We start from the raw sequence: 115,343 nt of genomic DNA, 5'->3' as shown, positions 1-115,343 counted from the left end.
TCGGACGCCTTGTCGATGATAGCATCGTTGTAATCGAAAACATTTTCCGTCGTTTACAAAAAGATTCTTTCTCAAAAGACGTTATTATTGATGCTACGAAAGAAGTTGCAATCGCAATTACGTCTTCCACTTTAACGACCGTCGCTGTTTTTTTACCAATTGGCTTTGTATCAGGCGGAATCGGTGAATTTATGTTGCCTATGGTGTTGGCAGTTGTATATTCAATTCTTTCCTCTCTAGTAGTGGCCTTAACAGTTGTTCCGCTCATGGCCTTTCTACTGTTAAAGAAAACAAGACACGAAGAGCGAAAAGAAACGAAACGTTATACAGCCATTTTAAAATGGTCGTTATCACATAAATTTATCATTTTACTTACTTCTTTCTTATTGTTTGTCGGTTCAATTGTAGCTTACATTGTACTTCCAAAAGCAAATATTAAATCTGACGATAATACAATGCTTTCTATCAATATGACATTCCCTGCTAATTACGATTTAGAAAAAGGGAAACAACAAGCTTTCGAATTAGAAAAGAAATTACTTGCAGATACACAGGTACAAGACGTTACATTACGAATGGGATCTGCCTCAGAAGATGCGCAGTGGGGACAAACGACGAAAAACAATCTTGCAAGTATATATGTAGGATTTAAAAAAGGAATTGACCTCGACGCATACATTAACAAACTAAAAAAAGAGCAGAAGCAATTTCAACCCGCAACATTTGATTATATAAAAGTGAGTTTTTCAAATTTCGGTGGCGGGAATACTTTACAATTTAACGTTACGGCCAACAATAGTGAAGATTTAAAGAAAACTGCCGATCTTGTTACCACAAAATTAAAAGGCTTAGATAGTCTTTCAAAAGTAAAAACAAATGTGGAAGAAGAGAAAAAAGAATGGGTCATCAACGTCGATCAAACAAAAGCAGAGAAAGCGGGATTAACTCCTGAAGTCATCGCACAACAAGTCGCATTTTTAATGAAAAAATCACCAATTGGCCAAATTTCACTCGATAATGAAAAAACAACTATTGTACTAGAACATCAAAAAACAGACATCCATAATAAAGATGCGATTTTAGACTCAAATATTCTGTCTCCAGTTACTGGTTTGATTGCATTAAAAGATGTTGCAACCATTTCTGAAAAACAAATACAAACAGAAATATTCCATAAGGAAGGAAAAGAAACAATTCAAGTTACAGCAGAAGCAAAAGATGACGATTTAAGTAAAGTAAGTAAAGATGTAAATACAGCTATTACAAATTTAAAATTACCTGATGGAGCGAAAGTTAACATTGCCGGAGCAACAGAATCGATGCAAGAAAGTTTCACTGATTTATTTAAAATTATGGGAATTGCAATTGGTGTCGTTTACTTAATTATGGTTATTACTTTCGGGCAAGCACGTGCACCTTTTGCAATTTTATTCTCTCTTCCATTAGCTGCTGTTGGCGGTATTTTAGGTTTAATTATTTCACGAACACCTGTCGATTTAAACTCTCTTATCGGTGCCTTAATGCTAATCGGAATCGTTGTGACAAATGCAATTGTATTAATAGAACGTGTACAACAAAATCGCGAAAAAGGAATGCCAACAAGAGAAGCACTATTAGAAGCTGGCTCAATAAGATTACGCCCAATTATCATGACAGCTATTACAACAATCTTCGCAATGCTTCCTCTACTATTCGGTGATACACAAGCTGGAAGCATGGTATCCAAAAGCTTAGCTGTTGTAGTAATTGGCGGTTTATTAGTTTCTACATTACTAACGCTAGTTGTTGTACCTGTTATGTACGAATTACTAGATCGAATTGGTAGCAGGAAGCATCGCAAAAAACAACATGATTCTTATACGGATATTCCAAACTCATAAAGTGAAACTTCCAGCAGTAGGGGTTTTCTTCATCCCCCACTGATAATTAATTGAACCAATTGGTCTTTTACGGGCAGTTATCCCCCACCTATCTTCTTCACTTCTCTCAATCTTGAGGTGGGGGTCTTACTACCCGTTAATACGGGATAAAATACAACAGCCACATTCAGACTTCTGGATACAACTTTATTACAAGTGCTTAAACTGTTTTAAGAAAAGAGAGAGATACTGTCAACAAACTAGAGCAGATGCTCAAAGTGTTGACGGTACCTCTTATTGAAAGAATTATTCTCCTTTTGCTGCAAATTGTTGAATGCGCTCTCCAATTTCATTACGCACTCGTTGAAACTCAGACCATTCTTTTCCTGCTGGATCGTCAAATCCCCAATGAACTCGTTTTACATATGAAGGTGTAGTTGGACACACATCATTCGCATGACCACAAAGAGTTACTACAAAGTCAGCTTTATCTAAAATTTCTGGATCAATGACATCAGATGTTTGGTCAGTAATATCGATTCCTACTTCTTTCATCGCTTTAACTGCATTAGGATTTACTCCATGTGCCTCAATACCAGCAGAGAGTACAGTCCATTTGTCACCTAAATATTTTTTACCCCAAGCTTCAGCCATCTGACTACGGCAAGAGTTTCCTGTACATAAGAAGTAAATTGTTTTTTTGCTTTCCATATGAATTCCACCTTTTTTATGAATAGTTATTTGGGTTGTGTTTGAAAGTATTTACGTTGAAACCACAGTGCTACATTTACAAGAGCAATCATAACGGGAACTTCGACTAAAGGCCCGATAACTGCTGCAAATGCTGCGCCGGACTGAATTCCAAATACACCTACAGCTACAGCAATTGCTAATTCAAAGTTGTTACTTCCAGCTGTAAATGCTAATGTAGTTGTTACTCCGTAACTTGCCCCAATTTTTTTGCCCATAAAGAAAGAAACAAAAAACATTAATACAAAATAAATAAGTAACGGAATCGCAATACGTACAACATCAAGCGGTACACTCACAATGACTTCTCCTTTTAATGAGAACATCACAATGATTGTAAATAATAATGCGATTAATGTAATCGGGCTAATCTTTGGAATGAATACTTTTTCATACCAAATACGTCCTTTTGTTTTTACAAAGATTAAGCGTGTTAATATCCCACTGATGAATGGAATTCCTAAGTAAATAAATACCGATTTTGCAACCTCCCCCATTGTAATATCTACAATAGCACCTTCAATTCCCAACCATTCTGGAATTACTGTTACAAATACATACGCATACACTGAGAAAAATAACATTTGAAAAACAGAGTTAAAAGCAACTAATCCTGCCGCATACTCTATATCACCTTTTGCTAGGTCATTCCAAACAATGACCATAGCGATACAACGGGCTAAACCAATCATAATTAAGCCCACCATATATTCTGGCTTATCTGGTAAAAATATTACCGCTAAAGCAAACATCAGAACAGGACCAACGATCCAGTTTTGAACAAGTGATAAAACTAATACTTTTCCATCTTTAAAAACTCTCCCCATCTCTTCATAACGAACCTTCGCTAAAGGAGGATACATCATCAAAATTAAACCTATTGCAAGTGGAATAGATGTTGTACCCACTTGTAATTTATTTAAGTTACTTGTGATTTGTGGAAATAGTATTCCTATACCGATTCCTATAGCCATAGCAAGAAAAATCCAAATGGTTAAGTATCGATCTAAAAATGATAGTCGCTTCATAAAGTTCTCCTTTCAGATTAACAGCAAGATGTAGATTCTATCTTATGAACGTCGCTGTCCGCCCTTGTATAGAAGAATTCCCATTCGTTACCGTCTGGGTCAGTTATCCAAAATTTATCTTGTACGGCATAGCAACATGTTGTATTTATCTCGTCTCGTGCGAAAAAACCTTCTTTTTCTAAACGGTCCTTATGGCCCTTTATTTCTTCTTCATTTTCTAATTGGAATCCAAAGTGATTAACTTGATTTCCATTCACATTATCTATTACATTTAAGGTGAAATTTAATCCTGGAGTTTCCAATAAGAATTTTGCATAATCATTCTTTACTTTAACTGGTTTTACTCCAAATACTTTTTCATAGAATTCAATAGATTTTTCTAGATTTGTAACATTAATCCCAACATGTACGTATTTCATCATAAATTCCTCCTTTGATTTTACATAATATTAATCAAAAAAAATTGATGTATAGTTTAAAAAAATTAGCAACAAGTTCCTTTTCCTGTTTTTCTAAATATACAACAAAGTTCTTCTGATAATAGATTATTTACTTCAGTATCATTTAAATCGTAGTAACTCCAAGTACCTTGCGTTTCTTTGATTATTAAATTTGCATCTAATAAAATTTTCAAGTGATAAGATAATTTAGATTGTGTCATCCCAAATACTTCTGTTAAATCACATACACAAGTTCTTCCCCTTTGACAAAGTTCATACATAATTTCTAATCTTTTTTGATCTGCAAGGGCTTTAAATTTCTTCTCATATTGTTCAAATTGTTTATTCATATCATCCAACCTCGTTCATCAATTTTTTTTGATATTTTTATTATACGCGAGACTTTCTGTTCAATACAACAGTTAAATCAATTTTTTTGATTAATTCAATTAAGAAATCTTTAGTTCTCCAAAATGGAACATATTTATATAATAAGACAGTCCCCAACACATTATATATGTCTAATATGTTGGGGGTTTGATTTGAAAACGTTTTTTATAAAAAAGATAGATCGGACACTTTTTTTCACTCTCTATCTCTTCATTGTGTATAAACAAAAAAGAGCATCCTCAAAAGGTCGATTTTATCGAACTTTTAGGACACCCTCTTTATTCTATATAGGATACAAGAAGTTATGCTGCTTTTACTTTATTACTTTTACGAGATTTTTTCGTACCAGTAAAGCGTTTATGCAGTACAGATGCTATAAAGCGAGCAAGAATATTAAATAGTAATACCATAATAATTAATACTGCTGCTGATTTTGCTGCAATTAACTTCGCATCAGGAACAATTCCCTCAGAATTTAACTTCCAAATATGCACTGCTAATGTTTCTGCTGGTCGAAATGGGTTCAACGGATTAGCAGGACTTGAAAGATCTGCTGCTGCATTTAAAATTGGTGACGTTAATCCAGCTGTATAAATTAGTGCTGCCGCTTCACCAAAAATACGTCCAGCCGCTAAAATAACACCGGTAATAATTTGTGGTAATGCCGATGGAAGAATAATTCTAACAATTGTTTGCCACTTTGTTGCACCTAATCCAAGACTTGCTTCTTTCACATTAGATGGAATTTCTGTAATTGCATTTTCACAAACGCGCGTTAAACTTGGTAAATTTAAAATCGTTAAAGCTAACGCCCCGCCCATAGCAGTATAACCCCAACCTGCCATCGTAACAAACACAAGTAATCCAAATAAACCAACTACAATAGAAGGTAAAGATGCCATTGTTTCGATACATAGACGAACAAAATTTAAAAATCGACCTTGCTTTGCATATTCCGCAAGATAAATTCCCGCGCCAAGACCTAAAGGAATTGAGATAATTAATGTAATAACAAGCATATAGAAGGAATTAAATAATTGAGGACCAATCCCTCCTCCTGCTGTTGTATTACTTGGTTCTCCAAATAAAAAATTTGGATCCCAAAATCCCCAACCTTGTCGTAAGATTTCGTATACAAGAAAACCGAGTAAAGCGACTACAAGCACTGCAACCGCATATAAAATCCCTGTCCATATACTATTAACTGTTCTAGCATTCATCGTTATCTTTCACCTCTTTGGCCAATCGCTCGAATTACTAAGATAAATAAGAAGGAAATAAGAAGTAATATCATCGCTAATGTCCATAGCGCATTATTCCAAGCTGTCCCATTTAACGTATTTGTCATATCCATTGTCAAAATACCTGTTAAAGTTGAAGTTGGGCTATATAGTCCTTCTGGTAATTTTATTGTATTACCAATTACCATCTGAACTGCTAATGCTTCACCAAAAGCACGAGCTATTCCAAGAACAACCCCTGTTAAAATCCCCTTTTTCGCCGCCGGAACAATGACGCGGCTAATCGCTTGCCATTTCGTCGATCCTAAACCATAAGAGGCTTCTAAATATTCAAAAGGAACTGCACGAATTGCATCGGAAGCAATACTTGCAATCGTTGGCAAAATCATAATACTTAATACAACAATACCTGCAATTAAACTAAATCCTACACCACCAAAAGAATCACGTAAAAGCGGAATTAAAATGGTAACCCCTAGTAAACCATATACAACAGACGGAATCCCTACTAATAATTCTAAAACTGGCTTTAGTACTTTGTTTCCAAACTTTGGTGAAATTAAATTCATAAACACTGCTAGTGCAATTGCAATCGGCGCACTAATAATTACTGCACCGAGAGATACAGCAGTAGATCCAACTATGAAAATAACAGCTCCAAAACTTCCATCATTCGGAGCCCATTTTGTTGATGTGAATATTTCTGAAATTGAGATATTGCTTTGCGTAAATGATTGAATTCCTTTTGCACAAATGAATGCGATAATAGCTAATGTAACAGCAACAATTAATAAACCACAAAGCGTCACAAGTGTTCTTCCAATATATTCACTTTTTACGTAGTTAATTTGTTTTTTCCCCTTCATCACAAGACCACAACCTTACTTCCCATATTGAAATGAACAAGACTGGCTAAATAGCCAGCCCGTTTTATATTATTGCTTTAATTTAGACATTGGGATGTAACCCATTTCTTCTACTTTCTTCTCGAAGTCTTTACCTTTTACATAATCAATGTAACCTTTTGTTGCGTCTTTTGCTTCACCTTTTGTAATCATGTATTCATAAGACCAAAACGGATATTTACCAGAAGAAATATTTTCAGTTGTTGGTTCTACACCATCAATTTTCATTGTTTTTAAAGTACCTTTTTTGTCACCAACCATGTAAGAGTTAGCTAAATAACTAATAGATCCTGGTGTAGAGTTGATCGCTTGCTCTACTGCACCGTTTGAATCTTGTGTTGTACCTGTAGCATCGTTAATTTTTGCATCTTTCATAACTGTTTTTTCAAATGTAGCACGTGTACCAGAAGCCGCTGGACGATTAATTACATTAATCTTTTCGTCTTTTCCGCCAACTTCTTTCCAGTTTGTAACTTTACCAGAGAAAATATCTTGTACTTGTTTTAATGTTAAGTTATCAACATTTACATCTTTATTTACAACTAACGCAAATCCGATACCTGCAACTTTGTTATCAACTAATTCTTTTGCTTTATCTGCTTCTTTTATTTTATCTGCAGCAGGAACATCAGAGTTACCAACTTGAACAGCGCCAGAAGCTACTTGGTTAATTCCAGTTCCACTACCGCCACCTTGAACCGTAATTGATACTTTTGAATTTTCTCCCATAAATTCTTTAGCAGCTTCTTCTGCAAGTGGTTGAAGCGCCGTAGAACCAGCTGCTGTAATTGTACCGGATAATTCTTGCTTCGCTTCGTTACCACCTTTAGCAGTTTCTGTCTTTGTAGTGTCTGCTTTCCCACAACCTACTAAAGCACCAGCAACCACTAATGCCGCTAACGAAAATTTAAAGCCTTTTTTCATAACCATGTCTTGTACCCCCATTTGATTATCACTTTTCATTTCTACATTATTATGTGCATATCTCGTAGTACAAATTCATTGTAGGATAATAATATTATGTCAGTGTTAAGCGTTTTTTAATTTTAAGTAAAGACAGGGGATTCATAGAAAAATCCTTATATATTCATTGTTTTTAACATAAAACAAGTAAAAAACCTTAAGAAACAGAACGTATTGTAAATTTAATTTTAAGAATGTAAATTGATTGTAAATTCTTATCCTCGCTTTTACGCTTTTGTTAAGATGTTTTTTCCAAAAGCTTTACTTCCCCTTGTTAAAACACCAACATCCACAACAAAACATGGAATAACATGCAAGTTAGCCATATGAAAACTCCCGCCACTTATCTCCTTTGGATCTTGAAGTGAGGGTTTCTCGTGTATCACCTTCAAGAGATGCTTAACACGAGTGGAGTTGACACAGCTGCCTGATGGCACAACCCCTCTATTCCATCGGCAAACGCCTTTGGAACTACTTTTTTTAAGATGTTATAGGAACCATTCAAAAAATACCTGAATATTTTTAAAGTAGTAATTGACAACAACGCTCAATATAACCTAGTATGTTATTAACAAAATGTTTCCCTAAGGAAACATTTTGAACTCGTACTAAAAAAATAGAAGTGAGGTAACTCTTATGGTATCGGTTAAAACCCAACCACTCTCTACTTTTAAAACAGGTCAACTTGTACAAATTGAAAAAGTTCAATTAGAAGGAACCATGAAACGCCGCCTGCTTGATTTAGGATTTATTCCTGGTGCAACGATTAAAGTGTTACAGAAAAGTCCGCTTGGCGATCCCATTGCATATCAAGTAAGTAACACGACAATCGCCCTTCGAAATGAAGAAAGTTCACGAATAACAGGGACATTGATAGGAGATGATCCGAAATGAATAAGCATCGTATTGCATTAGCAGGAAATCCGAACACCGGAAAAAGTACATTATTTAATACATTAACTGGATTGAAACAACATACTGGAAACTGGACAGGGAAAACGGTATTAAAAGCTGAAGGCGAATATGAACATAACGGAAGCCTCTACACCGTAATCGATTTACCAGGAACATATTCCTTATACTCAAACTCTGCCGATGAAGAAGTTGCACGTGATTACATTATCTTTGAAAAACCAGATGTAACAGTTGTTGTTGTAGATGCTACTGCAATGGAAAGAAACTTGAACTTAGCCTTGCAAGTTATGGAAATGACAAAAGAAATTGTCATTTGTGTTAACTTGATTGACGAAGCAGAAAAGAAAGGAATTATAATCGATGAGAAAAAATTAGCAAAATCGCTTGGAGTTCCTGTTGTAAAAATTTCTGCACGTAATAAAATTGGACTCGGTCAGTTGTTAAATATAATTGAAAAAGTAGCTAATAGAAAAGTAATTTGTACTCCTTTTCAAATTACTTATAACGAAAAAATAGAACAGATGATTCAAGAACTCGAACCACAAGTCTATAAAGTTTTTGGAGATTCCTATCCTGCACGTTGGATTGCACTGCGCATTCTAGATGGAGATAAGAACTTCTTAGAATCTCTTCAAAAACATCATGAAGAACCACTTGTAAGGGAGGTTGTAATCAATGGAATCTCATTCAACCAGTAAAGCTCTTCCATTAGACTATATCGTGCAGCGCGCGCAAGCACTTGTTAAAGAAGACATTCGCGATGAAATTGTCGTTGATATCTACCGTGCTTCAGCTAATATTTGTAAGAATTCGGTTCAATACACAGATAAAAATAAATTATATCGCTCAGAGAAGCTTGATAGAATCTTTACTTCTCCTATATTCGGTTTCCCTATTATGCTCGCTATTTTATCTGTTATTTTTTATCTTACAATTGCCGGAGCTAACGTTCCTTCTGATATGATCGCTGAATTTTTTGGATGGGCAGAAGGTTATTTAACTGCTTGGTTCCAAGCGATGCATGCCCCGGAATGGTTACATGGCATCCTTATTCTCGGTTTATTCCGCGGAACAGGAGCTGTTATTAGTGTTATGTTGCCACCGATGGCTATTTTCTTCCCAATGTTTGCTTTATTAGAAAACTACGGTTACTTACCGCGCGTTGCTTTTAACATGGATCGTCTCTTTAAACGTGCCGGGGCACATGGAAAGCAATCTTTAACAATGGCAATGGGATTTGGATGTAACGCAGCTGCAATTATGTCAACACGTATTATTGAATCACCTCGTGAACGTATGCTCGCAATCTTAACAAATAACTTTGTTCCTTGTAACGGTCGATGGCCAACGCTTATTTTATTAGCATCTTTATTTATGGCCGCTGGATATACAGGTGGTATGCAAACCCTTGTAACAGCCGGAGTTGTTGTCGGCATGGTTGTAATTGGCATTATCGTAACTTTAACCGTATCATGGGCACTCTCAAAAACAGCTTTAAAAGGTGTTCCAACTCACTATACGTTAGAATTACCACCTTATAGAAAGCCAAAAATTTGGGATACAATCGTACGTGCAACGCTTGATAAATCAATATACGTTCTGAAACGTGCCGTTATCGTTGCAGCACCCGCCGCAGTATTAACATGGGTATTAGCAAATGTATTTATTGGAGACACAAGTCTTCTTATGTATATCGTAAATTTTTTAGATCCGTTTGCACAATTACTTGGCCTTGACGGATACATTTTAGCAGCATTTATTCTCGGCTTACCTGCAAACGAAATTGTTGTTCCAATTTTATTAATGGCTTATTTATCAACAGGTTCATTAACAGAGCTAGACAATTTAACACAAATTAAACAACTGTTTCTTGATCACGGTTGGACTTGGCTAACTGCATTAAACATGATGTTGTTCTCCCTTCTGCATTTCCCATGCGGAACAACACTAGTTAATATATATAAAGAAACAAAAAGTGCAAAATGGACATTTCTTTCATTTGCCATCCCTACTGTAATTGCCATTGTTGTTACATTCCTTACGGCACAATTGGTACATTGGTTAGGACTTATATGAAAAAGAAACCCAACGTATTATTCGGGTTTCTTTTTTTGCTGTATTTGTTTTTGCCAAGGCTGTGCACCGTATTCTTGTATTTTTTTATGAATGAAATAAGCAGTATAGGGGAGGATTGCCATTAAAATCGTACATATAATCCCTAAAGTTGTAAACATTATGCCGCTCCTTTACTCACCTTCTTACTGGTAAAACAGATCCTGTATGTTCAATACTTGGATGCACACGAACAATAATGTTACTCGTACTAAAATAATTTTGACCTTGGTCCCAATTTTTTTTAATTTTTATCCATTGCTTATAATTTTGACGCTTATAATATTCTCCTAATCCAAGTGCATCTACTTTTAAATTTTTTTGGACAACCTTAATTGTTTTTTGTATCTGTTTTTCAATTTCACTGGCAAGGTATTTACTAATTTCTTCAGAACTCATCGCCTTATTATCTTTCCTTAAATACACTTCTGCTAATGTTCCGTCTAAATATACATCAATTACAAATTTAGGCTTTGTAGGATTTTTTAAGAATGTATGGATTTTACGACGCATGTCACGAATTTCAAATACAATAAGCTGATTTCCTTTTTTTATTTTAAAAAAGCCCCCTACTTTTTTTCCAACAATATAATTTAATCCTAGTGTTTCCATCCCATTCAGACTACCTACAAATTTAGTATCTTTTCCGCGAAATACAGCTGCTCCTTCCATTTTAATTCCCTGCCTAGTTAGTCCTAAGACAGGAAGAACAAAACTTCGATCAGCAGACATTTTTTCTTGTAAATCACCAATTCGAACTGCTTCTAACATTTGGGCATTTTTCTGCGCATGATTTGATATCATACTTACGTATTTAGAGGGTAAATTTTCTGGTTTTGCACTCTGCTTTAAAATTTCTTCCGCTCGTCCTTTTGAAATAAAGATCCGAATATTCCTTCGCATCTCATGATCACGAAAAAATACATCTAATGTATCTTCTAAAACGAAAGGTTTCTTCAATAAGTCCTCAGAAAAAATGAGCGCTTCTATATGGGGGAAAAATAAGGATCGACTTATTTTCTTAGAGATAATCCGAATTTGAGCAAATACACTATCAGCCGTTGCATTAATATTAATGTAATTTCTTCCACTTGACGGCTTACTTCCCTGCTGCGTTAAAGAACTAGGCAACACAATTTGATACGTTCCTTTTATAAGGGGTGAATGACTGGTAGTTGTCGTTTCGCTTTTTTCTCCCTTATTCGTTGCCTTGTCTAATGCAACACCAACAACAAACCCTCTTTCTTCAATTTCCTGTCGTTCAGAGCAGCCACTTATAAGTAAAATCAAAAACAGACAACTCATTATTTTAAGAAGAAGGTTCATTTTTATTCCCCCCTCCTTTTATTTTATAGAAAATAAAAATGAGAAGAGGGACAACAAACATAACAGACATGTCAACCCAAGCTAAATATGTACCATACTTACTTATCACATCCAAATTACCTGGAATATTATTTACAACATAAATGATAGGTGCACTAATAAAAATAAACGTATGTTTTTTTATTGCAGGAAACATTGCACAAAATAAAAAAATAGCGATATCATAATACAATGCAGTTGTATTAAAAACAGTAATAATCCATGTTATAAAAAAGATTGCATCAAATCTCTCTAGAAAACCTCCCCCAATTTCAATTTCTTTTCCAAGTTCAATCGTTGGATATGTTAAAGTGCTAGTTGTTAAATAAGTAAATACACTTATACAAGTAACATAAATTAACATATAGGATAAAACAGTAATCATAACCCCTTTCGCTGCTGCCATAGGGGCTTTTTTTGTTGACTTGAGTATAGCAGCATAGAAAAAACCCACTTCAAATCCAATAAATGTAAAGGCGGATTCTCTGATTCCACCCATATATTTACTCATTTTAGTTTGAAAAAATGGGGCTAAATTTTCAAATTCCATTAAATTAACATTTAACAGCGATAACAAAATAATAGCAATAAAAACAATAGGTAAAAACAGAACAGTAAGTCTTAATAATCCTGCCCTAGATCCACAAACGCCATAAACAACAACGAGCAAATAAAAAAAGGACAAAAGCTGAACAGGTGTATCACTAAATAAATAGGTTTGAGAAATAATAGAAATTGTTCGCGCTTCATGAGCCGTAATTCCTGTAAATGTTAGTATTAAAATAAAACAGATAATATAAGTAATCGGCTTCGTTAAATACACGCTCGTATATTGAACAAAATTTTGTTTCGGAAATAAAATGGCAACCTTCATGATAAACCACGCAAAACAAGTACATATTAACCCACTTAGGAATAAAAGAATCCATCCATCCGCAAAAAGCGCATGAGTCGCCATAACACGCGGCATGGCAAGTGCACCTGTACCAATAATGGTAGAAGATATAGCAAACGTGAGTTCACGAGTACCAACTTCTTCATCTCCATACTCAAACGACTTCACTTCATCCCCTCTCCTTTGAACGCAGCGTTTTATCCTTTGGTTGTAAGTACTCCGGTCTTTCTTTCAACATTGCTTTAGACAAACGTACAACATCTTCTTTCCAATCTTTATAAAAAGCAGGTGCAATCGGTGCAGAATATGGTACTCCAACACTCGTTAAATTTACGATATGAATTGCTAAGGCAATTAATCCTAAAATAATTCCATACAAGCCAAAGACTGTAGCGGCCAACATAAACGCAAACAATAAAATACGAAAGGTAATTGTAATACTATATACTGGTAGTGAAAATGTAGCTACGGCCGTGACTGCAATAATAATGACAAGAAATGGATTTACAATACCGGCACTTACAGCAGCTTCCCCAATAACAAGGCCTCCTACAATACCAATCGTTGGCCCCATTGGCTTCGGAAGACGAATTCCAGCTTCACGAATCAGCTCCATTGTAAAAGCCATTATGAGCGCTTCAATATATGCTGGAAACGGAACACCTTCTCTTGCTCCAGCAATTGAATATGCAAGAGTAGAGGGGATAAGCCCTTGATGATAAGAGACAAGAGCTACATACATAGCCGGTAATAAAATCGCAATCGTGCCCGCTAACATTCGAAGTCCTCTTAACAACGTTCCAATCATCCAACGTTCATAGTGGTCTTCCGGTGATTGAAATATGTCAATCATCACCATTGGAGCAATAAGTGCAAACGGAGAACCATCTACTAAAATAGCTGCTTTCCCTTTTGCAAGTGAAGCTGCGACGTTATCTGGTCTTTCTGTATTTAAAAATTGAGGGAAAGGAGACAAACTATTATCTTGTATGAGTTGTTCAATCGTTCCTGTTTCAAAAATAATATCTGTTTCAATAGACTGCAGTCTCCGGTTTAATTCTTTTACAATATAAGGATTAATAATATCTTCAATGTAAGCTAGTGTTACTTCCTTCTGTGAACGTTTCCCCATAATATAGGAATGAAAACGTAATTGTGGGTCACGTATGTGACGCCGAATTAACATTTTGTTTACATTCACATCTTCAATAAATCCTAAATTAGGCCCTCGAATGATTGTCTCCGCAGAAGGTGAATCGAGACTTCGTTTCTCCCATTCACGAAAATTTACAATTATTGCAGAAGGAATACCATCCAGTAGCACAATTGTATCGCCTGCTAATAGTGCATTCATAACATCCGGAAATGTCTTTGCGATACTCACTTCTCCAACTGATAAAAATTGATCGATTAATGTTTGCATAATTGGAGCTTGTTTAGGAATGTCTTCATACTGCAATGGACGAATAACAAAACGATAAATCATGTCTTTATTGCTTAGTCCGCATAAAAATATAACTGCACATCGATCGTTTGTTCCTGAAAGAGAAAATTCACGCACAGTTAAGTCATTAGGCGAATCTAACTTTTCTCGAATTGCATTGGTAATTTTCGATAAGTTAGCATCTAACTGAATCATCTTTATCATCTAACTTTCTTTTTTCAAAATGTTGTAGTTATATTTCTCCACTTCAAACAAATATATACAAAAAGAGCTATCCTTTTGTAACAGGATAACTCGAGTAAAACACTATCTTATTCCCTATTTCTCATGAAATTCAAAACAGACGAAACAAATATTTCTACACCGACTGGCAAGGCATCCTCGTCAATTGTAAAAAGCGGATGATGATGTGGATATATAATTCTCTTCTCTTGATTTCCAGCTCCAATAAAGAAAAATGTACCTGGGGCTTTTTGCAAGAACGCGGAAAAGTCTTCTCCAGCCATCGTCGGCTGTAAATGAACAACTTGTTCCCTTCCTAAAAGTTGCAATGCCGTATTTTCTACATGCCTTGTTACATTCTCTTCATTTACAACTGGGCGATATCCATATTCATATGTAAATGTATAAGATGCCCCGTATGCCTCTGTAATACATTTTACAATTCTCTCAATTCGCTCTGCTGTTTGCTTCCGAAGCTCATCTCGTAAACTTCTTACTGTTCCTCCAATTGTCGCACTGTCAGGAATTACATTATGAGTTGTCCCTGCATGAAATTGTGTTACAGATAACACTAATGAATCTAACGGATTAGTAAGCCTGGAGACAATTTGTTGTAATTGAGAAACAACTTGCGTGCCAATTGCAATACTATCAACCGTTTCATGCGGAATACCAGCATGCCCGCCTTTTCCCACAATCGTAATCGAAAACGCATCAGGAGCAGCCATTGCTGGACCATATACAACACCAATTTTCCCAACTTCCAGTGGTGCCCAAAGGTGTGCACCAATAATATAATCGACCCCTTCCATAACACCAGCGTCAACCATTTCCTGTGCACCGCCCGGAAAGTTCTCCTCAGCATGTTGAAACAAAAAACGAATTTCACCTTGAATTTGATCCCGTTTTTGTGAAAGTGTGTATGCTGTTCCAAGTAACATCGCAATATGTCCATCATGTCCACACGCGTGCATAACTCCTTGATATCTAGAAACAAAATCAAACTCATTCTCTTCTTCAATAGGTAGTGCGTCCATATCAGCACGAAGCGCAATTGTTCTTCCTGGCTGTTTACCAACCAATTTTGCCATCACACTATACTGCGTTGGACGCGAAACTTCTAGATGAGGAAATGTTTGTAGTATGTCGTAAACCGTTTGAGATGTTTTTTCTTCATGATAAGAAAGCTCAGGATACATATGAAAATGTCTTCTCCATTGAATAAGCTGCTCTTTCGAAATAGATGCTTCTTGTATAATATCCATATACAATCATCCTTTCTCCACTAAATTACCTGTTATTATAGCGCGTACAGCCAACAAAACAAACATTATTCTGATAATTTTTACTATTAAATGTTATTGATTTATGAATTTTAAAAAATAAAAAAGCTATCGGGTTTGATAGCTTTTTTATCCCGCATTAACGGATAGTAAGACCCCCACCTCAAGATTCAGAGAAAATCGAAGAAGTTAGGTGGGGGATTTTACTGCCCGTAAAAGCCCGATTGGTTCAACTAATAATCAATAGCCATATAGTTAAAATTTTACCTTATCTGTAAGTTGTATGAAAAAATAGGCTGGTGCTATACAAAGCCCCAATATGCTACTGGTTCCAATAATAAGAGAAAGCAACATGCAAGAATACTTTACTCCGTTTGTTTTTTTCCATCCATAACTCCAAATTTCAATGCTGAGGCCAATCAGTATAATTGCGATAAGTACTTCCCCGAGTAATAAAAGAGCTAAAGTTGATATTGACATGTCTTAACACTTCCTTAGCAACATATGATAGTAATATTTTACCATACAAAAAATGTAACTTAAGGAATATTGCGAGCTTATTGCACAATTAAGCTTTAATGAATTAATCTCTTTCTATAAAGAATAAGATGAAATTACATTAAATATGTTCTTTTAAGCCTGCTAAAAAGGAGGAATCTCCATGCTATAGTTTCGTAGTACCATGAGATATTAATAATTTTGAATAATGAGTACATTATGTAAGGGGGGGAGAAGACGCAGTGCTAAACCATTATATGTATATAAGTATTTAAGGGATATAAAAAAGCCTGCTGAGGCATTGCCCCAACAGACTTTTGAAAATGCGTGTTACATAGAGAAGAAAATCCAAACCGTACCAACAACCGTTACTGCAGCGATGAAGAAGTGGAATACGATTGTGAGTGTTTGTATTGTGCCTTCTCCTTCTGTCATGTGCATAAACATAACTAATTGTAACGCGGCTTGTGCCACTGCCATTATAAGAATGCTCGTTAAGATTGTTGCAAATGGCAAACTTGTATATAACGCTACATATAAAGCAAGGAACGTTAATGCAAGTGATAAAATAAATCCGAAAACGTGTGACCATGGAAATCCGCTATGAGCGTGTTGATTTGCTTGTGTATTGTTTTGTCCCATTATTACGCCACCATCCCGTTCAAGTAAACTAGTGTGTAAATGAAGATCCAAACAACATCAAGGAAATGCCAGTATAAGCTGATAATAAATACTTTACGAGCTGTAACTGGTGTTAGTCCTCGTTTTAAAATTTGGATAATAACACAAGCTGCCCAAATGATACCACCTGTTACGTGGGCACCATGCGTTCCAAGAAGAACGAAGAACCCAGATAAGAATCCGCTTGTTTGTAGTGTAGCACCGTGGCTTGCGTACAGTGCAAATTCTTCAATCTCCATGTAAAGGAAGCCAGCGCCTAACAGTAATGTAATGATAAACCATAGGAGCATACCATTTTTGTTTTCTTTACGCATTTCATGAATTGCGATCCCGCATGTGAAACTACTTGTTAAAAGTAAAAGTGTTTCAATCATAACAGGCTTTACTTCGAAAAGTTGTGCTGGTGTTGGACCACCTGCGGTACTACCAGCTAATACTAGGTAAGAGGCGAAAAGCGTTGCAAATAGCACGATTTCAGCCCCAAGGAAAATCCAAAACCCTAAAATATTCAATCTGCTTTGTTCAGTTTGATATTCTAGAGGTAAGCTTTTATCTAAAGCCGCCATTTCGTTTCACCTCTCATGCAACATGTTCTGTCTTTTTAATTTCATCTACGCTAATGTAATATCCGTTATCGTAATCAAACGAGCGCCAGATCATACAAGCTAACATACCAATACCACCGACAATTGCTAACCCGAACCAGCTAAATACTAATGCAAAACCTGCAAGACCAATAAAACAAGACATAATAATTGGAACACCTGAATTGCTTGGCATATGAATTGGTTTCAAGTCTTCAGGTTTTGGTGTAATAGACTCACCGTTTTTCTTCATTTCCCAGAATATATCGCTTTGCTTAATTTCTGGTACTACTGCAAAGTTGTAATGTTGTACAGGAGACTGTGTTGCCCATTCAAGTGTACGGCCATCCCAAGGATCTCCAGTTAAATCACGCTCGCCATGACGAATGCTGTAAACTACGTTGTAGCATAATAAGATAAAGCCGATACCCATCATTACTGCACCAACAGATGCGATCATGTTTAATCCGCCCCATCCAAGGTTTGCAGAGTATGTGTACATACGACGTGTCATACCGTCTAAACCTAGGAAGTACATTGGGAAGAAACAGATGTTAAATCCGCTCATAAAGATCCAGAATGTCCATTTACCAAGGCGTTCATTTAGCATATGACCTGTGATTTTTGGATACCAGAATGTAAATCCAGCAAGCATCGCAAATACTGTACCTGCAATTAATACGTAGTGGAAGTGAGCAACTAGGAAGTAGCTGTTATGGTACTGATAGTCAGCTGCTGCCATCGCAAGCATAACACCCGTAACTCCACCGATTACGAAGTTTGGAATAAACGCCAATGACCAAAGCATTGGAACTGTAAAACGAATACGACCTTTATACATTGTAAACAACCAGTTAAAGATTTTAACACCGGTTGGAATCGAAATCGCCATTGTTGAAATCGAGAAGAATGAGTTAACCGATGGTCCAGCGCCCATTGTAAAGAAGTGATGGAGCCATACAAGACCACTTAAAACTGAGATAGCAATCATTGAGTAAACCATCGCGCTATATCCGAATAGACGTTTACGCGAGAATGTACTTATGATTTCAGAGAAAATACCGAATGCCGGTAAAATAACGATATATACTTCAGGGTGACCCCATACCCAGAATAAGTTCGCCCAAAGCATTGGCATACCACCGCTCGCCATCGTAAAGAAGTGAGCATCAAATAGACGGTCAAATGTCATTAATGCAAGAGCAACTGTTAATACTGGGAAAGCAAAGATAATGATTACACATGTGATTAAAATAGACCATGTAAACATTGGCATTTTCATTAACTTCATGCCAGGTGCACGCATTTTCAAGATCGTAACAAGGAAGTTAATCCCTGTCATCAGCGTACCGAGACCCGCAATCTGCAATGCAATTGAATAATAGTTGTTTCCTACGCCTTGGCTAAACTCTTTACCAGCCATTGGGAAGTACGATGTCCATCCAGCGTCTGGAGAACCACCGACAACGAAGGAGATGTTAAATAACATAGCACCTACAAAGAATAACCAAAAACTTAATGAGTTTAAGAAAGGATATGCAACATCGCGCGCCCCAATTTGAAGAGGTACAACAATGTTCATTAATCCCATAACAAATGGCATTGCCATGAAGAGAATCATTACAGTGCCGTGCGTTGTAAAGATTCCGTTATAGTGTTCAGCATTTAAATAAGTTGTGTCAGGAAACGTTAATTGGGCACGGATCATTAAGCCGTCCATACCACCACGGAACAGCATTAAAATCGCTGAAAGAATATACATAGTCCCAATTTTCTTATGGTCAACAGAAGTTAACCACTCATCCCAAAGCCATCTCCATTTTTTGTACTTTGTTAGTACGAAAAGGATTCCTAATGTCACAAGAACAATAGATACGTCCGCTCCGTAGATAATCGGATCGCCTGTGACAAAAAATTCATCAAGCTTCACTGTATTCACTCCAATCTGTTGGAATAGTCGTTGTTACTTTTTGTTTTTGTAGTAGTTGTAATCACAATATTCAAGTGATTTTGGATCTACATATTTTAAATGGTTGCTAGAGAACGTCATACGCCCTACTACACCTGGTTCAATAATTTCTTTATACTTGTTTTCTGATAATTTAGGGGCAGTTTCTTGTACTTCTGTTACCCACTTGTTGTAGTCTTCTTTTGTTTTAGCTTCAAGTTCAAACTCCATGTCAGTAAATCCTTCACCAGAGAAGTTTGCACTACGTCCAGTATAAGAACCTGGTTTATCAGCTTGTAGGTATAAATCCATGACCATATTATCCATTGTATACTTCATACCACCAAGTTCTGGAATCCAGAAAGCATTCATTGGACCGACAGAAGTTAATTTAAATTGAATTGGTACACCTGCTGGTACATTTAAATAGTTAACGGTTTCAATTCCTTCCTCAGGATAACTGAATAACCATTTCCAGTTTGCAGATGTAACGTAAATTTCAACAGGTTTTATATCTTTTGATTGTGCTGGAGGCTTTTCCGATGCATATGTTGCTTTTACCGTCGGAATTGATAAGGCAATCACGATGATAACAGGGAAAATAGTCCAGATAATTTCTAAAAGAGTATTACCATGTATATCAGGTGGCTCATAGTCCATATTATCTGGTTTTTCACGGTAACGAATTAAAATAACTGTAAACAAGACGAATACGACTAGAATAATTACAGACATCAGTATCATTGACCAAACAATTAAATCATACTGTGTTTTTGCAACAGGTCCTTGTGGATTTAATACAGCGATTTTGTCGCATCCACCGAGGAACAAGAGTAGTGATAGTGGAAGAAGTGAAGCCAACTTCCAAAACTTTTTTTTCAGTTGCACGATTGAAAATCTCCTTTCTCCTTGGATTGAAACTATGCCAATAAAACAATATAAACCTATTAATTTATAGATGGCAATAGTTTTTAAGATATTGTTAAAAAATAGACACAAATACACAGTTTTTACGATGAAAAACTTTTGTAACTTGCTAATATTGTAAACTATTTTTGACGCCATATCTCGATTTTAAAAATTTTAAGATAAATAAAGTTATACCAGAATATCCAAAAAATAGAAAAAAGCTATCTCATAATAAGTTGAAATAGCCGAATATTTCATATATTTATTTTATTACTCATGAAACATTTTTTTGTTGTTCAAATGTGACAATTTTTTTAAATTTTACACGATAAAAAATGTAACAAATAATCATGAATGGGATTCCACAATATAAAGCAATACGTTGATCTGGAATAAACGCTAAGCTTATGAATGTAACAAAGTTTAAAGAGAACGCCAAAATAGGAACGAGTGGATAAAGTGGAGCGCGGTATTTTAATTCTCGTATATCCCCACCATTTTTTATAAATTCTCTTCTAAAGAAAAATTGAGATGCAGCAATGGACATCCAAACAACGACAGCTGCCATCGCTGCAATAGATGTTAATACTAAAAAGACTGTATCAGCAGCGAATACACTTGTTAAAAGAGAAAGGCTAGCAAATATAAGGCTGAAAATTAATGCATTGAGCGGTACGCCTTTTTTCGTTAATTTTGAAAAGGCAGGACTTGCCATTCCTTGTTTTGACATCGCCCAAAGCATACGGGAGTTTGCATATAAACCAGAATTTGCTACCGATAATACAGCTGTAATAATAACAAAGTTCATAATGTCTGCTGCATACGGAATTCCAACTGTGTCAAAAACGAGTACGAAAGGACTTTCTACAAGATTTGCTTCTTGCCACGGTAGTAATCCAACGACCACAGAAATTGAAAGGACGAAAAAGAAAAGCGTACGCCAAATTGTATTTTTTATAGCACGTGGTACTGTTTTTTCCGGTTGCTTACTTTCAGCTGAGGCAATACCGATTAACTCTGTTCCTTGGAACGCAAAGTTAACGGTAATCATTGTAAGAAGAACAGCTGGAAGTCCGTTTGGAAATAATCCGCCATTTTCTGTGAAGTTATGTAACATTGGCGCCGGTTTACCGTTAAAGTCTAATAGACCAAACATGACGGCACCGCCGAGTATAATAAATACAATAATCGTTATTACCTTAATACTCGCAAACCAAAATTCAGCTTCTGCGTATGCACGTGCAGATGAAGCGTTTACAATAAAGAGCACGGCAGCGAATACAACACACCATATCCAAGATGAAACATCTGGGAACCAACGTTTCATTAAAATGCTGACAGTCGTTAGTTCAACTCCAACGGTAACAGCCCAGTTTAGCCAATACATCCATCCTACGACAAATCCAAAACCAGGTGAAATAAATCGGCTAGCGTAGCTTTGGAAAGAGCCAGCTTCAGGCATCGCAACTGTTAGCTCTCCGAGACAAAGCATAGTTAAATACATAACAAATCCGCCAACTAAATAGGCAAGAATAGCTCCGCCAGGTCCAGCGTTGTGAACAATTTGCCCTGACCCCATAAATAACCCTGTTCCGATAACTCCCCCTAGAGCAATCATAAAGAGGTGTCTACTTTGCATCGTACGTTTTAGTTCATTTTGCTGATTATCTTTCTGTATCATATACCCCTCACCTCATATTTTTTAGTAGAATTACAATTAAATCCCCTAGTTAATTCGCTTATCCTTAATGAAGAAGGTTCACTAAGTTAAGCATGTTTTATTCTAACAAAATATTCTGAAATTGTATATCAAAAAAATCTTTTTATTTTAAAAAATACGAATTTTATGACGGTATACAAAAATAACAATTCGTATAATCATTCTAGTAAACTAGTGAAAACAACGGTACAATAAAGAGAGTATTATTTTGGAAAATGTAAGAAAATAATTATGTAATGGAGTTAGATATATGTTTAGGATGGTCAAATACATATGTGTTTTAGGGATTGGAGTTATTGTTAGTGCGGCATGCAGTAAGGATGTTATGGGAGTAATTGAAACAGGGAAAAATAAAATTTTACAAAAAACTGAGGAACTCCGCTTAGACTTTTCATATGAAATGAAGGATCAAGCGATGATTGAAAATGTGCCATTTATAAAGCAACTTCCTGAATTAGAAAGAGGTTGTGAAGTGACAAGTTTAGCAATGTTACTGCAATATAAAGGAATTCAAGTTGACAAAATGGAGCTTGCGGATGAAATTGAACGTGTACCGTTTGAGGCGAACGGCTTGCGAGGAAATCCTCATGAAGGATTTGTAGGAAATATTTATACAAAGTCTAAACCAGGCTACGGTGTATACCATCAGCCGATTTTTCAATTAGCACAAAAATATGTTCCAGATAAAACAATTGATTTAACAGGAAGAGAGATAGAAGATATATATAAAGTGCTTAGTGCTGGTTCACCGGTATGGGTTATTGTCAATACAACTTTTCAGCCGCTAGATGAGGGAAGCTTTGAAACTTGGAACACAGATTCTGGAGAAGTAAAGATTACATATTATGAACATAGCGCTGTTATTGTTGGTTATGATCAAAATTTTGTATATGTAAATGATCCATTGGCAAACAAACCGCGTAAAGGTATTCCGCGTGCTCAATTTGAAAAAGCATGGGAACAAATGGGGAAACAAGCAATTACTATTCTATGAAAATAAAGGGGAACTTCCATCAGTAGATGGGGCTTCATCCCCCACCTATCTTCTTCGATTTTCTCTGAATCTTGAGGTGGGGCGTTAATGCGGGATAAAACCGATAAATAAGAGCTGTTCCTGTCCGTTAATATGACATAAGAAGAGAGGTATGTGTATGGTCGAAATAAAGCGAATTGATTGCTCGCAAACATATGCACTTCGCCACGAAATTTTACGGCCTAATCAAAGTTTAGAAGACTGTAAATATACTTCTGATAATGAAGAAAATACCTTTCACCTCGGAGCATTTATGAACAATATGCTTATTAGTATTGCTTCCTTTTCTTATGAAACACATCCTTCTTTAGGAGAAGGCATTCATTATCGCTTAAGAGGAATGGCCACAAGACAAAATTTCCGCAAACAGCATGCTGGAAGTACTCTAATTCACAGTGCTGAAGCAATATTAACAGAGCGCCGTGCACAGCTTCTATGGTGTAATGCCCGAATCACTGTTGCAGATTATTATATACGATTAGGATTTCAAGAATATGGTGAAGTATTCGATATTCCGCCAATTGGATTACACAAATTAATGTACAAAATCTTATAATCTATTTTACTATGTACAAAAAAGAGCGTCTCCTACGAGAAGCTCTTTTTTTAACTTATTATAAAAACAAATGACAACCAAATAATATTGCAAAGAAATAAAGAAACGGATGTACTTCCTTTCCTTTTCCTTTTACAATTTTTAAAATTGGATAAATTAAGAAGCCAAGTGCTATACCGTTCGCAATACTTGATGTGAGCGGAATACCAACGAAAATAAAGAATGCTGGAAGCGCATCTTCAAAGTCATTCCAATTTACTTCCCGAACATTTTGCGCCATTAGGCTACCAACAATAATAAGAGAAGGTGCTGTAATTGCCGCTACACTTGATAATGATGCAATTACAGGACTAAAGAAAGCTGTAATAATTGTTAATCCAACAACGACTATACCTGTTAATCCTGTCTTCCCTCCTGCTGCAATACCAGCAGAAGATTCGATTGTAGCAGCTGTTGGACTTGTTCCAAACATTGCTCCTACTGTTCCTCCAATTGCATCTGCAATAAATGCTTTTCCAAAACGCCCTTCTGCATTATCTGTCTTTAAACCAGTCTGCTTAATTAACCCAAGCAATGCTCCTGTTGTATCAAATAACAATACAAGCAAAAATGAAAAAACAATACCATATAATCCGTATTCAATTACATCCGTCACAGCGTGAATCGGGTTAAATGTAATCATTCCTTCTGGTAAATGCGGAACTGCTACAAGTTTATCGCTAAACTCCAATTGTCCTGTAAAAAAGGCAATTACTCCCGTTACAATCATACTTATAAACAGTGCACCACTTACGTTTAATGCCATTAATACTGCAGCTAACACTAAACCAATTAACGTTAGCACAACAGAGGGAGAATGAAAATTTCCAATGGTAACTAAGTTTGTAGGATGATCTACGATAATACCAGATAAACGAAGCCCTATAAATGCAATGAACAAACCGATTCCTGCTGCAATCGCATGCTTTAAACTATCCGGAATCGCCTCAATTAGTTTTTGACGAAATGATGTAAATGAAAGTAAAAGAAAAATAATACCTGTCAAAAATACAGCTGAAAATGCAATAACGTATGTAATGCCTTCTGCGTTTTGAACAACAGAGTACGCGAAGTAGGCATTCATTCCCATTGCCGGTGCAATCACGATTGGGTAATTTGCTAAAAATGCCATGCATAATGTTCCAACAATTGTTGCAATAATTGTTGCCGTAAAGGCTTGATCGAACGGCACTCCTGCATCAGACAAAATCTTCGGATTGATGACAAGAATGTACGCAAATGTGAAAAACGTCGTAATACCAGCTAAAACCTCCTGCTTTACAGAAGTATTGTATTTCTTTAATTGAAACATATTAGCTATCCTTCCTACTTAATAAAATTATGATTATAACTACCTTCTCAAATTAACTTCTTCTAACAGCAATAATAATGAGGCTTTTATTGCGCGAAAAAATATAATACTTAATCTTATCAATTACTAAAAAAGAGCGTCAATATACTTACTAATAGTTCGAATTTTAAAATTAAATTTAACGTTCTATAGATATAGTACAGAAAACATTGTCTTTTTTTGTAGCATAACAGCGATAAATGTTTTATAATTTTAAATAGTTAGACACTTTGTAAGCGAATACACTATTTTTTCTTATAATAAAGGGGGCTTACTATGAAGCACACAGACAAAGCAGAAACTTTAAATCGCGGATTAAAACAACGACATATTACACTTATGTCTCTTGGATCTGCTATTGGAGTTGGATTATTTTTAGGATCAGCTTCTGCTATTAAACTAGCAGGACCATCCATTTTATTTGGTTATATCATTGCAGGCCTTGCTATCTTTTTCATTATGCGTGCGCTTGGAGAAATGGCAATTGAACAACCTGTTGCCGGTTCGTTTAGTAAATATGCACATGACTATTTAGGCCCATTAGCAGGTTATATAACAGGCTGGAATTATTGGTTTTTATGGGTTGTTACTTGTATGGCTGAAATTACAGCCGCAGGTATTTATATGGAATATTGGTTCCCTGACATTCCACGTTGGATTTGGGCGCTGATTGCTCTCGTATTAATGAGTGCATTAAACTTTTTATCTGTTAAAGTGTATGGAGAACTTGAATTTTGGTTTGCTCTAGTTAAAATTGTCACAATTATCTGTATGATTGTAATCGGTACTGGTATTATTCTATTTGGTTTTGGAAATGGCGGCGTAGCGACTGGAATTTCAAATCTTTGGTCTCACGGTGGTTGGTTCCCGAATGGTTTCTCTGGTCTTCTTCTTTCTCTACAAATGGTACTATTTGCTTACTTAGGAGTGGAGTTAATCGGTGTAACAGCTGGAGAAGCAGAAAATCCGAAAAAAACATTATCTAAAGCAATCGATAACGTTTTTTGGCGTATTTTAATTTTCTATGTAGGGGCTCTATTCGTTATGATGGCGATTTACCCATGGAATGAGTTTGGCGAAAAAGGAAGTCCATTTGTACTAACATTTGAACAAATCGGCATCGCGAAAGCAGCAGGAATTATTAACTTTGTTGTATTAACAGCTGCCCTTTCTTCTTGTAATGGTGGTCTCTTTAGTACAGGCCGTATGCTATTTACATTAGCACAGCAAAAACAGGCACCAGAAAAGTTTGGTCATTTAAATAAAAACGGTATTCCAAGTAAAGGAATTTTAGCAACAGCTTTCGTATTATTAATAGGCGTTGTTTTAAACTATCTTGTTCCTGCAAAAGTATTTACGTGGCTAACTAGTATTTCAACATTCGGAGCAATTTGGACTTGGGGCGTCATTTTAGTTGCACAGCTACGCTTCCGTAAAGGATTATCACAGGAAGCACAAAATAAATTAACGTACAAATTGCCACTGTATCCACTTAGCTCTTATATTACACTCGCTTTCCTTGTTTTAGTATTAGGAGTTATGGCATATTCTACTGATACACGTATCGCATTAATCGTTGGACCGATTTGGATTATCGCTTTAGTTGCTGTTTATTATATGAAAGGATTTCATAAAACAGATAAACTGCTTAAATCTCCTTCAAAGATAGGATAAAGTAAAACTTTGATTAGCAGGGGTTTTCTTCACCCTACACTGATTATTAATTAAACGAATCAAGGTTGTTACTGCCCGTCAGTTCAATTTGATGACCATCTATTCATTCAAAAGTTTATGAATGAATAGATATAATAAACCGTTACAATATCGGCGATCGTGTAATATATGACATGAATAATTTAACCAAAGAAGATGCTTCCAAATTAACTAAACTGTTATTTGGAAGCATCTTTTTTCTTTTACTTTTATTGTATTCGTTTCACTAAACATACGTATACAAATTTCATTTCCAATTTCTTACGGAAACTCTACCTTTATTGACTTTTAATAGTTAACAATATAAACTATTAAATATGTAAAACTATTAATTAGAGAAAACTATTAATTTTATTTTTATTCATGTCAGGAGGAATTATATATGGAAGCTGCCATACACCTTGATGAGAAACAACAGCAAAAAAAGAAGCATCCTCCAGGTTTATACTTACTCTTCTTCACAGAAATGTGGGAAAGATTTAGTTATTACGGATTACGAGGATTATTAACATTATATTTAACAACAGCCTTAATAAATGGTGGTCTTGGTTTTAGTAAAAGCTGGGCACTTACTATTTACGGTTTTTATACAGGCGCTTGTTATTTCACCCCATTGATTGGTGGATTCTTAACAGATCGTTATCTTGGTAGACGATTAGCTATTACAATCGGTGGTATAACAATTGCACTTGGTAACCTTACATTATTTGCACTGCAAAGTCACTTAGGGCTATACCTCGGGTTAGCGCTCATTATTATCGGGAACGGTTTCTTTAAACCAAACATTTCCACTCTTGTTGGAGAGTTATATCCAGAAAATGATTCACGTCGTGATGGTGCCTTTACGATTTTTTATATGGGAATTAACGTTGGTTCATTCCTTGCTCCACTCGTTTGCGGATACTTATCAGAAGATTTGTTTAAAACAACAGTAGATGGCGTTATTCATTATGGTTACCAATATGGATTTTTAGCTGCCTCCATCGGAATGGTTATCGGACAAATTTTATTCACAACATTATCCAATCGTTATCTTGGTGACATTGGTAAAAAACCGACAGCAGCTTTACAAACAGGAACTGGCAACAAAACAGCTGGAAATACACCATTAACAAAAAAAGAAAAACAGCATACAGCTGTTATTATCATAATAACTTGTTTCGTTGTTTTCTTCTGGGCTGGATTTGAACAGGCTGGTAGTTCTTTAACGTTATATACAAATAGCTTTGTAGATCGCACTATATTTGGTTGGGAAATTCCAACATCTTGGTTTCAATCTGTAAACCCACTATTTATTATTTTATTAGCACCAGTTGTTTCAGTACTTTGGACAAAGCTTGCTTCTACAAAACGCGGTGATTTGAAAATCCCAACAAAAATGGGTCTCGGTATGATTTTACTTGGAATTGGTTATATGATTCTTCTTGTCGCTACATTAAAAACAGGAAGTAATGAGCAAGACATTACCGAAAAAGCAAATCTGCTCTTTATTGTCTTTACTTACTTATTCCATACGTTAGGTGAATTGTTCTTATCTCCAGTCGGACTATCAATGGTAAGTGCACTCGCTCCTGTCAAACTCGCATCTTTATTAATGGGTGTTTGGTTCGCAAGTACAGGTGTCGCTAATATTTTAGGTGGACAGTTAGCAAACTTTACAACTTCATTAGGTTATTCAGAAGTATTTGCTGTTATTGGAGCTACCGCTATTTTATTAGGATGTATATTGCTATTACTTTCAAAGAAATTAGTAAAAATGATGGAATAAAAAAGATGAGGGTGCAACCCCTCATCTTTTTTTTAACTATTTACTTTCTTCACCTGCATTAAGTCTCCAGACACTACATATCGTTTCGAGTTATCAAGTACAGATGAACACGTAATAAGTGTCACTTCATTTTTTCCGTGATCTTCAACAACTTCCCATTTATCCGGCGTTACTTCTGTCACACGTTGTACCTCATACTCGTATTCATTTTCACTATCATATAAATATACTTTATCGTTCTTTTTTAATTTCGAAATATCGCTAAATAATACACCTTTTTTTGACATATTATGTCCTGCTAATGCGTAATTCCCTTTTCCCATCTCTTGTTTCTCTTTTACCGTTGCTGCACCTGATAATAAATTTTTCTCTGTCGAAGAATTTAGAATTGGTAGCTCTAATCCAATGCTTGGAATAACGATGCGCCCGATAACTTGCTTCTCATCTAATGAAGCATTTGCCACATCCGCTAAGTCCGGTTGTTTTATGTTAGAAGCATCAACAAATTTTGTTTCTTGCTTTTCGTACTTCATTTTCTTAATCGCTTGTATGTTTTCGTCTTGCATCTTTCCAGCTTTGTAACCATCATAAAATGGTTTTGCAATTAAAATACCACCTACCACAAATAATAGAAGTGCTAATATACTATAAATCCTTTTTTTATTCATGCCCCAATTCCTTTCTCTCACAAAATTCCTCTTATATAAAATGATAAAATAAGAATGCTAGATATACAAGTAACATACGCAAGATATAAACGACACTTCCCGATGCAAAAAAAGATGTGCAATTTTGCACATCTTTCACACAACCTTATTGCGATATAAAGAAATATGAAATACTGTAATTTGGATTAGTACAACGAAAAATAATACATATAGCGGATATTCTGGAATGCTTCGATTGAATAGTGGATAAACAACTAACGAGGCAGCTGCAACAGGCATAATAAACCCTAACGAAAGAAGTGTAGTACGGCACGCTTTCGCGGTCAATATTTCCTCTCTCTCATCTTCACTTGGAAATAGTAACGGAAATGTCCAAAATGATAATTTCTTATATTTCTTTTTTTGTACCTTGTAACCAATGAATACCCCTACCGCTACAATCAATATCAATGTAATTGGCGTTATATTCATCGCAACAGTCCACGTTTGCTTTTCAGTACGTATGATGTTTGCAAGATCCGTAATGACATGAAAATACTCAACAAATGCCCAACCAACTATAGCAAGAATAAATATATTTATTACATAAGAAAGACCAATTCTATTCATTTTCTTCTTCCTCCTTTTGTAATACAAATACTTCTTCCATCTGTAAACCAAACACATCACAAATCATGAGCGCCAATAATAATGATGGCACATAATCCCCTTTTTCAATGGCTGCAACGGTTTGCCTCGTTACCCCCACTTTTTCAGCCAATACGCTTTGCGTAAAATTAAAACGGGCTCGTAGCTCTTTTACTCGATTATAAATGGCCAAATTTACCACCTCTTACCATTATTGTATGCTAAACTTCACAAAATGTAAACTCAACTTAACATTTAATAATTTAAAAAACCTACTTTGCTTTTTACAAAGTAGGTTTTTATTTTAATCTAAAACTACAACACGTACTTGTTTTCTCCCCCAAGCTTTAGAAGATTCTTTACTTGGCATGAAAACATCGATTTTATGTCCTTGGATAGCACTACCAGTATCAGCAGCAATAGCTTCTCCATATCCTTGCACCCATACGTGTGAACCCAATGGAATAACCGCTGGATCAACAGCAATTACTTTCATATTTGGATTTGCAGTTAAATCATATTCTCCCCATTTCGTATATACATGCTCACCAGGCTGCTTCCCATTTTCACTTGGATCATTTGTGTAAGCCGTAGCTTCTACATACATCTCATTTCCGCCTTTGCTAGGGCCGTTATTTGATGTAGATGTAGATGTAGATCCTGATCCCGATCCTGATGCTGTTCCTCTTGCCTTTGCTTCTTCTGCTGCAGATACTTTTTCCGCTGCAGCTTCTTTTTCGCGTGCTTCTGCTGCTGCTTTTGCTGCCGCTTGCTCACGAGCAATTGTATCTTGTACGCTCTTCATATCTGCTTCAATCTTTGATTTTTCTTGCGCAGCAAGCGTAAGTTGACTTGAAACTTCATTATATTTTGCTTGCACAGACTGTAAGCTTTCTTGGCGTTTCTTTAAATTCTCTTGTAACTCATTCTGTGCTTTTGCTAATTTTTGTTTGTCTACTTCTAAAGATTTTTCCTTTTCATCAATCGCTTTTTTATCATCTTCGATTTGCTGAAGATCTTGTTCTTGTAAACGAAGAATCTCTTTATCTGCATCCATAATTGTAGAAACCGCATTCATACGTTCTAAGAGATCTGCAATATTTTTTGATTCTACAATTACCTCTACTACTAAACTCACATTTGAACTCTCTTGAACAGAGACCATACGTTTTTTCATAATATCTTTACGCATAAGTACTTTATCTTCTAACGCAATAATCTCTTTCTTTTTTTGTTCAATTTGTTTATTTGTCTCATCAATTTTATGCTGAATTTGGTCTTGCTCTGTTTTATTTTTAGAAATAGTATCATTTAAATCTTTTAATTCTTTTTCAATATCTTCAATTTCTTTCATTACAGCTTGCTTCTCTTGCTCTTTTTGCTGAATAGTACTGTCATTCTGCTGCAATTGCTGCTGCATGTTGTTTAGTTTATCGTCGTTTGACTCAGCTTTTACAGCAACTGTACTAGAAAAACAAATGAATCCAGCTAATACAACGCTACTGATACGCTTAAAATAGTTCATAATCCGACTCCCTTCATATTATAGTTATACATTATTTATTTTACAGTTTGTTTACAAACTCATTAAATACAGTTTATTTTTTATGGATAAAAATAACAAATGTCAAAAAATATAATAAATACAGTTAGATATTTTTTAAATTTTATATATATATTTAAAAATAATGCTGAATTTTAATATAAAGTGAAACTTCTATAAGCAAAATCTTACTATCTATTAACAATAGGAAATAGCAAATCATAGAAGCTTGGGGAGAATATTATGTTTACAAAAACAGAATCAAGTACAAGAGTTAGAACAGCAATTACATCAAAAAGAGAAAGAACATCAAAATGTTATCACTTTATTACATGAAAATGTATTAACGGTTGTAAGTGAGCATGAAGAAATCAATCGACAACATCATACATTACAAAATTTATTGTTATCTTTTACTAATTATTAACTAAACAATTATAAAGCACCTTCCTTTAGCTATAACTGTGTCCAGGTTAGTATGAAAAAAGACCAAATACTTAAAGAGTAAGTATTTGGTCTTTCTATAAATCATTAGCGATTTACATATGTATCAAACCACAAATGTATATAACCGGCTGTAACGCGCTGTGCTTCCATTAAGCGCTTTCCTGTTACCGGTGTCACTTCTGCCCGCCATTTATCTGCATATTCTTGAGATACAGCTGCTTTTACAAACCAATCTTTTGTCGTATCATTCACAATGCCGGGATAATCTTGTTTAGCTGCTACCGCTGATCCTTGAATCCAATCTTCTGGGTTTGCCCCTTTCCAATTCCAATATCCATTACTATCTGAAACTATATAGTTATCTTTTATTGTATCAACAAAATTTTCGTATTTAGAATGGAAACCCATTGGATACGAAAGATTCGTAAAGTTTGCTGCATGCATCGGCTGATTTACATCTCCTAAATAATGAAGCGATAATCCTAAGTAGAAGAATGCCTGTTTTAAATCTTGCTTTTGGTATGCTTCACCAGCAAGCTTAAAATATTTTGTACCTGTTTCTTTTGCCTGTTTCGCAAAAGGAATGTATGTTTTTCCAGTATCCGGATCGTAAAAGTGAGAAGCATATGTACCATTATCATAATAAGGATTCTCGTAATCAGCAGAATAAATACCATTTTCTAAATCAGTACGCCACTCATTTAATAAAGCAGCTTCATTCGGCTTCACAATCGTTGTATTACGAGACATGATATCAATTGCACGATTTACAATCCACAAATGAGTGCTAACCCCTTCATTATGCTTCTCCTCAGCTGACCATCTTAGAACCGGTACAGGACTTTCACTATTATTTGTTTGCGCAAACACTACACTTTGAACCGGTGCAGCTAAAGCAACCATAGCTGCTAGTGCTAATACTTTCTTTTTCATCCAAAATCCTCCCATTTTATATTTATATATGAAGTAGAACTTCTGAGGTTATTTGATGAATCTATTATAAGGATATCCTATCTTTTCATGATTACCTATTGAGAAAACAAAATATATAAATATACATAATTAAGTGAATTCATATAAGCCCGACTGTTGTAATTCAGCCTAATCATAATAGAGAAATGTTAATCTTATATAAACAAATCAATAAAATACTGTAAATATTCCAAAAATATATTATTCTTTACTCCACCTTGTCCGCTTTGCTCCCTCCTTGCAAAACTTTTTTCGGCTAGTTTTTAGCTTTCGCCAAGCCGAACAGACCAAAATAAGGAAAATCAATTTAGAATAATGAGCGTGCTAATTTAATAAAATGAATTTTGGGAGGAAAAAGCTTTACTTCTTATTTAAGGAAAGTACCTTAATAAAAGCTGAATCAATTACAAACAAGGGGGATCATTTTGAAAAACACATTTTTTCGTTTTACGTTGGCAATACTTGTTTTAACTAGTGGTTTTCAAATGTTACCAAATGTCTACGCAGAAGTGCCAAGTGATTGCTTAACTACTACAGAAAGTCAAGTGGATCACGATTTACCTCCGTTAGATGTGAAGACTCTTACTGAAACCATTTCACAGCTACCTGATGAAGAAAATATTGCGGCTCAAATTTTGGTTTCGGGAAAAGCAGGTGGTTGGCAATGTGAAAAAGGAATCGCTAATCTTGATTCACAAACTCCTGTAAAGAAAAATGATCGCTTCCGCATTGGAAGTATAACAAAAGTATTTACAACAACAATGGTGTTACAGTTGGTAGCGGAACATAAAATTAATCTGAACCAGTCTGTACAACATTATCTACCAAATCTATTGCCTTTAAATTACCCAAAAATAACAGTCGGACAATTACTCAATCATACTAGTGGTCTTCCTTCTTCTAATTTACCTGATGATTTCCAATGGCAATACGAACATCGTTTAGATCAATGGACACCTACTCAAATTATCAAACTTGCAACAAAAAATCCCATAGAGTTTCAGCCAGGTACAAAACAAAATTATAAAAACATCAATACGATCATTGCTGCCATGATCATGGAAAAGGTAACAGGTGAAACATATGCTCAACAACTAGAAATTCGTATTTTAAAACCCTTAGGTTTGTATAACACCTATGTACCAGGAAACGATCCGAATATTAGCGGTTCTCATACTCATGGCTATCAAGAGGTGATAAACACAGATGGAACAAAATCCTTGATAGATGTAACAACATGGAATCAATCGTTGACTTGGGCTGCAGGTGATATGATATCGACAACGGAAGATTTAAATCGTTTTCTAACAGCCTTGTTTCAAAGAAAACTACTTCCTCAAAAACAATTAGATTTAATGTTTGCTGTTCCAAATGTAAAGGATCTGAATGGGAATCCAGCGGTATATAGCATGGGTCTTGCAAAAGCAAAAATTAATGGTAGAGTCCTATGGGGGAAATCTGGAGCTAGACCAGGTTATTTGAATGGATTTGTAGTCACAGAGGATTTTAAAAGACTCACTATTTATTCGCTTAATAACATTCATGCAAAGGATGACCTACAATCGAAACTTTTCAGCAAATTCATTCCTTTGCTTTATTAGCATGTTAAATTCTTAGGTAATGTCCTATTTTCAACAGAGGGGTATCACTAGCATTTTGGAGGAAAACCAAGCTAAGCAAAAAATACAAAAAAACGTCCTGATGAACGGTTTTACTTTTTACATAATTCTTGTTATCGGAAGTTTTTTATAAACAATCAGAGGAGAATTTGTAGTATGTGTTCCTACTAATATTGTAGATGCCTCATTGGTGCGTTTGTCGTTGCGAGTTATACATTTAAATGGGAGTAAATAAGATAGATAGAGAATAGGAGGGAAATACATGCAATCTCAAAATTATAAGAACCATACTCGTATGCATCCTGTATATCATTATGTATTGACACTTTTAGTTTTAGGAACGTTGGTAGGTGCAATTACAAATATGGTCCGCGCTATTAATGCGGGAACTAATATTCTTCAAGCTGTTATTCTTGTATTGATTATGATTATTATCGTTATCGTTGCAGCGCTTGTAAGAATCTACGCACTAAAGGCGCAAGACCGGGCAATTCGAGCAGAGGAAAGCCTTCGTTATTATGTACTAACCGGAAAGTTGCTCGATCCCGCCCTCAGTATGGGTCAAATTGTCGCGTTACGATTCGCTAGCGACAATGAGTTTGCAGATTTGTGTAAAAAAGCCTCTGCCGAAGGGCTAAAGCCGGATGACATTAAGAAAGCTATCAAGGATTGGAAGGCTGACCATAATCGCATTTAACTAGAGAAAAAACACGTTAGAATCAGGTTTCTAGCGTGTTTTTTAGTGCTAGGATGATTTTTCCACCAAGTTTATCCCATAGTAAACTTCAGTCGATATTCAATCAAGTGAATACACGTAAAACGTACCTAACGAACATTAAGTAAATTTTTATTCGATTTTGCCGATTGAATATCGACGATGAAATCGATGGATGCATAGTTTTCTTTTAGACAAAATTGACTAAAGTTTTATTTTTTTGTTGATAACAGAAACTGTTTCGGTTCTGTTGCATTAAAACCGCATTTATATCTTTTTAACAAATCTACCTTTAGTTCACATAATTATCGTTAGCGGAAGTTGCTTTTATTCTCTTTTAATCTAAAAATATTATCCCATATCCCCAATATAAGTTACCGACTTCTTATTTCTAAAAACATATTCTGTTAGGAACGGTATCATTGCCTTGGGATAAAGATTTGTATTTTGAAGATCTTCTAAAGGTAACCATTCAAGACCTAATTGATCAGGATCAAGTTCTGTACCCTTCCCGAAAGAATTATCATCATCGGGGTACAGACATTCAAAAAGGTGAACAACGACATGTACATTACTATCCCACTTGGCATGTTCATGATTTTTTCCTATGTACTCATTTACAAATAACAGCTCTCCTGCCTGTACTTTTAAGCCAGTTTCTTCTAAGCATTCCCTGACAACAGCTTCTCTCAGAGTTTCCCCTGGTTCCTGACCACCACCAGGTAGGATATTCATAAACTTGTTGTAGTCATATTTCTTAATCGTTAATAGGTGGTTCTCCTTAATTATAATTGCCTGCACTGAACTTCTAATTTTCATTTATAGTTCCCCCTCTCAATCTTACATCCCCTTTAACTAAGGAAGGTTTGAATACTGTATACATATTAAGTTAACATAACGTAACATTATCAGAAGTTCTCCTCACCAACAATCCCCGGCTTATCAACATTCTGTGAAACATCCTCTTCACCTACGTATGCAGTTTCTTATTCATCCCATTATATCAGTGGTTAAAAGCAATCATTGTCTTTATTTCCTTTACTCCATATGTATAAAATTCCGCATAAACTAACGGCCAGCTTATGGGTTAATCATTAACTCAAGGCCAATTTATGCTTCCAATTCCGTTAGATAATTAGATAATCGCCTCTAAAAGTAAGTGTTTTCTGGTCAACTAATGCTTCCAAATGCGGTCAACTTATGGGTAAAGTGACACCAAACATAACAAACGCAGTGAAACTTCCATCAATGAAGGTCTTACTGCCTGCTAATGCGGGATAAATTCTATTGCAGAGAAAAATAGCATTATGCCATAATAGCAAAAGAGAGGTGAAAAGGTTGAAATACTTTATTTATTTTATTGTTATCATTGCATTCTTAGATACATTTTCACAATTACCCATTATGAGTACATACGCGCAAAGTCTTGGAGGAACCCCTCTTATTATCGGTCTTGTCGTTGGAATGTACTCATTTGCAAATATGATCGGCAATATTATTGCAGGTGCGTCTGTTGATAAATATGGAGCAAAAAAAGTTCTTTCTATTAGTATGGCAATTACGAGTCTCATAGTTTTATTGTATACCGTCGTCCAAAACGGTGAACAACTTATTATCGTTCGTTTTCTACACGGATTTAGTGACGGCTTCTTAATACCAGCTGCCTTTACTTTCTTATCAAAACAAACAGAAGCAACAAAGCAAGGGAAAGCAATGGCTTTATCTGGTGCAGCTGTTGGAACAGCAGCTATCGTGGGTCCTGCTTTCAGTGGGATTATGAAAGCAACCGCGGGGATACACTGGGTCTTCATTACAATTTCTATCTTAATGGTACTTGGGACAATCGTCTCGCTCTTCTTGTTGCCAAATCATATAACAAGAACAAATACATTACAGACACAAGTAATGAACAAAGAAGATATGGTTGGTTTATTAAAATCCGAACCGTTATTACAAGCATACATTGGTGCCTTTACGTTAATGTTCTCACAAGGAATTGTCACATATATGTTACCTATGAAAATAGAAGCTTTAGGACTTAAAGCTTCCTTAACGGGAATGATGCTTAGTGTCTTTGGAATCACCGCAATCCTCTTCTTCTTACTACCAACAAATCGTATATACGATTACTTTAACCGTCAAAAAATGATGGTCATTGGTATTACAGTTATGGCATTTGCATTATCGTTACTTGGTATATTTGCAACAAAAGGCATGCTCTTTATTGTCATGGTCATTTACGGAATTGGATTTGCAATTCTCTTTCCTTCTATTAATGCCTTACTTGTTGAAAATACAACAGAAGATAATCGCGGAAAAGCATTCGGATTATTCTATGCGTTCTTCTCACTCGGTGTTGTTGGCGGATCATTTACGGTTGGAGCAATCGGAGCTTCACCGAGCGTAAGTTTTGTAATTGGAACAGCTTTCTTGCTTACATTTGCTTCGATGATTTATGTAAGAGGAAGATTTAAAAAAACAATGATGGGGTAGATTCCATCATTGTTTTTTATTTTCAAAAGCATATTGATACAATCAATTTGCAGAAAAAATGTGCAAGTATCAGCCATATTCCGGCAATTCCCCAGGAAATATTCATTTTTTCTACAAATTTACAGAAAATTCAATAAAACAAAACTTCCTTCCGTGGGGGGCTTACTGCCCGTTCATTCGGGATAAAAAAACGGTTCAACTTGAAAGTTGAACCGTTCCATAGAAAATTATTTTCCTTGTGTTTTTTCCCAATCCGCTAAAAACTTCTCAATTCCTTGATCTGTTAATGGATGTTTCACTAATGAAGCAATAACATTTGCTGGAATTGTTGCAATGTGTGCACCATTTAATGCTGCGTCTGTTACGTGTACAGAATGACGAACAGATGCTGCAATAATTTCTGTTTTAATATCATGAATTGCAAAAATATCTGCAATTTGACGAATTAGATCCATACCATTGTGGCCGATATCATCTAGGCGACCTAAAAATGGTGATACATATGTTGCACCAGAGCGTGCAGCCATTAATGCTTGTACAGCTGAGAATACTAATGTTACATTTGTACGAATACCTAGATCAGAAAAAGCCTTCACTGCTTTTAAACCTTCTGTTGTCATCGGTACTTTTACAACAACGTTAGGTGCAATTTTTGCTAATTCTTTTCCTTCTTCAATCATTTTATCTGCTTCTAAGCTAATAACTTCTGCACTTACAGGGCCTTCTACAACACTGCAAATTTCACGAATGCGTTCATGAAAATCTACGCCTTCTTTTGCAACAAGAGATGGATTCGTTGTTACACCTGCTAATACGCCAAGAGCATTTGCCTCTTTAATTTCATCAATGTTTGCTGTATCAATAAAAAATTTCATGTTTTTTCTTCCTTTCTGGATTCAAGTATATGTTTATTTTTGCTTAATAACGCCTAATTCAATCAAAATAATTTTTTTACTTTTTTTCTTCGCTTTTTTCTTTTTCCACACTTACCGCTGACGCAACTACTTTGGAATCTGTAAAGATGATACCGGTTACATATACGCTTTTTTGAATGAGATTTTCTGAATCATTTTGTACATCAACTATTATTTATGTAACGCCACACCTCTGCTTCTTCATGCCTACCAATACGTTGTTTTTCTTTAGAATCAAGTACAGTATAGCAACAGCAGTTATCTTCGTTATATCTCATACTGAAATATCAAAGCAATAACTAGACCAGTGATCAGACGTCTGTCCATACAAACGAGTATAAAGCCCCTAAACAACATCATTATTGATAAAAGTTGCTACTTCCCCTTTCTCAACGATGACACCGTTTATAATTCCCATTATAAGAACAGCAAGCAATCCCACTCCTATTGCAAAAAACGATTTCATACCAACAATAAGTGTATGTAGTAATGCTAAAATAGAACCTACTGATAAGTCAATACCTCTAAGTTAAAATTACGCTAAAAGTCATAATTTTAAATGTATTCGACAGTTCAATATACGTTAAATTTAATGTTGCCATAACAACACTAATAAATACTTCACCATCCAAGAATTATCTGCACTTCTCGTACTTTATCTCGTGATGGCATTCCACCTTGAGCTCCTAATTTTGTTACAGAGAGCCCTGCTGCAATGTTTGCAAAATGAATCGCTTTTTGCAATTCTTCTCCTTCTGCAATTGCAACTGCTAATGCACCGTTAAATGTATCTCCAGCTCCTGTCGTATCGACAACTTCAACAGAAATACTTGGTACATGAACAATCTCTGTTCCATTATGAAATCGAACACCGTTTCCGCCTTCTGTTATCAACAATTTATTGGGGTATTTTTCAAGTAACAATTCAATTGGTGACGTGAAATCATCTAGAATAATTCGGCATTCATGCTCATTTGGTGTAATATACGTTGCTTTTTGTAACAATTCCTCTGGCAGTATTTGTGCTGGAGCTGGATTTAAAATTACTGGAATTTGATGTTCTTCACAAATTTTTAGTACATACTTTACTGTTTCGAGTGGGATTTCTAACTGCAAAACAACCATATCCGCTTTCGTAAGAAGATCCTTTGCATGATTTACAAGTTGCTCACTTACAAGACGATTTGCACCTTGTACAACAATGATACTATTATCTTCTTCAGCCAATACAATATGGGCAATTCCTGTTGTTTTATTTGTAATCGTTTCCACGCAATCAATAAAAATACATTCATTCTCTAAATTTCTTCGAACAAACTTTCCGTAATTATCATTTCCAATCGCTCCAACCATCGCAACATTTGCGCCTAAACGTGCTGCAGCTACAGCTTGGTTTGCACCTTTTCCACCTGGAGCAGTATGAAATGCTTCCCCAATTACTGTTTCCCCAGCTTTGGGGCGTTTTTTTGAAATGGCAACTAAATCCACGGAAATACTGCCGATTACCGCAATATTCGCCAATCTTTTTCTCTCCTTACTTCGTTGTATTTCGTTCTATAATTGTAATTGCTAAACGATGATGCTCTTCCTTTAATTGACGCCCTTCTATTTTCTCAATTAATAACTGCGTTGCAATTTTACCCATCTCATAAATAGGCTGTGCGACGGTTGTAATAGCTGGATACATCATTTCAGCTAAAGAAATTCCATCAAATCCGATAATTTGTAATTCATTTGGAATAGATATTCCCTTTTGCAAGGCTGCCTTTACTGCCCCTAATGCAATCAAATCATTTCCTGCTACAATACCATCAATGTGTGGATGTTTCTCAAGCAATTCTGAGGCAACATATTCACTTTTCGTCGGATGAAATTCACTTTCTGCAATAACGTAAGAAACATTTTGCTTCGTGACAGCATCAATAAATCCTTGAAAACGTTCGTTTGCTGTACTAAGATCTCGCGGTCCACGAATATGCGCAATCGCTTGACATCCTTTTGCTAATAAAAGCTCTGTCGCTTGTTTACTTCCTGCATAGTTATCGGCATATACTGTTGGAATACGTTCATGAAACATGCGGTCAATTGCTATAACCGGCACTTGTAAATTCATGTAATTACTACTATTTTGCGGACTTGTTGCGACAATAAAGCCATCGACATTATTTTGTATAAGCACATCAATGTATTGTTTTTCTTTTTCTAAACTTTCATCAGAATTACATAGCACAACCGTATATCCTTGTTTATGAGCTATATCTTCTACTGCCCGGGCTACCTCTGGAAAGAATGGATTTACGATGTTTGGGACAACTAATCCGATTAGACGAGAACTCTTATTAGATAGAGAACGTGCCACCGTACTTGGCTTATAATCTAATAACTCAATTGCCCGCTTTACTTTTTTAAGCGTATCTTCATGCACATAGCCATTCTTATTTAATACTCTAGAAACAGTAGCAACGGATACCTCTGCTAATTTGGCGACGTCTTTTATCGTACTCATTCTTTTCCCTCTCTATCATATGTAACCGTTTACACAAATAATATAACTTATTCAGTAAAATCCGTCAATTGTTTATAAGTAAAAAGACGCGATTAAATCTATGTAAAAATACAAAGAGCATCGCCATTATAGGCGATGCTCTTCCTTATTATGAATAAGATACACTTGCATCTTTCTCTTCTGTTTCATTCTTTTGTTCTTCTGTTCCCTTTTTACGACCAGAAAGCTTAATTTTCTTCAAGAAAAGTGTAAATACGGCACCGACTACAATAAATACTAATCCAGTCATAAATACATGATGAAGAGAATCTAATAATGATGTCTTCAAGACAGGTACAATGCTATTTGCGATTGCTTCTGGCATTTGCTTCAATGATTCTGGACTAAATAACATTGAATATAGCCCTTGTGGATTTGTGTGAATCATGTCTTTAAACTTCGCCGCTATTTCCCCTGCTTGTGGTGGGAACGTATTTAGCACAGGTACTAACTTATCTGTTAATACTGTACCGGATGTGTTATTCATAATAGAACCTAAAATAGTAATCCCAAATGTACCACCGATTTGACGGAAGAATTGACTTGATGAAGTCACAACCCCAAGATCTTTTTTCGGGAAGCTTTCTTGTAACGCTAATGTTAAGGTTGGCATTACAAGACCCATTCCTAAACCAATAACCATCATATATGACGATGCTACGAGCTTACTTGTATGCATATCCATTGTAGTTAAAAGCCCGAATCCACCGGCCATAATGAGCATTCCAGTGATAATTTGTGGCTTTACTCCCACCTTTAATACAAGCTGACCACCAATAATACTTGTAATGATCATCGTGATCATCATTGGTGTCATAATTGTTCCCGATTCAGCAGCACTTACACCTACAATTCCTTGCATAAAGAATGGTACAAACGTAATAGCTCCAAACATTCCAACACTCATAAAGAAACCAATTGTATTTAATAGTGTAAATGTACGATTTTTAAAGAAATGGATAGGTAAAATCGGTTCTTTCGCTTTTGACTCAACAATAACAAAGCTTACAAGACCAATAACTGCAAGCGCAAATAATCCAATAATTTGCCAAGAACCCCAAGGGTAGTCTTTTCCGCCAAATGTTAATGCTAATAATAAGCTCACAACACCAAGAATCATAGTGAAAATACCAGCAATATCAATTTGAATTGGACCAGTTTGTTTCTTTCCTTTTAAGCCCATTGCAATAAAGATTGTCGCTAAAATCCCAACTGGTAAGTTAATGTAGAACACCCATCTCCAGCTCATTGAATCAACAATCCAACCACCAATTTGTGGACCAATGACAGAAGCAAGACCATAAAGTGCTCCAAAAATCCCTTGCCATTTCGCACGTTCTTTCCCCGTAAACATATCCCCAATGATAATCATAGCCATCGGCATCATAATACCGCCGCCTAGCCCTTGAATACCACGGAAAATAATTAATTCTGTCATGCCATTTGCCATACCGCAAAGCGCAGAACCAGCCATGAAGATAATTAATCCTGTCAAATATACATTGCGGCGACCTAACAAATCTGCCAGCTTACCAGCAATCGGTACAACCGTTGTTGATGTTAACATATATGCTGTTGTTAACCACGTCATTAAACTTAATCCGCCAAGTTCACCAACAATACGCGGCATTGCTGTACCGACGATTGTTCCGTCTAATGCAGCAAATAACATTGCGATAACTAAACCAATTAACAACAATGTTCTATTTTGATTTTCTTGTTGTTCCATATAATCTCCTCGACTCTCTTTATTTTTTCTCTTTCTTCTCTGATGTTTGGCAAATAATTGCTTCTAGTTTTTCAAACAAACGAAGTAAGTCTTCTCTCTCTTGTACTTCTAATTGTGAAAAGTATTTTGCAATATGTTGATTCCGAGCAGTCATTGCCTCTTCTAATACATCTTTCCCCTTCGCCGTTAACTCAATTACGACAACGCGGCGATCATTTTTATCATGATAGCGTAAAACTAATTCGTGATCGATTAAACGATCGATCATCACTGTGATTGCACTTGGCTTCACATACATTTTCTTCGCTAATTCTGTCGCTCTTGCTGTACCGTAATGATTTAAGATTTTTAAAATATAAAATTGCGGTGGTGTTAGTCCAGATGATTGCAATTGCTCTAATAACTCCGTTTGCATTTTCTTTCCAATAGAAAATGTAAGAGCCTGAATTTTATCAATATGAGTTATATCATTTTGCATATGTTCCACCTCTTATTTAACCCCTAAAATATTTAACATCTTTAAATATTAAACTGTGCAATTAATAATGTCAAACATTTTTATCTTCCACCTATGTTCTTTGTTTTCTTAGAATCTTCAGGCGAGAGGAGCTTACTTGCCGCAAATAGCGGAATGAAAACGCCCACAATTTTATAACCAAACTCATAACAAAAATCAAGAAAAATTAGAGTATAAAACTATGAGGGATAATTTTACAAAAACAAAAACTACCATTACTATGTATACAAAACATAGCAATGGTAGTTTTCACTTTTTTATAAAATCAATTCAATTGTTTCAATAACTTGGATACTATCCTTCACGGATTGAACAATCGTACAATTCTTCACAGCAAGCTCTAACGCCTTTTCTAACTGCTCTTGCGTGATTTCCTCCGCCTTTATTTTATAGTGCAAATGAATACTCTCCACTGGTTTTGACAAAACTTCACTTCTTACAATTTCAGTTTCAATTGTAAACTCATTATACGTAATACGTTTTTTTTCTAAAATCGTTCGAAATACAATTGAACTGCATCCTGCAATCGAAGCAATAAGAAGTTCTAATGGTGTATACCCATTTTCTTTTCCAATTTGCAATTCACCATATGGAAGATCAGTTGTTATTTCATTGCGCTTGACTGTTAGTTTCATATGCGTTCCCCATTTCTACTTGCACCGTTTGCTGTCGTTTCTTATTTATATAATAATACACGTAGCAAAAAATGATAAATGGAATGCCGCAATATAATGCCATGCGCTGTTCTGGGATAAAAGCTAAACTAATCACAACAATGCTATTTAAAATAAGCGCTGCAATTGGAACAATCGGATATAATGGTGTCTTATATTTTAATTCTTCCAGCTTGCCACCATTCTTCAAATATTGTTGTCTAAATCGAATTTGTGAAAATGCGATAATAATCCAACTCGCTACCGCTGATAAACCTGCAACAGATAGTAAATACATGTATACTGTACTTTCTGCGAATACACTTGTTAATAAAGATAGTGCTGCAACAGCTATCGTCACAACTAATGCAGTAATAGGAACACCTCTTTTATTTAACTTCTTAAAGGAAGTTGGTGCCATACCTTCATTTGATAGCGACCATAAAATACGTGTTGCTGCATATAACCCAGAGTTTGCTACAGATAATAGAGCAGTAATAATAACAAAGTTCATAATATCCGCTGCATATGGAATACCGATTTTATCAAATACAACAACAAACGGGCTTTCAATAACTCCCGCTTCTTTCCAAGGAATCAGTCCTACTAAAATCGTCATTGTTAAAATGAAGAATAACATAATGCGCCATACTGTATTACGAATTGCACGCGGAATCGTTTTTTCCGGTTCCTTACTTTCACCTGCTGCAATTCCAATTAACTCTGTTCCTTGGAAAGAGAAGTTTACAGTAATCATTGTTAGTAACACAGCTCCAAGTCCATTTGGAAATAATCCACCATCTTGTACAAAGTTAGAAAAAAGCGGCGCCGCTTCTTTTCCGTCGTATGGTAAAAACCCAAGTATTGCACTTCCACCAAGAAGAATAAATCCAATAATGGTAACTACTTTAATACTTGAAAACCAAAATTCTAATTCTGCATAGCTTTTTGCTGATACTGCATTTGTAATGAATAAAAGACCGCCAAACACGAGGCACCATACCCAAGTATTTACATCAGGAAACCACCTTTTCATCATTAAACCAATTGACGTTAACTCTAAACCAACAGTTACAGCCCAGCCAAGCCAATACAACCAGCCAATCATAAATCCTGTTCCAGGTCCGATAAATTTCGTTGCATACTTTTGAAACGATCCAGAAACAGGCATTGCAACTGTTAGTTCACCAAGGCAAAGCATCGTTAAATACATAATAAGCCCACCGACTAGGTATGAAAGAATTGCTCCTCCTGGTCCTGCTTGATTAATTGTATATCCTGATCCGAGAAAGAAACCTGTCCCGATTACTCCTCCGAGTGCAATCATAAATAAATGTCTACTTTTCATTGTACGCTGTAATTGCTCATTCGTTGTTTGCTTCATCTTCTTCCTCCCCTAAACGCACTCTGTATTTTAAAATTTCTGATAATATAAAATATACAATAAAGCGTTTACAATTTCTATATAAAATTAAAACTTTTCTAAAAAAATAACTCTTGCATAAAATAATATGCAAGAGTTATCCCGCATTAACGGGTAGTAAGATCCCCACCTCAAGATTGAGAGAAAAGCGAAGAAGATAGGTGGGGATAACTGCCCGTTAATGCCTGATTGGTTCAACTAACCATCAGTGGGAGATGAAGCCCCCTACTAATGGAAGTTTCACTTTATCTGCTCTCTAAACGTCTTGAAAAAAGAGACAAGCTATAATTTACAATGAAATACATACATGCGGCGAGAATAAAAGTTGGAATCATATAGTTTACATTTTGACCATTAATAATTTGAGCATTATGCATTAATTCTGGCAATGAAATTACGACCGCCAACGATGTATCTTTTAAAAGGGATATAAATTGACTGACAATCGGCGGCACCATACGTCGCAGTGCTTGCGGTAAAATAATATGCTGAAGCGTTTGTACATACGATAGTCCAGAAGCGCGCGCTGCTTCAATTTGTCCCTTCTCAATTGATAATAAACCACTGCGAACAATTTCTGATATCATCGCTGCTTCAAATATCGTCAAAGCCACAATGGCTGCTGTTGTAATCTCTAATTTCAAGCCAGCTTCTGGGAGCGCAAAATATGTAAAGAAAATAATTAATAACAGCGGTAAATTACGAATGATTTCAACAATACAGGCAAGTATTGCTGATACAACCGGTATTTTCGCATATCGTAACGTACCGATTACACTACCAATTATAAAACTAAGGAAGATTGCTATAAGAGCGATTTCTAACGTAATAAGTAGTCCTTTTAGTAAAAAAATAACATGATCTCCTGTATAGGCACCCCGAAAATCCATTTACACAGCTCCTTTCGCCAAGTGTTTCTCCAAGTATCGAACACCCATGCTAAGCGGAACAGTTAACAGTAAATAAAACATACCAACAAATATATATACATCAAATGTGACAAATGTTCTTGTAGAGATTAAATCACCTTGGTACATTAAATCCGCCCCAGCGATAATACCTAGTATAGAAGAGTTTTTCACTAAATTTAGGAATTGATTACCTAGCGGCGGAATCACAATTTTTACTGCTTGCGGTAAAATGATATAATACATCGCTTGCACGTACGTTAAACCAGAAGAACGCGCTGCTTCCATCTGCCCTTTCGGAACTGATAAAATTCCTGCACGAATTGCCTCTGTAATAAAAGCCGCTGTATATATAGTAAGTGCAGTTGTACCAGCAACAAAGCCACTTAATGTAACGCCAATTACCGGAAAAGCAAAATAAAAAGCAAATGCAATTAGAACTAAAGGGATATTCCGAATAAACTCTACATATGTTGTACCCATCCAATTTAGAACCCGAATTGGTGCAATTCGCATCACTGCGATTATGATGCCAAGAATAAAACTACCAATTAATGCAACAATACTAGACATCAATGTATATCGGAATCCCTCTAAATACAAATCTAGATTATTTGAGAGAATAGAAAAATCGGGCACAAACTCTCCCCCTCTTTCTTTATAACAAGAGGATGATTATTTCTCATCCTCTTGTTATCATATATTTTGTAGTTTTACTCAGGCTTTTTCCCAATCCACTTTTCATACAACTTATCGTACTCTCCATTTGCTTTCATCTCTTTTAATAGCTCATTAATTACTTTCGTAAGCTCTGTTTCTCCTTTTCTCACTGCAATACCATATGGTTCGTCGGTGAAGATTTTTCCAACAACTTCATAGTTTGCATCTTGCTTTTCCATACCATATAAAATGGCATTATCTGTTGTTAAAACATCGCCTTGCCCTGCCTTCAATGCCGTAAATGCTTCACTATAGTTTTCAAATTCAAGCACAGTCGCTTCAGGTGCTTTTGCACGAATATTGTTCGTAGAAGTAGAGCCTTTTACAGCTAACACTTTTACACCTTTTTTCACGTCAGCTATATCCTTAATTTTACTTCCCTTTTTCACAAGTAAAGATTGTCCAGCTTTAAAATACACATCTGAGAAATCAACTTCTTTTTTGCGTTCCTCGGTAATTGTCATTGTCGCAATAATTGCGTCAATATCGCCGTTTTTCAACATCGGGATGCGCGTTTTAGAAGTAACTTCTTTTAATTCTAACTTATTCTCATCGCCTAGAATTTTTTTAGCAAGTGCTTTCGCAACATCAATATCAAATCCTTCTACCTTGCCCGTTGACGGATTCTTTAATCCAAATAGATTCGTATCATACTTCACACCAACAACTAATTTTCCGCGTTCTTTAATTTGATCAATAACAGTTTCTTTCTCATTTTTTACAGTTTCTTTCGTTTCCTCTTTCTTATTTCCGCACCCAGCTACAATCAATGTAAATAAACACGCAAAAGCGATAAGTGTAAACCACTTTTTCATTTTAATCATCGAATTCCTCCCTTAATGATTAAGCACACGACTTAAAAATAATCGTGCTCGTTCTTGCTTTGGATTTGCAAAGAAATCAACAGGTGTTGCTTCTTCCACAATTTGACCCTTGTCCATAAATAAAATACGATCAGCTACCTCACGAGCAAACCCCATCTCATGTGTAACAACAACCATCGTCATTCCTTCTTTTGCTAATGTTTTCATAACGTCGAGTACCTCGCCAATCATTTCGGGATCAAGTGCAGAAGTTGGTTCATCAAACAGCATGATCTCCGGCCTCATTGCTAGCCCCCTTGCAATGGCAACGCGCTGTTGCTGTCCGCCTGATAGTTGGTGCGGATAGGCATTTACTTTATCAGTAATCCCTACTTTTTCTAAGTAAAACATAGCAATTTTTTCTGCTTCTTCTTTCGGCTTTTTGAGCACTTTTATCGGGGCAAGTGTAATATTTTGAAGCACCGTTTTATGAGGATATAAATAAAAATGTTGAAATACCATGCCGATGCTTCGTCTTAGTTGATTTATATCTTTCTTTATCTCATGCACGTTTACACCATTCACAAACAATTCACCATTCGTAATTATCTCTAGTTGATTCATGCAGCGCAGCAACGTGCTTTTTCCTGATCCCGATGGACCAACGACCACGACGACTTCCCCTTTTTCAATTTGCAAATTAATATTTTTTAAAACCTGAAAGCTGCCGTAATATTTATTGACATCGCGAAAGACAATCAATCTACTCCCCTCCTTTACAACTCAAAAAAGCCTATACAGTTTTTTATATTCGAAAACACCTAAAAAAATAACTAGTAATCTTTTAGACACAAAAAAGAAGCAAAGAGATTGCTCTCTTTGCTTCTTTCACTTTTATCTTTTTACGAAACCTCTTCTTGTTTATCTTTTCCATATTCATGCTCCCAAAAATCAGCATTTTTAATACCAAGTTCTTGAGGATCAAATACAGGATCTTTCCCTTCCTTCTTCTGCCTCTCATAGTCTTTCAATGCTAAAAGCGCCGGTTTTTGCAAGAATAGAATTGCGATAATATTTACCCAGGCCATAATACCAACACCAATATCCCCAAGCGCCCACGCTGTTGCCGCTGTTTTCACACAGCCATAGAATACAGTTGCTAAGAATATAAACTTTAGTACAAATATCATCCAAGGACGATCTTTTTCGCGATTTAAATAAGCAATATTCGTTTCTGCAATGTAGTAGTATGCCATAATGGTTGTGAAAGCAAAGAAAAAGAGAGAAATAGCAACAAAAGCATTTCCAAAACCAGGGAATACAGATTCAACAGCAGCTTGTGTATAACCAGGTCCCGGTTCCGCACCGTTCAAGTTATTAACAAGAAACCCTTTTCCACTTGCATCAAACACATTATACATCCCTGTAATAATCATCATGAATGCTGTTGCCGAGCACACAAATAATGTGTCAATGTAAACCGAAAATGCTTGTACAAGTCCTTGTTTTGCCGGATGAGATACTTCCGCTGCAGCAGCTGCATGCGCTCCTGTTCCTTGTCCAGCCTCATTTGAATAAATCCCGCGTTTTACGCCCCATGAAATTGCTAAACCGATAATCCCTCCAAATGCAGATTCTAACGCAAATGCACTTTTCAAAATAAGCATGAAAGCATCTGGCAACTTATCAATATTCATAAAAACAATTAAACAAGCAACAAGAATATAACCAGCTGCCATAAACGGCACAACAACTTGTGCTACATTAACAATACGTTTTACACCACCAAAAATGATAAGACCAAGTACAACAACTAATATTGCCCCTGATACGGATGTATTAATACCAAACGCTGTTTCCAAACTTACCGCAATACTGTTCGCTTGTACACCAGGAAGCAACATCCCTGTTGCAAGAATTGTCGCCATAACGAAAACAATCGCATACCATTTAATCCCTAGTCCTTTTTCTATGTAATATGCTGGACCACCTCGGAATTGCCCTTTGTGCTTCGTCTTATAAATTTGTGCAAGTGTTGATTCTACATAAGCAGAGCCAGCTCCCAAAAAGGCCACAAGCCACATCCAAAAGACTGCTCCTGGTCCTCCAAAAGCGATTGCTGTAGCCACTCCAGCAATATTCCCTGTCCCAACACGGCCTGATAAAGAAAGTGCTAGTGCCTGAAACGAAGAAACACCAGCTTCTGATTTCTCTCCCTGAAATGTAAGTCTTACCATCTCACCGACATGTCTAACTTGTAGAAATCTCGTTCGAACTGAAAAATATAAACCTACTCCTAAACATAAATAAACAAGTGCAGGACTCCATACAATACCATTGAACCAATTAACAAAGGTTTCCACAAATCCTCCTCCTTCATAAATTAGAATTTTCAGAATATATAAAAAGTATAAAATATACACCTCATGCAATACAATATTATTTTGAGAAAATAAACACATTTTTGTATAAAAACACAAAATGTGTTTATTAATAAAAACAGAGCATCAATCAGCTAATTCAAACTAGCCTAAAAAAGAAAAAACTGACCATAACTCCACTGAGAGTGTTTTAGGTCAGTTTCTTATTTTTATTAACATTCAATAATTGCTTTTCTTGCAAGAATTCTCTGATGAATAGCACTTGTTAATGTTTGAAAATGCTCTGGCATTTTCTTACCGTTAAACTTTTTCATGATTGTTCCATATAAAGCAACATCTCGAAGACGCATGAAAAGCGGCAAAGCATCATATGAGGAATCATCAAGCTGGTGCTCTGTCTCATATCCTTCTCGTAATACTTGCAACTGATGACGTGCAAAAATCGTCTTCTGCTCTTCCGGCCAATCTTTTTGTAAGACAGAATAATACAGAACCATTGCAAGGTCATGTATAAAATAATTATACGTTGCATCATCAAAATCAAAGATTGTTAACTCTTCATTTTCATAGTGGAAATTTCCATGATGAATATCTCCATGAATTAATCCAAATGTATAATTTGTAGAAGGTAAGTTCTTAATTTTCCCTATAATTTCATAGGCGATTTGTTGCAGTTCATGATTTTCCTTTAACATATCAACAATTGTAATTTCATCATCCATCCACGTAACACGATTCTCTGTTTTTGGATAATGCATTGTAAGTCTATGTAACTGACCAATCGCTTTCCCCCATGCATAAAAGAGCGTATCATTCCAAATATCAGGATCGTTATCTTTCACCCTTTCTCCTTTTGCATAATCAAAAAGAGAAACATAAAAAGAAGTTCCATCAGTTGCTTGTAGATTTTCGACAAATAGAGCATTTTTTGAGCGATGCGGCGTAGCTACCTTTGCACCGTTTTTCCCGAGATATGCTAGAAAATCTAATTCGGCCTCAATTTGCTTATATGTACGATGAGATGAATGTGTCAAACGCAAAACATATGGTGTACAATCTTCTCCCTCGGCACGAAAAATATAATTTTCAAAGTCTCCTAATGGTTCTTCCGTAACAGTTACACCGAAGCGTTTTGCCCCTTCTTGTAAAATTTCTTTTGTAAACACTTGTTCAACTGCTAACTCCATATAATCCCTCCTTTTTCTATCTTCTCTACTAGTTCGTCATGAATCTTAAAATCACTGCTATGAAATGTAACAAAGTATTCGTAATCCGCGCTCGAATGTATGTTATACACCAATATATACATAAATGTAAAAATATAAGGAGTAGAATATTCTACTCCTTTTCAACCTCAATAATAGAGAAGATATGACTGTATACATAAACATTTCTTCACAATTCATCTAAAATTAAATACAATCATATATTTTACCTTTATATTCCTTACCATGTTCCCTCTAATATTAGCGCATAAATACCCATGCTCATAACAAATAGTGAAACCCCTAACGTAATAATCCATAATGGAATTTTCAATTTTTTTACTTTAAAATACGCTCCATACCCTTTATATTTAAGAGAGCGATATAAACTGATTCCTCCTACAAAAATCATAAAAACACTTAAAATATGTACGACATACGGCAAGCTCCCACTCCTTAAAAAAACCTCTTTATAAGATTATCACATCGCCCTTTTATTTACAGTAATTTCTAAATAATATTTATCATGAAAATATTAAATGAATAAAGTAATTTCGGTTTTCTTATTGAGCTAAAGTGGTAGGTTAATGCAAGTTGTCGGGTAATCGGAGAGAGTTACTTCATTGGTAAAGATGCTCTACAACTGCGGGAAGCTGCTGTCCACAACGGAAGTGCCTAATGATGTCCAACTTCGTGTTTACACAGACAGGGATTGGGTCAAAAAAATTGAAATCCAAGACACAGGGCATGCACCTATAATCTTTTTAAGAATATGCTAAATCACATATAACCGAAGGGGGCTGGCTTATTATGTTTGAGCATTTTGGGTTTGTAGAAAAGTGCGATACAATTCCAATCGAATTTCCCCCGCAGTACCAACCTCAGCAGCCGGGTATTGAATCTTTGATGATTCCAAGACCTATCTCCGAAAATCCTAATTATTCTGGAAGCAACAAACTATTGAACAAAGTCGCCATCATTACTGGGGGAGACAGCGGGATTGGCCGGGCTGTCTCCATTGCTTTCGCAAAAGAAGGGGCGGATATTGTAATTGTTTATTTAAATGAGCATGGGGATGCATCCGAAACAAAAGACAGAGTGAACCAATTGGGCAGACAATGCCTGACAATCGCAGGTGATATTGGAGATTCCGGGTTTTGTCATTATGTCGTTAAAAAAACAATGGAAGCATTTGGCCACCTTGAAATCTTGGTCAATAATGCAGGAGAAGCACATACACAAGCAAGTATCAGCGACATTTCAGCAGAGCAGCTCGAACGTACTTTTAAAACAAACATTTTTTCATATTTTTATTTAACACAAGCAGCCATGTCCTATTTAAAAAATGGAAGCTCTATTATCAATACGGCTTCACTCGCCGCATACAACGGACTTGATCCCGCGATTGATTATGCCGCTTCCAAGGGAGCTGTCGTTGCATTTACCCGCTCGTTAGCATTATCAGTCATTAATCAAGGAATCCGGGTCAATGGCGTTGCTCCAGGGCCTGTATGGACCCCTCTTATCCCTTCAAGCGCTCCGCCGGAACTTTATGCAACATTTGGAAGCATTACACCAATGAAACGTACTGCACAACCTTTTGAACTGGCACCTGCCTATGTTTATTTGGCGTCGGATGACTCCTCATATGTGACAGGACAAATTCTTCATGTAAACGGTGGAGTGATTATAAATGGATAAGAGTAAATCCCTTCGATTCAAACGATATTAAACCTGCCAGCAGATTGTGAATCAATGTACTTAAAGTAACGGGTGCATTAGTTAAATAAAGACTTAAAAATGTTCAAACTTTATTATAAAAAATTGTATTTTAGTGGAAAGAAAGACGCCGTTCTGATCAATCTTTTTTCAAAATGACGTTTTTTTATTTCCTGTTACATATGGAATGAATACTCCCCCACATAATATCGTATGTTCTTCTTAGCTCAATGAGTTTTTTGTAATGATAGAAAATAGATTGTTTATCTTTGCTTGTTCGCTACAGCATACTTCTAAATCATTCTAATGTGAGTAAATAGTTGATTAACGCATCTTGCTCTTGTTTTGAGAAACCTGTAGAAGAATCTACCCAATATTCGTGTCCTTCTCCCGTAATATGTGCGTCTTGTAAATCTTTTGAATTCTTGTTTGCTTCGATTACTTTTCTTCTCAAGTTTTGGTCAATTAATGCTCGTAAGCTGTTAAACGGATTAGGCTCAATTCCTTTTGATACCGTTCCTGTCATACCTAGCTCACTCTCCACATTTTGGCCAACCGCAACGCCTCCATCATGTAAATACGGCGCTCCCCAATAAAGCCCTAACAAGCTTGGAACTTTGTAACCACCAGGTGAACCATTTAACATATATGCTAAGTTAATCTTTTCTTTATCTAATGTATAGGCTGGAACTTTTAACAATTTTGCTCCTTTTGGTATAGGTACAGATGTATCCGGTGAATACATAATAGGCTCTGCTAAGTTTTTACCTATTGCTTCAAATGATTTTGCTCTTGATGGCTCGGTCTTAATTTCATTAACTGGAATAATTCGATTATTTGTGTAGGTTTGTCCCGCATGACAAGTAATACAGCCTGCACGTGCAAATACGTTCTTCCCTTTTTTCATCGTCTTATTATCAACAGATAATGGTGGTTTAGGGGAAACAAATGTATTTTGTAACGCAGACATTCCATTATTTTGCTCCATAACCCGATAGCCAGGAGAACTTGATAATAAACCATTAGGAGAGATTAAAGACGGCCTTGGAAACGTCGGAAGCGCAATTAACTCATTTACTCCTGGAACTCCTGGAGTAGGATCTACTGAAGCAAAAAACTCAGATGGTTTCTTTCCACTTTTAGGATCATATCGATATTTTGGATTTGCTGCATTTTGTAACATTGTTCCTAAATAAACTTCCTTGTCGATTTTGAAAAGGAATGGACTAGCATGCGCTAATGTCGTTAAATCTGAACCTTGAATATTTACAGCACTATTAATTACACTTAGTCCTTTAAACGGACCAGCTTGCGCAAACCCATTCCACCCATAAGGATGATCTCCAAATGTAAAAGAATCTGGAATTTGTGTTGGATTATTCACCAAATCACTACTCGCATCAAAATTTCCTCTTGGCCATTTTAATAAAGTACGATCTACAGTCTCCTCTATCATCTCTGGATCAGGAAGTGGAGCTTTTTTTCCATCAGAAGTTACTACTGTTCGCCCTAAATCTTTTATATAGTCTTGTAATGACTGAATTTCTGCACGAGAAAAATAAGCTGCTGAATTTGTCCCTAGTGCTAAAATGAGACCGCCATTAAAATCATTATTTACAGCACCTTCAATAACTTTTTTTGTATCCCTAGTTACCGTTGCATGGCATGCAGCACAGCTTACTCCTATCTTCTCTCTTCCTTCAGACTTAATAATAGGCATCCCTAACACTTCATTAGAACCACTTGCAACATCTAAACCAGTATCAATCTTTGTTCCTTTTTCAAACGTTTTATCTCCTAGTTTCACAGTTTTCGCCAGTTCAACACGTAAATTTGTTGTCCCTTTTCCATGCAAGTCGTAAATTGCTTTTTTAATATTTTCTAAAATTAACGCTCCATTTAAAATACCCATTATGTCTGTAAGAAACACTTCATTTCCAAATGTTTCTTCATAAAAAGACTCTCTCCCCACTTTTAATAAATTCTTGTCAATTTTCACTGCTCCGTTTTGTGGTGATAATAACGTTTTGCCTTCATTCGTCTTCAACAACTCATTCGCCTTTTTTTGCGAAATCGTTTGTCCCCAAATATCGTATGCCGGTTGATTTTCCTCAGTTCCATAATGATTTGGTTTGCTCTTTACAATTTGATCTTCAGAAGGAATATAAGCGTATGTTGGTTTTGAAAAGTTAAAAAGGACAACACCTACAAATATTATCCCCAAAACAAGAGATCTAGCCGACTTCCTATTTTTCATTTACTTTCCTCCATGTTCATCAAAAAATATTACGAACGCTCAGTAACAGCCTTAATATTCCCTGTAAAAAGAGATATAAATACAAAAACATACTTTCATCGCTATAAATATTTAATCACCAGGATGAATTTTTATAAAAAAGTTTGTATTTTTCTCTTCCCTTTCTAAAAAACATGTAGTATACTTACTTCAAAATCAGAGGAGAAAGGGAGCAAAGAACTATGCTTACAAATACAACTGTAGTTACATTTGCACAAAAACATCATCATCATACGTAAACCCTTGAAACCTAGCGGAAAAATTCACGCGTAGGTACAAGGGTTATTCCCGTTGTACCTACGTTAGGCAAAGAGCCATGTAGGTATTTTTTATCTACATGGCTCTTTTTTATTTCCAAAAAACACTAGGTACAATAAATCATAAAACAAAAAAAACTATCATCAAAAGGAGTTAGACGATCATGGACACAAAAAAATGGGGTTTATGGATTTTAACAGCATTCGTTGTTGGAAATATGGTTGGTGGCGGCGTGTTTATGCTTCCGGCAAATTTAGCACAAGTATCAGGACCAATGGGGTCCACCCTTGCATGGGCAATTACCGGGCTTGGTGTATTTATGATTGCACTCGTGTTTGGAAACTTAGCAATGCGAAAACCAAATTTAAAAGCAGGTCCGCAAAGCTATGCGCAAGCAATGTTCACTTCACCAAAAGCTGGTAAAGTTGCTGGTTATAGCATGGCGTGGGGTTACTGGGCGGCAAACTGGGCGGCAACAGCTTCTGTTATTATTTCATTTGCAGGATATTTATCTACGTTTTTCCCAGTTATGCAAAGTAAACAAATTTTGTTCACGACAAATGGTTTCTCATTAGAACTAGGAAAAGCCTTAACATTTGCTGTATGTAGTATCATGCTATGGGGCATTCAATATATTCTTTCTCAAAATATTGATCGTGCTGGTAATATGAACTTACTTGCAACTGTTGCAAAAATCATTGGATTTACAATGTTTATTATCATTACATTATTCATCTTTAATGCAGCGAATTTCGGTGATGGGCAAACGTTTATGAATGAAGCTGGAAAGTCTATTCCATTAGGCGGACAAGTCAATGCTGCTGCCATCTCAACACTTTGGGCGTTTATTGGCATTGAGTCAGCCGTTATGCTTTCAAACCGCGCCAAGTCACAACGCGATGTAAAAAAAGCAACGATTTTCGGATTAGTAATTGCGCTTCTTATTTATGTATCAATTACATTGTTAACAATGGGTGCTCTTCCACAAGAGGCGCTAAAAGGATCACAAAAACCATTGGTTGACGCATTAAGTATGGCTATCGGTAATAAAGGTGCATATATTATGGCATTCCTAGCACTTGTCTCTCTATTCGGCTCTACAGTCGGCTGGATTGTTGTAAGTGCAGAGGTTCCTTATCAAGCAGCAAAAAGCGGATTATTCCCAGCTTTCTTTGGAAAAACAAATAAAAAGGGAAGTCCAAAGAACTCATTATTATTAACAAATATCATGACACAAATATTCTTATTCTCTACTATTTCTGGTTCAGTATCAGAGGCGTATAACTTTGCAATTGTTGTCGCTACACTTGCCTATTTAATTCCGTACCTTGTCTCAACATTGTATCAATTAAAACTCGTTATTACTGGCGAAACATATGACATCATGCAAGGCTCTCGCAAAGTTGACGGAGTAATTACAGTACTTGCTCTTATATATTCAATTTGGGTTATCAAAACAGGGACAGCTGATATAAAAACGTTCTTACTAGGAATAGGATTATTCGTAATCGGATTAGTTCTTTATCCATTTATCATGAAAAATACTATTGAAAAGAATACAGAAACACTTGATACAAAAATTAGTTAATTTCAAAAACACTAGCTCTTCAGGGAGCTAGTGTTTTTCGGTTAAAATTCATTTTTTAATACTGATACTGTTAACGGTTTCGCATAATAAAATCCTTGTACATAGTCACATCCCATTGATTGTAGTAACGTTTCTTGTTCAACAGTTTCTACCCCTTCTGCAACAACCTTAAACTAAATAAAACTTCCATCAGTGGGGGGGTCTTCATCCCCCACTGAATAATGAAATGTAAATGTTTTATTAAGTTATAAAAAAAACTATAGACGGAATATTGTATTTTCTCTTAAAATTCACAGTGAAATGGTAGATAATATCTAACTTCAGGGGGAAAAATGATGTTGAAAAAAGTCTGTATGATGATTACTGCATTTTTGTTAGTTTTTTCATGCTTCCAGTCGCTCTCATTCGCAGACAGCGATGAACAAAAGGAAAAAGGCGTACACTTACGTGTCATGAGTTACAACATCCATTATGGTAACAACTTCTACAATCAATATGACATTGAATCTATTACCAATGTTATAAAGGATTCAGGAGCAGATATTATTGGTCTACAGGAAGTGGATGTACATTGGGGAGATCGCAGCAATTTTGACAATGAAATAGCAAAGATTGCGCAATCACTTAATATGTACTATTTCTTTGCCCCTATTTATAACCTTTCACCATTACAAGCAGGACAGCCTAACCGTCAGTTTGGTGTGGCGATTTTAAGTAAATATCCCATTCTTAAAGCTGAAAATCGTGAAATAACTAGACTTTCTACACAAGTGCCAAACCCAAAACCCGAATTGTCTCCTGGATTTGCCGAAACGCTGATTAATGTAAAAGGAATAAAATTGAATGTATACGCTACTCACTTGGATTACCGGACAGATCCAACTGTACGGAGCATGCAAGTTCACGATATGTTAAATATTATGTCCGAAAGCCATAGGGAAAAAATCTTATTTGGTGATATGAATGCAGTACCGACAGCCCCAGAGTTACAACCTTTGCTTAAATCATATCAAGATTCTTGGAACGAAGAGCGTGATGGCACTAGCTATACCTTCCCTGCAAAACAGCCTGACAGAAAAATCGATTATATATTAACAACTTCTGGCGTTAATGTTCAATCTTCCCGTACACTCGACACTTTGGCGTCAGATCATAGACCGATTATATCGGATATTTTCATAAAGAAAGACTAATTTTTATCAATTTAAGCTGCAGATCCTGATATGAAAAAAACGGTCTCATGCGTTTTTATGAGATCGTTTTTTTATTGGACGCCTTACATCATTCATCAACTTCCCTCCTTTTCAAAGCGAAAAGTTTCGATAATTAAAATATACACAGGACAAACTTAAGAGGCGTGAGCTATAATATTTCATGTTGGTTTAGTAAATATAAAATATCTTATAATAAGGATATAATTAATCGGAAAAAGGTGACATTCATACCAATGAAAAATCGTGTTCTGCAATTATTATTCGTTAGTGCAATTACAGTCTTTGTACTAAAAGTACTAAACAATTCTCCCATAACATTGAATACCTTTGTTGGATCGCTATTTCTTATTACAGCTATTGGCATTGCTTTCATCATCTTTATTGAAAATCGCTCCCCCCAAAGTACGTTAGCTTGGTTTTGGGTATTAGCAGTACTTCCTGTTATTGGCGTATTCTTTTATGTACTATTTGGCCGCAGCAGATGGCGCCGAAATAAACATTTACATCGTGCTGAAGAGCAAAGAAAGTTGTTCCGTGAAATTTTAGAAGGAAGACAATTGAAACAAGAAATACCACCATCTCTAGATGAACGCTCTGCCCATTTGGCTACTGTCGTTCACAAGTTTGGCGGAGGGCCCATTGCTAATGAAACTGCAACAAAATTATTAACAAACGGAGAGGAAACATTTACAGAAATTTTTTCCTCTATTCAAGAGGCAAAACATCACATTCATATTCAATATTACATTTATCGACCTGATGAAATTGGGACAAAGCTCCGTGATGCTTTAATTGAAAAAGCAAAGGCTGGTGTAACTGTCCGTTTTTTATTTGATGGACTTGGAAGTTATACGTTGCGAAGCACCTTTTTACAACCGATGAAGGACGCAGGAATTGAAGTAGTAGAATTTGATCCTGCTCTTTCCCCATGGCTAATAGAAACCGTTAACTATCGTAATCATCGTAAAATCATTATTATTGACGGAAAAATTGGATTTACAGGCGGATTAAATGTTGGAGATGAATATCTTGGCCGTTCTAAGAAATTTCCAATTTGGCGAGATAGCCATTTAAAAATTGAAGGGAAAGCAATATATAAACTACAAGCTATCTTTCTAGAAGATTGGTTATACGCATGTAGTGGATTAAATAACTACTCTTGGGAACCTTTCATGAATAAAGAGTATTTTCCGATGTGGACTGTTGATACAGACGGTGCTGTCCAAATTGTCGCAAGTGGCCCGAGTGCAAGTGACAAAACGATTCGAAATGCCTTATTAGCGGCCATGACATCAGCAAAACGCTCCATTTGGATTGCGACGCCATACTTCATTCCAGATCCAGAAACATTAACATTACTACGTTTAAGTGCACTTGCTGGAATTGATGTACGTATTTTATATCCTGGCATAAGCGATAGCATCATAAGCGATCAAGCTTCTCAGTCTTACTTTGCGCCATTATTAGAAGCAGGTGTTTCTATTTATCGTTATAAAGATGGATTTATGCATGCGAAAATTGTATTAATTGATGATGAGATTGCAACAATTGGAACAGCGAATATGGACATTCGTAGCTTTGAACTGAATTATGAATTAATCGCTATCTTATATGACTCTCCGACTGTCCTTGACATTAAACATGATTTCGAACAAGATTTTAAAGATTCTACAGAACTTCGCTGGGAAGTCTTTAAAAAGAGAAGCATTCGAAAAAGAACGCTTGAATCACTGATGCGTCTTATTTCACCACTTTTATAAAGTGAAACTTCCATCAGTGGGGTGTTCTTCCCCCACTGATGGTTAGTTGAACCAATCGGGCTTTTACGGGCAGTTATCCCCCACCTATCTTCTTTGTTTTTCTCTGAATCTTAAGGTAGGGGGCTTACTGCCCGTTAATGCGGGATAAGGGAACATCTTCCAAATTGGAAGATGTTTTTTCTTTGCTTCACCTATAAAAACGCGTTATCATAAGAAGGATTGTTTACTTTATGAAAATAATGTTAGGTGGGAAATAAATGTTAGAGCAATTTCATATACATGAAGGATTAAAACAACAACTTGAAAATATTCACGAAACAAATAAACATGCAGCTGGCAATGCCGCTACTTTAATTGGAACAAAAATGTATAAAGCATCAGATAACAGTATTATTGAAGATGCAATTACTGCATTACTTCTTGGAAAAAACGTTCTATTAAAAGGGCCTACTGGAAGCGGGAAAACCGTTCTTGCTGAAACGCTGTCTTATTTATTCCAAAAGCCAATGCATAGCATTAACTGTTCTGTTGATTTAGATGTAGAAGGTATTTTAGGATACAACACATTAACAACAACAGACGGTGCATCTGAAGTTACTTTCGTTGATGGCCCATTAATGAAAGCAATGAAAAGTGGTCACTTCCTTTATATCGACGAAATTAACATGGCAAAACCAGAAACACTTCCTCTTCTTCACGGTGCACTAGACTATCGTAAAATGATTACAAATCCATTCACACAAGAAGTTGTGTACGGTAGCGATGAATATCGTGTAATTGCGGCGATTAACGAAGGCTATGTTGGAACGAGCGAACTAAATGAAGCATTAAAAAATCGCTTTGTTATTATCGAAGTTCCTTATATTCAAGGTGAAACATTAAAAGAACTCTTATTAGCGGAGTCGAAATTAAAGGAAACAGCAACAATCGAAAAGTTTGTGGCATTCGCAAGTGACCTGATGCCACTTGCTCGTGATGGCCGTGTAAGTGAAGAAGCTGCAAGTATTCGCGGTATTATTGATGCATGTGATTTAAGTGTGTATATTCCAGTGATGCGTGCGATTGAACGAAGCATTATCGCAAAATTAAGCGATGAAACAGAACAAATGACGGTGCGTGAATTAGCAGAAAGTTATTTCTTTGAGGGATAATTCATGAGACAAATTTTTAGTGACAAAAAAATCGATGCGTCTCTGTTTCTGCAAATGGAAAATTTAATGTATGCCCTTCTAAAAGAAGAAAATGCATATTTAGAATATGGATATAAAGCATATTATGACGAAATCGAAAATAAAATTGTCATCAGTCATTTTTGGGATGATCGAAGCGAAACTGATAAAGTCGTTGGTTTAAAAAGTGAAGTATATTTAAAAGCTCTCGGCTACAAACATCATTCCGATATGCAGCTTATTCGTAACTATGCAAAAGAATTGCAGCAATCACCACTTAAAAATTTTTTAACGCAATTATTTGTTCTATTAGAAGATTTACGAGTTGAAGAAATTGTTAAACGGGAGCGTCCTGGTACAAAACCAATATTTGCACGCCGAAAAGAAATGTATCGGAGCTATTTCAGCTCACAATACGAAATTAACCGTATTCGTAACTATCATGCTGATATGCTCATTTGTTTATGTTACTTAACATTAACAAGCGATAAATACGAAATGTTTAACAACGACTACTTTGAGCACATTGAAGCAATCTTACACGAAACATTTCAAACACGTACTACAGAAGATACGATGTATGTTGTAGAAAAAATTCGCTATCGTTTAGAAGAACTATTAGAAAATGATATGATTAATAACTACTTTGGACTTGCACCGCTCAATACTTCTGTCGTTTTTGACAAGATAGAGGAACGAGTAGATGAACTAGCAAATGATGATGTTCAAATTGTTGACGATGACGATAATAAAAGTAAAATAAACGAAAGTTTTTCAACGTGGCATCGTGAAAATAAAAACAATGAAAACGAAAACTTCTTACGCTTTGAATTAGAAAGCGGCACAAAAACGAACATGATGGGTGATACCGCCCGAGAATCTGATAATAGCGATCAAGCGCTCGCTTCTGTGCAAGGTACTTCACAAAAAAGTACACAGTCGAATTTCGACGGAGCGGATGCCGAGGATACGAGAGCGTCTCATGCTTCTAGCCAGAATGAAGGTGTGTACGGTAAGTATAACGCCGGTGCATCACATACTTTTAAAGAAGCTCGCAAACCAAACCATGATGAAAAGAAAGACTATCAAGCTATAAAATCTGTCGTAAATAAAGATGTAAAAGAACTAAAGAAAATCATTGAAAAAACAATTGAAAATAAAACAAACGCAAATGCTGATAAATACTACGGAAGACTTCGTAAAAAGTTCTTACGTATTTATACAGAAAAACAACCACGTATGTTTTATAAAAAAGGACAAGAATCACAAGAACTTGACGTTGTGTTTCACCTGTTAGTCGACTGCTCTGGGTCGATGTATAACAAAATGGAAGAAACGAAAAAAAGCGTTGTTCTTTTCCATGAGGCTTTAAAATCGTTAAAAATTCCACACGCCATTAGCGGATTTTGGGAAGATGCTTCTAGCGCCACACCCGAAAACAAACCAAACGTCATTCATGAAGTCGTAACATATCAAAACTCAACGCTTCCAAGCATTGGTCCGGAAGTCATGCAACTTCGTGAAGAAGAAGATAACCGTGATGGATACATTATTCGTATCGTGTCGGAAAAACTTGCAAAACGTCCGGAAAAACATAAATTCCTACTCGTCTTTACAGATGGCGAACCGTCTGCATTAGACTATCAACAAGATGGTATTTTAGATACACACGAAGCTGTAAAACTTGCTCGTAAAAGCGGCATAGAAGTCATCGGAATCTTTATTGAAGAAGGCGAAGCAAAAGAAGCGACCTATCAGTTAATGAAAAATATTTATAACCACCACTTCTTAGTGGCGAACCATGCTGAAGATTTACGCTTGAAGATTAAGCCGTTATTAAAGAAATTATTATTGAAGACGATTGAATGAATACTCCCCCCACTTACCAAAGCTGGAAGTGGGGGTTTCTAACGTTTCGGCCTAACGGACGATTAACGTCAGTGGAGTTAACACACTAGCGAGCTGTTTCACGCCTAACCCCTCTATCCCGTTTCTCCATGCATTCGGGACTACTTTTCGTAAAATATTAGCCGCAGCGTTTACATCTGCGTTGATTCCGATTCCTTTTGCAGAACGATACATACCACGCTTCATCCGTTTTCCTGAAAAAGTTACATTTTGGTCATTTGTTCCATACGTTGGAATGAAGTCATTATCTAGAAAACTTGCTTTTGATGTGTAAGATTCCTCGGTTACAACAACTTGAATACCTACCGCACTCGCTTTGTATGTAATCATTTGAATCAATAAACTATGCGAGATATGGCAAATTGTTTGATTATTTTTCTTTCCCATATTCGTTTCTTGTTTCCAACTTTTATTTTGACCAATAACGATTTTGCAAACTTCCTCTTCTTGAGCTAGTTTTACAATATGATGACTAGCTTTATGGAAGATGTCCTTTATTTTCAGATAACGATTTTGGTGAAGTTTTTCTATTCTTTTAGAAGTAAAAGGTCCTTCCTTTGTTTGTTTACCTTTCCTGAGAACACTTGTAAAATGGCTCTTCATTTTATTGTAATATTGATTTATGCTTTTGACATGTTTGCCCTTAACAAGTACAGGTTTCATACCTGTGTTTGTTACAATGGTTGCAAGATTATCAATACCTAAATCAATACTCATATAACGCCCATTCTCTTCAACGGATTGTTGTTCTGAAGGAACATCTACCACCAATTCCACTACATACTCATTGTATTTTGGAATGACACGAACTTGCTTCAGTTTACCTTCAGTAAACCCCAATTTCCCAATGTTTAATTGCAATTTTGTCTTTGGAAACTTTAAAAACTTATCATTTTTAATGACACAGTCTTGATTTGTATACAAGATTTCCTTTTCAGAAGAACGAATATACTTTGGAATTCTAGGTTTTCCAGTATATTTGTTGGGATTCTTTTTATAATTTTTTAAACTAGCAAAAAAAGACTTCCAATTTTGGAATACATTTTTCATGATTGATTGACTAGATTGCGTAGGTAAAGCACGATAATCCTTCTGAATCATCGCTTTAAATAATGCATCCAGAAAATTATAATCTACATAAGGTTTTTCTGTAGTTGGTTCTGAAAACAAATTACATTTCACTTCTTTTTGTTTTTCTTTTGGTTTTGTTTTCTCTTTTTCCAATTTCTTTTGATAGGCAAGAAGTTGTGTATCATTCATCTTCCCAATGTTTTTATCAATTGTATCCAAAACTTCTTTTTGTAAAGGTTGTAATTCCTTATCTTGTGTCAAACCTGTATACACTTGTCGTATATAAAAATTTGTCGTGTTGTACATATTTTTAGCGCTTTGGCAAGATTCTTGAAAATAAGAATACATACGATGTCCTTTTTTAATCCAAATCTGAAGAGTTTTATAATTTATTTGATTTTCCGTTGTCATTTTTTCACCTCCTTGTTAAGGATATTATACCAAAACAAGAACGTATGTTTCTATCGTTTTACTTGAACATAAAATATTTTTTCGATTCACCTCACCCTCTTCACATATGTTTAGAGGTGGGAGTCCTCTCGAAAGATATGATAGAAGCATTTTGGGTATATTAAGGCAGAAGTCTACTATCTAAATATATTTGAAAGGGTGTTTCATTTGTCCCCCAAAAAAGATGAGCAATATACAGATGTTACAGCTGCTGAAGCTCGACATCAATATGTCATTCCTGAGGAACTTCCTGAAGGTCCTTACGGTTCTCCTACTAACAGAAAGTTAGGAAAATCGACACCTTGGGATGAGGATCAAAAAACACATAAAGCATTTAGCTACGAATATGAAAAACAATACGAAGAAACGGAATACCAATACCCAGAAGCAGAAAATATAGACACGCATGAAAAGTGAAGTCTATATAACATCTTTAACCGCTACTAGGCGACTTATTTCTTACCTAAATTGAACTTTCACCAGCAAGTAGCCCTCAACCTACCTGGACACGCAGACAAAAAAGCCGATTCAATATATTGAATCGGCTTTCTTTCAATTAGCCAAGTACTAACTCAGCTTCTAATTTTTTTTTTAATTTCGCAAGCATATCAGCTGTCATTTTGTCTAAATCATAGTCTGCTTTAAAGCCCCACTCTTCTTTCGCTGCTGTTGCATCAATTGAGTTTGGCCAGCTATCTGCAATCTTTTGACGAGCTGGATCAACTGCGTAATCCATCGTGAATGTTGGGATGTGTTTACGAATAGATGCTGCAATTTGTTCTGGCTCGAAGCTCATTGCTGTAATGTTAAATGCATTGCGATGTTTTAGCTTACTTGGATCTGCTTCCATTAAAGAAATAATCGCTTGCAGTGCATCTGGCATATACATCATATCCATGTATGTTCCTTCTGCAATGTAAGAAGTGTACGTACCTTTTTTAATTGCTTCATAATAAATCTCAACTGCATAGTCAGTTGTTCCTCCTCCAGGAGGAGCAACGTAAGAAATTAAACCAGGGAAGCGTACGCCGCGCGTATCTACACCAAACTTTTGATAATAATAATCACATAAAAGCTCTCCAGCCACTTTGTTTACTCCATACATCGTAGTTGGACGCTGGATAGTGTCTTGTGGTGTATTATCTTTCGGTGTTGTCGGACCAAATGCGCCGATTGAACTTGGTGTGAAGAACTTACAGTTTAATTCACGTGCCGCTTCTAACGCATTTACAAGACCGCCCATATTTAAATTCCAAGCAAATAATGGATTTTTTTCTGCTGTTGCTGAAAGCAGTGCTGCTAAATGAATGATTGTATCAACTTCATTACGCTTTGCAATCTCATGTAATTTTTGGCCATCTGTTACATCTAGTATTTCAAATGGACCAGACTTTACAACTTCACTATCTGTTTCACGAATATCTGTTGCGATAACGTTTGATGCACCATATACATCACGAAGTTTCGTTACAAGTTCAGAACCAATTTGACCTAAAGAACCGGTTACTAGAATTTTTTCCATTTTCCCCACTCCTCATTTGCAAGCTTTCATAGATGCGAATGTGTTAAATAATTCCCATTTCTTTCCCAACTTTTTCATACGTACGAATTGCTTCATCAAGCATTTCTTTCGTATGTGCTGCTGTTGGCATATTACGAACACGGCCTGTTCCTTTTGCTACAGTTGGGAACACAATTGATTTTGCATATACGCCCTCTTCATTTAGACGTTTACTAAATTGTTGTGTTAATACTTCATCACCAATAATACAAGGTGTGATTGGTGTTTCACTTTCCCCAATGTTAAAACCAAGTTCTTTTAAGCCTTGTTTTAAATAACGACCATTTTCCCATAAACGGTCATGTAGCTCTGTGCTTTCCATTAAAATTTCAATTGATCTCATACATGCTGCTGCATCAGCTGGTGTTAACGCCGTTGAGAATAAAAACGGACGTGAACGAACTTTTAACCAATCGATTAAGTTTTTCTTACCAGCAACATATCCACCAATTACACCAATTGCTTTAGATAATGTACCGATTTGGAAATCTACTTTATCAGATAGTCCAAAATGTTTAACCGTACCGGCACCTTTTCCAAGTACGCCAGAACCGTGTGCATCGTCAACATAAGTCATTAAATCTAGTTCTTCTGCAATTTCAACGATTTCTGGTAGTTTTGCTACATCGCCATCCATTGAGAATACACCGTCTGTAATAACCATTAATTTATTGTATAAGCCAGATTCTTTTGCTTCGATTGCTTTTTTACGTAAATCTTCCATATCGGAATGCTTATATACAATAATTTTTGCTCTTGATAAACGGCTACCATCAATAATAGATGCATGATTTAATTCATCAGAAAGAATTGCGTCATTTTTATCCATAACAGCTGAAATCGCTGCCATATTACAGTTGAAACCAGATTGATATGCGATTGCTGCTTCTGTGTGTTTAAACTTTGCAATTGTTTCTTCTAATTTCACATGTAAATCAAGCGTACCGTTAATTGTGCGAACAGCACCTGCACCAACGCCATATTTATGAATTGCGCCAATTGCTGCTTCTTTTAAACGCTCATCCGTTGCTAAACCAAGGTAGTTGTTTGAAGATAAATTAATATATTCTTTTCCGCCAATTGTAATAACTGGTCCATTAGAACTTTCAAGCGGATCAATAACATTATAAAGTCCCTTTGATTTCAAATCATCTAGGTTTTCTACTAAAAATTTGTCAAGTGTTTTGCTAGACATCGTGAAACCTCCCTATCATTCATATAAAGAAAGCATTATCATAATATAGACAATACTCCCTTTAATAGCTTAACACGTTTCAAAAAATTATTATAGGAAAATAGCTAAAAGTAAACGCTTACAACTAACGATTATATCCTATATAATTAAAGAAATCTATTATTATTATTTGGATTTTTCTAGAATAGAAAAAATGTTTTCAAGGAGATGATTGAATGTCATATACAGAATCTGACGTTTACAATGAGAACTTATTTTTTGAACAATATATGAAACGTAGACATCGAACCGATAACCCAAACGACACAATTGAAAAACCTGCTCTCTTACAGTTACTTGGTCATATAAAAGATAAAAGTATACTTGACCTTGGCTGCGGTGATGCACAATTTGGACTAGAGTTACTACAAAAAGGCTGCCAATCTTATACCGGAATCGAAGGCTCTCATCGTATGTACGAAGAAGCTCAAAAACAATTAAAGAATACAAATGGAATTGTCCATCTTCTAAACCTCAAAGACTATACATATCCCAATTCTACTTTTGATATCGTTACATCTAGACTTGTCTTTCACTATATTGAACATATTGATGATACTTTCAGACAGATTTTTCAAACGTTAAAAACTGGAGGCACTTTCGCCTTTAGTGTTCAACACCCGATTATTACTTCCGCATTTGAAAGCTTACAACTAAGCGGAAAACGAACTAGCTGGCTTGTTGATGATTATTTTAAAACTGGCAAACGCGTCGAGCCATGGATTAATGAGCAAGTTGTTAAATATCATCGTACAATTGAGCAATACTTCCTCTCCTTACAAAAAGCTGGTTTTACAATTAATAGTTTACGCGAAGCAACACCAGAAGCTCAGCATTTTCAAAGTGAAGAAGAATATGAACGTAGACTGCGTATCCCTTTGTTTTTATTATTTTCATGTACAAAGTAAAAAGGCGATGATGATTCATCGCCCTTTCTTATCCCGCATTAACGGGCAGTAAGTCCCCCACCTCAAGATTGAAAGAAAATCGAAGAAGATAGGCGGGGGGATAACTGCCCATAAAAGCCCGATTGGTTCAACTAACCCTCGGTGGGTGATGAAGCCCTCCCACTGAGGGAAGTTTCACTTTATGTTTTTTCTCTTTTAATTAACCGCTTGCGGGAGTATGCGTCTTCCCTTTCCTTGCGGGATACAAAGCGGTGTACCAAATAACGGATCTCTTATAATTTCACAATTCATACGAAAAACATCACGTACAAGCTTATCATTAATAATATCTTCTGGTCTGCCTTGTGCATAAATTTGTTTATCACGAATTGCTACAATATGATCTGCATAACGACAAGCTAAATTTAAATCATGCAGCACCATTACGATTGTCCGTTGCTCATTCTCATTTAACTCAAATAATAAATCAAGCACTTCAATTTGATGTGTCATATCTAAATATGTTGTTGGCTCATCTAATAAAATGATATCTGTATCCTGTGCAAGCGTCATTGCAATCCATGCACGCTGACGTTGTCCACCAGAAAGGGCGTAAACATCTCGTTCTGCAAATTCGGTCATTCCCGTTGCAGCTAGTGCTTTCCACACCATTTCTTCATCCTGCTCCGACCATTGCTTTAGCCATGTTTGGTATGGATAACGCCCTTGTTTAACAAGCTGAAGAACAGTTACTCCTTCTGGTGCTTGTGGACCTTGTGGTAAAATCGCAAGCTGGCGGGCAATTTGCTTCGTTTGCATATTTTGAATAACTTGATCCCCTAATAAAATATCCCCGGATGTAGGTTTTAATAAACGGGCAAGGGAACGTAATAAAGTAGATTTCCCACAGCCATTTGAACCTATAAAAATCGAAATTTTTCCTTTTGGAATTTCTAAATCTAATTCATCAATAATAATTGTTTCACCATAAGACAATGTTAACGATTTAGTCTCTAATGCTTTTTGCATGTTTCTCTTCCTTTACTCCGTTTTTTAATAGATAGTAAATCATCTATGTATTTTTTCTTTACCTTTATGAATTTCGACTTTTATAAAGTAAATAAATAAAATACGGAGCACCGATTGCTGATGTAAATACACCTGCTGGAACTTCAAGCGGAGCAAAGACTGTGCGTCCAATTAAATCTGCAGCAAGTACTAAAATCGCCCCGACAACAGCTGCTACTGGAAGTAATGCACCGTATAAAGAACCAACTAATCTTCTTGAAATATGCGGCGCCATTAAACCAACAAATCCAATTCCACCCGCAAAAGCAACTGCTCCTCCAATTAACGCCGTACTAAGGAGTAGCAGGAAAAAACGTGATTTGGTTAAGGGGATTCCAAGTCCGGTAGCAATATCATCACCAAGTTCTTGTACATTTAAATGTCTGGCAGCTACAAATGCTACCGCTGTTAAAATAAGAACCCAAGGTGCTAATATCGCAACATTTTCCCATGAAGATCCGTAAACAGTACCAGTAATCCAAATATTTGCTTGACTCGTTTGATATATAGGGGCTAACAGCATAAATAAAGTTGTCGCTGCTTTCGTTAACGCCCAAAATCCAACGCCAATTAAAACAAGGCTAATCGCTGATAATCCATTATTTCTCCATGCAAATAAATATACAAAAAACGCAACAACGGTCGCTCCAATAAAGGCTGCCAGCGGCATATACTGAATACTTACTGTTAATGCATTATTTTTATCACTAAATAAAGCAAGGAATAGTACAACTGCTACACTTGCACCACCTGTAATTCCAATAATATCAGGAGAAGCAAGGGGATTTCGAACGAGGCCCTGTAAAATACAGCCCGCTACAGCAAGAGCTATCCCTACGAGAATTGCAATTAAAATACGTGGCATCCGAAATTGGTTTACAACCATATTTGACATCGCATCGCCATTTCCGGTAATTGCTTGCCATACATCATATGGAGCTACTTTCATCTCTCCCATACCAGCGCTTGCAAAGAATAGCCCAATTAAAACAACTAATAAGCCCAATAAGACGAGACAAGCTCGTTTATACATTAAAAACGAGAGGCCGTCTTTTCCTACACGAAACGGAATATACTTCTTCATTTGCTAAGCCCTCTCTTACGTGCAATATAAATAAAGAATGGTGCCCCAATAAATGCTGTCATGACTCCAACTGGAACTTCTTGCGGCATAATAATATATCTTGCAGCAATATCTGCAAGTAACAATAATATTGCGCCTAATAGCCCACTATAGGGCACGATCCAACGATGGTCTACACCAACAAGTGCTCTTGCGAAATGAGGTATAATAATCCCAACAAATCCAATTGGACCTGCAACTGCAACGGAGCCACCTGATAGTAGTACAATAATCAAGAATACTAACGATTTCATGAGTACCGTTCGTTGTCCCAATCCTTTCGCTACATCTTCTCCCATCATGAGTGTATTCACTTTCCCAGCCATTAGAAGAGCAGCAAGCCATCCAACTAATAAATATGGAAATACAGATTGCAATACTTCTAACTTCCTACCTTGTACAGAACCAGCAAGCCAAAATAAAACTTCTTCTAATGCACTTTCATTTAACACAAGTAATCCTTGTGTTAAAGAAGAAAATAAAGCACTAATTGCTACCCCTGCCAATGTTAACTTAAGCGGAGTTGCTCCTTCTTTCCCTAAAGAACTAGAAGCAAATACGAATGCAGCGGCAACTGCCGCTCCTAAAAAGGCAATCCACGTAAACGCTGATAAAGATGTCACGGAAAAAACAACGGTCGCTACCACAATAAAAAAAGAAGCACCTGAGTTTAATCCGATAAAGTCTGGAGCAGCAAGCGGATTTTTGGTTAAAGTTTGCATAAGGCAACCGGCAATGGCTAAACTCGCACCAACACTAGCCGCGATAAGCGCACGAGGAAGACGTACGTTTTGAATGATAATATGTTCATTTGAGCCATTAAAATGGAAAAAAGCATCCAGTGCTAGTTTCGAACTTGTATTTGTATATCCCAAAATAATACTCCCCCAAATACAAGTAATAACTGCAATGATTCCAACAAATAGTCCAATCCATTTTGCTTGATTTGTTTTTAATAACATGCAGCGTTTCTCCTTTAATGCATACTAATACATTTTTAGTGTATTGTAGCTGAATTCCCCTTGTCAATGATAATAATAATTATTTTCAATTACTATTGACAATTTATGTATAACCCCTTAATATCAACCTTGTAATTGAAAAAGGTTCTCAATAAATAAGGGGGATACATAATGAATTTCATCAAGCAAAAATCATTTGCATTATTTGCACTTATACTATCGTTCTCACTTCTTTTAGGGGCATGTGGTAAAACCAATGACAAAGCTGAGCCTAAAAAGGAAGAAAAGCAAGATACGATTACAATTGAGCACGCAATGGGAAAAACTGAAGTTCCTGCACATCCGAAACGTGTTGTTGTTTTAACAAACGAGGGAGCGGAAGCTTTACTTTCTCTTGGTGTAACACCAGTGGGAGCTGCACAACCACCAACTGGTGACCCATGGTACCCACATACGAAAGATAAAATGAAAAATACAAAACCTGTCGGTGACGAGCTCCAAGTCAATCTCGAAGCAATCGCTGCTTTAAAACCCGACTTAATTATCGGTAACAAAATGCGTCAGGAGAAAGTGTACGAGCAGCTAAACAGCATTGCTCCTACTGTTTTCTCAGAAACACTACGCGGTGAGTGGAAAGAAAACTTTAAATTTTATGCAAAAGCAGTGAATAAAGAAAAAGAAGGTCAAAAAGTCCTAGCTGATTATGACAAGCGCATAAAAGACTTACAAGGAAAACTTGGTGATCAAGTAAATCAAGAAATTTCTATGGTACGCTTTATGCCTGGTGATGTTCGTATTTATCATCAAGATACATTCTCTGGGGTTATCTTAAAAGAACTTGGTTTCAAACGTCCTGGTGATCAAAATAAAAATGATTTTGCAGAGCGTAACGTATCAAAAGAGCGAATCCCTGCAATGGATGGCGATATACTATTCTACTTCACATACAATAAAGGAAACGAAAACAAAGGTTCTGAATTAGAAAAAGAATATACGAGCGATCCTCTATTCCAAAACTTAAATGCAGTGAAAAACGGTAAAGCATACAAAGTTGACGATGTCATCTGGAATACAGCTGGCGGTGTAATAGCTGCTAATTTAATGCTAGATGACATTGAAAAACGCTTTGTAAAATAAAGTGAAACTTCCATCAGTGGGGGGGCTTTCCCACACTGATGGAAAGCTCTCACCAATCGGGCTTTTACGGGCAGTTATCTCCCACCTCCCTTCTTTGAGTTTCTCAAAATCTTGAGGTGGAGGATCATACTGCCCGTTAATGCGGGATAAAGTGAAACTTCCATAGGTGAAGGGGTTCTTCATCACCCACTTATAAAAAGCCTGCTCAATCAGGCACACACTGCCCAAAAGTAGCAGGATAAACTATCTCGTTAAAAGTAAAGTGAAATAATACTTTTAACTTTAAATCTATCCTCAATGAAAACAACTCCTATACACGGGAGTTGTTTTTTATTTTGTATTCTTATTCAAAATATGTTATATTCCAAAAGTATATCAAAAAAACATTCTGTATATCAGAAAAATTATTTTAATTAGAATTTTCTGAATTAGTACACTTTTTCGTTCTTTTCGGACAAAAAAGTACACATTTGAAAACGCTTATTTTAAGGTTTTCAGGGAAAAATACAAAAAAGGAAAGTCGCGTTTGTAGAATTTACGAAATTTTTTTATTATATTTCCATATAATTCTATTGACTTCTAAATATTTTGTAAATTAAAATGATTACATAAATATCCGTTATACAGGACAGGATTAGGAGGAAGAAATATGGATGCAGCTTTAAAGTTAAACAAAGCTGAAGAACAACAATCACCAAAGAAACATCCTCCGGGATTATATTTGTTGTTCTTTACAGAAATGTGGGAAAGATTTAGCTACTACGGAATGCGTAGTCTTTTAGTTCTTTATTTAACAACTGCAGTTGTTGGCGGGGGGCTAGGATTTGACAAATCAACCGCTGTACAACTTTATGGTACATTTACAATGCTTGTATATTTCACACCAATTATTGGCGGTTGGTTAACTGACCACTTTATAACAAAACGCCACGCGATTACTATTGGCGGTATTGTTATGGCACTTGGTAACTTTGTTCTTTTCTCAATGAATACAACAACTGGACTTTATTTAGGATTAGGATTATTAATTATCGGTAATGGATTTTTCAAACCAAACATTTCAACTCTTTTAGGTTCACTTTACGGCGAAAACGATACACGCCGTGACTCTGCTTTCACAATCTTCTACATGGGTATTAACTTCGGCGCTTTAATTGCACCGTTACTTTGTGGTTTCTTAGCAGAAGATTTATTTAGCACAACTGTTAACGGCGTTATGGTAAAAGGATACAAATACGGCTTCTTAGCTGCTTGTATTGGTATGATTGTTGGTCAAATTCTCTTTAATTTACTAGCTAAACGTTATCTTGGTGATCTCGGAACAACAGTCGTTGGTAAAAAATCAAAGGATAACACTGCAAAAGTAGTCGAGAAAAAACCTTTAACAAAACAAGAGAAAAACCGTACTTGGGCAATCGTCATTTTAACTTGCTTCGTTGTTTTCTTCTGGGCAGGTTTTGAACAAGCCGGTAGTTCTTTAACTCTTTACACAGATAAATTCGTTGATCGTACGCTTTTCGGGTGGGAAATTCCAACTTCTTGGTTCCAATCTGTTAACCCATTGTTTATCGTTTTATTAGCACCATTGGTGTCTGCATTATGGGTTAAGTTATCTAAAACTAAAAGCGGTGACTTAAAAATCCCAACAAAAATGGCATTTGGTATGATTCTGTTAGGAATCGGTTACCTTGTATTAACATTAGCAGTTCTAAAAACAGGTAGCGATGAAGCTAATATTGCTGTAAAAGCAAACTTAATATTTATTGTTTTGACATACCTGTTCCATACAATTGGTGAGCTATTCCTATCACCAATCGGTTTATCTATGGTAAGTGCAATCGCTCCTGTAAAGTTAGCTTCTTTATTAATGGGTGTATGGGCAGCTGGTACTGGATGCGCAAACTGGATAGCTGGTAAATTAGCAGCTTATACACAATCTTTAGGTTATTTAGAAGTATTCGCAAGCATCGGTATTATCGTTATTGTATTAGGCTTAGTACTTCTTATGTTCTCTAAAAAAATTGCACGTATGATGGAATAAATGTAAAAAGCGGAGAAATTTCTCCGCTTTTTTTAATGCTCTTCTAATGCAGTAATATCTACTTGTACTGTTTCATTTGGTGTTTTTATATCGTGTACATTAGCAAGTCCACTTGCCTCATCACAGCTTTCAATCCAGACAGGCACACCATGATATGTAACGTCAATTCTACTTGATGATGATAAAATTTGTTTTGCTCGATTTATATCCACTATTGGTCCCTCCTTATTCTTTATTACATTCTTTTTTATATTGCCATGTCTGGATGAATTTTATCCCATTTATCCTCCTTCACTACTATGACCTAAAGTCACAGTCTCACTTTAAATTTTTGTTCAATTCACAAAAAAAAGGTATGTACAAATACATACCTTTTTTTCCATAATATCCAAATTTTAAGAAAATAATGTTTTTACAACTTCACTTACTTTATCGCTGTACACTTGATAATATACTTCCAAACCACGTCTTTCAAAACGTACGACTTTATTTTGCTTTAACTTCGTTAAATGTTGTGATACTGTAGATTGCGGAATTTCTAATACTTTCTGTAGCTGTGTTACGTTACAAGTTCCACGCTGCATAAGCTCCATTACAAGACGCAGACGAAGCGGATGAGCTAGCGCTCGCAACATTTGTACATCCTCTTCTGAAATACGACACTCAAATTGATTTTGGTACATACTTTCCCCTCATTTTTTCTTTTTATTTTTCTATTTGTACATGTTTATTTTTATATTTCTTCCTATTATTACATTTTATACTGAATAATTTACAACAATAAAAATTACCTTCCCCCTTTATATTAAAGAGAAAACTCTCTTTTGATGTTTGAATATTATACTATATGGCTCAGAAAAAAAGCAAAGTATCTCTAATGACGTTCATTGCCTTCCAAAGTAATTTTCTCAATATTTTTGTTATATTTTTTACAGGTCATATCCTCTATCCATTTTCTTTGTTCCTAAGGCAGAGGTCTTACTGTCCGTTTGTTCAGAATAAAACATATAAAGTGAAACTTTAATCAGTGGGGGTTTTCTTCATCCCCCACTGATTATTAGTTGAACCAATCGGGCTTTTACGGATAATTTATCTCCCGCCTAACTTCTTTGCTTTCACCGAATTTCGAGGTGGGAATATTACTGCCCGCAAATAGCGGGATAAAATCAATAATAATAATAAAAATTATGAAAGAATAGATAAACAACATATAACGTATTCTATCTATGTACACTCTTTCCTGTATACCAATTCTTTTAGTTCTTTCCAATTTATTCATAAAATGTAGCAGAATTTTTACAGTTAAGTGTTCTATGGAATAATTATACTTTTCCACGTTGACAATAGTGCTGAGGGAGACTATACTAACAATGTAAGTTGATTGTGAATGGTTTCACAAATAATGTGAATAGCTTCACAAATTATATATAGGAGATGTCGCAATTATGAGTACATGGACACAGGTTTACGACCCATTACACAACATTTGGCTATCAGCACTTGTAGCCGCTCTACCAATTTTATTTTTTATACTATGTTTAACAGTGTTTAAAATTAAAGGATACTTATCTGGACTCTATAGCGTTATTTTAGCTATTATTCTTTCTATATTTGTCTATAAGATGCCAGCAACTATGGCTGTATCATCCGCTGCCTTTGGTGTAGCAGCCGGGTTTTATCCAATTTGTACAATTGTTATCGCAGCAATTTTCCTTTACAAACTAACTGTAAAAACTGAGCAATTTAACGTCATTCGTGATAGCATTTCTAGCATTACAAGCGATCCTCGTCTTCAAGTGTTATTAATCGCTTATTCTTTCGGTGCTTTCTTAGAAGGTGCAGCAGGTTTCGGTGTACCAGTCGCTATTACAGCAGCATTACTTGTAGGTATGGGCTTTAACCCATTAAAAGCAGCTGGTATTTGTTTAGTTGCCAATATTGCTGGTGGTGCGATGGGAGCAATGGGTATTCCAGTTACAGTACCTGCTCAATTAACACAACTAGATCCATTAATTGTTGGTCGTCAAGCTGTAACATTATTACCTTTCATTAGCTTTGTATTACCATTCTTACTTGTTGCAATCGTTGATGGTTTTAAAGGAATTAAAGAAACTTGGCAAGGTATTCTTGTAAGCGGCGGTTCTTTCGCTCTTACTCAATTCGTTGTAACATATTTCCTTGGTGCAGAACTTACTGATATTTTCGCAGCTGTTGTCAGCATGATTGCATTAGCATTATTCTTACGTGTATGGCAGCCGAAATCTTCAGAAAAAAGTAAAACAAAACAAAAACAGACAGAAAAACATAATTATACTATGAAACAAATTTTATATGCTTGGTCACCATTTGTATTCTTAACTGTATTTGTAACAATTTTCAACTTAAAACCAGTAAAAGCCTTATTCGCTCCAGATGGTGCATTAAGTAACTTAATATGGAATATTCAAGTACCTGGCCTGCACAATCACGTGATTAAAACAGCGCCAATCGTTAAAGCAAATACACCGTTTCCAGCAATCTTTAAGTTAGATGTATTCTCATCAACAACTACTGCAATTGTACTTGCAATTATCGTATCTTTACTTGTATTCCGTGTAAGCGGTAAGTTAATAAAAGAATTAACTGTTGAAACATTAAAAGAGTTAAAAGCACCAATTTATACAATCTGTAGTGTAATTGCATTAGCATATGTAACAAACTATTCTGGTATGTCTTCAACTCTTGGATTAGCCTTTTCATCTACTGGAAAAATCTTTCCAATATTCTCTCCAATCTTAGGTTGGATTGGCGTATTCATAACAGGTTCTGTAGTATCTAGCGGCTCTCTATTTGCACCTCTTCAAGCTGTTACAGCCGCTCAATTAGATATCAACCCTTCTACTCTTGTTGCCTTAAACGTAGTAGGCGGTACAATGGCAAAAATGGTATCACCACAATCAGTTGCTGTAGCTTGCGCGGCAGTTGGAATAGTTGGTAAAGAATCAGAGCTATTTAAAATGACAATGAAATACAGCTTAATCTTCTTATTAATTATTAGCTTACTTCAACTGAACGCTGTGTTCCATATTTTCTAATATAAAAGGCTGATGACTCGTTCATCAGCCTTTTGCTTTATTTATTCACTTAAATACAATACTTCATGCTCCCTAATGGATCCTCAACTCTAAGCTATTACAAGCATCTAGCATCTAGCATCTAAACATGGACAATTGGTTCTAACGTTACTCCAAATGCAAAATGATTTTTCTTAACCTCTTCTCCTGCTAAAATTCCCCATGATCCTAATATTTTCTTATTTTTTCCAATACAAAAAACGCACATCGTCTTTCTTCATTTACTATAATGCCCTATTAATAAGAAAAAACAGCTATTTATCCCGCATTAACGGGCAGTAAGATCCCCACCTCAAGATGTAGAGAGAACCGAAGACGATAGGTGGGGATAACTGCCCGTAAAAGCCCGATTGGGCGAGCTTTCCATCAGTGAGGGATGACCCCCTTCCCACTGATGGAAGTCTCACTTTATAAAGCTACTGTTTTTTCTTCTGTTTCCAATTTTTTTATCTCTATTCGCTTAATTTGATGAGTATCTTTTTCAAGAATAGTAAATGTCCACTCACCAACAATAATAGCATCTCCTTCTGCAATCGGTTGTCCTTGCATCATTAACCAACCACCAATTGTGTCGACATCATGTTCGTCCAAATGTAAGCCAAATAAATCATTAATTTCACTTACTAACACTTTCCCATCCACTACTTTGCAATTTTCACTAACATCTTGAATAGGTGGGTGTTCATCCTCATCATATTCATCTCGAATTTCTCCCACAATCTCTTCTAGAATATCCTCAAGTGTAACCAGCCCTGCAGTTCCACCGTATTCGTCATATAAAATTGCGAGTGGAATACGTTTTTTTTGCATATTCAACAATAAGTCATGTATTGGAATGTTTTCCATTACTTCAATAACTGGTCTTGTATATGTCATGATTGATTTTGCTTCTCGTTTTTCCCCATCTATATAACGGATGAAGAAATCTTTCACATTCACCATTCCCATAACTTCATCTTTGTCTTCACCGAATACTGGGTATCTTGTATATTTTTCTTGTCGAATAATTTCAATATGTGTTTCAAATAAATCTTCAGCATATAATCCAACAATTTCCGTTCGCGGTACCATAATTTCTTTCGCAAGACGATTATCAAATTCAAAAATATTGTTTACATATTTAAATTCCGCTTGATTAATTTCCCCGCTTTCATAACTCTCTGATAAGATGAGACGGAGCTCTTCTTCTGAGTGTGCAACTTCATGTTCAGAAGCAGGTTTTAGTCCAAATAAACTTGTCACAAAACGAGCGGCATGATTTAATGTCCAAATAAATGGATACATAATGCGATAAAAATAAATTAATGGCTTTGAAAACATCAGACTAATGTGTTCTGCCTTTTGAATTGCAAATGTTTTTGGTGCTAATTCACCAATTACAACATGTAAAAAAGTAATAACAGCAAATGCAATAACAAAAGATACAGTACTAGCAATCGAAGGAGAGATTTGAAATTTAATCAATATAGGCTCTAATACATGTTTTACAGTTGGTTCACCTAACCATCCAAGCCCAAGTGCCGTAATTGTAATTCCAAACTGACAGGCTGACAAATATTCATCTAAATTAGAAATAACTTTTTTTGCTGCTATTGCTCCTCGCCTTTTTTCTCCTACGAGTTGATCAATGCGACTACTGCGTACTTTGACAATCGCAAATTCAATTGCAACAAAAAAACCCGTTAACGCAATTAAAACTGCAACCAGTATTAAATTCCCTATTTCCAAGTATCTCCCTTAGCTGCAGACAACTAAGGTTACACCTCCTGCAAAGATAAGTTTAACTTTCTTTATTTTCTCTCTTTCCCTCATAAGAAAAACTGTATAAATTTCACCAATTTTTATTTCTCATATAATTCAAGTGGTAAACCATCTGGATCTTGGAAAAATACAAAACGTTTTCCAGTAATTTCATCGATTCGAATTGCTTCAGTTTGTATACCATGCTGCTGTAAATATGAAACAGCTTCTTCTATACATTCAACAGCAAACGCTAAATGTCTCAATCCCGCTGCCTCCGGAAAACTTTTTCGCCTTGGAGGATTAGGAAATGAAAATAATTCAATTTGATATGTATCTCCTACACATAAATCAAGCTTATATGACTCTCTTTCTTCTCGATATACTTCACGTAGAACTTGAAAACCGAGTACTTCTGTATAGAATTTTTTTGATACTCCATAATTTGAACAAATAATTGCGATGTGGTGAACATGAGTAATATTCATCGTATCTTTTCCTTTCTTGTATATTCTTCTATGAAATGAAAAACCTATATGTAAAGTGAAACTTCCATCAGTATGTTTTTTCATCTCACTGATGGAAAGCTCTCACCAATCAGGTTTTTACGGACAGTAAGGCAAGAGAAAACTATTCATACAGGAGGGTTACTATGAAATTTTTTACATTTGTGCTCGGACTCATTGTTGTTTTTTTTCTTGCTTTTATAGCAAGTAACAATAGAAAACATATTAAGTTCAAGCCGATTCTTATCATGCTTATTATACAATTAATCTTAACGTTCCTATTATTAAATACACAAATGGGACTTATCTTTGTAACAGCAATTTCAAATTTATTTAATGAGTTATTAAAATATGCTGCGGCAGGTGTAAACTTTGTATTTGGCGGCTTATTAAACAAAGGCGAAATGTCTTTCTTTTTAAACGTTTTACTTCCGATTGTATTTATCTCTGTCTTAATTGGAATCTTACAACACTTCAAAATTTTACCATTTGTTATTCGATGGATTGGTTTTTTCCTTAGTAAAATAAATGGCCTCGGTAAATTAGAGTCCTATAACGCAGTTGCCTCTGCTATTGTCGGACAATCAGAAGTGTTTATTACTGTAAAAAAACAGCTCGGACAAATTCCAAAACATCGTCTATATACACTATGTGCTTCAGCAATGTCTACAGTATCCATGTCCATTGTCGGTGCCTATATGACGATGATTGAACCAAAGTATGTTGTAACTGCTCTCGTCTTAAACTTATTTAGTGGATTTATTATCATATTAATCATTAATCCATACGATGTGAAAGACGAAGAAGATATTTTAGAAGTCAAGGAAGAAAAACAAACTTTCTTCGAAATGCTAGGAGAGTACATTTTAGATGGATTTCGTGTCGCAGTTGTTGTTGGAGCAATGTTAATCGGTTTCGTTGCTCTTATAAGCGCTATTAATGGTTTATTTGCAATCATTTTTGGTATTACATTTCAACAATTACTCGGGTATGCATTTTCTCCAATTGCTTTCATTATTGGTGTACCCGCTACAGAAATTGTACAAGCAGGTAGTATTATGGCAACAAAGCTTATTACAAATGAATTTGTAGCCATGATGGATTTAAATAAACTTGCAAATACACTCTCTCCTCGTACGATAGGTATTATTTCTGTCTTTCTAGTATCTTTTGCAAATTTCTCTTCTATTGGAATTCTTTCAGGAGCAGTAAGAAGCTTACATGAAGAACAAGGAAATGTTGTTGCCAGATTTGGCTTAAAGCTCCTATACGGAGCAACCTTAGTAAGTATTCTATCTGCAATTATTGTGAGTATTATGATCTAAATAGGTAAAATTTTAATCTTTTTTTTTCTTTATTTTTTATATACAATAATATTTAAGCAGATGCCTTCATTACTGTAAGGCATCTGCTTTTTGTATAACAACTTTTCATACACTGAGAATTATAAGATATCTATATAGAACGATATATTTCATATATTTCATTTTCGTGTCAATTAAAAATTTATAGTGAAAACCCCTTATATTTATGTACAATAGAAAGTGTGCCTTTTTTAAAAATTATAAGAAAATATTTTAATTGATTGTTTAAAAGGAGAAAGATTAATGAAGCCTGATTTAGAAACGACAGATAGAGCGGCAAAAAAGCGTTCTAAGAAAAAGCGTATACTATGGTTTGTTCTCATTCCTTTATTCCTTGTGATTATTGGAGGAGGCAGCTATTTCTTCCACATATATAACAAAGCACAAGCTGTTGCAAACGGTGCATTCTCAGAATTAGGACGAGGAGATAAATCGGCAAAGCGCGAAAAAGCAGTGAAGCCGATGACAGATAATGTTTCCATCTTAATCATGGGTGTAGATGAAAGTAAGACCCGAGAAAAAGAGTACGGAACTGCAACTCGTACAGATGCATTATTACTTGCAACAATTAATAAAAACGATAAATCTGTAAAACTATTAAGCATTCCTCGTGATTCTCGAGTATATATTCCATCACGAAAAAAAGAAGATAAAATTAACCATGCACATGCATTCGGTGGTGTTGATAGTACAATTGATACAGTAGAACGTTTTTTAGATGTTCCTGTTGATTATTACGTGAAGTTTAACTTTGAATCATTTATAGAAATTGTTGATTCTCTTGGCGGCATTGATGTAGATGTACCAGTTACATTTACTGAACAAGATAGTAAAGACAATCCTGATGCTATTCACCTTGAAAAAGGTCGTCAGCACTTAAATGGCGAAGAAGCACTTGCGCTAGCGAGAACACGCCATATTGATACTGACTATATGCGCGGCCAACGTCAACAACTTGTTTTAGAAGCAATCGCTGAAAAAGCATTATCTGTAAATTCGATTGACAAACTTGGTGGTTTACTAGATGCGGTAGATAACGATATCAAAACAAACTTGACTTTCGATGATATGATGGCAATTACTAAAAACATGATGAGTTCTGACCTGAAAATGGATAAATTGCAAATAAAAGGAAAAGACGAATATATTGATGGTATATATTATTACGTTCCTGAAGAAGAAAGTGTTCAAGCTATTTCTGAAGAATTACAAAATCACCTTGGTGTTACAAGTAAATCAGATCATAAGAAACTATAAGAAAAAAACAGCTGTTGTGTATACAACAGCTGTTTTTTTCTTATATACACCTACATACATTTCATACTGCAATACAAACATGAATTTCTTTGCCTCCCCCTCATAAAATTCTAATTTAAGGTAATTATATTACAAAAATGTAACGTTTTTTTACAAAAATATTACACAGACAATAAAATTAATAGTATACTAGTGTGTAATTAATACTTTTTTATCATTTTATACGTTAAAAATAATACATATCATACATAACCTAAAAATTTTATTTTGGGGGGGAAATAAATGAAGTTACGTAATTGGATTATTGGTTCTGTGATTGCCGGTGGAATCATTCTTTGTGCTGGCGGTGTTAGCGCTTATCAATATGTATCCAAATTGAATAATCAGTTAGATACATACGTTTTACCCCACACAACATTTGAAGGTATTTCCTTAGATGGCAAAACGAAAGCAGACGTTCAACAAATTGTTCAACAAAAAGTTGATGAATTAAATAAAAAATCCGTGAACTACACCTTCCAAGACAACACACAGACATATACTTGGCAAGAACTAGGCGTTGAATATAAGGATACAAATGTTGCGGATGAAATTTTCAAAGAACAACAGAGCAATATTTCTAATCGTTATAAAATGCGTAAACAAGCTGAAAAAGGTGAACTAAAGCGTGACTATAAGCTAGATCCTTCTATAAACACAGCAAAATACGATGCATTTATAAAAGAGAAATACAATGACCTCCTAGTAGAGCCTGTCAATGCAGAGTTATCTGTTTCTGGAACTACGGTTAATATTAACGAAAGTAAAGATGGCGAGAAAGTTGATAAAGAAAAATTAAAATCCTTAACAACAGAAGCAATTGCTACAAATAAACAGGATATCCAAGTTCCAATTACAGCAGTGAAACCAGAACACTCAACAGAAGATGTGAAGAACATGGGGATTCAAGGAGTAATTGCTGAATATTCTACTCCGTTGGCTGGCCGAAATGCGAATCAAACATTTAACGTACAACGTGCTACCAACACATTAACAGGAGTACTTGTTGCACCCGGTGAAACATTTAGCTTTAACAACCGCGTTGGCATTACAGATGCAGCACATGGCTATAAATCAGCGGCTGTATATGTAAATGGAAAAGTAGAACAAAGTGCCGGCGGTGGTGTTTGCCAAGTAAGCAGCACATTATATGGTGCTGTATTGCGTGCTGACTTAGGAGTTGTAGCCCGGAGTAATCATTCTTTACCAGTCCATTACTTACCACTTGGTCAAGATGCAGCTGTTGCTGACTATGGTCCTGATTTGAAATTTACAAATAATACTGGTAAGTATATTTATATTCAATCATTCACGGATGGCAGCAGTGTAACTGCTCGTATTTTCGGTACAGATACAGGAAAAAATGTAGAAGTTTCTTCGAAAGTTATAAGTGAAACAGATAAAAACATTGTGGCTGTAACATATAAAAAAGTAACACAAAACGGGCAAGTACTCTCCAACGGTCAAATTTCAAAAAGCACATACAAAAAGGCGTGATGATTCACGCCTTTTTGTTTTGTAATATAGAAACAAAATTACTAATATGTGCTTTTGTTTCTTCTATTGTCCATATACGATTCCCATACCGCTCAGCTTCTTGACACACTTTCTTCCAATCTTCTATTTTTTGCATTTGAACAAATTCATGTAATAATTTCTTCTTCGTTTCTTGTTCTTCCTGTTCTTTAAATTGTTGCATAAGATCAGTCATTTCTTCTTCATATATACTTAGTGTACAATATGCCTTAAGGAAATATTGAAATGTCGAATACATAAATCTCTCTCCTTTCTTATTTATTCAGAAGGATAAGAAGTAATAATTTTAAAGCCTAGCTCACTCCCTTTATCTTTCTGCAACACAGTCACTGTATTACGAAGTCCATCTTTTACACGCATATCTTTTTTTAATACTGTTTTTCCAACTGGAAATGCATGCTTTGTATTCAATACAAGACGGTTTTCCTTTGATTCTTTCAGCCATGTATTAATTTCTTTTTCATGTTGCTTTAAACTATCTTTTACCGCCTTTGTTGCTGTTTCTTTATCGTAATATGTACTTGCAGCGGATACTTTATCTGTACGCAATCGTTCTTTTAATTGCTCTTCTGTTTTGCCAACGTGACGCTCTAACGTATGACCATTTTTCGGCGGTCCTTCCATTTCATCTAAAATGTTGTCACTAACATTTACAACTGCTGCACTATTTTCTTTCGATGTAGTTTGTTTTTGTTGCTGTCCTGAACATCCACTTAATACAATTATCATCATAAGCATTACGCTTATAACAACATTCCGTAATCGTTTCATCGTATCACCTCTTCCATGATTATTGTATTATCTTTAGAAAAAGTCAATTTTAGCTCTTAGAGAAACTATCACGTACAACAGATACCCCTTTCTCCCCTAACAATACCAATATAGAGCATATAAATAAGATTTTTTATTCAACTATTCTATTGTCTCCATATGAAAAATATGGTGTAATGCTTAAAAAGGTAAAGGAAATTTAATTCATATGGAAGAAACGATTCATTCTTTTCTCACAGCACATCAAACAGTTGCAATCCCACTTAGCATTTTACTCAATATTCTTATTAGCTTAGCAGCCTTTATTCCTAGTATTTTTTTAACTGCTATTAACATCACACTATTTGGAGTAACAGAAGGAACACTCATATCCATTACGGGGGAAGCATTAGGAGCTATCATCTCTTTTTATTTATATCGTCTTGGTTTTCAAAAAACTGCTCAAAAAAATATAGATAAATACCCAAAAGTACAAAGACTTCTTTATGTACAAGGAAAAGAAGCTTTCTTTCTCATTTTATCATTTCGCCTCTTCCCCTTTATTCCTTCTGGCATTGTTACATTATTTGCGGCTCTTGGAACGATGTCCATTTTAACTTTTAGCGTCGCTAGTACACTTGGTAAAATACCGGCATTACTTATTGAAGTGTATTCCACCTATCACGTTATGAACGGAACAAATGAAGCAAAGTGGATTATTGCCATTGCTGGTTGCATCGGACTGTTTTATGTATGGAAAACATGGAAGAAACAATGAAAAAAAGGAGCATATGCTCCTTTTTTTCATTTTATAAAGGGGAGTGGAACCTAGTTCACACCAACTGCATCATAAGACTGCTTCACAGCTGCCACTTCTGCAGAGCTTGCGCCGTATAAGTCAGCTGCTGCTTGTACTAAGGCAGCACGAGCTTGACTGAAAGTTGCAGATTGAGTTAAGTATACTGTATTTGCACGATAGTAGATTGCACCTACTTTATCTTTACCAATGCCATTTACCGTTACACCATAATGCGTACCGCCATTTGCTAATAAGTAAGCAGCTTTATTGATAATACTGCTATTTGTATGAACGCCGCCATTATCACTCGTTCCTGTATAACGTTTAGAATAATGATCTGGGTCACCATACTTTGTTGGATCACTCATAGAACGAAGAGCATCCCCAGCCGTACCAGGTGTATAAATATCTTCCCCAATTTCCCAATCTGGATTACGATTATCATAGTATTCTACTAACGTTCCAAAAATATCAGAAATTGCCTCATTTAATGCACCAGATTCATTTTGATAAATAAGATTAGAACTTCTTTCTGTCACAGCATGTGTTAATTCATGTCCAATTACATCTAAACCACCAGATAATGGAGCGAATGTGTATCCATCTCCATCCCCATATACCATTTGTGATCCATTCCAGAAGGCATTGTTATAGCTTCTGCTATAGTGAACCGTAGATTTTAACGCTGCACCGGCATTGTCATAAGAATTGCGGTTGAACGTATTTTTATAGTAATCATACGTTACACCTGCATAATAATGAGCATCCACTGCTGCTGCATCATTACTAGCATTAAAGATATTATCTGCATCCGCCCATAACGTTCCTGGAAGAGTAGTACGATTATTCCCATTGTATGTGTAAATTGTTGCACCGCGTGTATTATCTTGTAAATAATAGCTAGATCCAGATAATGTTGTATTAATAGACTTTGTGTCACCTAGTACACCTTTACCTGTCCCTACTTTATTTGTTCCTGTTACAGGCTTAGTAGTAGATCCAACTGCAGGTTTAATTGGTGACTTATTTTCATTTGTTACATTATCAATTGTATTATATTTGTTTAAAACTTTACCGCTATCAGCTTCAATGAAATAATAATAGTTTCCTGGCTCTGGATCTAAGAAGTTTAACTTCACAACATATGCATATGTTGTTTCTTGACCATTTTGATATACATATAAATCCGCAGATGGCTCTACTTCATACTTTGGAGTGAACCCTAAGTCTTGTTGTGCAATTGTAATTGCTTTTTTTCCTTCAATTTTATTTTTGTTTTTCAATTTCTCTTTCTTGTCTAACTCAGGCGCAACTGTTCCTGATACAACTTTTAATGCACCATCTTTTCCAACATGAGCCACTTGGGTAAATCCCCATACCGGTACACCTTCATATACTTGTTGTAAACGGACAACTGTTGCATCGCCAACAGAGTCTTTTGTAACTTGTTGTACTTTAAAAGATTCTTCTGCACTTTTTGCGCCTAGTTTATAATCCTTTTTAGAAGCATTTAAATAATCAAATACAACAGATTCTGCCTTCTTTCCTGATGCACCAGTTAGATTGCCCGATACAAACTCAGGAGACTGTACTGTCTCATTGTATTTCTTTGTGGAAAGTACATTCTTTGATTCTGCAAACGCAGAGCTTGTCCCCCCAAATGTTGTTACTGCCATTCCAGCTGCTAACACAAACGCTAAACTCTTTTTCTTCATATTCTCTTCCCCCTAGCAAAAGTTTTTTTTAAAGAGTAGCTTTATAGTAGCATTAAGTTTCCACTATTAAAATACTGAAAATTTAAATAATTTCTTTCTCAAGTTTTGTAGAATTTTGACGAGCAATTTTTGAAAAACTCCTTTCCATCAGGAAAGGGATTTTCTCTTCTACGCTATACTATTTAAGTACTCGTGTTGAGTGGATTCAAATACAATAAACAACTTATTATTTAGATATCTCCATGTTTTATTTCTCAAGTTTTGTGAAATTTTGGCGAACACTTTTTGAAAAAGTCTCTCTAAGACAGATAAATAATTATATACAAGATTACACTCACCAGTGCTCAAGTGAACATAAAAAAAGATGGCCTCGGTACAATACCGAAACCACCTTTTAAGTTCTAGATTTTCTAAAGATCTTTTTATCCCGCACTGATGGAAATTTTACTCTATTAAACTGTCCTTTTATAGAGGACAGTTCAAATGGATAGAAACTTTTTAATTGAATTATATATTTACAACTTCGGTTTCATTAGCTTCTTGTCCAAAAATATCTGGTTTTTGAGTATATTGCGTATCAGTTAATACAACTACTGACACTACTGTTAAAATGATACCTATTACTACTTTTTTCATCCTTATCCCTCCCGTATCATTTCGAGCGCTTCAATTGCTAATTTATAATAATCATTACTTTCTTTAAACTGAAAAGAATTAGAGAAGTATTCAGCGAGCTCAATATATACTTTCTTTAATTCTTTTATACTTCCTGCACTTTTAAAAAAAGGTATCGCTTCTGTTTCTAAGAATACTTTATATACACTTGGTTCTGTAAAATACTTATAACGAAGCATAAGGAGTAAGTACAACTTCGTATTACACCTTTCATCTTTCTTAGCAGAAATTATTGCCTTATCAATCCACTCTTTTGTTTCTTCTAATTGTTCAAGATGAATACATTGAATAGCCATCTCATATAACGTATCGACGTAGTTCACATCTTCTTCTTTTTGATATTGTAAACTTTCTACATAATATTTTTTAGCTTCTTCATACTTTTGCTTTCTATAATATATATTGCCAATGTTACCTAATACGATTGACATCAATACATCTTTTCCTGAAAAAGAATCCGCTTCACGCAGTATACTTTCATAAATTTTTAATGCTTCATCATACTGCCCTTTTTCAACGTAGCTTAACGCAACGACAATTTGACAATTAATCACATTTCGGAACTTATATTCATTTCGAAATCCTTCCATAGCAATATTAGCAAAATGAAGTGCCATATGTGGAATTTCTAAATGACTATATGCAAGTGCTAAATTATAATAAATTCCGGTTTCATAATAATTTTGCTCTTTTGCCATTAGTTCTGTCTCAACTAAAAACTGTAATCCCTCTTGCCACTTATGTTGTAGGCAATAGCATAAAGCTTGACTATACTTATATAACAGTTGCTGAAATGGGGAGTATTTTTTATAAACTTTCTTAAGTCTCTCCAACTCTTCTTTAAGGGCTGGTATATTTCTCTTCATAATTAAATACCGTGTATATAACAATTTATAGTAATTTACAATTTCAAAATCTACAATTTGCTTCATTTCGCTTTCTAGTTCTCTATATAAATTTTCAACTTTATGCTTATCTAAGTGAACTAGAGCCCTTAACCACTCCTCCAACTTCTCTTTCACTTCCGCTTCAATATCTCTTAAATCCGAAACCGCAATCTCTAATCTTGCGCATAACAACTGCAATATTTCCTCAGAAGCTTCAATTCGCCCATTTTCAATTTTACTTAAATATGAGACGGAACAAATGCCTTGACAAAGCTCTTCTTGTGTCATTTTTTGTTGGAGTCGCTTGTAAAAAATTTGCTTACCCATTTTTTCTAAATTTTGCCGCATACGTCCCTCCTCCATTCTACTTTATACCCTATTACCTTAATAATACATAAAATTAAACGAAAGATAAATTGATAAATAAAAATATTCTGAATGATTTTTTTATTTATTTTCACTTTATAACATTTATGGTATTTAGCAAAAAAATAAAAAAAGAGGTATACTATAACCAATATATGGAGGTGTTTACGTTATGACGCATTATAAAGACGATAGTTACGCCTTACACACAGACTTATATCAAATTAATATGGCTTATACATATTGGAAAGATAATATTCATAACCGCCGTGCAGTATTTGATTTATACTTTCGCAAGCTACCTTTTGAAAACGGTTATGCTATTTTTGCAGGGCTTGAAAAGATTATAGAGTATGTGGAGAGCTTTGGGTTTACAGATAGTGATATTGCCTATCTAAAGGAACTTCAATTTGAGGAAGATTTTTTACACTACTTACAAAATATGAAGTTTAGCGGATCCATTCGCAGCATGCAGGAAGGCGAAGTTGTCTTTCATAATGAACCGCTTTTACGTATAGAAGCACCACTTGGAGAAGCACAAATTATTGAAACGGCCCTCTTAAATATTGTGAACTACCAAACATTAATCGCAACAAAAGCTGCACGGATGAAGCATGCAGCTGGTGATGATGAGCTCCTTGAATTCGGAACCCGCCGCGCTCATGAGTTTGATGCAGCACTTTGGGGAACACGCGCAGCATTCATCGGTGGGTTTTCCTCAACAAGTAATGTTCGGGCAGGAAAACGTTTTGGTATCCCTGTTGCCGGCACACATGCTCATTCTTTTGTACAAGCGTATCGTGATGAATATGTAGCATTCAAGAAATATGCAGAAACACATAAAAAATGCGTTTTTCTTGTTGATACGTATGACACATTAAAATCTGGTGTACCAAATGCCATCCGCGTAGCAAAGGAATTCGGGGACCGCATTGATTTTTATGGCATCCGTCTTGATAGCGGAGATATGGCATACTTATCAAAAGAAGCACGCAAAATGCTAGATAATGCCGGTTTTACGAATACAAAAATTATCGCTTCAAGCGACTTAGATGAATACACCATCTTACATTTAAAATCGCAAGGGGCAAAAATTGACGTATGGGGTGTTGGAACAAAATTAATTACATCATTTGAACAACCAGCATTAGGCGCCGTTTATAAACTAGTTTGTATTGAAGACGAAAATGGCGTACTAAACGACACAATTAAAATTTCTTCCAACCCTGAAAAAATTACAACACCAGGATTAAAGCGTCTCTATCGTATTATCAATCGTACCAATCATCATGCAGAAGGTGATTATATTGCATTAGAGACAGAAGAACCACAGCAAGAAGAGCGCTTAAAAATGTTCCACCCTGTTCATACGTATATTAGTAAGTTTGTCACGAACTTTGAAGCAAAAGAACTGCATCATGATATTTTCGTAAACGGACAGCGCACATACGAATTGCCAGACATACTTGATATTCAACGCCACACACAACACAGTTTAGCATCCTTGTGGGAAGAATATAAACGGACACTGAATCCAGAAGAATATCCAGTCGATTTAAGTCAAGCGTGCTGGGACCATAAAATGAACTATATCCAAACAGTGCGAGAACAAATTGCAAATTCTACAAAAAAATAAGGAGAGAAGCATCTCGCTTCTCTCCTTTTGCTTTTATAAATTGAAACTTCTATTAGGCTTTTACTCGTAACACACGCATCGCATTTAACACAGCTAGCAAAGTGACACCAACATCTGAGAAGACTGCTTCCCACATTGTCGCAATGCCAAATGCCCCTAATAAAAGAACAACACCTTTTATCCCTAAAGCAAAAATGATATTTTGCCATACGATACTGCGAGTACGTTTTGAAATTTGAATAGCCGTTGCAATCTTCGAAGGTTCATCTGTCATAATTACAATGTCAGCTGCTTCAATTGCTGCATCTGATCCTAAACCACCCATTGCAATACCGACATCTGCTCTAGCTAATACTGGTGTATCGTTAATGCCATCCCCAACGAATGCTATTTTTTCTTTCGGATGTTTTGTCGCATCAATTTTTTCAATCTCTTCTACTTTTTGCTGTGGCAACAGTTCTGCATGTACTTCGTCAACACCAAGTTGTTTTCCAACTGCTTCTCCGACTAATTTTGCATCGCCAGTTAACATAGCGGTTCTTTTCACACCAAGTTGTTTTAATAATTGAATGGCTTGCTTAGCATCCTCTTTGATTTCATCAGAAATGACAATGTATCCGGCATACACACCATCTACGGCTACGTGTACGAGTGTTCCAACAGTTTGCGGTTGCTGGAATGTAATATTTTCTTTACTCATTAACTTTGCATTTCCAGCAAAAATTTCTTTTCCACTAACTTTCACAACTGTACCATGACCAGAAATTTCATTATACTCTTCGATCATATGCTCGTTCACTGCTTTTCCATATGCAGTTCGAATTGACTGTGCGATTGGATGATTCGAATATACTTCTGCAAATGCTGCATACTCTAACAATTCTTCTTTCGTCACAAATTCGCTTGGCTGCATATTTGTTACTTTAAATACACCTTTTGTTAACGTACCTGTTTTATCAAATACGATATGCTTTACATCATTTAATGCTTCTAAATAATTACTGCCCTTTATTAAAATTCCGTTCTTAGATGCTGCGCCAATACCACCGAAGAAACCAAGTGGAATAGAAACAACCAATGCACAAGGACAAGAAATAACAAGAAAGACTAATGCTCTATAAATCCAATCTGAGAACGTTGCCCCCTCTATAATAAGTGGTGGAACGAAGGCTAATACTGCAGCTGTAATTACGACAGCCGGTGTATAGTAACGAGCAAACTTCGTAATAAAGTTTTCTGTTGGCGCCTTACGACTACTTGCATTTTGCACCAAATCAAGAATTTTTGAAACAGTAGATTCACCGTATTCTTTCGTCACTTCAATTATTAATACACCATTTTGGTTAACAAAACCACTTAATACGTCGCTGCCAACTTCTACTTCACGCGGTACAGATTCTCCTGTTAACGCTGATGTATCTACCATCGATGCCCCTTCTATTACTTTACCGTCTAATGGCACTTTTTCACCTGGTTTGACGATAATGAAGTCACCGATTTGTACATCCTCTGGTGATACTTGTTTCGTTTCATTCCCTAGCTTTAAGTTTGCATAGTCGGGTCTAATATCCATTAATGAACTAATAGATTTACGTGAACGATTCACTGCCATACTTTGGAACAGTTCGCCTACTTGATAAAAGAGCATAACCGCGACCGCTTCTGAATAGTTTTGAGTCCCAAAAGCACCAAGTGTTGCAATTGCCATTAAGAAATTTTCATCAAACACTTGCCCGCGTACAATATTCTTTGCAGCACGTAAAACTATATCGCCGCCTATAATAATATAAGCAATCACGAAAAGTGGAATTGCGATGATTTGCGGTAATGAAACTAGTGCAGCAATAGCAGTTAAAATCGCCCCAATCGATAACCGCCAAATCATTTTTTTCGTATTCGCTTCTCCGTGATCATGACTATGATTATGTTCTGTTTTCTCTTTCTCACGCACTACGTTTACTTCTGGTTCTAATTTCTGTACGACTTCTTTTATGTTCGCAATAGTTGTCTCTAATTCTTGTTTGTTTGCTACTTCTACTCTTAATTTTTTAGAAACAAAATCAACAGATGCGGATGTAACTGCAGGCATTTCGCCTACTTTTGCTTCTATTTTCATCGCGCAGTTTGCACAATCCAAACCTTCTAGTATAAATGTTTCTTTTGCAGTTCTCGTTTTTTGTTCTTCTTTCACATGAATATGCGGTTCTAATTTATTTACAAGTTGCTTTGCTTCCATTACAACATGTTCTTCTTTTTGTTTCGCTGTTTCTACCGTCATTGTTTTCGTTACAAAGTTAACAGAACAAGAAGATACCCCTTCTAAATCTCCAACACCTTTTTCAATTTTCATCGCGCAGTTCGCACAATCCAAGCCTTCTAACACAAGTTTTCGTTTTACCAATGCTTCCCCCATATGTCTCCCTCCTTGTGTCTCTATTGCTTTTCTTCGTTTACATGCTCAAATGCCTGTTCGAAAATGCGAATGACATGATCGTCAGCAAGTGAATAGTACACTACTTTTCCTTCTTTACGATTTTTCACAAGCTTTGCTTGCTTTAATACACGTAACTGATGAGAAATAGACGATTGCGTCATTCCGAGTAAATATGCTAAATCACATACGCACAGTTCTGCTTCAAATAAAGCATGTAAAATACGTGTGCGTGTACGATCTCCTAATACTTTAAATAACTCTGCTACTTGACTTAAGCTATCATCTTTTGGAATTGTTTGTTGTACTTGTTCTACAATTTCTTGATGAATGACATTTTGTAAACACGTTTCTTCGGTTGTTTCTACTTTTTGTTCAGTCACAATAGCTCACCTCTTTATTTGAACATATGAACAATCATTCATATATGTTATGCTTTTATTATATGAATGATTGCTCATATGTGTCAATAATTTCCGTTTTTATTTTTTGAACATTGTGTGTAAAAGTAAAAAATTGGAGGGAATGTCATGAAAAATAAGCAAAATCAAAAAATTTATAAAATATTATCTAGCTTTTATGATTTGTTCATGCAAAACCGTTTCTTTATCGAAGCAAGAAAACGAGCACTTTCGCTTATACCTTTTACAGAAAATCAGAAAATATTATTAGTTGGAGTTGGTACAGGACAAGATATTCCTCTTCTTCCGAAAGATACCCTCATCACTGGAATTGACCTCTCAGAACATATGCTAAAGCAAGCCAAAAGAAAGTATCCTTATTCTCATGTTACATATCAACAAATGAATGCCGAAGAGCTTACATTTCCAAATAATTCATTTGATGTCGTTATTTTAAATCTCATTTTAAGCGTTGTAGAACATCCTAATGCCGCGCTTTCAGAAGCGCTGCGCGTAATGAAAGAAGAAGGGACTATTGTAATCTTGGATAAATTTCTTTCTGAAGAAAAACAACTACATACACCACGGAAATTAATGAACTTTATTACCGAGCGACTCGGAACAAACATTAATCGTAAGTTGAGTAATATTATAGGAACGTTGCCACTCACCATCCAATACGAAGAGTCATCTATTTTTCATGGTAATTACCGCATTGTGCTTTTAAAATATGAAAAAAAGAACTGAATGAGCTTTGCTCACCAGTTCTTTTTTCTTTTATTCAGGCTTAACTGCATCCACAATCAATGAGACAAACCCAAGTTTCCCATCTTGATTGCGATGATCGAAGCGTTTCGACCGATAAATAAAACCTTCTTTTTCATTCCAGCCGTTATAATGAAATTCCCCTTTTTCATCACAATACTCTAGTAAGTTCACCTCAAAACCAGCTTCTTCAAACATCGAAGCCATCGTTTTATAGTTATGAACAATTTTATGACTTGCAGCTGGATGATCTAGTGGTCCAGGTCCCCCAACTTGTACCCCAGCTTGATAATCTTCACCTGGAAAAAACGCATCTGGTACTGCACAGCGAATATAGCCGCCTGGTTGTAAAAATTCATAACAAACTTTTGCAGCTTCTATTCCCTCTTCATATGTTAAATGCTCCCACACATGCTCTGCCAAGATTGCTGCTATAGAGTTTGGAGCAAACTTTTTCGTCCAATCTGCCCTTTTTAATAAATTCAGTTCATCTTCTTGTGTATGCAGCCATCCTGGGTTATTGTTATATCCTTCTGCTCCAACTACAACTTTTAATTCTTCTTTTACAGCCATTATTTCTCCCCCTTTTACATCTTTCAATATACAAATTTCTACAATATTTTCCAATTTCCTTTTTACACATAAAAAAGCCTTGTACGCTCCCCAACGCACAAGGCTTTCCCCCTTTAATTTGCTTGTTTTAAATGCTCTTGCGAACTTTCATCTTCTTTTAAATGGCTATGTTTCTTAGAATACACGAAGTATACAATAACCCCTAACGCAAGCCACGCACCGAAGTATAACCATGTTGTCAGCGGTAAGTTAACCATTAAGAATAAACAACATGCAATCGAAATGATTGGTAGTGCTGGTACAAGCGGCACCATAAAGCCACGTTGTAACTTTGGATGTGTTTTACGAAGAATTAGTACAGAAACAGCTACCATTGCAAATGTTAGTAATGCTCCAATATTCGCTAAGTTTGACAATTCTTTTAAATCGACAAATCCGGCAATTAAAGCACTTACGATACCTGTTAACCATGTTGAAAATACCGGCGCTTCTGTTTTCTTGTTAATTTTTGCAAATGATTTCGGAAGTAAACCGTCACGGCTCATCGCAAAGAATACACGTGTTGTTGCAAAAATGTAAGCAAAAATTACGGCCATGATACCAATTACTGCACCAATTGAAATAACACCTGCTACTTTATCCTGTCCAACAACTTCTAATACATAAGACATCGCTTCTGGTACATTTAATTCTTTGTATGACACCATTCCTGTCATAACAAGACAAACTGCAACATAAATAACTGTACAAACAGCAAGTGATGCAATAATACCAATCGGTAAATCACGCTGTGGATTTTTTACTTCTTCAGCTGAAGTTGCTAACGCATCAAATCCTAAGAAAGCAAAGAATACTGCAGCTGCTCCGGCAAAAACCCCACTTACGCCATACGGTGCAAATGGTATCCAGTTTGTTGGTTTTACATAGAACACACCAACTACAATAAACAATACAACAATACTAATTTTAATTAATACCATTGCATTATTTACACGTTTACTTTCTTTCGTACCACGAGATAGTAACCATGTTAATACTAACGTAATTATAACCGCTGGAAGGTTTACAATTCCACCTTGAGCTGGAATCGTTAATAATTGTTTCGGAATTTCTAATCCCAATCCACTCACTAAATTATTAAAGTAACCAGTCCAACCACCAGCTACCGCTGCTGTTGTTAGAACATATACTGACAATAATGTCCATCCCATTAAATGAGCAACAAATTCTCCAATTGTTGCATATGAATACGTATATACACTTCCTGATACAGGTAATGCTGTAGCAACCTCTGCATAACATAATGCCGCAAAGCCGCAAACAATTGCTGCAATCATAAATGAGAAAATAACAGCTGGACCAGCATCTCTTGCTGCTACTATTCCAGTTAATACAAGAACGCCTGTACCGATAATCGCTCCAATTCCTAACATTGTTAAATCAAATGCCCCTAATGATTTTGTCAAAGTCTTACTTTGACTTTGATCTAACAATTTTGTCACAGATTTCTTTTTGAATAAGTTGGCCACGATTCTTGCCCCCTTCTAGATAAGAAGAGCTAAGAGGCACTTCTCTTAGCTCTTATCCTGATGTATGAAAATATTGTTCGATATTTAAATTAGCAAGATACTGCTTCTGTTTCTAACAATTCTTTTGCTGCTTTATATTCTACACCGTGAGCTTCTGCAACCGCTTCGAATGTTACATAGCCATCTAACGCGTTAAGACCTTTTAATAATGCAGTGTTTTCTAGACAAGCCTTTTTGTAGCCTTTGTTTGCGATTTGTACTGCATATGGTACTGTAACGTTTGTTAATGCAAGTGTAGATGTACGTGGAACCGCACCAGGCATGTTTGCAACTGCATAGTGAACTACGCCGTGTTTTTCATAAGTTGGGTTGTCATGTGTTGTAATGCGGTCAGTTGTTTCAAAAATACCGCCTTGATCGATTGCGATATCAACAACAACAGAACCTGGCTCCATAGACTTGATCATTTCTTCTGTTACAAGTTTTGGTGCTTTTGCTCCTGGAATTAATACTGCACCGATTACAAGATCAGACTCTTTTACAGCTTGTGCAATATTGTAAGGATTAGACATTAAAGTTGCCACTTGGTTGCCGAAAATATCATCTAATTGACGAAGACGCTCTGCGCTTAAGTCGATAATTGTTACTTCAGCACCTAGACCAACAGCGATTTTCGCTGCATTTGTACCAGCTTGTCCACCACCGATAATTGTTACTTTACCGCGTTTTACCCCTGGAACACCTGCAAGTAAAATACCTTTTCCGCCTTTATTTTTCTCAAGGAATTGTGCACCAAGTTGTGCAGCCATACGACCTGCTACTTCACTCATAGGTGCTAGTAATGGTAAAGAACGGTTTTCTAATTGAACTGTTTCGTAAGCGATTGCTACTACTTTATTTTCAATTAATGCTTTTGTTAATTCTGGTTCTGGAGCTAAGTGTAAGTAAGTGAATAACACTAAACCTTCACGGAAATATTTGTATTCGCTCGCAATTGGTTCTTTAACTTTCATTACCATTTCCATAGCCCAAGCTTCTTCAGCTGTTTCTACGATTTTTGCTCCTGCTTCTACATATTGCTCATCAGTAAAACCTGATCCTAATCCTGCACCCTTTTCAATGAATACTTCGTGATTGTTACGAATTAAATGTACAACACCAGCTGGTGTCATAGCTACACGGTTTTCGTTGTTTTTAATTTCTGTTGGTACCCCAATACGCATAATAAAATGCCCCCTTATAATTAACAGAAAAAAGGAATTCTTTTTTCTTTTTATAATAATTAATAACTTATGAATTTATTCTAGCATAACTTTTCAAGTATGAAAACGCTAACATATTCAAATTATAAAAGTTTTTATATTTTGAATAGTGAGAATATAAAAAACTATATTTATTTCAAAAGAATGTATACTCTCACTCTCTTTTCTACAATTCTATTTTTATTATTTTTAGAAAATGTTTTAAAACAGATGAATATTGTACAAACATTGAAAGATAAAGTTGGATTATATAGGTAAAATTCCACAAATGATTTCTGTAAATTCTTGTTTAACATCTTTACAAAACCTTTGATAATATACATATTGATTTATTAATATAATTTTTGAAGTTAAATCAAATACTATGTTCATTAAATTTAATTGAACGAAACCACTTATAAAACAGAGCATTATCCTTGTATCTTTTTACATCAATCCGTGTTTTTAAACGAACACCAAATATAGCTAAGTTAAATCATACATAAATTTCTACACAATTTCGAATAATTTTTTCTTACACCAATTCATCTGCACCTTCAGAAATAATGTAAGCTGCAACCAAATTCGGGTAACTGACTTGAGGATGAATACTCCCCCACTGATGGAGGTTTCACTTTATTAAAAATGAAAAAAATTACTCAACAACAAAGGCCTATCCCTGTTTGGGATAAGCCTGATAGAATTTATAAATATGATACTGTCGAATTGTTGATGACTTGTTCGTTGGACAATTTATAAAACAATTCGTTTTTCAGTTTCAGAATCAAAATAATGAACTTTGTCCATATTCAAAGCTAGATCCATCTCAGATTGACTATGCACATCAACTGAGGAGTTAACACGCGCGACAAAGGATTGACCATTGATATTAGAATAAAGATATGTTTCTGATCCCATTAATTCTGATACATCAATCGTTACCGTTATCTTTGTATTATGAGGTAAATCTACAAGTGTTTTTCCGTAATAAAAATCTTCTGGACGTATACCGATGATAATTTCTTTATTCACATACCCTTTGTTTCGTAAACTTTTCATCTTCTCTTCTGGGACTTCAATTTTCCATTTATCAATCATAACAGCATTTTCTGTTAATGTTCCTTTGAAAAAGTTCATTCCAGGAGAGCCGATAAAGCCTCCGACAAATACATTCTCTGGCTTTTCATAAACTTCTTTAGGGGTACCCACTTGTTGGATGATACCGTCCTTTAGCACAACTAAGCGTGTCGCCATTGTCATCGCTTCTATTTGATCATGTGTAACATACACAGTTGTTGTTTGCAGCTGTTGGTGTAACTTTGTAATCTCAGCACGCATTTGAACGCGCAGCTTCGCATCTAAGTTCGATAATGGCTCGTCCATTAAGAAAACTTTTGCATTTCGAACAATCGCTCGACCTAATGCAACACGCTGACGTTGTCCACCTGAAAGTGCTTTTGGCTTTCGTTCTAAATATTGCTCCAGTCCGAGGATTTGTGCTGCATGTTTCACACGTTGGTCAATTTCCTCTTTACTATATTTTCGCAGCTTTAAGCCGAACGCCATGTTATCATAAACTGTCATATGTGGATAAAGAGCGTAGTTTTGAAAAACCATTGCGATATCTCGATCTTTCGGTGTAACATCATTTACACGCTCTCCATCAATATAAAAATCTCCCTCTGAAATCTCCTCAAGTCCTGCAATCATACGTAATGTCGTCGATTTCCCACATCCTGAAGGTCCAACCAAAACGATAAATTCTCCATCATTCACTTCTAGATTAAAATCTTTTACGATTGTCATATCATTATCATATTTCTTATAAATATTTTTGAATGATAGCTGAGCCATAATTGCCTCCTATAATTTTAGCTATTTTTAAAGATACTGTTATTGACAATATTGACCACACATTGTTTTATCCCGCATTAACGGGCAGTAAGACCCCCACCTCAAGATTGAGAGAAGCGAAGAAGATAGGTGGGGGATAACTGCCCATAAAAGCCCGATTGGTTCAACTAACCATCAGTGGGGGATGAAGAAAACCCCCACTGATGGAAGTTTCACTTTATAAAATTTTAGAAATGTCCTTCATACTGTCTAAAATATAATCCGCTTCGCCTTCCAAATCTTCCTTACTGCTCGCACCCGATAAGACGCCCACTACTTTAATATTGCTATTTCTTGCAAATTTAATGTCTGTTAGTGTATCGCCTACCATTAAAATATTTTCTTCATTCAATGAAAATTTCTCTTTGAACATATAATAGAAATCACTGTCAGGCTTTGGTTTATTAACACCATCATCTGCACCTAAAAAGTCTACATAATCATATAATCCCGTCATTTTAAGTGAATGAATAGCTGCATCAACGTCGTCTGCTGTAACAACGCCTATTACATATTCATGATCTTTTAAATATTTTAATGTTTCTTTTGCACCTTTCACTTCTGTAAATACGAGATCATCTGCTGTAGAGTGTTTTTTGAATAATACACATGCCTCATGAATAAAGCTCTCTTTATCCACATTTTGATTTTCTAATAATGAAAACCATGCAGCCGCAATAAAGTAATTTGTTTGACAAGCTAGTAAACTCGTACTCTCAAAATCGTCATCACTCATACCAATAATCTTTAGGAATTCATTTCGTTTACTTTTTTCATTTGGATACATTTGAAATATATCATCTAGCACACGATGAACAACTTTGTACCATACAGAATCTAGCTGTATAAGTGTTCCATCTTTATCAAAAATAATTCCTTTATTCACCCTCTGATCCTCCTAAAACTTCATACCATGTTTTAATACCCTGACGCTTAACGTTATTATGAATAGGATTTATAAACGCTACTAATTCATCATCTTCCCAACCTTCAACTCTAGCATATGCTCCTTCATTTAAAGAAAAGTCAAAGGTTACTTGGCTACCAAATTCTTTTTCAATTATTTGGCCATTCACAATCAATCTCCACTCGCACGGTTTATCTGTCTGAATGTTGTAGTGAATATTTCCTTGAGCCTCATCGCCGACATCAATGGTTTTACCTTCATTTTGAATCTCTATTTCTAATTTTCTAAATCGAGAAAAATAAATTCTGCCTTTTTGAATAGCATTCTTTAAGTTTTTAATCGATAAGCCATTACATAATACATACGTTCCTGGATCACCATAAATTGATGGGTCTTTAGATCCTGGGAATGTTTTAGATGGATGTAAATGCGAATCACTTCCGCCAATCCCCCAGATTTTAAGACCACTTAACCACATTTGATCGAAGAATTTTAAAGCTTCTAAAGTAGATGGTTTGCTTTTGCTATAAGTTGGATCACACATGATTTCCATTGTATGAATATTTTCTAGATCAATATTAATTTGGTTTGTCCAAGGTTTCATAAATGCGTGATTCACACTAATTAAATAGTCTTTTTCTTTCATGAAAGAAAATAGTTCATCCATGCTTTTAGCGTTAAGCGATTCATCTAAATACTCTGTGAAGTTAACGTATTCCTTCATCCCGAACACATTGTAATGACCGTAAGGAGTTGTCAGTTCCATCGATGGTATTATCAATGTGCTTCCTTTTTGATAAGATGGCATAACAATATTGTGTTCCGTCGCATATAAAAAATCTAACTCTTGTTTTTCACATACGCTCATTGCCAGCTCGTCATCCATCTCGCCATCTGTTAAATCTGTGTGGACATGAAAATCTCCTTTGTACCAACGATGCTCTTCATTCATTACCTTTTCAAAATTGTATTCATCAATAAAGACATTTTCCTTGCAAAAATGCTCTCGATTATATTCCCGTTCTAACTCGTCATTCACTAATATATTTACCTTATAGTCCATGTTTCTTCCGGTAAACTTTAGTGCTTTATCTGCACAATGAGGGGTATATACTACTTCTAATTCCCAATTACCAGACGGTATTTCCCCTCCAACGCAACCAGCTGAACAAAACTTTGGATCTTTTGCAACAACCAGTTTTTCGTCAACAATTGGCGTTTGATACTGTATACGTACATACCCATTAGGGTCTCTCAAGATTAGTAAAAGCGGAATTTTTCGGCCGATCCCTTGATCGATAGTTAATGCAAAGTTGACAATATCGGTTGAATCCATTAGAAAACAATGTTTATTTTTTACGAATGGAGAAAGAGTCATGGCACCTTTCATTTCAATCATGATTTCCACACCTTTTTTCTATTTTTACTTAACAAAATATAGAGGAGAGGTACCTCTTTGGTTCAAAAGCACCTCTCGTTCTTTTACAAAGTAATACATGAAAACTTTATTTCTGTTTTTTCAGAGCTTTATCTAATTCTTCCTGCGCAACTTTAGCCGCTTCATCTAATGCTTGTTTTGCAGGGATTCCTTCAATTTCTACTTTATCCTTAGCTACATTTAATGCGTCATTGATTTTACCACCTGTTGGATCCACAAATGGTGCAACTCCATATTTATTAGCTTGCTCTAATGGAACTAATGCTTGTGGTTGTTTTTTAACAAATTCAGCATAAGGAGCATAATCTGTTACATGGTTACGAACAGGGATATAGCCTGTTGCCATTGACCATTCAGCCGTTTTCTCAGTGCTTGTAGCAAATTTCATAAAGTCATATGCACCTTTTGCTACTTCTGGATCAACATTTCTCGTTAATGTGAATAAATAACTTTCTAATTTTGGCGCTGGTTTATGATCACCCCAACCTGGTTGTGGTACTGCTCCAAATGTGTCAAGGCGTTCTTGCTCAGTCATTCCTTTACCTAACGATTTAAAAACAAATCCTTGGTCACCAGATGAGCCTGTATATCCTAACGTTTTACCTTCAACTAAATCAATGATTGTTTTATCCCAATACTCCCATCCAGTTCCACCTGAATGAATATTCATAATTTTATCGTCATGAAGCCATGTACGGAATTTTTCCCATACTGTAACCCAAGTGTCATCGTTGATTAACACTTTTGTACCATCTTCACTTAATACATTTCCGCCAGCACTGCGAACTGCGTCAATTAAGTTTGACGTACCCCACATTGGCATCCAACCTGCGTATGTGACATTTCCACTTGCGTCACGTTTTGCTACTTTTTTCGCTACTTTTTCTACACCTTCCCACGTCTTTAAATCGTCAGGTGTAAAGCCATTTTCCGCTAACACTTTTTTATTGTAATAAAAGATTTGAGTTGTACCGTAAAAAGGAATTCCATACAATTTCCCATCAATTGTTGCTTGATTCATAAAACCTTTTCCATAATCGTCTTTATTAAATTGCTTATCATCTTTAGCATATTGATCTAGAGGTACAATTAACTTTTTCTTCGCATATTCTTGAATGACGTCTGAACCTAACAATGCAATTGCCTCTTGGTTATTCGCTGCAAATCCACTTTGAAGCTTTTGATAAGACTCATCGTAGTTACCTGCTTTTGTTGTTTTCACTACATACTTGTCTTGACTTTTATTGTATTCCTCGACAATCTTATCTACTTGATCTGCAAGTGAACCACCTACGCCATTAATAAACGGAACAACAATCTTATCCCCTTCTTTAGTTACTTTGACAGTATTTCCTTTTCCACCTGAACAGCCTGCAAGTGCACCAACAAATAATGACAAAATCGTTAAAAGCATTAATAATTTTCTCATCCCGAATGTCTCCTTTAATGTTTAGTTAGCCTTTTATTCCTGAATCAGTAACGCCTGAGAGGAACCATTTTTGTAAAACTAAAAATACGATTAAGAGCGGCACTGTAGCGATTGTACTTGCAACCATAATGTGCGACCAATCTCGGCCTAAGGAACTATTAATGAAATAATCAGCAATTCCGTTAGTAATTAATTTTTTGTTGCCATCATTCAATATAAGAGCTGGCCAAATATAATTATTGTAATTCCCAATAAATGTAACTAAACCTAGTGTTACAAATGATGATTTCGTCATTGGAAAAACAATCTTCCAAAGTATACGCCAATCACTTGCTCCATCAATTTTGGCTGCTTCTACTGTTTCATAACCAATCTTGTGGAACGATTGTTTTAAATAGAAAATACCGAATATACTAACAGCCATAGTAATCATGTATCCAACATGTGAATTAAGTAAGCCCATTTTTCCTAACATCACATATACCGGAACATACGATACAGCTCCAGGAATCATGTACGTTGCCATGACAACACTAAATGTCAAGTTCTTCCCTTTGAACTTATAAAATGCCAACATATAGGCAAAGAGTGCAGACGAAACAAGTACATATATAGTAATGAGGAAAGAGGTATAAAAACTATTAAATATATACGTGTTAAATGGAAGAATGTCTAATACTTGACGATAATTTTCCCAGTGGAATTCCTTAGGCCAAAAACCTCCTTGTAATACTTCACTGGATGTTTTAAACGAACCAAGTACCATCCATATGAATGGAAAGACAAACAAGATACTTGATACAGCCAAAAAGATATGCTTTAAAATTAATGGCGTCTTTTTCTTATCATTCATCTTAATAGTTCACCCACTTGTCACCTATTATCTTGTTTATAACAGATAGTAGGATTGTAATGATTAATATAATAAATGCGATTGCTGTTGCGGACCCCATATCGAATTGTTCAAACGCTTGTTGGAAGAATAAATAAAGTAACGTTCGTGTCGAACCACTCGGTCCACCTTGTGTTAAAATTTTAATTTGATCATAAGCCTGCACCGAAGTAATTATATTGACAACAACTAAGAAGAAAGTTGTTGGTGAAACCATCGGTAGTGTTACATTTCGAAATTTCTGCCATGAATTTGCTCCATCAATACTAGCAGCTTCATACAAGCTATCTGGTACTTTCTCTAGTGCACCGATATAGAAAAGCATCGTCCATCCAACTAGTTTCCATACCGTTACAATAATGACCGCTAGCATCGCTGTATCACTACTCTTCAGCCAGTCCAAACCCGGTATCCCGAAAAATTCTAGCACCTTATTGATAGCTCCATATTGAGGTTCATATAGAAGTGACCATACAATGGATACAGCTACCGTTGGTGTTACCCAAGGCGAAAAAATCATTAATTGATAAATTGCAGATCCTCTGAACTTCTTTCGGAAGAACAATGCGAAACCTAAACCTAATACAATCGTTGGAACGACTGTCCCAATTCCAAAATAAAGAGTATTTAACAATGCCTGTATAAAAGAATCCTGTGTAAACAAATTAATATAGTTATCTAAACCAACAAAATTAAAGTCACTAGTCATGAAATCCCAGTCTGTAAAACTAATACCTAAACTAAATAAATTCGGAATGATCCAAAATAATATTAGAGGTATTCCAACCGGTAATAGAAAGAACACAGCTTTTGATAATTTTATTTGCATTCTCGCACCTCCTAATTCATATTGTACGGGCACATTATTAATACAATGTTGTTATTATGTTAACGAATTGTAAAATCAACATAATAACAAAACAAAACAATGCATTTACAAAAAAACATAACAAAAAAGACTATTTCTCATTAAGAAATAGTCTACTTTAAGATGTTATTTCTATACCGTTATTACTTCAATCCCTTTACTTAATAGGGCATTTTGCCATCTTTCATCGAGTTTAGCATTTGTATACAGCGCATCGATATCCTCAAAATTCCCGCTTTTATAAAACTTTGTTAAATTAAACTTTGACTCATCTATCATCATCACAACTTGTTTTGCATTTTTCTTTAATTGCTGAAAAATCTGCGCATCCTCAATATACGAACACGTCAGTTCCTGCTCTAAAGAAATTCCATCACATGAAGCAAATAATTTATTAACAGTAAATTGGTTAAGATAGTTTAACGTCATTTCTCCAGACAATGCTAATGAATTTGAGTTTAATATTCCACCAAAGACTATTAATTTACAATCAAATGAATCATACTGTTCTTTAAGCTCAATAGTTTTATTGACAGCTGGTATCGAGTTTGTTAGGATTGTCAAATTCTTTTTATCATGTATAAAATCCAAAATTTGCATCGTAGTCGTTCCAATTTCAATTGCAATAATATCGTTGTCTTCTACCACTTTACTTGCTTCCATAGCAATTTTTCGTTTTTCTTCAATATTCTCAGATCGACGTTTGTCAAAATAAAATTCAATGGTATGATCTTTTTTCTTAACTGCACCACCATGTATTTTCGTCAGCTTACCTTCCTTATGCATCATATCTAAATCTCTTCGAATTGTTTCTGTGGTAACATTTAACACTTTGGCTAAATCATTTACCATCACTCGATTGTATTTTTCTAACTCATCAAGTATGTATTTTCTTCGCTCAAATTGTGTATAAGATTTCATCCAATTAACACCTCTTTGTATTACAAAAATATACATATTTCTAAAAATGCTTATAAAGACTAGAATGATACTTTGAGAATGACACTATCTATAATAGTATTTAAAAAACCATCTTTCTTCAGTGCATCTTACTCATTTACTTAAAGTATAGTGTAACTAGTAGTAACTAGCCAATACTTTCGTTTAAAACATTCCAAAAGACAAATCACATAGTTTGAAAGGAATGTCTCATTATACATGGTACAGATAGTCACGATGTAGCATATCTTCCTCCAAATTCACAAACTATAAACATCTTCTCCTTCTAAATAGGCAACTGCAGGTAAAATCCGTTTTTTATCTTTCACAATCAAATATTGAGAATTTATGATAGATTTATCCCGCATTAACGGGCAGTAAGCCCCTCCACCTCAAGATTGTGAGGAATCTGAAGAAGATAGGTGGAGGATAACTGCCCGTAAAAGCCCGATTGGTTCAACTAACCATCAGTGGGGGATGAAAAACCCCCCACTGATGGAAGTTTCACTTTATTCCTTAATTGAAAATGTTTTCGGATGTGGCGAGCCATTCTAGGAATCGTCGTCATGCCTCTTATACTAGATTGGATTGGCCTTCTCATCTATTTGGCATCAGTACTAAATTAACAAGAGGAAGCCAGCTAGTGCGGGTGTTGTGACCATTGCCACTTTCAAGAATAATTTTGGTGCGAAGTTTGTCAATTTTGCTCCTCCGTAGGCTCCAAGCATAGTTCCTACTAAAACTTGAAACAATAAGATAAAATCCAAATACCCTTCCGTGCTGTACCCGATTCCCCCGCCTATTGCGATTGGAACAATCACTAGCATTGTAGTTCCTATTGATTGACGAATCGATAGACCCAGCAGCGTGTATAAACCAATTTGAATAAAAGGAGCAGAACCAATTCCAACCGTCCCGGATACTGTTCCAAAAATCCCCCCTAATACGGCCGCTCTTCCCAACAAAAAAGAAGGGCTTTTCTCTGGATTCTCCTTCTTGTTCTTCATCATGAATAAACGAACCAAAAGCAAGAAGGACGATAGGAATAACATCCCTGCCGTCAACCACGGTAAAATGTAAATTGGAAAGATAAAAGCGATTTTGGAGCCCATAAAAGAGCCTAAAGCCCCAAATCCTCCTGTGATGAAACCGATCTTGCATACAACATTTCCTTCCCTAAAATGGCTATAAGCACCTGACAAACTAGTAAAAATCATGGCCACAAGAGAGGTCCCCAATGCTTTATAGATGGGTATCTTAAAAACTAACGTTAAAATGGCTATAATGAAGCCAGCCCCGCCCGCACCGACAAATCCAAGCAGTGCCCCTAGTACAAACATCGTTAAGATAATAGCCAACTAACATCCCCCCCCCCGTTCCACCTCAAATGTTTTTCATTATGCGCCCCTTCATGCTCAGAAGCTTCTATATGAAGATTTCCTTATCCTGTTTTTTCTTTATATCAAACAACTCATTGACAGCTCGTCCGTTTCCTTGCTTTGCTAAATATTTCGTGGAACAGAAGTCACTCCACTCAATTCATGACTTTATAATTATAAAATTATAACCGTAAACCTCTATATATCCTAAATGAATTTTCAACATGAAGTTGAATTTCATCCATCGCCAGCTTTCTCGAAAGCCGGCGATGGACGAAATTCATATCAAACTCATAAATTGTTTTTATATAATATAACAAATGGTTGGTGCTTAGCGGAAAATACTAAGCACCAACCATTTTTATACAAAATTAAACTTTGTCGTCCTATTTGCAAGTAAATGAAACGCTCCCTAGTTCTGCAAATTGGGCAAAAATTGAATCACCCGGTTGGAAGGAGATAGCTTCCGATATAGCGCCACTTAGCACAATATCACCTTTCTTTAAGCCCTTTCCGATTTCTCCAAGCTTATTAACTGCCCAGGCAACAGAGGTAGCAGGATGACCTAAAACAGCAGCACTCGCTCCTACCGTAGCCACTTCTCCATTTTTAGACATAACCATTCCCAAATTAGCCAAGTCCAGCCCAGCAGGTGACAGCCACTTGTTTCCTACTATAAAGCGGGACGAAGAACAATTATCGGCAATAACATCTGCAAGAGTAAATTTAAAATTTAAATACCTGCTATCAATGATTTCAATCGCCGGCGCCACATATTGGGTTACGCGCAAAACATCTGCTGCTGTAATGTTAGTTCCCTGAAGATCTTCATTGATGAAGAAGGCAATTTCGGGTTCTGCCTTTGGATGGATGAGTTGATTGAAATCAATAGGTTCCCATTCCAAAGCTAGCATATCATCCGTCAAATATCCGTAAATGGCCTCGTGAACGCCCATCATCTGCTGCTTAGCTTTACTTGTAAGCCCAAGTTTCAATCCAATTCGCCTTGCACCCTCTTGTTCTTTTCTTTGAATCAGTTTTTCCTGTAACACATACGCTTCCTCAAAAGTCAAATTCGGGTATTTATCCGTGATTTTTACGACTTCCCGGCGTTCCTTTTCCGCTGACAAAAGATAATCAACAATTTCCATATCTGCTCCTTGCACAATTGTCATTTTTACACCTCCACTTTTTGGGCTCTCGCCAATTCGGCTGCCACATCAAGGATCATGTCTTCTTGACCCCCAACCACGTTTCTCTTTCCAAGTTCAATTAGGATATCCCTTGGATCAAGGCCAAACCGCTTGCTCGCCCGTTCCGCGTGAAGGAGGAAGCTGGAGTAAACACCGGCATACCCCAGAACCAAGCTTCCTTTATTAATCTCCTGTGGCCGAGGAAGCAAAGGTCCCACAATATTCTCAGCAGCATCCATCATTTTGTAAAGATCCATTCCTACATCGATTCCCATTCGATCCAATACAGCTAATAAGACTTCCGTCTGTGTATTTCCCGCACCCGCTCCTAAACAGCGAATACTGCCATCAATTCGCGTTGCACCCTCTTCAATGGCCACAAGGGTATTGGCAACGGCAACAGATAAATTATTGTGTCCGTGAAAACCAATCTCAATGTCTAGGGAATTACGAAGGGCGCTGATTCGTTCACGAACTTGATCAGGCAAAAGAGCACCGGCCGAATCGGTCACATACACTGCTTGAGCACCATAACTTTCCATCAGTTTGGCTTGTTCCACTAACTTCTCTACAGGAGCCATATGAGCCATCATAAGAAATCCTAATGTTTCCATTCCCAACTCACGTGCCTTACCAATATGCTGAGCTGATACATCTGCTTCTGTTACATGCGTCGCAACTCTAACCAACCCTGCTCCGAGTTCCCTTGCCTGCTTCAGATCATGAACAGTACCGATTCCCGGTAGCAACAGGACCGCAACCTTCGCCTGCTTACACTCTTCTACAGCAGCTTCAATCAATTTCATTTCATCAACAAGAGAACGGCCGTATTGAAGTGTCGAACCTCCTAATCCATCACCATGACTAACCTCAATATAGTGCATGCCTGCATCATCCAGTGCACGAGTAATTTTTCGAACCTGTTCCTCCGTATATTGATGTGCCATGACATGGCTTCCGTCGCGTAAACATACTTCCGTAATTTTTATAGGTTTATCGCTTTTACGATTCATCGGTGATCACCTCTTCCTTTCTGACTATTCTTCACTTGCAGCAATTCCAACGGTTTTCTTATTCAAAATATTGCGTGCAAAATCCTCGGCTACGCGTGTCGCTGCAGCAGTCATAATATCCAAATTCCCCGCATATTTCGGGAAGTAGTCCCCTGCTCCTTCTACCTCAAGGAAAACCGTCACTCGACCTTCATCAAATAAAGGTTCCTGTTTGAGTCGATACCCCGGCACATACTGCTGCACAGTCTCCACCATGTCATAAATAGACTTGCGAATCGCTTCTTTATCCATATTCTTTACTTCACAGTAGACTGTGTCGCGCATGAGAATTGGAGGCTCTGCCGGGTTTAGGATGATGATTGCCTTTCCTCGATCGGCACCTCCCACTTCTTCAATTCCTCGGCGTGTCGTAATCGTAAACTCATCAATATTAGCACGCGTTCCCGGTCCCGCGCTTTTGCTTGAAATGGTAGCGACAATTTCAGCATATGATACATCAGCTACACGATTAACAGCGTGTACAATTGGAATTGTCGCCTGTCCACCGCATGTAATCATATTGACATTCTCGGCATGCAGGCTGGTACCCAAATTGACAGCTGGACTCACAAATGGTCCTCTGGCAGCAGGAGTAAGGTCAATTGCAAGTTTCCTCAATTCTTTAAGGATTTTCGCATGTCTGACATGGGTCTTGGCTGATGTCGCATCAAACACAATATGTGCCAAATCAGGATTATCCACTAAGCCTTGAATTCCGTTCACTAACACGTGGTAACCTCGATCTTTTGCTCGTTTCAATCCATCGGATTCAGGATCGATACCAATCATGGTGGTCAATTCGATTACTTCACTTCTTTCGAGCTTATACATAAGGTCCGTACCGATATTGCCCGAACCGATAATAGCCGCTTTAATTTTACTCACAATAACAACCTCCCTTTACTCAAATGTTACAGAAACAGAACCAAGAGGACCGAAGTGGGCTGAAATGGTATCCCCTTGCTTAACGGTCAGTGCGCCGGAAAGAGCTCCAGGAAGTATCAATTCTCCCGCTTTAAGTCCAATACCAAACTCGTACAATTTATTCGCTAACCATGCGACCGCCTGTGCCGGATGTCCAAGGGCTGCAGCTCCTGCACCCGTTGCTACCAGTTCCTCATTGTTATAAAGGACCATCCCTACACTTCGCAAATCCAAACCATCGACCGTACTCAGCTTGTTTCCTACAACTACTTTGGCTGAAGAACCATTGTCGGCGACGGTATCTACTAATTGAATCTTCCAATCCTCAATGCGGCTATCAATAATCTCAATTGTTGGTACTACATACTTAGTAGCCATCAATACATCAAGATAGTTGACATTCGGGCCTGTCAAGTCTTGACTGAGAATGAAACCAATTTCCGCCTCTACTTTCGGACTAACCAAATCGCTTATTTTTACGACCTCACCATCAGATACCTGCATATCATCAAATAAATGACCATAATCAGGTTCATCGACCCCAAGCATTTCCTGCATAGCTATACTGGTCAGCCCTACTTTTTTACCAATAATTTGACGCCCTTCTTTTTTCTTTTTCTCCATGACTGCCAGCTGAATTTGGTAAGCGTCCGTAGTATTTAATTCGGAATATCGCTGCGTAAGAGGGGCAATCGGATGTTTGCTTTGCTCCGCTTCTATCAATTCATTCGCAAGTTCTTCAATTAATAGTTTCATATATTTGCTCCTTCCTTGTTTGCTTAGATACATAAAAAGTGGCTTATAGGCCACCTTTTATGTTTTGAAATTTATAACTTCATTGTTATAGTTTTCGCTTCAGTGTAGAATTCAAAGCTATGGCGTCCGCCTTCCCTGCCAATTCCGCTCGCCTTCGATCCTCCGAAAGGTGTTCTTAAATCCCTATGGTACCAACAATTGATCCATAGCAATCCTGAATTCACTCGAGATGCTACACGATTAGCACGTCGTAAATCATTTGTCCAAACGACACCCGCAAGACCATAAATAGAGTCATTTGCAATTTGGATCGCTTGTTCTTCTGTTTTGAACGGAATCACAACTAATACAGGACCAAAAATTTCTTCTTGCGCTATCCTCATCTTATTATCTACATCGTAGAAAACAGTCGGCTCGTAGAAATTCCCTTCAGTCAATCCCTCAACCCGCTTACCGCCAATAGCAAGCTTCGCACCTTCAGAAATCCCGATTTGTACATAATTATCCACTGTTTCCAAATGACCACTGGAAACAAGAGCACCCATATCTGTATCTTCATCCAATGGATTTCCAACTTTAATCTTCCTCACAGCCTCAACAAACTTTTCTAGGAATTTATCATACACACTTTCTTGTACCAATAAGCGGGATCCAGCTAAGCATATTTCTCCTTGATTCCTAAAAATGGCCTCAATTGAACCTTTTACTGCCTCATCCAGGTCTGCATCTTCAAAAACAATGTTAGCTGACTTTCCACCTAATTCAAGTGATACAGGAATTAACTGGGAAGCTGCATTCTTCATAACCGTTTTTCCAGTAGTAGTTTCCCCAACAAAAGAAATACGTCGAACATGAGGGTGAGTCGTCATTGCTGTACCAACCGTTCCACCTGGACCTGTAATAATATTCAATACACCCGGAGGAAGACCTGCTTCATTAGCAATCTCCCCTAACATCACAGCACTGAGAGGAGTATAAGAAGCTGGCTTCACAATCACGGTATTCCCGGCAGCTAATGCTGCGGATGCCTTCCAAGTCATTTGCATAAAAGGAAGATTCCATGGAATGATCAAGCTCGTTACACCTGCTGGTGCATATTTCGAATAGCTCATGTGCTTAGATTGATCATAATGTTCGTGATTGATATATTTGGCCATTTCGGCAAAGAAACGTAGATTGGATGCCGCTCTAGGAATATCAAAACCCCGGCTCTCTTTAATTGGCTTCCCTACATCAAGCGTTTCGATTATAGCTAACTCATCGACTCTTTCCATCACAAGATCAGACATTCTGCAAAGAATTTTCGATCTCTCTTCAACTGGCATTTCACTCCAAATACCACTTTCAAACGTGTGCTGAGCCACTTTAATTGCCTTTTCAACATCTTGCTCATTTGCATTCGCCACAGATGCTAACTTTCGATTGGTCGAAGGATCGATCGTATCGAATGTCTCTCCGGAAATCGAGTCTATATATTCGCCATTAATAAATAGCTTTGCGTCCTTGATTTTTATTTGATTTTCTAAAATATTGCTCATACGATCCCTCCTCCTATTCCTCAATCTCTAAAATCATTTCAATTTCAACGGCTGTATTGTTCGGCAATTGGGCCATTCCCACTGCAGAGCGGCCATGCTTCCCTTTTTCGCCGAATACTTTCACAAGCAAGTCAGAAGCCCCATCCATCACTTTAGGCTGAGACGTAAAATCTTCCGTACTATTCACAAATCCAAGAATTTTGACAACACGCTTCACTTTGCTTAACCCGCCCAGCTCATGGCTGACAGCACTCAATAAATTTAGCATCGATTGACGGGCGGCCAGATAACCCTCTTCAACTGTCAAATCTCTTCCCAATTTCCCATGATATTGGTCAACACCCTGTCCAGCTGTAAACAATAAGTTTCCTGTCCGTACGCAGCTCACGTAATTTCCTACCGCAGAACGAACGGGTGACAGCGTTAATCCCATTTCCTTTAATCTACTCTCCGGCGTTTGCACTGTTGGCATAGACAGCTCCTCTTTTCTTCTTTTCAATATTTAAAAACTTGGCAGCATTGCCGCCCAGCATATCTACTTTTTGCTGCTCTGTTAATTCAATCGTTTCGTTGATGACTTTTCCAGGGTCGATTTCACGAAGCAAAAACGGATAATCCGAACCCATGAAAATCTTCTCATGTCCGAAACGCTCAATCATGTATTTAATATTTAGTGGGTCATAATTTAACGAATCAAAATAAAACTGCTTTGCATAGTGACTTGGAGGATGTGTCGTCAACCGTAAATGCGGCCATACTTCCCACCCTTTATCTAATCGAGGAAGTATGTATGGGAAGGATCCGCCTCCATGCGCAAAACAAACTTTCAATCTTGAAAACTTCTCCATGATACCGCTCCATACTAACGTCGCCGCAGCAAGAGCCGTTTCACTCGGCATCCCTACTGTGTACATGAAATTATGATTCGGCATTCGATCACGGCCTAACGTTTCCCATGGATGAATAAAAAGAGGCACTCCCCACTTCTCAGCCATTTGGAAAAATTCGATGAAGGAAGGATCATCTAAATTTTGGCCGTTTACGTTCGTACCGATTTCAATCCCATGCAGCTGTAATTCGTTCATGCAGCGTTCCATCTCTTTTACAGCGGTTGGTCCATCCTGCATCGGAACCGTCCCTAATCCAACGAAGCGATCGGGATACTTGGCAACCGTTTCGGCAATGAAGTCATTTTGAATTCGTGCCATTTCCGCCGCATGCTTCGGCTCCGCCCAATAAGAAAAAGTAACAGGAATCGGTGACAATACTTGAATGTCTACTCCTTCACGATCCATATCCGCTATACGTTTTTCAGGACACCACACCTGATCGGTTACATCGCGGAAGTTCTTTCCTCCCACCATAATAGATGCACCGCACGTACACGTCCGTTGCAGCACCGGCCAGCGTTCCCCTCCATACTTCTCGGCAAAGTCCGGAAAGCTTTCCGGAATAATATGTGTATGAAAATCTATTCGCATTTCCATTCACTCGCTTCCGGCGACATAACATGTCCGCAATGTTTGCATGTTCGCAATTCCAGGCTACCATTGAACTGGTTGATGGCTTCTTTTACTTGAACTTCAATATTGGTTAATTGAACACTAATCCGATGCATTTCAGAATCACACTCATCGCAGAACCATACAAAATCCTCTAATTCACCTTCATTCCTGTTACGTTCTATAACAATACCGATTGTATCAGCAACCCTGTGTGGAGAATGTGGAACATTCGGAGGGAGTAAAAATACTTCTCCTTCTTTTACAGTGATTACTTCTCGCTTTCCTTCTTCATTAATAATTTCAACGTAACAATCTCCTTGTAGTTGATAGAAAATTTCCGCTGAGGGATCTACGTGAAAATCACGTC

The 115,343-nt window shown here is 36.2% G+C and carries 105 protein-coding genes and 4 pseudogenes (2 of these 109 running past the window's edge); 29 read left to right on the top strand and 80 right to left on the bottom strand.

From position 1 onward, the window contains the following. Positions 1-1,880 carry the 3' portion of an efflux RND transporter permease subunit gene (locus tag NKR74_RS03410; RefSeq protein WP_253628630.1) on the top strand. Its footprint begins 1,165 nt before the window's first position, so 1,880 of the gene's 3,045 nt are visible here — the last part of the coding sequence; the start codon falls outside the window, past its left edge; it ends in the stop codon at positions 1,878-1,880. A 285-nt stretch (positions 1,881-2,165) separates the two neighbouring features. On the opposite strand, the gene arsC is transcribed toward NKR74_RS03410, so the two are convergent. From arsC to NKR74_RS03375, 7 genes are all read right to left on the bottom strand, one after another. Next, on the bottom strand, positions 2,166-2,570 hold the full coding sequence (gene arsC / locus NKR74_RS03405) for an arsenate reductase (thioredoxin) (RefSeq protein ID WP_253628629.1): 405 nt from the start codon (positions 2,568-2,570) through the stop codon (positions 2,166-2,168). 26 nt (positions 2,571-2,596) lie between these two features. Continuing rightward, a complete protein-coding gene (arsB, locus tag NKR74_RS03400; RefSeq protein ID WP_098309094.1) occupies positions 2,597-3,637 on the bottom strand; it encodes an ACR3 family arsenite efflux transporter in 1,041 nt (346 codons plus the stop codon). Between the two features lie 17 nt (positions 3,638-3,654). Next, positions 3,655-4,056 (bottom strand): ArsI/CadI family heavy metal resistance metalloenzyme, encoded by a 402-nt coding sequence (locus NKR74_RS03395; RefSeq protein WP_098309093.1) that lies wholly within the window; start codon positions 4,054-4,056, stop codon positions 3,655-3,657. A gap of 65 nt (positions 4,057-4,121) precedes the next feature. Next, positions 4,122-4,427, bottom strand: a complete 306-nt coding sequence (gene arsR, locus NKR74_RS03390) for an arsenical resistance operon transcriptional regulator ArsR (RefSeq protein ID WP_098309092.1) — start codon at positions 4,425-4,427, stop codon at positions 4,122-4,124. 342 nt (positions 4,428-4,769) lie between these two features. Beyond that, entirely contained in the window at positions 4,770-5,687 is a 918-nt protein-coding gene (pstA, locus tag NKR74_RS03385) for a phosphate ABC transporter permease PstA (protein WP_253628628.1), read from the bottom strand. Positions 5,688-5,689: 2 nt separating this feature from the next. Continuing rightward, positions 5,690-6,574, bottom strand: coding sequence for a phosphate ABC transporter permease subunit PstC (pstC, locus tag NKR74_RS03380; protein ID WP_141525029.1), 885 nt, complete (start codon positions 6,572-6,574; stop codon positions 5,690-5,692). Positions 6,575-6,643: 69 nt separating this feature from the next. Further along, on the bottom strand, positions 6,644-7,543 hold the full coding sequence (locus NKR74_RS03375; RefSeq protein ID WP_141525028.1) for a phosphate ABC transporter substrate-binding protein PstS family protein: 900 nt from the start codon (positions 7,541-7,543) through the stop codon (positions 6,644-6,646). Between the two features lie 669 nt (positions 7,544-8,212). Between NKR74_RS03375 and NKR74_RS03370 the strand changes: the two genes are divergently transcribed. Genes NKR74_RS03370 through NKR74_RS03360 form a run of 3 tightly spaced genes read left to right on the top strand, consistent with a single transcriptional unit; the run spans position 8,213 to position 10,567 of the window. Beyond that, positions 8,213-8,470 (top strand): FeoA family protein, encoded by a 258-nt coding sequence (locus NKR74_RS03370; protein WP_098309088.1) that lies wholly within the window; start codon positions 8,213-8,215, stop codon positions 8,468-8,470. Then, positions 8,467-9,189 carry a FeoB small GTPase domain-containing protein gene (locus tag NKR74_RS03365; protein WP_098309087.1) on the top strand — a complete coding sequence of 241 codons (723 nt, stop codon included), beginning with the start codon at positions 8,467-8,469 and terminating at the stop codon, positions 9,187-9,189. Before NKR74_RS03370 ends, NKR74_RS03365 begins: the two co-directional genes overlap by 4 nt. After that, on the top strand, positions 9,167-10,567 hold the full coding sequence (locus tag NKR74_RS03360) for a nucleoside recognition domain-containing protein (RefSeq protein ID WP_098309086.1): 1,401 nt from the start codon (positions 9,167-9,169) through the stop codon (positions 10,565-10,567). The genes NKR74_RS03365 and NKR74_RS03360 overlap by 23 nt, the downstream gene beginning before the upstream one ends. Positions 10,568-10,584: 17 nt before the next feature. Here the strand turns inward: NKR74_RS03360 and NKR74_RS03355 are convergent, their stop codons facing one another. The 11 genes from NKR74_RS03355 to NKR74_RS03305 form a co-directional block, all read right to left on the bottom strand. Further along, a complete protein-coding gene (locus tag NKR74_RS03355) occupies positions 10,585-10,725 on the bottom strand; it encodes a hypothetical protein (protein ID WP_098309085.1) in 141 nt (46 codons plus the stop codon). A 16-nt stretch (positions 10,726-10,741) separates the two neighbouring features. Next, positions 10,742-11,929, bottom strand: coding sequence for a Ger(x)C family spore germination protein (locus NKR74_RS03350; RefSeq protein WP_098309084.1), 1,188 nt, complete (start codon positions 11,927-11,929; stop codon positions 10,742-10,744). Continuing rightward, positions 11,913-13,031 carry a GerAB/ArcD/ProY family transporter gene (locus tag NKR74_RS03345; protein WP_098309083.1) on the bottom strand — a complete coding sequence of 373 codons (1,119 nt, stop codon included), beginning with the start codon at positions 13,029-13,031 and terminating at the stop codon, positions 11,913-11,915. The genes NKR74_RS03350 and NKR74_RS03345 overlap by 17 nt, the downstream gene beginning before the upstream one ends. Before the next feature lies 1 nt (position 13,032). Beyond that, positions 13,033-14,502: a spore germination protein gene (locus NKR74_RS03340; protein ID WP_098309082.1), complete on the bottom strand. Its 1,470-nt coding sequence runs from the start codon at positions 14,500-14,502 to the stop codon at positions 13,033-13,035. A gap of 116 nt (positions 14,503-14,618) precedes the next feature. Continuing rightward, a complete protein-coding gene (locus NKR74_RS03335) occupies positions 14,619-15,794 on the bottom strand; it encodes a M20 family metallopeptidase (RefSeq protein ID WP_098309081.1) in 1,176 nt (391 codons plus the stop codon). Positions 15,795-16,067: 273 nt separating this feature from the next. After that, entirely contained in the window at positions 16,068-16,292 is a 225-nt protein-coding gene (locus tag NKR74_RS03330) for a DUF4022 family protein (RefSeq protein WP_098309080.1), read from the bottom strand. 348 nt (positions 16,293-16,640) lie between these two features. After that, complete coding sequence (qoxD, locus tag NKR74_RS03325; RefSeq protein WP_098309079.1) at positions 16,641-16,952, bottom strand: cytochrome aa3 quinol oxidase subunit IV; 312 nt, start codon at positions 16,950-16,952, stop codon at positions 16,641-16,643. Positions 16,953-16,954: 2 nt separating this feature from the next. Then, positions 16,955-17,557, bottom strand: coding sequence for a cytochrome aa3 quinol oxidase subunit III (qoxC, locus tag NKR74_RS03320; protein ID WP_253628627.1), 603 nt, complete (start codon positions 17,555-17,557; stop codon positions 16,955-16,957). 13 nt (positions 17,558-17,570) lie between these two features. Continuing rightward, positions 17,571-19,505, bottom strand: a complete 1,935-nt coding sequence (qoxB, locus tag NKR74_RS03315) for a cytochrome aa3 quinol oxidase subunit I (RefSeq protein ID WP_141525027.1) — start codon at positions 19,503-19,505, stop codon at positions 17,571-17,573. A 33-nt stretch (positions 19,506-19,538) separates the two neighbouring features. Then, positions 19,539-20,411 carry a cytochrome aa3 quinol oxidase subunit II gene (gene qoxA, locus NKR74_RS03310; RefSeq protein ID WP_098309076.1) on the bottom strand — a complete coding sequence of 291 codons (873 nt, stop codon included), beginning with the start codon at positions 20,409-20,411 and terminating at the stop codon, positions 19,539-19,541. Between the two features lie 295 nt (positions 20,412-20,706). Continuing rightward, positions 20,707-22,113, bottom strand: a complete 1,407-nt coding sequence (locus NKR74_RS03305; RefSeq protein WP_253628626.1) for an amino acid permease — start codon at positions 22,111-22,113, stop codon at positions 20,707-20,709. Between the two features lie 289 nt (positions 22,114-22,402). On the opposite strand from NKR74_RS03305, the gene NKR74_RS03300 reads away from it, so the two are divergent. Further along, a complete protein-coding gene (locus NKR74_RS03300; RefSeq protein WP_253628625.1) occupies positions 22,403-23,146 on the top strand; it encodes a C39 family peptidase in 744 nt (247 codons plus the stop codon). Positions 23,147-23,303: 157 nt separating this feature from the next. Then, the gene (locus tag NKR74_RS03295; RefSeq protein ID WP_253628624.1) at positions 23,304-23,741 is read left to right on the top strand and encodes a GNAT family N-acetyltransferase; all 438 of its coding nucleotides are present in this window, start codon (positions 23,304-23,306) and stop codon (positions 23,739-23,741) included. Positions 23,742-23,799: 58 nt separating this feature from the next. On the opposite strand, the gene NKR74_RS03290 is transcribed toward NKR74_RS03295, so the two are convergent. Continuing rightward, positions 23,800-25,092, bottom strand: a complete 1,293-nt coding sequence (locus NKR74_RS03290) for an NCS2 family permease (protein WP_253628623.1) — start codon at positions 25,090-25,092, stop codon at positions 23,800-23,802. A 315-nt stretch (positions 25,093-25,407) separates the two neighbouring features. Between NKR74_RS03290 and NKR74_RS03285 the strand changes: the two genes are divergently transcribed. Next, complete coding sequence (locus tag NKR74_RS03285; RefSeq protein WP_253628622.1) at positions 25,408-26,805, top strand: amino acid permease; 1,398 nt, start codon at positions 25,408-25,410, stop codon at positions 26,803-26,805. Between the two features lie 421 nt (positions 26,806-27,226). Continuing rightward, positions 27,227-28,612, top strand: coding sequence for a peptide MFS transporter (locus NKR74_RS03280; protein WP_253628621.1), 1,386 nt, complete (start codon positions 27,227-27,229; stop codon positions 28,610-28,612). Positions 28,613-28,644: 32 nt separating this feature from the next. Here the strand turns inward: NKR74_RS03280 and NKR74_RS03275 are convergent, their stop codons facing one another. From NKR74_RS03275 to NKR74_RS03260, 5 genes and pseudogenes are all read right to left on the bottom strand, one after another. Next, positions 28,645-29,280 (bottom strand): class A sortase, encoded by a 636-nt coding sequence (locus NKR74_RS03275; RefSeq protein ID WP_253628620.1) that lies wholly within the window; start codon positions 29,278-29,280, stop codon positions 28,645-28,647. A 135-nt stretch (positions 29,281-29,415) separates the two neighbouring features. After that, positions 29,416-29,889 (bottom strand): DUF2178 domain-containing protein, encoded by a 474-nt coding sequence (locus NKR74_RS03270; protein WP_253628619.1) that lies wholly within the window; start codon positions 29,887-29,889, stop codon positions 29,416-29,418. Next, complete coding sequence (locus NKR74_RS03265) at positions 29,882-30,109, bottom strand: helix-turn-helix transcriptional regulator (protein ID WP_253628618.1); 228 nt, start codon at positions 30,107-30,109, stop codon at positions 29,882-29,884. The genes NKR74_RS03270 and NKR74_RS03265 overlap by 8 nt, the downstream gene beginning before the upstream one ends. A 102-nt stretch (positions 30,110-30,211) precedes the next feature. Further along, positions 30,212-30,388: pseudogene (locus tag NKR74_RS24240) on the bottom strand (3D domain-containing protein); the annotation flags it as partial. A 233-nt stretch (positions 30,389-30,621) separates the two neighbouring features. After that, a pseudogene (locus NKR74_RS03260) lies at positions 30,622-31,432 on the bottom strand (coiled-coil domain-containing protein); the annotation flags it as partial. Positions 31,433-31,679: 247 nt separating this feature from the next. Here NKR74_RS03260 and NKR74_RS03255 point away from each other — a divergent pair. After that, positions 31,680-31,877: a hypothetical protein gene (locus NKR74_RS03255; RefSeq protein WP_253628616.1), complete on the top strand. Its 198-nt coding sequence runs from the start codon at positions 31,680-31,682 to the stop codon at positions 31,875-31,877. Positions 31,878-31,981: 104 nt separating this feature from the next. Here the strand turns inward: NKR74_RS03255 and NKR74_RS03250 are convergent, their stop codons facing one another. Beyond that, positions 31,982-32,830: a phospholipase C gene (locus NKR74_RS03250; protein WP_253628615.1), complete on the bottom strand. Its 849-nt coding sequence runs from the start codon at positions 32,828-32,830 to the stop codon at positions 31,982-31,984. A 464-nt stretch (positions 32,831-33,294) separates the two neighbouring features. Here NKR74_RS03250 and NKR74_RS03245 point away from each other — a divergent pair, with 464 nt between their 5' ends. Together NKR74_RS03245 and NKR74_RS03240 are read left to right on the top strand one after the other, a co-directional pair. Further along, positions 33,295-34,470 carry a serine hydrolase domain-containing protein gene (locus NKR74_RS03245; RefSeq protein WP_253628614.1) on the top strand — a complete coding sequence of 392 codons (1,176 nt, stop codon included), beginning with the start codon at positions 33,295-33,297 and terminating at the stop codon, positions 34,468-34,470. Positions 34,471-34,750: 280 nt separating this feature from the next. Next, positions 34,751-35,185: a DUF6526 family protein gene (locus NKR74_RS03240; protein WP_253628613.1), complete on the top strand. Its 435-nt coding sequence runs from the start codon at positions 34,751-34,753 to the stop codon at positions 35,183-35,185. 369 nt (positions 35,186-35,554) lie between these two features. Here NKR74_RS03240 and NKR74_RS03235 read toward each other — a convergent pair whose 3' ends face one another. After that, positions 35,555-36,022: an NUDIX domain-containing protein gene (locus tag NKR74_RS03235; RefSeq protein WP_253628612.1), complete on the bottom strand. Its 468-nt coding sequence runs from the start codon at positions 36,020-36,022 to the stop codon at positions 35,555-35,557. 519 nt (positions 36,023-36,541) lie between these two features. Here NKR74_RS03235 and NKR74_RS03230 point away from each other — a divergent pair. Beyond that, positions 36,542-37,696: an MFS transporter gene (locus NKR74_RS03230; RefSeq protein WP_253628611.1), complete on the top strand. Its 1,155-nt coding sequence runs from the start codon at positions 36,542-36,544 to the stop codon at positions 37,694-37,696. 227 nt (positions 37,697-37,923) lie between these two features. On the opposite strand, the gene fsa is transcribed toward NKR74_RS03230, so the two are convergent. The 15 genes and pseudogenes from fsa to NKR74_RS03155 form a co-directional block, all read right to left on the bottom strand. After that, entirely contained in the window at positions 37,924-38,571 is a 648-nt protein-coding gene (fsa, locus tag NKR74_RS03225; RefSeq protein ID WP_098309064.1) for a fructose-6-phosphate aldolase, read from the bottom strand. A 318-nt stretch (positions 38,572-38,889) separates the two neighbouring features. Then, positions 38,890-39,242: pseudogene (gene rbsC / locus NKR74_RS03220) on the bottom strand (ribose ABC transporter permease); the annotation flags it as partial. Continuing rightward, positions 39,232-40,131: a ribokinase gene (rbsK, locus tag NKR74_RS03215; protein WP_253628610.1), complete on the bottom strand. Its 900-nt coding sequence runs from the start codon at positions 40,129-40,131 to the stop codon at positions 39,232-39,234. The gene rbsK and the pseudogene rbsC, both read right to left, overlap by 11 nt. A 13-nt stretch (positions 40,132-40,144) precedes the next feature. Further along, positions 40,145-41,116 (bottom strand): LacI family DNA-binding transcriptional regulator, encoded by a 972-nt coding sequence (locus NKR74_RS03210; RefSeq protein WP_253628609.1) that lies wholly within the window; start codon positions 41,114-41,116, stop codon positions 40,145-40,147. A gap of 148 nt (positions 41,117-41,264) precedes the next feature. Further along, on the bottom strand, positions 41,265-42,884 hold the full coding sequence (locus tag NKR74_RS03205) for an MDR family MFS transporter (protein ID WP_253628608.1): 1,620 nt from the start codon (positions 42,882-42,884) through the stop codon (positions 41,265-41,267). Positions 42,885-42,903: 19 nt separating this feature from the next. After that, positions 42,904-43,362: a MarR family winged helix-turn-helix transcriptional regulator gene (locus tag NKR74_RS03200; RefSeq protein WP_230575181.1), complete on the bottom strand. Its 459-nt coding sequence runs from the start codon at positions 43,360-43,362 to the stop codon at positions 42,904-42,906. A 296-nt stretch (positions 43,363-43,658) separates the two neighbouring features. Further along, positions 43,659-44,036 carry an OsmC family protein gene (locus NKR74_RS03195; RefSeq protein WP_253628607.1) on the bottom strand — a complete coding sequence of 126 codons (378 nt, stop codon included), beginning with the start codon at positions 44,034-44,036 and terminating at the stop codon, positions 43,659-43,661. Continuing rightward, positions 44,011-45,438 (bottom strand): amino acid permease, encoded by a 1,428-nt coding sequence (locus NKR74_RS03190; RefSeq protein ID WP_253628606.1) that lies wholly within the window; start codon positions 45,436-45,438, stop codon positions 44,011-44,013. Before NKR74_RS03190 ends, NKR74_RS03195 begins: the two co-directional genes overlap by 26 nt. Before the next feature lie 284 nt (positions 45,439-45,722). Continuing rightward, positions 45,723-46,367: an amino acid ABC transporter permease gene (locus NKR74_RS03185; protein ID WP_253628605.1), complete on the bottom strand. Its 645-nt coding sequence runs from the start codon at positions 46,365-46,367 to the stop codon at positions 45,723-45,725. Beyond that, positions 46,368-47,024, bottom strand: coding sequence for an amino acid ABC transporter permease (locus NKR74_RS03180; protein WP_098309056.1), 657 nt, complete (start codon positions 47,022-47,024; stop codon positions 46,368-46,370). 74 nt (positions 47,025-47,098) lie between these two features. Continuing rightward, a complete protein-coding gene (locus tag NKR74_RS03175) occupies positions 47,099-47,929 on the bottom strand; it encodes a glutamate ABC transporter substrate-binding protein (RefSeq protein ID WP_253628604.1) in 831 nt (276 codons plus the stop codon). A gap of 12 nt (positions 47,930-47,941) precedes the next feature. Beyond that, positions 47,942-48,670 carry an amino acid ABC transporter ATP-binding protein gene (locus NKR74_RS03170; protein WP_253628603.1) on the bottom strand — a complete coding sequence of 243 codons (729 nt, stop codon included), beginning with the start codon at positions 48,668-48,670 and terminating at the stop codon, positions 47,942-47,944. Positions 48,671-48,810: 140 nt separating this feature from the next. After that, complete coding sequence (locus NKR74_RS03165) at positions 48,811-50,271, bottom strand: alanine/glycine:cation symporter family protein (protein ID WP_253628602.1); 1,461 nt, start codon at positions 50,269-50,271, stop codon at positions 48,811-48,813. A 230-nt stretch (positions 50,272-50,501) separates the two neighbouring features. Continuing rightward, positions 50,502-51,476 (bottom strand): phosphotransferase enzyme family protein, encoded by a 975-nt coding sequence (locus NKR74_RS03160; protein WP_253628601.1) that lies wholly within the window; start codon positions 51,474-51,476, stop codon positions 50,502-50,504. 259 nt (positions 51,477-51,735) lie between these two features. After that, entirely contained in the window at positions 51,736-51,939 is a 204-nt protein-coding gene (locus tag NKR74_RS03155; protein WP_253628600.1) for a hypothetical protein, read from the bottom strand. A gap of 365 nt (positions 51,940-52,304) precedes the next feature. Between NKR74_RS03155 and NKR74_RS03150 the strand changes: the two genes are divergently transcribed. Continuing rightward, on the top strand, positions 52,305-53,195 hold the full coding sequence (locus NKR74_RS03150; RefSeq protein WP_253628599.1) for an SDR family oxidoreductase: 891 nt from the start codon (positions 52,305-52,307) through the stop codon (positions 53,193-53,195). Between the two features lie 316 nt (positions 53,196-53,511). Here NKR74_RS03150 and NKR74_RS03145 read toward each other — a convergent pair whose 3' ends face one another. Then, positions 53,512-55,470 carry an electron transport protein gene (locus NKR74_RS03145; RefSeq protein WP_253628598.1) on the bottom strand — a complete coding sequence of 653 codons (1,959 nt, stop codon included), beginning with the start codon at positions 55,468-55,470 and terminating at the stop codon, positions 53,512-53,514. Positions 55,471-55,930: 460 nt separating this feature from the next. Between NKR74_RS03145 and NKR74_RS03140 the strand changes: the two genes are divergently transcribed. Next, positions 55,931-57,355 carry an amino acid permease gene (locus tag NKR74_RS03140; RefSeq protein WP_253628597.1) on the top strand — a complete coding sequence of 475 codons (1,425 nt, stop codon included), beginning with the start codon at positions 55,931-55,933 and terminating at the stop codon, positions 57,353-57,355. 41 nt (positions 57,356-57,396) lie between these two features. Here the strand turns inward: NKR74_RS03140 and NKR74_RS03135 are convergent. After that, positions 57,397-57,522: pseudogene (locus tag NKR74_RS03135) on the bottom strand (EAL domain-containing protein); the annotation flags it as partial. A gap of 168 nt (positions 57,523-57,690) precedes the next feature. Here NKR74_RS03135 and NKR74_RS03130 point away from each other — a divergent pair. From NKR74_RS03130 to NKR74_RS03115, 4 genes are all read left to right on the top strand, one after another. Then, positions 57,691-58,548 carry an endonuclease/exonuclease/phosphatase family protein gene (locus tag NKR74_RS03130; protein ID WP_253628596.1) on the top strand — a complete coding sequence of 286 codons (858 nt, stop codon included), beginning with the start codon at positions 57,691-57,693 and terminating at the stop codon, positions 58,546-58,548. A gap of 254 nt (positions 58,549-58,802) precedes the next feature. Then, positions 58,803-60,329, top strand: coding sequence for a cardiolipin synthase (locus NKR74_RS03125; RefSeq protein ID WP_253628595.1), 1,527 nt, complete (start codon positions 58,803-58,805; stop codon positions 60,327-60,329). A 257-nt stretch (positions 60,330-60,586) separates the two neighbouring features. Then, complete coding sequence (locus NKR74_RS03120) at positions 60,587-61,480, top strand: ATP-binding protein (protein ID WP_098309046.1); 894 nt, start codon at positions 60,587-60,589, stop codon at positions 61,478-61,480. 3 nt (positions 61,481-61,483) lie between these two features. Next, the gene (locus tag NKR74_RS03115) at positions 61,484-63,367 is read left to right on the top strand and encodes a vWA domain-containing protein (RefSeq protein WP_253628594.1); all 1,884 of its coding nucleotides are present in this window, start codon (positions 61,484-61,486) and stop codon (positions 63,365-63,367) included. A 51-nt stretch (positions 63,368-63,418) separates the two neighbouring features. Here NKR74_RS03115 and NKR74_RS03110 read toward each other — a convergent pair whose 3' ends face one another. Beyond that, positions 63,419-64,888 carry an RNA-guided endonuclease InsQ/TnpB family protein gene (locus NKR74_RS03110; RefSeq protein WP_253628593.1) on the bottom strand — a complete coding sequence of 490 codons (1,470 nt, stop codon included), beginning with the start codon at positions 64,886-64,888 and terminating at the stop codon, positions 63,419-63,421. 198 nt (positions 64,889-65,086) lie between these two features. On the opposite strand from NKR74_RS03110, the gene NKR74_RS03105 reads away from it, so the two are divergent. Further along, complete coding sequence (locus tag NKR74_RS03105) at positions 65,087-65,344, top strand: hypothetical protein (protein WP_253628592.1); 258 nt, start codon at positions 65,087-65,089, stop codon at positions 65,342-65,344. 139 nt (positions 65,345-65,483) lie between these two features. On the opposite strand, the gene NKR74_RS03100 is transcribed toward NKR74_RS03105, so the two are convergent. Together NKR74_RS03100 and NKR74_RS03095 are read right to left on the bottom strand one after the other, a co-directional pair. After that, positions 65,484-66,458 (bottom strand): L-threonine 3-dehydrogenase, encoded by a 975-nt coding sequence (locus NKR74_RS03100; RefSeq protein WP_141525026.1) that lies wholly within the window; start codon positions 66,456-66,458, stop codon positions 65,484-65,486. Positions 66,459-66,492: 34 nt separating this feature from the next. Continuing rightward, positions 66,493-67,683, bottom strand: a complete 1,191-nt coding sequence (locus NKR74_RS03095; RefSeq protein ID WP_098309041.1) for a glycine C-acetyltransferase — start codon at positions 67,681-67,683, stop codon at positions 66,493-66,495. 215 nt (positions 67,684-67,898) lie between these two features. Between NKR74_RS03095 and NKR74_RS03090 the strand changes: the two genes are divergently transcribed. After that, complete coding sequence (locus NKR74_RS03090; RefSeq protein ID WP_098309040.1) at positions 67,899-68,630, top strand: class I SAM-dependent DNA methyltransferase; 732 nt, start codon at positions 67,899-67,901, stop codon at positions 68,628-68,630. Between the two features lie 195 nt (positions 68,631-68,825). Here NKR74_RS03090 and NKR74_RS03085 read toward each other — a convergent pair whose 3' ends face one another. The 3 genes from NKR74_RS03085 to NKR74_RS03075 all read right to left on the bottom strand — a co-directional run bounded on the left by NKR74_RS03085 (position 68,826) and on the right by NKR74_RS03075 (position 71,762). Then, entirely contained in the window at positions 68,826-69,638 is an 813-nt protein-coding gene (locus NKR74_RS03085; protein WP_253628591.1) for an ABC transporter ATP-binding protein, read from the bottom strand. Positions 69,639-69,702: 64 nt separating this feature from the next. Then, positions 69,703-70,761 carry a FecCD family ABC transporter permease gene (locus NKR74_RS03080; RefSeq protein WP_098309038.1) on the bottom strand — a complete coding sequence of 353 codons (1,059 nt, stop codon included), beginning with the start codon at positions 70,759-70,761 and terminating at the stop codon, positions 69,703-69,705. Beyond that, the gene (locus NKR74_RS03075) at positions 70,758-71,762 is read right to left on the bottom strand and encodes a FecCD family ABC transporter permease (protein WP_253628590.1); all 1,005 of its coding nucleotides are present in this window, start codon (positions 71,760-71,762) and stop codon (positions 70,758-70,760) included. Before NKR74_RS03075 ends, NKR74_RS03080 begins: the two co-directional genes overlap by 4 nt. Positions 71,763-71,933: 171 nt before the next feature. On the opposite strand from NKR74_RS03075, the gene NKR74_RS03070 reads away from it, so the two are divergent. After that, complete coding sequence (locus NKR74_RS03070) at positions 71,934-72,899, top strand: ABC transporter substrate-binding protein (RefSeq protein WP_253628589.1); 966 nt, start codon at positions 71,934-71,936, stop codon at positions 72,897-72,899. Positions 72,900-73,548: 649 nt separating this feature from the next. Next, positions 73,549-74,940, top strand: coding sequence for a peptide MFS transporter (locus NKR74_RS03065; protein WP_253628588.1), 1,392 nt, complete (start codon positions 73,549-73,551; stop codon positions 74,938-74,940). A gap of 32 nt (positions 74,941-74,972) precedes the next feature. Here the strand turns inward: NKR74_RS03065 and NKR74_RS03060 are convergent, their stop codons facing one another. Together NKR74_RS03060 and NKR74_RS03055 are read right to left on the bottom strand one after the other, a co-directional pair. Then, on the bottom strand, positions 74,973-75,152 hold the full coding sequence (locus NKR74_RS03060) for an acid-soluble spore protein H (protein WP_253628587.1): 180 nt from the start codon (positions 75,150-75,152) through the stop codon (positions 74,973-74,975). A gap of 183 nt (positions 75,153-75,335) precedes the next feature. Next, positions 75,336-75,623, bottom strand: coding sequence for an ArsR/SmtB family transcription factor (locus NKR74_RS03055; RefSeq protein ID WP_098309033.1), 288 nt, complete (start codon positions 75,621-75,623; stop codon positions 75,336-75,338). A 762-nt stretch (positions 75,624-76,385) separates the two neighbouring features. Between NKR74_RS03055 and NKR74_RS03050 the strand changes: the two genes are divergently transcribed. Then, a complete protein-coding gene (locus NKR74_RS03050; RefSeq protein WP_253628586.1) occupies positions 76,386-78,014 on the top strand; it encodes an L-lactate permease in 1,629 nt (542 codons plus the stop codon). Between the two features lie 121 nt (positions 78,015-78,135). Here the strand turns inward: NKR74_RS03050 and NKR74_RS23895 are convergent, their stop codons facing one another. From NKR74_RS23895 to gloA2, 3 genes are all read right to left on the bottom strand, one after another. Then, positions 78,136-78,261 carry a hypothetical protein gene (locus NKR74_RS23895; protein WP_301287641.1) on the bottom strand — a complete coding sequence of 42 codons (126 nt, stop codon included), beginning with the start codon at positions 78,259-78,261 and terminating at the stop codon, positions 78,136-78,138. A gap of 200 nt (positions 78,262-78,461) precedes the next feature. Then, positions 78,462-79,760: a hemolysin family protein gene (locus tag NKR74_RS03045; protein WP_375337689.1), complete on the bottom strand. Its 1,299-nt coding sequence runs from the start codon at positions 79,758-79,760 to the stop codon at positions 78,462-78,464. Positions 79,761-79,894: 134 nt separating this feature from the next. Further along, positions 79,895-80,281, bottom strand: a complete 387-nt coding sequence (gene gloA2 / locus NKR74_RS03040; RefSeq protein ID WP_098309030.1) for an SMU1112c/YaeR family gloxylase I-like metalloprotein — start codon at positions 80,279-80,281, stop codon at positions 79,895-79,897. 164 nt (positions 80,282-80,445) lie between these two features. On the opposite strand from gloA2, the gene NKR74_RS03035 reads away from it, so the two are divergent. The 3 genes from NKR74_RS03035 to NKR74_RS03025 all read left to right on the top strand — a co-directional run bounded on the left by NKR74_RS03035 (position 80,446) and on the right by NKR74_RS03025 (position 84,456). Continuing rightward, positions 80,446-81,624, top strand: coding sequence for a NupC/NupG family nucleoside CNT transporter (locus tag NKR74_RS03035; RefSeq protein WP_253628584.1), 1,179 nt, complete (start codon positions 80,446-80,448; stop codon positions 81,622-81,624). 282 nt (positions 81,625-81,906) lie between these two features. Then, positions 81,907-82,920, top strand: a complete 1,014-nt coding sequence (locus tag NKR74_RS03030; RefSeq protein WP_098309028.1) for an LCP family protein — start codon at positions 81,907-81,909, stop codon at positions 82,918-82,920. Between the two features lie 282 nt (positions 82,921-83,202). Beyond that, positions 83,203-84,456, top strand: a complete 1,254-nt coding sequence (locus NKR74_RS03025) for a VanW family protein (RefSeq protein WP_253628583.1) — start codon at positions 83,203-83,205, stop codon at positions 84,454-84,456. Positions 84,457-84,460: 4 nt separating this feature from the next. Here the strand turns inward: NKR74_RS03025 and NKR74_RS03020 are convergent, their stop codons facing one another. Further along, positions 84,461-84,733: a hypothetical protein gene (locus NKR74_RS03020; protein ID WP_098309026.1), complete on the bottom strand. Its 273-nt coding sequence runs from the start codon at positions 84,731-84,733 to the stop codon at positions 84,461-84,463. 20 nt (positions 84,734-84,753) lie between these two features. Then, complete coding sequence (locus tag NKR74_RS03015) at positions 84,754-85,266, bottom strand: RNase A-like domain-containing lipoprotein (RefSeq protein ID WP_253628582.1); 513 nt, start codon at positions 85,264-85,266, stop codon at positions 84,754-84,756. Between the two features lie 208 nt (positions 85,267-85,474). On the opposite strand from NKR74_RS03015, the gene NKR74_RS03010 reads away from it, so the two are divergent. Further along, positions 85,475-86,023: a TVP38/TMEM64 family protein gene (locus NKR74_RS03010; protein WP_253628581.1), complete on the top strand. Its 549-nt coding sequence runs from the start codon at positions 85,475-85,477 to the stop codon at positions 86,021-86,023. A gap of 50 nt (positions 86,024-86,073) precedes the next feature. On the opposite strand, the gene NKR74_RS03005 is transcribed toward NKR74_RS03010, so the two are convergent. The 3 genes from NKR74_RS03005 to NKR74_RS02995 all read right to left on the bottom strand — a co-directional run bounded on the left by NKR74_RS03005 (position 86,074) and on the right by NKR74_RS02995 (position 89,669). After that, positions 86,074-87,759: a M4 family metallopeptidase gene (locus NKR74_RS03005; protein ID WP_253628580.1), complete on the bottom strand. Its 1,686-nt coding sequence runs from the start codon at positions 87,757-87,759 to the stop codon at positions 86,074-86,076. 507 nt (positions 87,760-88,266) lie between these two features. Further along, positions 88,267-88,395 carry an NprX family peptide pheromone gene (locus tag NKR74_RS03000; protein WP_253628579.1) on the bottom strand — a complete coding sequence of 43 codons (129 nt, stop codon included), beginning with the start codon at positions 88,393-88,395 and terminating at the stop codon, positions 88,267-88,269. A 2-nt stretch (positions 88,396-88,397) separates the two neighbouring features. Next, positions 88,398-89,669, bottom strand: a complete 1,272-nt coding sequence (locus NKR74_RS02995; protein ID WP_253628578.1) for a helix-turn-helix transcriptional regulator — start codon at positions 89,667-89,669, stop codon at positions 88,398-88,400. Between the two features lie 190 nt (positions 89,670-89,859). Between NKR74_RS02995 and NKR74_RS02990 the strand changes: the two genes are divergently transcribed. Continuing rightward, positions 89,860-91,323, top strand: coding sequence for a nicotinate phosphoribosyltransferase (locus tag NKR74_RS02990; protein WP_253628577.1), 1,464 nt, complete (start codon positions 89,860-89,862; stop codon positions 91,321-91,323). 52 nt (positions 91,324-91,375) lie between these two features. On the opposite strand, the gene NKR74_RS02985 is transcribed toward NKR74_RS02990, so the two are convergent. After that, complete coding sequence (locus NKR74_RS02985; RefSeq protein WP_253628576.1) at positions 91,376-93,736, bottom strand: heavy metal translocating P-type ATPase; 2,361 nt, start codon at positions 93,734-93,736, stop codon at positions 91,376-91,378. Positions 93,737-93,756: 20 nt separating this feature from the next. After that, the gene (locus tag NKR74_RS02980) at positions 93,757-94,137 is read right to left on the bottom strand and encodes an ArsR/SmtB family transcription factor (protein ID WP_098309019.1); all 381 of its coding nucleotides are present in this window, start codon (positions 94,135-94,137) and stop codon (positions 93,757-93,759) included. A gap of 147 nt (positions 94,138-94,284) precedes the next feature. On the opposite strand from NKR74_RS02980, the gene NKR74_RS02975 reads away from it, so the two are divergent. Next, positions 94,285-94,902, top strand: a complete 618-nt coding sequence (locus NKR74_RS02975; protein ID WP_098309018.1) for a class I SAM-dependent methyltransferase — start codon at positions 94,285-94,287, stop codon at positions 94,900-94,902. A gap of 30 nt (positions 94,903-94,932) precedes the next feature. Here NKR74_RS02975 and NKR74_RS02970 read toward each other — a convergent pair whose 3' ends face one another. The 19 genes from NKR74_RS02970 to NKR74_RS02880 form a co-directional block, all read right to left on the bottom strand. Continuing rightward, positions 94,933-95,493 carry a class I SAM-dependent methyltransferase gene (locus NKR74_RS02970; protein WP_253628575.1) on the bottom strand — a complete coding sequence of 187 codons (561 nt, stop codon included), beginning with the start codon at positions 95,491-95,493 and terminating at the stop codon, positions 94,933-94,935. A 113-nt stretch (positions 95,494-95,606) separates the two neighbouring features. Continuing rightward, positions 95,607-97,022, bottom strand: a complete 1,416-nt coding sequence (locus NKR74_RS02965; RefSeq protein WP_098309016.1) for an amino acid permease — start codon at positions 97,020-97,022, stop codon at positions 95,607-95,609. A gap of 89 nt (positions 97,023-97,111) precedes the next feature. Further along, positions 97,112-98,245, bottom strand: coding sequence for an alanine dehydrogenase (ald, locus tag NKR74_RS02960; protein WP_098309015.1), 1,134 nt, complete (start codon positions 98,243-98,245; stop codon positions 97,112-97,114). A 771-nt stretch (positions 98,246-99,016) separates the two neighbouring features. Continuing rightward, on the bottom strand, positions 99,017-100,117 hold the full coding sequence (locus NKR74_RS02955) for an ABC transporter ATP-binding protein (RefSeq protein WP_253628574.1): 1,101 nt from the start codon (positions 100,115-100,117) through the stop codon (positions 99,017-99,019). A gap of 217 nt (positions 100,118-100,334) precedes the next feature. Next, entirely contained in the window at positions 100,335-101,042 is a 708-nt protein-coding gene (locus NKR74_RS02950) for an HAD family hydrolase (RefSeq protein ID WP_098309013.1), read from the bottom strand. Continuing rightward, positions 101,035-102,453, bottom strand: a complete 1,419-nt coding sequence (locus tag NKR74_RS02945) for a CehA/McbA family metallohydrolase (protein ID WP_375337688.1) — start codon at positions 102,451-102,453, stop codon at positions 101,035-101,037. The genes NKR74_RS02950 and NKR74_RS02945 overlap by 8 nt, the downstream gene beginning before the upstream one ends. 115 nt (positions 102,454-102,568) lie before the next feature. Beyond that, entirely contained in the window at positions 102,569-103,930 is a 1,362-nt protein-coding gene (locus NKR74_RS02940; RefSeq protein WP_253628572.1) for an ABC transporter substrate-binding protein, read from the bottom strand. Positions 103,931-103,955: 25 nt separating this feature from the next. After that, positions 103,956-104,783: a carbohydrate ABC transporter permease gene (locus NKR74_RS02935; RefSeq protein WP_253628571.1), complete on the bottom strand. Its 828-nt coding sequence runs from the start codon at positions 104,781-104,783 to the stop codon at positions 103,956-103,958. Between the two features lies 1 nt (position 104,784). Beyond that, positions 104,785-105,651 (bottom strand): carbohydrate ABC transporter permease, encoded by an 867-nt coding sequence (locus tag NKR74_RS02930; RefSeq protein ID WP_098309009.1) that lies wholly within the window; start codon positions 105,649-105,651, stop codon positions 104,785-104,787. Positions 105,652-105,822: 171 nt separating this feature from the next. Further along, entirely contained in the window at positions 105,823-106,611 is a 789-nt protein-coding gene (locus tag NKR74_RS02925) for a DeoR/GlpR family DNA-binding transcription regulator (protein ID WP_253628570.1), read from the bottom strand. Positions 106,612-107,246: 635 nt separating this feature from the next. Beyond that, positions 107,247-107,987: a sulfite exporter TauE/SafE family protein gene (locus NKR74_RS02920; protein WP_253628569.1), complete on the bottom strand. Its 741-nt coding sequence runs from the start codon at positions 107,985-107,987 to the stop codon at positions 107,247-107,249. Positions 107,988-108,394: 407 nt separating this feature from the next. Continuing rightward, a complete protein-coding gene (locus NKR74_RS02915) occupies positions 108,395-109,183 on the bottom strand; it encodes a 2-keto-4-pentenoate hydratase (RefSeq protein WP_098309006.1) in 789 nt (262 codons plus the stop codon). Positions 109,184-109,185: 2 nt separating this feature from the next. After that, the gene (dmpG, locus tag NKR74_RS02910) at positions 109,186-110,214 is read right to left on the bottom strand and encodes a 4-hydroxy-2-oxovalerate aldolase (protein WP_253628568.1); all 1,029 of its coding nucleotides are present in this window, start codon (positions 110,212-110,214) and stop codon (positions 109,186-109,188) included. A gap of 24 nt (positions 110,215-110,238) precedes the next feature. Next, positions 110,239-111,138, bottom strand: a complete 900-nt coding sequence (locus tag NKR74_RS02905) for an acetaldehyde dehydrogenase (acetylating) (protein WP_253628567.1) — start codon at positions 111,136-111,138, stop codon at positions 110,239-110,241. A 15-nt stretch (positions 111,139-111,153) separates the two neighbouring features. After that, positions 111,154-111,933, bottom strand: a complete 780-nt coding sequence (locus NKR74_RS02900) for a 2-keto-4-pentenoate hydratase (RefSeq protein WP_253628566.1) — start codon at positions 111,931-111,933, stop codon at positions 111,154-111,156. Positions 111,934-112,004: 71 nt separating this feature from the next. After that, the gene (locus NKR74_RS02895; protein WP_098309002.1) at positions 112,005-113,471 is read right to left on the bottom strand and encodes an aldehyde dehydrogenase; all 1,467 of its coding nucleotides are present in this window, start codon (positions 113,469-113,471) and stop codon (positions 112,005-112,007) included. A gap of 13 nt (positions 113,472-113,484) precedes the next feature. Further along, positions 113,485-113,943, bottom strand: coding sequence for a RidA family protein (locus NKR74_RS02890; RefSeq protein WP_098309001.1), 459 nt, complete (start codon positions 113,941-113,943; stop codon positions 113,485-113,487). Next, positions 113,915-114,952 (bottom strand): amidohydrolase family protein, encoded by a 1,038-nt coding sequence (locus tag NKR74_RS02885; protein WP_253631070.1) that lies wholly within the window; start codon positions 114,950-114,952, stop codon positions 113,915-113,917. The genes NKR74_RS02890 and NKR74_RS02885 overlap by 29 nt, the downstream gene beginning before the upstream one ends. Continuing rightward, on the bottom strand, positions 114,943-115,343 hold the 3' portion of the coding sequence (locus tag NKR74_RS02880) for a 3-hydroxyanthranilate 3,4-dioxygenase (protein ID WP_098309102.1). Its footprint extends 139 nt past the window's final position; the window shows 401 of its 540 coding nt (coding positions 140-540); its start codon lies beyond the right edge, outside the window; the stop codon is at positions 114,943-114,945. The genes NKR74_RS02885 and NKR74_RS02880 overlap by 10 nt, the downstream gene beginning before the upstream one ends.

It is taken from the genome of Bacillus sp. 3103sda1, assembly GCF_024159135.1.
In the GTDB taxonomy this organism is placed as follows: Bacteria; Bacillota; Bacilli; order Bacillales; family Bacillaceae_G; genus Bacillus_A; species Bacillus_A rhizoplanae.
The sequence above is the reverse complement of the archived record's forward strand: the minus strand, read 5'-3'. Positions and strand labels throughout refer to the sequence as shown.

What these genes read in the sequence shown, in the direction of transcription:
- arsC (WP_253628629.1), bottom strand. Translation starts at nt 2,570, where the DNA reads ATGGAAAGCAAAAAAACAATTTACTTCTTATGTACAGGAAACTCTTGC.
- arsB (WP_098309094.1), bottom strand. Translation starts at nt 3,637, where the DNA reads ATGAAGCGACTATCATTTTTAGATCGATACTTAACCATTTGGATTTTT.
- NKR74_RS03395 (WP_098309093.1), bottom strand. Translation starts at nt 4,056, where the DNA reads ATGAAATACGTACATGTTGGGATTAATGTTACAAATCTAGAAAAATCT.
- arsR (WP_098309092.1), bottom strand. Translation starts at nt 4,427, where the DNA reads ATGAATAAACAATTTGAACAATATGAGAAGAAATTTAAAGCCCTTGCA.
- pstA (WP_253628628.1), bottom strand. Translation starts at nt 5,687, where the DNA reads ATGAATGCTAGAACAGTTAATAGTATATGGACAGGGATTTTATATGCG.
- pstC (WP_141525029.1), bottom strand. Translation starts at nt 6,574, where the DNA reads ATGAAGGGGAAAAAACAAATTAACTACGTAAAAAGTGAATATATTGGA.
- NKR74_RS03375 (WP_141525028.1), bottom strand. Translation starts at nt 7,543, where the DNA reads ATGGTTATGAAAAAAGGCTTTAAATTTTCGTTAGCGGCATTAGTGGTT.
- NKR74_RS03370 (WP_098309088.1), top strand. Translation starts at nt 8,213, where the DNA reads ATGGTATCGGTTAAAACCCAACCACTCTCTACTTTTAAAACAGGTCAA.
- NKR74_RS03365 (WP_098309087.1), top strand. Translation starts at nt 8,467, where the DNA reads ATGAATAAGCATCGTATTGCATTAGCAGGAAATCCGAACACCGGAAAA.
- NKR74_RS03360 (WP_098309086.1), top strand. Translation starts at nt 9,167, where the DNA reads ATGGAATCTCATTCAACCAGTAAAGCTCTTCCATTAGACTATATCGTG.
- NKR74_RS03355 (WP_098309085.1), bottom strand. Translation starts at nt 10,725, where the DNA reads ATGTTTACAACTTTAGGGATTATATGTACGATTTTAATGGCAATCCTC.
- NKR74_RS03350 (WP_098309084.1), bottom strand. Translation starts at nt 11,929, where the DNA reads ATGAACCTTCTTCTTAAAATAATGAGTTGTCTGTTTTTGATTTTACTT.
- NKR74_RS03340 (WP_098309082.1), bottom strand. Translation starts at nt 14,502, where the DNA reads ATGATTCAGTTAGATGCTAACTTATCGAAAATTACCAATGCAATTCGA.
- NKR74_RS03335 (WP_098309081.1), bottom strand. Translation starts at nt 15,794, where the DNA reads ATGGATATTATACAAGAAGCATCTATTTCGAAAGAGCAGCTTATTCAA.
- NKR74_RS03330 (WP_098309080.1), bottom strand. Translation starts at nt 16,292, where the DNA reads ATGTCAATATCAACTTTAGCTCTTTTATTACTCGGGGAAGTACTTATC.
- qoxD (WP_098309079.1), bottom strand. Translation starts at nt 16,952, where the DNA reads ATGGGACAAAACAATACACAAGCAAATCAACACGCTCATAGCGGATTT.
- qoxC (WP_253628627.1), bottom strand. Translation starts at nt 17,557, where the DNA reads ATGGCGGCTTTAGATAAAAGCTTACCTCTAGAATATCAAACTGAACAA.
- NKR74_RS03305 (WP_253628626.1), bottom strand. Translation starts at nt 22,113, where the DNA reads ATGATACAGAAAGATAATCAGCAAAATGAACTAAAACGTACGATGCAA.
- NKR74_RS03300 (WP_253628625.1), top strand. Translation starts at nt 22,403, where the DNA reads ATGTTTAGGATGGTCAAATACATATGTGTTTTAGGGATTGGAGTTATT.
- NKR74_RS03295 (WP_253628624.1), top strand. Translation starts at nt 23,304, where the DNA reads ATGGTCGAAATAAAGCGAATTGATTGCTCGCAAACATATGCACTTCGC.
- NKR74_RS03290 (WP_253628623.1), bottom strand. Translation starts at nt 25,092, where the DNA reads ATGTTTCAATTAAAGAAATACAATACTTCTGTAAAGCAGGAGGTTTTA.
- NKR74_RS03285 (WP_253628622.1), top strand. Translation starts at nt 25,408, where the DNA reads ATGAAGCACACAGACAAAGCAGAAACTTTAAATCGCGGATTAAAACAA.
- NKR74_RS03280 (WP_253628621.1), top strand. Translation starts at nt 27,227, where the DNA reads ATGGAAGCTGCCATACACCTTGATGAGAAACAACAGCAAAAAAAGAAG.
- NKR74_RS03275 (WP_253628620.1), bottom strand. Translation starts at nt 29,280, where the DNA reads ATGAATAAAAAAAGGATTTATAGTATATTAGCACTTCTATTATTTGTG.
- NKR74_RS03270 (WP_253628619.1), bottom strand. Translation starts at nt 29,889, where the DNA reads ATGAATAGAATTGGTCTTTCTTATGTAATAAATATATTTATTCTTGCT.
- NKR74_RS03250 (WP_253628615.1), bottom strand. Translation starts at nt 32,830, where the DNA reads ATGAAAAAGAAAGTATTAGCACTAGCAGCTATGGTTGCTTTAGCTGCA.
- NKR74_RS03240 (WP_253628613.1), top strand. Translation starts at nt 34,751, where the DNA reads ATGCAATCTCAAAATTATAAGAACCATACTCGTATGCATCCTGTATAT.
- NKR74_RS03235 (WP_253628612.1), bottom strand. Translation starts at nt 36,022, where the DNA reads ATGAAAATTAGAAGTTCAGTGCAGGCAATTATAATTAAGGAGAACCAC.
- fsa (WP_098309064.1), bottom strand. Translation starts at nt 38,571, where the DNA reads ATGAAATTTTTTATTGATACAGCAAACATTGATGAAATTAAAGAGGCA.
- NKR74_RS03210 (WP_253628609.1), bottom strand. Translation starts at nt 41,116, where the DNA reads ATGAGTACGATAAAAGACGTCGCCAAATTAGCAGAGGTATCCGTTGCT.
- NKR74_RS03205 (WP_253628608.1), bottom strand. Translation starts at nt 42,884, where the DNA reads ATGGAACAACAAGAAAATCAAAATAGAACATTGTTGTTAATTGGTTTA.
- NKR74_RS03200 (WP_230575181.1), bottom strand. Translation starts at nt 43,362, where the DNA reads ATGCAAAATGATATAACTCATATTGATAAAATTCAGGCTCTTACATTT.
- NKR74_RS03195 (WP_253628607.1), bottom strand. Translation starts at nt 44,036, where the DNA reads ATGAAACTAACAGTCAAGCGCAATGAAATAACAACTGATCTTCCATAT.
- NKR74_RS03190 (WP_253628606.1), bottom strand. Translation starts at nt 45,438, where the DNA reads ATGAAGCAAACAACGAATGAGCAATTACAGCGTACAATGAAAAGTAGA.
- NKR74_RS03185 (WP_253628605.1), bottom strand. Translation starts at nt 46,367, where the DNA reads ATGGATTTTCGGGGTGCCTATACAGGAGATCATGTTATTTTTTTACTA.
- NKR74_RS03175 (WP_253628604.1), bottom strand. Translation starts at nt 47,929, where the DNA reads ATGATTAAAATGAAAAAGTGGTTTACACTTATCGCTTTTGCGTGTTTA.
- NKR74_RS03160 (WP_253628601.1), bottom strand. Translation starts at nt 51,476, where the DNA reads ATGGAGTTAGCAGTTGAACAAGTGTTTACAAAAGAAATTTTACAAGAA.
- NKR74_RS03150 (WP_253628599.1), top strand. Translation starts at nt 52,305, where the DNA reads ATGTTTGAGCATTTTGGGTTTGTAGAAAAGTGCGATACAATTCCAATC.
- NKR74_RS03145 (WP_253628598.1), bottom strand. Translation starts at nt 55,470, where the DNA reads ATGAAAAATAGGAAGTCGGCTAGATCTCTTGTTTTGGGGATAATATTT.
- NKR74_RS03140 (WP_253628597.1), top strand. Translation starts at nt 55,931, where the DNA reads ATGGACACAAAAAAATGGGGTTTATGGATTTTAACAGCATTCGTTGTT.
- NKR74_RS03130 (WP_253628596.1), top strand. Translation starts at nt 57,691, where the DNA reads ATGTTGAAAAAAGTCTGTATGATGATTACTGCATTTTTGTTAGTTTTT.
- NKR74_RS03125 (WP_253628595.1), top strand. Translation starts at nt 58,803, where the DNA reads ATGAAAAATCGTGTTCTGCAATTATTATTCGTTAGTGCAATTACAGTC.
- NKR74_RS03120 (WP_098309046.1), top strand. Translation starts at nt 60,587, where the DNA reads ATGTTAGAGCAATTTCATATACATGAAGGATTAAAACAACAACTTGAA.
- NKR74_RS03115 (WP_253628594.1), top strand. Translation starts at nt 61,484, where the DNA reads ATGAGACAAATTTTTAGTGACAAAAAAATCGATGCGTCTCTGTTTCTG.
- NKR74_RS03110 (WP_253628593.1), bottom strand. Translation starts at nt 64,888, where the DNA reads ATGACAACGGAAAATCAAATAAATTATAAAACTCTTCAGATTTGGATT.
- NKR74_RS03095 (WP_098309041.1), bottom strand. Translation starts at nt 67,683, where the DNA reads ATGTCTAGCAAAACACTTGACAAATTTTTAGTAGAAAACCTAGATGAT.
- NKR74_RS03090 (WP_098309040.1), top strand. Translation starts at nt 67,899, where the DNA reads ATGTCATATACAGAATCTGACGTTTACAATGAGAACTTATTTTTTGAA.
- NKR74_RS03085 (WP_253628591.1), bottom strand. Translation starts at nt 69,638, where the DNA reads ATGCAAAAAGCATTAGAGACTAAATCGTTAACATTGTCTTATGGTGAA.
- NKR74_RS03080 (WP_098309038.1), bottom strand. Translation starts at nt 70,761, where the DNA reads ATGAAGAAGTATATTCCGTTTCGTGTAGGAAAAGACGGCCTCTCGTTT.
- NKR74_RS03075 (WP_253628590.1), bottom strand. Translation starts at nt 71,762, where the DNA reads ATGTTATTAAAAACAAATCAAGCAAAATGGATTGGACTATTTGTTGGA.
- NKR74_RS03070 (WP_253628589.1), top strand. Translation starts at nt 71,934, where the DNA reads ATGAATTTCATCAAGCAAAAATCATTTGCATTATTTGCACTTATACTA.
- NKR74_RS03065 (WP_253628588.1), top strand. Translation starts at nt 73,549, where the DNA reads ATGGATGCAGCTTTAAAGTTAAACAAAGCTGAAGAACAACAATCACCA.
- NKR74_RS03055 (WP_098309033.1), bottom strand. Translation starts at nt 75,623, where the DNA reads ATGTACCAAAATCAATTTGAGTGTCGTATTTCAGAAGAGGATGTACAA.
- NKR74_RS03050 (WP_253628586.1), top strand. Translation starts at nt 76,386, where the DNA reads ATGAGTACATGGACACAGGTTTACGACCCATTACACAACATTTGGCTA.
- NKR74_RS23895 (WP_301287641.1), bottom strand. Translation starts at nt 78,261, where the DNA reads ATGTGCGTTTTTTGTATTGGAAAAAATAAGAAAATATTAGGATCATGG.
- gloA2 (WP_098309030.1), bottom strand. Translation starts at nt 80,281, where the DNA reads ATGAATATTACTCATGTTCACCACATCGCAATTATTTGTTCAAATTAT.
- NKR74_RS03035 (WP_253628584.1), top strand. Translation starts at nt 80,446, where the DNA reads ATGAAATTTTTTACATTTGTGCTCGGACTCATTGTTGTTTTTTTTCTT.
- NKR74_RS03030 (WP_098309028.1), top strand. Translation starts at nt 81,907, where the DNA reads ATGAAGCCTGATTTAGAAACGACAGATAGAGCGGCAAAAAAGCGTTCT.
- NKR74_RS03025 (WP_253628583.1), top strand. Translation starts at nt 83,203, where the DNA reads ATGAAGTTACGTAATTGGATTATTGGTTCTGTGATTGCCGGTGGAATC.
- NKR74_RS03020 (WP_098309026.1), bottom strand. Translation starts at nt 84,733, where the DNA reads ATGTATTCGACATTTCAATATTTCCTTAAGGCATATTGTACACTAAGT.
- NKR74_RS03015 (WP_253628582.1), bottom strand. Translation starts at nt 85,266, where the DNA reads ATGAAACGATTACGGAATGTTGTTATAAGCGTAATGCTTATGATGATA.
- NKR74_RS03010 (WP_253628581.1), top strand. Translation starts at nt 85,475, where the DNA reads ATGGAAGAAACGATTCATTCTTTTCTCACAGCACATCAAACAGTTGCA.
- NKR74_RS03005 (WP_253628580.1), bottom strand. Translation starts at nt 87,759, where the DNA reads ATGAAGAAAAAGAGTTTAGCGTTTGTGTTAGCAGCTGGAATGGCAGTA.
- NKR74_RS03000 (WP_253628579.1), bottom strand. Translation starts at nt 88,395, where the DNA reads ATGAAAAAAGTAGTAATAGGTATCATTTTAACAGTAGTGTCAGTAGTT.
- NKR74_RS02995 (WP_253628578.1), bottom strand. Translation starts at nt 89,669, where the DNA reads ATGCGGCAAAATTTAGAAAAAATGGGTAAGCAAATTTTTTACAAGCGA.
- NKR74_RS02990 (WP_253628577.1), top strand. Translation starts at nt 89,860, where the DNA reads ATGACGCATTATAAAGACGATAGTTACGCCTTACACACAGACTTATAT.
- NKR74_RS02985 (WP_253628576.1), bottom strand. Translation starts at nt 93,736, where the DNA reads ATGGGGGAAGCATTGGTAAAACGAAAACTTGTGTTAGAAGGCTTGGAT.
- NKR74_RS02975 (WP_098309018.1), top strand. Translation starts at nt 94,285, where the DNA reads ATGAAAAATAAGCAAAATCAAAAAATTTATAAAATATTATCTAGCTTT.
- NKR74_RS02970 (WP_253628575.1), bottom strand. Translation starts at nt 95,493, where the DNA reads ATGGCTGTAAAAGAAGAATTAAAAGTTGTAGTTGGAGCAGAAGGATAT.
- ald (WP_098309015.1), bottom strand. Translation starts at nt 98,245, where the DNA reads ATGCGTATTGGGGTACCAACAGAAATTAAAAACAACGAAAACCGTGTA.
- NKR74_RS02955 (WP_253628574.1), bottom strand. Translation starts at nt 100,117, where the DNA reads ATGGCTCAGCTATCATTCAAAAATATTTATAAGAAATATGATAATGAT.
- NKR74_RS02945 (WP_375337688.1), bottom strand. Translation starts at nt 102,453, where the DNA reads ATGAAAGGTGCCATGACTCTTTCTCCATTCGTAAAAAATAAACATTGT.
- NKR74_RS02940 (WP_253628572.1), bottom strand. Translation starts at nt 103,930, where the DNA reads ATGAGAAAATTATTAATGCTTTTAACGATTTTGTCATTATTTGTTGGT.
- NKR74_RS02935 (WP_253628571.1), bottom strand. Translation starts at nt 104,783, where the DNA reads ATGAATGATAAGAAAAAGACGCCATTAATTTTAAAGCATATCTTTTTG.
- NKR74_RS02930 (WP_098309009.1), bottom strand. Translation starts at nt 105,651, where the DNA reads ATGCAAATAAAATTATCAAAAGCTGTGTTCTTTCTATTACCGGTTGGA.
- NKR74_RS02925 (WP_253628570.1), bottom strand. Translation starts at nt 106,611, where the DNA reads ATGAAATCTTATACACAATTTGAGCGAAGAAAATACATACTTGATGAG.
- NKR74_RS02915 (WP_098309006.1), bottom strand. Translation starts at nt 109,183, where the DNA reads ATGACAATTGTGCAAGGAGCAGATATGGAAATTGTTGATTATCTTTTG.
- dmpG (WP_253628568.1), bottom strand. Translation starts at nt 110,214, where the DNA reads ATGAATCGTAAAAGCGATAAACCTATAAAAATTACGGAAGTATGTTTA.
- NKR74_RS02900 (WP_253628566.1), bottom strand. Translation starts at nt 111,933, where the DNA reads ATGAAACTATTAATTGAAGAACTTGCGAATGAATTGATAGAAGCGGAG.
- NKR74_RS02895 (WP_098309002.1), bottom strand. Translation starts at nt 113,471, where the DNA reads ATGAGCAATATTTTAGAAAATCAAATAAAAATCAAGGACGCAAAGCTA.
- NKR74_RS02890 (WP_098309001.1), bottom strand. Translation starts at nt 113,943, where the DNA reads ATGCCAACAGTGCAAACGCCGGAGAGTAGATTAAAGGAAATGGGATTA.
- NKR74_RS02885 (WP_253631070.1), bottom strand. Translation starts at nt 114,952, where the DNA reads ATGCGAATAGATTTTCATACACATATTATTCCGGAAAGCTTTCCGGAC.